Raw genomic sequence first — 115,343 nt, 5'->3', positions numbered from 1 at the left:
AGCCAAAATCAGCCGCGATTTTGCGTATAAGCACGATTTGAAAAATTATTTCGACGAGAAGGACATGGGCATCGAGCACGCGCTTTTGCCTGAAAAAGGGCTAGTCATCCCAGGCGACGTCATCATCGGCGCAGACAGCCACACCTGTACGCACGGCGCTCTTGGAGCGTTTAGTACTGGCATGGGCAGCACCGACCTAGCTTATGCGATGATCACTGGCAAAAACTGGTTTAAAGTGCCTGAGAGCATTAAAGTCATATTTAAAGGCAAGCTTGATAAGCACGTTTATGGCAAGGATCTCATCCTTGAGATCATCCGCCAAATAGGCGTTGATGGTGCACTTTACAAGGCACTTGAGTTTAGCGGTGAGGTGATAGAGGGCCTTAGCATGGATGATAGATTTTCAATGTGCAACATGGCGATCGAAGCTGGTGCAAAGAGCGGTATCATCGCGGTTGATGAGATCACAAAAGAGTTTTTAAAAGATAAAAATTTACGCGATAAACCAAAATTTTTCTACTCAGACGAGGGTGCAAAATACGACAAAATTTTAGAGATCGATGTTACAAACCTTGATCCAGTTATCGCATATCCATTTTTGCCAAGCAACGGCAAGAGCGTAAGACAAGCGGTTCGTGACGATTTAGCCATTGATCAAGCATTTATCGGTTCATGTACGAATGGCCGTCTAAGCGACCTGCGTATCGCAGCACAAATTTTAAAAGGCAAAAAAGTAGCTCGCAAGACAAGGCTTATCATCACTCCAGCGACACAAAAGATCGCAAGGGCTGCCGAAAAAGAGGGCTTAATTGACATTTTCATCGAAGCAGGAGCGGTCGTGAGCAATCCAACTTGTGGCGCTTGTCTTGGCGGATATATGGGAATTTTAGGCGCAAATGAGCGCTGTATTTCAACAACAAATAGAAATTTCGTCGGCCGTATGGGCGATAGAACGAGTGAAATTTATCTAGCCAACTCAGCAGTTGTAGCAGCCTCAGCCATAGCAGGTAAAATCGCTGATCCAAGGGACTTATAAAAAATAATATGGATAGTTTGATATCTGACTTATTGAAAATTATACTTGGTGCAGTCCTAACAATGTGTGCGCAATGGGTGTACGCTAATCTAAACACGAAAAAAGAGAAAAATAAACTCAGGCAACAAAAGCTAGAGGAAGCGTTTATTATAGTAGGGGATATTTTAGGGGGAATACATTACAAAGTAGCTTTATTAATAAATCCAAATTTAAATATAGAAAATCCAAAATTTGAAATTGGTAAATTACACTCGCTTATCAGTTTTTACGCACCAGAACTGCAAGAGGACTATAAGGATTTTATGTCCACATATCAAGAATTCGGTCCGCTTATCCTAAACAAATTCAGAACTTTAGGTAGTGATGACAAAAGAATAGGGGCAACAACTGAGGAGCTAGTGCAAATGATCTTTTCGCTAAGCTCAAAAGGTAATATAATCAAAGAAAAATTGACTAAAATAGCGCAAACACTATAAATTAGTTGTTGCGGCGAAGCAAATAATATTTTATTGTAAAATCGCCACAACAACTAAATGGTGCATTAAAACGCTGTTATCGTAGCCAAAAGACCAAAGATTATGCCTGGAAAGTTTGCGGCAGAAAGTGGATAGTCTTTTTTAGCTTTTAATAGTCCGTAACTTGTCCAGATTGTGCAGTTTAGTGCGGCTGCCAGTGGCTGTATAAAAGGCGTCTTGTTGCCGTCAAGGTTGCCCATTATTTGTGGGATGTATGAAAAGTACATAACAACTGATAGGCATGTGCCGATCCAGCCTAAAATTTGTAGATTTTTTTCGCTCATTGCTTCTCCTTGAATAAAAGCGCCATTATGTCTTTTTTAATCATAGCAAGCAAATGGATAAAGTAGCCATGATTTTTACTGCGATTAAGATGGTTTTAGTAAAATTGAGCATTTTAAAAGGATAAAAATGCCAGATATAGTATATGACAAAGCAAAATGGCATTGGGGTGCGAAAGATGCGCCGACTGATATACCGCATGAAAACGGTGCGACACACATTGCATTTTTCTTTCGCTGGTGCATGGAACACAAATTTTATTCAAAGGAATTTGCAGCAGATTTTGCGGACGATATAGCACAGATGGATGAAAATTTTAACTATCGTCAGTATCTTTTTGACGCTATGGACGGCGTACTTGGAAGTGCGGAGCTAAATACTGTTGGTAAAGCCTTTGCAAAAGCTTACTATACGACCGATCGGACAAAATTTGCCAAAATGTATGGTTGGTATTTGCAGGATTATACGGATTTTGTTTCGAAAAAATTTGGTGAAAAATACTTTGATAACGCCTATTTTTATATAGAAAACTCACAAGAAAACTATGCCTTGATCAAAGCTATTATTGATCGTCGCTACGAGGAATTTTTAACAATGAAAAGGGTAAAGCAGGCTTAAAATTTTACAAGTAGCATAAACAAAAATAAGTTTTTATCACATATTTTTGGTAGATCAAAGCCGCTTTTAGCTAAATTTAGCCTCATAACTTTCTTAGGGGAAAAGATGCAAACTTGCGTGATTTTAGCAGGTGGCAAAAGCTCGCGTATGGGGCAAGATAAGACACTTTTGCCATTTGGTGGTTTTAAGACGCTTACTCATTATGAGGTTGCGAAATTTAGCAAAGTTTTTGAAGAGGTTTATGTGAGCTCAAAATTTGAGAAATTTAGCCCGCCACTAAAGCTTATAAAAGATGAAAATAGCAATAACTATTCGCCAATGCTCGCACTTTACTCCATTCTTAAAAATTTTGATCATAGTGTTTTTGTGATCCCAGCCGATATGCCATTTTTTGATCTTAAAAGTTTAGAGGAGCTTGTTAAATTTAAAGATGAATTTGACATGGTCGTGGCTAGTGATAATGAGCACATTCACTCGCTTTGTGGTTTTTTTAGCCCAGGGATTGCCACTTTGGCTCATGAGTTTTATTTAAAAAATGAGCATAAAATCGGACTTTTGAGAAAAAGCTGTAAATGCAAAGTCATAAATTTTAAAGATAGTGAGCAGTTTTTTAATGTTAATTTCCCTGACGAATACGAAATGGCAAAGAAAATCCAAGAAAAGAAGATAGATGATGAGTAAAATTTTATTATTTTTAAGCCTTGGCCTTAGTTTTTTGATGGCAAGTGAGCTAGAAGATTTTAAAAGAGCACAAGAGCTGGAGCAAAGCGGCGACATAAAGGCTGCGATGCAAATTTATAAAGAGCTAGCCAAAAGCTCTTTAAACGAGCAAAACGCGATACAAAATTTGCAAGCAAGCGAGCCAGCGCCAAGAGAGGCGAAGCTAAAGCAAGCCGATCTTTTAAGAGAAGATAAAAGTGATAAAAATTTACAAAATGCACTTGGTATCGAGCTTTATAAATTTAACTACCTTTTGCCAGTAACTTATGCCAAAAATGTGCCAAACGATGAGCGAAAGAGCGTTGAAACTAAGTTTCAAATAAGCCTTGCAAAGCCGTTATTTTATGACCTGTTTGGATTTGGAGAGAGCCTTGTGGCAGCCTACACGCAGACATCTTGGTGGCAGATAACAAGGACATCTGCGCCGTTTCGTGAGACAAACTATCAGCCAGAAATTTTTCTAAATTTTGCTTCGCCAAAATATTTGGATCAAATAGGTATAAAAAACCTAAAATTTGGACTTTTGCATGAGTCAAATGGACGAGATGGCAAAAAATCAAGAAGCTGGAATAGAGCCTATGTTCAAAGTGATTTTGTTTACGGCAAGCTTAATATCTCGCCAAGGGCTTGGGTAGTGATCGGTGACAAGGGCGACAATAAAGACATCCTAAAATATATCGGACGTGGCGATGTAAGACTTATCTACAATCTCAATGATCACATATTTAGCCTTATGCTAAGAAATAACTTACATTTTGATAAAACAAATAAAGGTGCGGCTGAGATTTCATATATGTTTCCGATATTTTCAACTGGTGTTTATGGCTATTTGCAGTATTTTACTGGATACGGCGAGAGCTTGATAGACTACAACAGACACACTGATAAGATCGGACTTGGTTTTGTTATCTTGAAATAAACTTAAAAATTTATACTTGATAAATGGCTAAATTTGGGCAAATAATCATAAATTTGCCCAAATACCTCAAAAAAAATTAATTAATTAAAAAACTTAAAATATTAGAAAAAATATAAGCAAAATTTGCTAAAATCGTCTTCAATAATCTCACAACAAAAGGAGCTTTTCATGAGCGGAATTGCTTTGATCGTATGTTTTGTTATCGCGATCATACTTATGATCGTTATGATCTCTAAGCTAAAAGTGCATCCATTTTTAGCACTTATGAGTATATCTTTGATCCTTGCGATCGTCGCAGGTATCGATCTATCCAAGATCCCAGCGATGATAGGTGTCGGATTTAGTGGCACTTTTAAGAGTATCGGTATCGTCATCATCTTTGGAACTATCATCGGCACTGTGCTTGAAAAAACAGGAGCTGCTTTAAAGCTAGCTGACATGGTTGTAAAGTTAGTCGGACAAAGACGTCCAGAACTTGCCATGCTTATAATGGGCTGGGTTGTCGGCATTCCGGTGTTTTGCGATAGCGGTTTTGTCGTTTTAAACTCTATTCGCGAGGCACTTTATAAGAAAATTTCAGCAAGCCCAGTCGCGATGTCAGTCGCACTTAGTGGCGGTCTATACGCATCTCACGTCTTTATCCCGCCAACCCCTGGTCCAATAGCAGCTGCAGGAACACTTGGTCTTGGCGGCAATTTACTCCTTGTTATCATTATGGGAACAGTCGTTTCAGCGCCTGTTTTAATAGCTGTTTATTTCTTTTCAAAGAGTGTTGGCAAAAGCGTGACTATCAGCGACAAAGATGCTGACGCTACTATCACAGCTAGTTACGAAGAGCTTTTAAAGAAATTTGGCACGCTACCTAGCGGATTTTTGAGCCTTGCTCCTATCATCATGCCTATCATTTTTATGGCGATTGGTTCTGTTGTCGATGTTTTAGCAAAACAAGGCATGCTTGATAAGGCTTCTTTTTTACCAAAAGTACTTTTATTTTTAGGCAACCCTATCATCGCTCTTGCTATTGGCGTGATCTTTTGCGTGTTTTTATTAGTAGAAGCCAGAAAGATAAGAGAATTTGACCACATCACGAACGAGTCTTTAAAGATCGCTGGACCGATACTCTTTATCACTGCAGCTGGCGGTGTTTTGGGCAATGTCATCACTGAGGCTGGCTTTGTAAATTTCATAAAAGAAAATGCAACCGCCATAAAAGCGATAGGAATTTTCTTCCCATTCATCATCTCAGCCGTACTAAAAACCGCTCAAGGAAGCTCAACTGTGGCAATCATCACGACAGCATCTATCATGGGTGCATTTAGTGCCGACAACTCGCTCATGCAAACACTTGGCTTTACAAGTGAAATTTCAGCTGCTCTTTGTGTCATGGCGATAGCATCTGGTGCGATGTGTGTATCTCACGCAAACGACAGCTACTTCTGGGTTGTGACAAATTTTAGCAAGATGAGCGCAGAACAAGGATATCGCACACAAACAGCTATGACGTTTATAATGGGCATCGTTGGTATAATTAGCGTTTACATATTATCTTTGGTGCTTTTATGAGAATTTTAGTTGCGATTGATTCATTAAAAGGCTCGCTTAGCTCACTTGAGGCGGGCCTTGCTGTAAAAGAAGGACTAGAAGAGATTGGCTGTGAGGTCGTTGTCAAGCCTATCGCAGATGGTGGCGAGGGTAGTGTAGAGGCGATGGCTGATGCACTTGGTGCGAAATTTATAGATACGATAGTTAAAAATCCACTTGGAATTGAAATTTTAGCTAGATATGCACTAAAAGATGACCTTGCAATACTTGAAATGTCAAGTGCTTCTGGCCTTACACTCATAAACCCAGACGAGAGAAATCCACTAAAGACTAGCACATTTGGTTTTGGTCAGATGATAAAAGATGCCATTGCTAAAGGTGCCAGAAAATTTATCATTGGCATCGGCGGAAGTGCGACAAATGACGCTGGTACAGGCATGCTTAGTGCACTTGGCTTTAAATTTTATGATAAAAATGGTGCTTTGCTTGAAGGAAAAGGCGAGAATTTAGCCAAAATTTGTGAGTTTACAGATGAAGAGGTGCTAAAAGAGCTAAAGGAGTGCGAGTTTTTAATAGCCTGCGATGTAGACAATCCGCTTTATGGCATGAATGGAGCAGCCCATGTTTATGCCCCTCAAAAGGGTGCAAATGGCCGCATGGTAAAAGAGCTTGATGATGGGCTAAAACACTTTGCAGCTCTTGTAAAGGAAAAGACTAATAGCAGACTTCACACACAAAAAGGTGCTGGCGCAGCTGGCGGACTTGGTTTTGCATTCGTGGCATTTTTAGGAGCGAAACTTCGCCCAGGTATTGAGATCATTACGCAGACCATCTCACTTGAGGATGAGATCAAAAAGGCTGATCTAGTCATCACTGGCGAAGGCCGTATGGACTTTCAAAGCTCAATGGGTAAGACACCAACTGGGGTTGCAAAACTAGCAAAAAAGTATCATAAGCCAGTGATCGCATTTGCTGGAAGCGTGCAAAAATGCGCCAAAGATTGCCACAAAAATGGGATTGATGCCTATTTTTGTATATTAAATGAGCCAGTGAGTCTTGAAGAAGCGATGAGAAAAGATGTCGCGATTAGAAATTTAAAGATGACAGCAGAACAGGCCGTAAGACTCTTTAAAGTAGCAAATAAACTTTGATATTTAGCAGGCTGGTAAAATTTTACTAGCCCTTAAATCTGATGATTGATTTATAAAAATGGCTATTGTTGGTTTGGGATATAAATTTTTAAAAGGTTTTTATTAATCTTAAATATAAACTAAAGCTTTAAATTTTTATTTCTTAGTTACTATTTATTCTTAAATTTTGCCATCATTTTTTCATTGTATTTATATGAAAGACGTTTTTAAATCCCAACAAATCTCACTACTAGGTGGAATTATCTAAATTTGTAAATCACGTATAAGTTTTCTCATAAAGCTTTTTGTTTATTGTGGCTTTTTACACAAGAAGCAAAATCTACTCTCCAGCTAGATCCTCAGCCACTTTTGCAGCAAGTTTTAGCTTGTCACTATCAAAGTGTGTGTAAATTCTTGAGGTATTTAAGCTTGCATGCCCTAGAGCTTCTTGCACAAGGACTAGGTCTTTTTGCTTTTTATAAAGCATCGTTGCAAAGGTATGACGCAGCATGTGAGCGCCATTTTTCTCTTTTCTGATCCCAGCTTTAAAAAGGATTTGCTCCACTATGCGGCTTACGTACGCCTGTGTCAGCCTGGTGCCTTTTTTGTTTATAAAAAGATAACCTTCTTTGTTGATGTAGTTTATTGCGATCGCGTTTAGATGAGCTTCTATGAGGTGACGTTTTATCATAACGATGCGGTATTTATTACCTTTGCCACGAATTCTAATGATAAAAAGATCACCATCTTCAGTGATATCTTTCCTCTTTAAATTTAGGGCCTCACTTACACGAATGCCAGTAAAAATTATCGTTTTTATTATGAGCTTATTGCGATTTGAGTTTTGCTTAAAGTCGCTCTGCTCAATCGCATCTAGAAATTTCTTAACCTCATCCTCGCCCATAAACTCGGGCAACTTTTGCCCTTTGTTGCCGCTAACTCCACCCCAGTTTTTTAAATTTATATCAAAAACATGAGCTTTGCCGTCCTCTTCGTTTTGTTTGTCTAAAAATGCAAAGAAATTTATCACTGAGATGCGGTAATTTTTCTTGCTAGCATCACTTAACCCACCAGTTGTGCTAGCTAGTATTTCACTTAACAGCTCTTCATCAATCTGCTTTAGGCTACTAAGCTCATAAAATTTCATCGTCTCATATATTTTTTTAAGTGGGTTAAAGTAGGTATTTATGCCAGTAAGCCCTGCGTTTCTTGCGCTTTTTACCAAGCCATCAAGCTGATCAATGTTCTTTACCTCGCGGCTTAGAGCGTAATTCACACTTGCAAGCGCCTTTGGATCTCGAAGCTCTTTGTTTGAAAGCGAGCTAAGTTTAAATTTGACGTAGCGAGTGAGCCAAAATATAAATGAGTTTTCAAAATTATCTTTGCAATCAAGTGCATATTTCAAAACAATAACCTTAAATTTTTTATTTTGAAAAGTATTATATTTGAAATTTTATGAAACCTACTTTTTTTGAAATTCAAAAACTATAAAAGCTTAAGTACATACCCATTTTCTATGGCTTCAAGCTTATATTTATGCATTTTATCAAGCTCCAAAACCACCCTGAAATATCTATCATGCCAACCTATGATCACATTTTTAAAATGTTCATTTTCAAGTTTTAAGCTCTTAGTTTTAAAGCTTCTTGGAGGCTTTGCAAAATCAAGAACAATCTTGTTTTTCTCATAAGCAAAATGCTTTAAATTTTTAGCTTTTGTGACGATTTTTAGCTCTTTTTCACTAGCTAAAAAGCTTATAAAGTTTAAAAATTTAACCACTTTTTCATTTTTAGTATTTTCAACTGGTTTTGCATTAGGCTCTATTTTTACTTCGACTACTTTTTGCTCAGCCTTCGTGCTAGTTTCTTTTATCTTTTTTGTTCCAAGATCGATAACCACGACATTTGGGGCTGGTATATCTGAAGTTTTATTTCTATCTTTGTTTAAAATTTTAGTCTCATTTTTTTCTATTATTATAGGAGTGCTTAATTTCTGAGTAGGTATCTCAGCCATCGTTACTGAAACATCTAGCTTTTTGGCTGCAACTGGCTCTGGAGTTTTCATCTTTGTTAGAGTAAATTCATCACCATGATCGATAGTTTTATTTATATCGGTTAGTCTTTTTTCTTTTATACTACCGTCATTTGCCCTGTATCTTATAGTAACATCTAGCAAAAGCATTGCATCGCTTGGAAATTTAAATGAAAGTGAATTAAAGCTATCAAATTTCTCAATGATATTTGTTGTCATAACACTTGTATTTAGCTCGCTCATAGGCATAAATGGATTTTCTCTAGCACATAAACTTGCTGTCAAAATAGATAAAACTAACCAAATTTTCTTCATCGTTCCTACTTTTTGTTGGAGTCTGGCTCAAGGCCTTGCAATTCAAAATAGTCTTTTTGTAGACGCGCGTTCATTTTTTTTAAAATTTCCACGTCCTCGCTAAGCCTCTCCTTTTTACTCTGAAGGCTTAGCATAACATCAAGTGAGCGTTTGCCAAACATCATATTACCCACATAAAAGGCAAACATAGCCACGCAAATTGTGGCTATGACATATCGTAATGTTGGTCTAATATATTTTACAATTTTATGAAATATGCCATCAGTGTTGCCATATTCGTCTAAAATTTCGCTCAAATATTATCCCCCAAAAACTCTCCAGCCTCAAGCTCGATCTCAAGTAAGCGGTTATATTTTGTATTACGCTCGCTTCTTGAAGTTGCACCTGTCTTTATCTCGCCAGTGTTTAGAGCAACCGCAAAGTCAGCGATAAACGCATCTTCGCTCTCACCGCTTCTGTGACTCATGATGCAGCGGTAGCCGTTTCTTTGAGCAAGGCGGACGGTTTGCATAGTTTGAGTGACTGAGCCTATTTGATTTGGCTTAATTAGGATCGCATTTGCGATATTTTTCTCGATGCCTTCGCGCAAAATTTTCTCATTTGTGACAAAAAGATCGTCGCCAACTAGCTGTACCTTACTACCAAGCCTTTTTGTAAGCTCAGCCCAGCCGCTCCAGTCGTCCTCGCTAAGGCCATCTTCGATAGAAAATATCGGATATTTTTCACAAAGTTTTTCGTAGTAGCTAATGAGCTCGTCGCTACTAAATTTCTTGCCCTCAAGCTCGTATTTGCCGTCTTTATAAAGCTCGCTTGAAGCAACGTCAAGAGCTAGTTTGATTTGGCTGCCTAGCTCATATCCAGCCTCTTTTACAGCCTGTGAGATAAGCTTTAGTGGCTCTTCATTGTCTTTTAAATTTGGAGCAAAGCCGCCCTCGTCACCGACAGCTGTGCTGTGTCCAGCTGCGTTTAGGATAGATTTTAGCTTGTGATAAATTTCTGTTGCAGCTCTTAGTGCCTCACTAAATGTGCTAAAGCCAAATGGCATGATCATAAATTCTTGAAAATCAACGCTGTTATTTGCGTGTGCGCCGCCATTTATGATGTTAAACATCGGCACTGGCAAGATACTAGCGTTTGCACCGCCAAGGTAGCGGTAGAGTTGGATTTTTAGGCTCTTTGCAGCTGCGCGAGCCACTGCCATAGATACGCCAAGAACTGCGTTTGCGCCTAAATTTGAGTAGTTGTGTGTGCCATCAAGCTCAAGCATCTCTTCATCGACTGCTTTTTGGTTGTAGGCATCAAGACCGATGATCGCCTCTGCGATCTTTTCATTTACATTTGAAACGGCTTTTAGTACGCCTTTGCCAGCGTATCTCTCGTCTTTATCACGAAGCTCGAGCGCCTCACGCTTGCCGGTGCTTGCACCACTTGGTACGATCGCGCTTGCCTCGGTTCCATCACTTAGTCTAACTGTCGCGCGGACTGTTGGGTTGCCTCTACTGTCTAAAACCTCGTGAGCTTCTACATCTTCAATAAATACCATTATTCATCTCCTGCTTCGTTTGTGTCGTCATCTTCGTCTTTTGCACCGCTACTTATTAGGTGATCTATGCCCATTGAGCCTTTTATAGCCGCTACTATCTCGTCAGAAATTTCTGGATGCTCTTTTAGGTAGGCTTTGGCGTTTTCTCTGCCTTGGCCTAGTTTTTCGGCCTTGTAGCTAAACCACGCGCCTGATTTGTCGATAATGTCGAGCTTTACGCCATAGTCGATGATCTCGCCCTCTTTGCTCACACCCTCGCCAAACATGATGTCAAATTCAGCCACTTTAAACGGAGGCGCGACCTTGTTTTTAACAACTTTTGCTTTTGTGCGGTTGCCGATAGGCTCGTCGTTTTGTTTAAGTGTGGCTATCTTTCTTACGTCTATTCTTACTGATGAGTAAAATTTAAGTGCATTGCCGCCAGTTGTAGTCTCAGGCGTGCCATATCCCATCATACCGATCTTCATACGAATTTGGTTGATGAAGATAACAGTTGTCTTCATCTTGCTTAAAATTCCAGTTAGCTTTCTAAGCGCCTGACTCATTAGTCTGGCTTGAAGACCCACGTGTTGATCACCCATGTCACCATCTATCTCGCTCTTTGGAGTAAGTGCAGCGACGCTATCAACTACGATAAGATCGACCGCGCCACTTCTAGCAAGCGTTTCAACGATCTCAAGTGCCTGCTCGCCAAAGTCTGGCTGAGAGACGTAGAGATTGTCAGTATTTACGCCTAAATTTGAAGCGTATTTTACGTCTAGTGCGTGTTCTGCATCGACAAACGTACAAATTCCGCCAGCTTTTTGCGCTTCAGCGATGATGTGAAGTGTAAGAGTGGTTTTACCTGAGCTTTCTGGTCCATATATCTCGATGATCCTGCCTTTTGGAACGCCGCCTATGCCAAGAGCTAGGTCAAGTCCTAGCGAGCCAGTCGGTATAGACTCGATAGCCTCAACCTCTTTATCACCAAGTCTTAAAAGCGTGCCTTTGCCAAAAGCTTTATCGATCTGCTTTAGCGCAAGCTCAAGCGCCTTTTTCTTGTCCGCTTCGCTCTCTGGGATAGCTATCTTTTTGTCACTATCTTTTTCTTTTGCCATTTTTTACCTTATAAGTTGAAATTTGGCTTGATTTTATCTAAAAAGAGATGAATTTTACTTGATTTACTCGCAAATTATAATATTTTCGCCAAGCAGCGCAGCGCTATCTATGAGAGCAAAAAGGTGCTCTTTTTCAAACAAAAATCCATAAATTTGATCTTCGTTTTTTAGTATCGCCAGCTTAAGCGGCTCCACAAGAGAGCTAGCACAAAGTGTAAGAAAGGCTTCGTCGATATTATTTTGTGAAATTTGAGGTTTGGTTTTGAAATTCTCATCTTTTATAAAAGAGATAAATTCCTCTTGAGTAGTAGATTTATTAAATTTAAAAATTAGTTTTTCTTCTAAGGCTTGAACTAAAATTTCATCAAATTTAACTAGGTCTATGCGATCTTTTACACCTAAAATTTTGGCAAAATTTAGTAAATTTTTATCATAATCAGCCACATTTTTCTCATGCTCGCTTTGCGCCTTTTTGGCCCTATAAACAGCGTAAAGACCAATAATCATAAACAAAACTGAAAGGGTAAAAACTTCTATTAAAAACTCACTCATCATCATCCTTACAAAATGCAAACTTCGGTCTTAAGCTCTACGCCAAATTTCTCTAAAACTCTAGCCTTTGCCAAATTTATAAGGCTAGTGGCGTCCTCAAAGCTTGCGTGGTTAAAATTTATCAAGAAATTCGCATGCTCTTCGCTAAATTTCGCTCCGCCAATAGCGTATCCTTTTAGTCCAACTGCCTCTAGCAGCGCCCCTGCAAAGTGCCCCTCTGGATTTACGAAGCAGCTACCAAAGCTAGCCCCTTTTGGCTGATTTGCCCTCTTGGCACTTATAGCTTCAGATATGCTCGCGTCAAAGCCGCTATGAAGCTTAAATTTAGCTCCCAAAATAGTCTCATCTATGCCGCTATGTCGGTAGCTAAAGTTTATCTCATCTTTGCCCACCCAGCCACGAGCCAGACACACATGTGTGAGATTGTCGCTTATGCTAAATTTAAGTAGCCCAGCGTTCATTTTTATGAGCCCGCCAAGAGTGCCAGGGATATTTTTTAAAAACTCAAGTCCAGCGATGTTGTTTTGTTTTGAGAAGTTATAAATTTTGGCGGATTTCGTCGCAGCACCTATCTCAAGGTAAATTTTATCGCCTAAGCGTTCTAAATTTATATAGTCAAAGCTCTTGCCGAGCATCGCCATTTTTGGGGGATTTGGCGAGATAAGAAGGTTGTTGCCCCCGCCTATCATCACTGAGCCTAAAAAGTGAGGCGAGCTTAGATCTTTAAGGTTATCAACCTCAAAAATTTCATGCACACCGCCTATCCTAACCGAGGTAAATTTAGAAAAATCAACAAGCCTCGTCACTGGATAAATTCCGGTATAAAATCAAGCATGCGAGTGGTAAATTCAACCATCATCGAGATCATCCAAGGCATCAAAAATATGATGACAACGACAACTAGCAAAATTTTTGGCACAAAGCTTAGCGTGGTTTCGTTTATCTGTGTGGTCGCTTGAAAAATGGAGATGATAAGACCTGCGATTAGGCCGCTTAGCAGCATCGGAAGGCTGATGTAAAGGGCGATCTTAAAGGTTTCAACTCCAAGTGAGACAAGCGTACTTTGCATCAGCTAAACCTTGCTTCGTTGTATTCAGTTGGGATTAGGTAGTCATTTACGTCGATAGCTTTTTCAAAAAAGCCTTTGTCATAGCCTATTTGATATAGCTTATTTAGTGCTTTTAGTTGCGTTTCGTTCATGCTTATTGACTCGTCATTTGCGTATAAATTTAGATAAGTTTTAAGCTCCTCTTTGCCAACTCTGATGAGGTTTCGCTCCATTAGCATGTGAGATAAAAATGGCTTGTGTGAAGTGGCGACTCTAACAGCCTCACTAAGCACTCTCTCACACTCGATTGCGTCGGTTATCGGTAGGCTTCGTCTAAGCGCCATGCCACCAAGTGGAAGCGGTAAATTTTCGCCATTTAGCTCGCTCCAGATGTCCCAGATCTCACGCTCCACGCAGAGCTGGTCTGAGAAGTTTAAGATGCTTTCATGTATTAGCACGCCAGCATCGACTTCGCCGCTAAGCACGGCATTTTCGATCTCTAAGAAATTTTTATAAACGATCCTTGCCTCTGGGTAGGCTATGCGAAAGAGTAGGGCGTTTGTTGTGTTTTTGCCTGAGAGTGCGACCTTGAAATTTCTCTTTAGCTGCTTATCTTTTAGCTTGATAAGCTTTGGGCCATATCCTTTGCCAAAGCTCACCGCACAGCGTAAAAGCGCAAATTCATCGCAAATTTTTGGATAGAGCGCAAAGCTGATCGCTGTGGCCTCATAAGTGCCTTTTAGCGCCTCTTCGTTTAGTGTTTCTATATCAAGCGCCTTTGATGTGAAGGCTAAATTTTTACTGCTAACCCAGCCAAATTTGACCGCGGCATACATGAAAATATCGTCAGCGTCCGGCGAGTGAGCGACGTTTATGGTTTTTAGATTGTGCAAAGATGATCCTTTTTTTGATTACGCCATTTTAATGAAATTTATTTAAAATAAAGTTTTAAGGGCGGTTTTGAAACGATTTTACCAGCTTTGCCTCTTTGAAATTTAGCACGTATTTCACGTCTATGGCGTCTTTAGCACCTTTTCTTCGAGCTAGGATCGTTGAGTAAAATGGATGTTTGAGTTCTAGCATCTTAAGCAGTTTTTGATCGCTATCTTCTTTTTTTATATTTTCAACGATTATTGTCGTTATAAATTTGCCCTCAAACTCGTAAAATGGCCAGACTATCACGCCAGTATCGTTTGTTTTAAAATCATTTATTTTAGACTTTTTTGGGATATTTAGCATGGAGATGATCTTTTTATGAGGAATTTCTGCGTTTTGCACCGAGATCACCTTTACAAGTAGGTCTTTTTTGACACCGATACCATTTTGGCTAAAACGATAAATGCCGTCTTCAAAGATGCCAACCTTTTCAAAGGCATTAGCGTAGTTTGCGGCATTGCAAGCGGTCAGTAAAAGTGACAGAAACATTAAAATTTTTATAAATTTCATCTTTTCTCTTAAAATTTCACTCTTTTTATCCTATCTGAAGCGAAATTTTTTCTACCAAATTTAGCCTCATTTTTGCCGTTTAGCTCGACTAGATCGCCTGTAAAGCCACAAATATCATTTTTAACAAGATAGCTTCCCACGCCGTAAATATCAACCGGAGTGTTAAATTTCTCAAATTCACTCATTTTTTGCGGATTAAAGCCTGAGCTAACGACTATTTTAACGTGACTAAAACCAGCTTTATTAAGTGCCTCTCTTAGGGCAAATATAAGCTCCTTGCAAACGCCATGTGGGTCAAATTTACTCGTATCTTTGTCCTCAAAATACTTATCTATCAAATTTTTACTAGTATCAACCCTAACCGCGCCAAGCCTCTCTTTTAGGGCATTTGCAGCCTTTAAAGCGTCGGTGATCACGTCGTTGTTATAATCAACCAAGGCCGTAATCTGCTCGTTTTCAAAGGTTTTAGCGTAAATTTGGCAAGCCTTCACCACATCTCCGCCACACATTTGAATAAGTGCGTGAGGCATGGTGCCACCACCTTTTAGTCCTGTAAGCTCGCCCTGAGCGTCTGTGGCGACTTTTTTTATACCGCCGATAAATGAGGCATATCCGTCGCCTGGCTGCGTGCAGATGTCATCTTGCCTGTCTGCCATGCTAAAGACGTCCTTACCATTTGCCGCTCTTATCACGTCTCTAGAGTTTGTCGCCACGCAGCTTCTTCTAGTAAGTGTCGCGTCAATGACGTTTTCTAAAAAGCCGAAATTTTCATACTTGCCGCTTATCTTTAAAACTGGCTCGTTTGCATTTATGATATCGCCATCATAAAGTGCGTAAATTTCAAGCTTGCTTGGGTTTTTGGCAAATTTGTTGATGATAGCTAAAGCCTCGTCGATACCGCAAAGCATGATATCATCACGCCTTTGGAAAAACTGCATCGTCACGTGCTGATCTGGCAGATTTTGCTTAATTATCTCATTTACTTTTAGAAAGTATTTCGCCGTGAAGTAGCCCTCGCCAATCCTAGGATCTAGCCTAAAAGTCTTATCTGTTAGCCTCTCTATCTTGCCTTGCATCTTTAGCTCAAGTTCGTTCATGCCCATCCTTTTATTTTGTTGAGATTATACCATTTTGGCAAAAAGCCGAATAAGTTATAAAAATATATTTTAAGAATATATAAGAGTATATTTTATAAAATCGTGAAATTTTAATTTTAAAGGAAAAATATGAAAAAATTTTTACTTCTAATGGCTGCAATTTTTGCATTTGGCAATGAAAATTTGTTAGTAAGTGCTGGTGGCGGATATAAAAAGATAGTTGAGGCAGTCGCACAAAATCTCAAAAAAGATGGCGTAAATATCGACACTTCTTTTGCAAACATCACAGCTATCATGGCTCAGGCAAAAGAGGGCAAAACTGACGTGATCGTAGGCGATGAGGACTTTTTGAAAAAGTCTGATCTAAAGATCACCGAGTATGTAAATTTAGGCTCAGGCGCTTTGGTGCTAGCTACTAAAAAAGGTGTGAAAATTGAAAAAGTTGAAGAGTTAAAAGCGCTTTCCAAGATCGCTATGCCAGACGCAACAAAGACTGTTTATGGTAAAAGAGCAAATGAATTTATGCAAAAAGCAAATTTAAGTGGTGAGCTAAAGGATAAAATTTTAGCAGTTGCTGGCGTACCACAAGTCGTTACATATATATTAAACGGTGAAGTTGATGCTGGGTTCATCAACCAGACCGAACTAAATGCGCACAAAGACGAATTTAGTAGTTTTATCTTGATAGACAAAACCCTTTATGCTCCAGCAAACATCGTAGCTGCAAAGATTGAAGGATGCGATAAAAAGGCTGATTGCGTTAAATTTCTGGATGAGCTAAAAAGCGAGAGATCAAAAGAAATTTACACTAAATTTGGCATAAGATAAGGCTAAATTTGCAAGAGCTCACATGGGTGTTTGATCCTCTGATTTTAAGCATAAAGGTCATTTTGTGCCAAGGGGCTTTGCTCGTCGTTTTTGGGCTAGCTTTGGCCTATCTTTTGGCCTTTTATAAAGGTAAATTTAGAGCCATTTTAGAGATGATCGTAACTTTTCCTCTCATCTTTCCGCCCATTGCGACTGGATTTTTACTGCTTTACCTGCTTGGCAGAAATGGCATCATCGGCAAGGCTTTAAATTTAGAAATTATTTTTAGTTTTAAGGCTCTTGTGTTAGCTGCTTTTATAGCTTCGTTGCCGCTATTTGTAAAGCCTGTCGCTTCTGCTCTTGGCTCACTTTCAAAGAGCCTAAGTGAAGCAGCATACAGCCTTGGAAAAGACAAATTTCAAACAGCTATTTTTGTGCTTTTTCCATGTGTTGCAAAAAGCGTAGCAGCGGCTTTTATTTTGGCTATCTCACGCGGACTTGGCGAGGTTGGCATAACACTTATACTTGGCGGAAATATAATAGGAAAAACCGACACTATCTCGCTTGCCATTTATAATGCTGTATACGATGGCAAAAGCGATGAAGCACTTGTTTTAAGCCTTGTTTTGGTTGTGTTAAGTTTCATTTTGTTTGGGATTATAAATTTGCTTGATAAAGGTAAAATTTAGAGTGAGTGGCGAGAGGATGAGAGAATCGAACTCCCCACCAGACGGTCAACCGCCCAGTCATCGGGTTTGAAGCCCGTGAGCATCACCAGATTACTTTATCCTCCGTGTGCGTTATTTTAGCAGATTTAGATAAATTTTAGCCCATTTTATATAAACTTTTTTGAAATTACAAAAGGATTTCTGATTTTAAAATTTAGCGTTTTTGCATTTTTGGCTCTATTTTTTTGCTCTTGTTCCTCGGTTCTTTCTCCAGCAACTGCGCCGCTAAATGTATATGATGCGTACTCTATTTCGCGTGATAAACGTGGTATTTACTCGATCACAAGAGATAAATTTATACAAAGCAAATTGCAAAGCAAAATTTTATTTTCAAAAGGTCTTAGTAATATTGATATCGAGATAGAGGTTTTTTACGGAGATGCCTATCTGATCGGACTTGTTGATAGTAAAGAGCTTGAAGATAAGCTAGTAGAACTAGCCAAAAGTACAGATGGTGTGCGAAAAATTTATACCTATCTTCGTATCAAAAAGCCAGAATATCCATGCGATAGTCTAAAAATTCTTACAAACTTAAAGCAAAATCTTTTTAAAGATAGTATAGTTGAGGGCACAAATGTGCGTGTTAGCATCGTTGGCTGTGACGTTGTTTTTAGCGGTGTGGTAGATAGCATCGAACAAGAAAAGCACGCCATTTGGTATGCTAAGCACATTGACGATGTGGCCGATGTCTACTCGTTCATCAAAGTTATCAAATAAATTTAGCTTAAATATCGCTCTTTTTTACAAAGCTTGCTATTAGGCTTGGCAAGATGATTAGCGCGCCAAGAAGCATAAAAACCATAACAAGATCAGTTAGTAAGCCAAAATATATAGTTGGGATAAAGTTACTGGTTATCATCACGCTAAAGCCAAGAAAAATAGTGAACGATGTGTAATACATCGCATATCCGATGCTTGCGTGCGCGACTTTAATGCTCTCAAAAACGCTTTTTGTAAGCATTTCTTCTTTAAAGCGGTGTATGTAGTGAATGATATCATCAACGCCGATACCAATACTAATGGCTGCGATCGTAATACTCATCACATCAAGCGGAATGCCAAAAAATCCCATCACACCAAAGAGTGTACAAAGTGGGATTAAATTTGAAACTATCGCAATGGTTGCTAGCTTTATGCTTCTAAAAATAAAGCAAAATATGACAAAAAGTATAGCGACAGTTAGTCCAAAAGTATCAACTTGTGAGCTAAGTAAATTTTGAAGCATATTATTATAAAGCACCATCATTCCGGCCACTTCTATGCTTACATTATCATTTTTAGTAAGCTGTGCCAGCCCTTCTCTAAGCTCCTTTAGAAATAAATTTCGTCTAAGCTCAGAGTCACTATCAACGATCCTTATACTAAATCTAAGCTCATCATTTTCAATGCTCACATAAGGACTTAGTAAGATATTTTTATAATTTTGTGGCAATTTCTCATACATCGCAGCTAATAAAAAATCATCACTCGCGCCGTTATTTAACTCTTTTATGGCTTTTATAAGGGTTGCTAGCGAGCTTACATGTCCGACAAATTTTTGCTCTTTTAAGTAATCATGAATCTTCTCAGCAACCCTTGTGTGATAGCTATTAAACCAGTATTTTGCATCCTTGGCATTGCTTTCAAACTCATTTTCAAACTCATCTTGCTCGGTATTTTTATCTTGTTTTTGTTCTTTAAATTTCACTATCACATCAACTGGTATCGTGCCACCAAGTTTGGTATCAATAACTTGCATTCCTTGGCGGATTTCTGTGCTTTCTTTAAAGTAGCCTATAAAGCTATTTTCAACCTTTATCTTGCTGATACCATAAATGCCAAAACAAACGACTAGCACACAAACTACATAGATAATCTTTCTTGAGTTTAAGGCTAAATTTGCGCAGTATTTTGTAAATTTAAAGCTATTTTCAAAGGTTCTAATGGGAGCTAATTTTTTTAAATTTACGTTTATCGCGCCAAATAGCAAAAATGAAAGCACAAGCGAAACGCTAATGCCAGTGCTCATCATAATGCCAAGCATGATAACTGGCTTTATGTCAGCGCTCATAAGCGAGCTAAAGCCAATAACTGTGGTAAATATCGCCCAAAAAGATGGAAAGAATTTATCACGAAGCGTTAGATAAATTAGCTGATTTTGGCTATATTTTGGATGCTTTGCGAAAAATTCTCTATAGCTAACGACAAGGTGGATAACCGTTGAAATAGTAATGATGAGCTGAAGCGCGATGTAGTTTGAGCTAATGACCGTCACTTCCCAGTCAAATATACCAAAAATTCCGGTCGTAAAAATGGCACTTACGGCACATATAAACATCGGTAAAACGATCCATCTAACCTGCCTGAAAAATAGCCACAAACTAAAGCTAAGAAGAGCAAGTACGCTTAAGCCATAGACTAAAAGATCGCTCTTTATAAAGCCTATCATATCATCAGCGATCATATTTGCACCGCCTAAGAATAGCTCGTCATTTGCGTTAAATTTAGCTATGGTTGCTTTTATAGCCTCAAGGTTTTCGTGATCACTTTTTCTAAGCTCATCTCGGTAGGCTTTAAACTCATAGGCAAGAGCCTCTAGCTTAAGTCGCTCAGCTTGTGTGATAGTGCCGTTTGACTCTTTTTGGCTAAGTAAATTTCTTTCATTTACAAGCTCATTAAATTTCTCATCTTGTTTTAAATTTAGAGCAATCGCTGTGGTTTTTAGATCTTTGCTTATCAAATTTCCGCTATAAATCGGACTTTTGGCAAACTCGAGCTTTGCTTTTGGAATATTTATATCTTTATCTTGCAGCGTTGGAGTATGATCTAAGATACCAGTAATCCCCCCTTTTACACTATTTAAAAGTGGAATATTTATTATAGAGATGACGCTATTTACCATATCGTTTTTAGCTAGTTCATCGCCTAAATTTTTGATAAGTTCTAAATTTTTAGGTGAAAAAAGATCGTCTTTTGGGGTAAAAGCGACCACTAAAAATCCGGGTGAGTCGTAGCGTTTGGCTATCTCCCTATAAGCTTTTAAGTCAGGATCATGCTCAAGCAGTAGCGTTTCAGCTGACGCATCAACGCTAAGCTTGGTGCTAAGATAGCCAAAAACTACGCTTAAAGCTAAAATCAGAGCAATAATAAGCTTGTTTTTAGCAATGATAAATTTAAAAATTTGTCGCATTAAGGGTTAGTTTTATTTTGATCAGGCAAAACAGCTTCGTTTAGCTTTTGTAAAAGAGTATTGAAATCAGCGTTATTTAGCACATCGCCAAACTGACTTCTATAAGTTTGAATGATGCTTACACCAACGATATCAAGATCGTAAATGAGCCAACCACGCTCTTTAGCGTCATAAAATTTATAGACAAATTCGTAGCTCTTGCCATCATTTATAAGCTCAGATGTGAGCCAGTATCTATTTTTTTGAGGTTCGCTCTCGCCAGTTATACGTATCTCTTGATCTTTGTATCCTAAAAGTTTATCTATGTATGAGCTTTTTAGTTTTTGCTCAAATGCTGCGTCAAATTTAGCCTGCTCATCGCTACTTAGACTGTTGTAACGTTTACCAAGGCTTATCTTTGCCATTTGTTTATAGTCAAAAAATGGATCAAGAAGAGCAAAAATTTCTTTTGTCTTTGCGTTATTGTCTAAATTTGTATCTTTTAAAATTTCAATAACCTTTGTTGTTTTCATCTCTACTTCAGGCTTGATCTGCTCTTTTGAAATAGCAAAAAGACTAGTTGTAAAAAGTAAAATCATAGTTAGAATTTTTAAAATTTTCATATTTACTCCTTGATAAGCTTGTCGCGTCTTTGCTCGTAAGCATCGCGTAAAAATGGATAAAGATCAATAGCATCTTTTCTTAGTTTTTCATAAGCAGTTGGATCTTGTGAAAAGCTATTAAACGCTCTATATGACTTGATACCAGTTGATAAAAGTATGGGATCAACGTAGCTAATAGGATCAGCAAAATAATCTCCAACCATGCCACCAGTATCTCTTAAATTTGATGGTCCAATAAGTGGCCAAACGATATGAAAACCGCTGCCAAGCCCCCAATATCCAAGCGTTTGTCCAAAATCTTCATCGTGAGGTTTGAGGTTGTAGTATTTTGCTCCGTCTGTTAGTCCGCCAAAACCTATTATCGTATTTGCTAAAAATCTTAATGTCTCTTCACCAGCATTTTGAAATTTAAACTGAAGTAGATTGTTTACAAAGCGAACTGGGAAAAGCAGATTATCAAAGAAATTTGAAATCATTGTTCTAGCTGTTTTTGGCACAACATAGGCATAGCCTTTTGCCACTGGAGTTAGCATATTTACATAGATAAAGTCATTTGCATGTGTCATCATTCTATTGTAGCCACTAAGCGGGTCAAAAACATCTTTTCTTGCTTCAAATTCAACATCAAATTCGTCGCTTTCGCTATTTGTATTTATGTCAGTATTAGCACAGGCTAAAAGCAAACTAAAAAAGATAGAAAGCAAAAATTTCATACTAAGCCTTATTTTTATTTATAAAATGTAGCTCGATTTTATCTTTTAAAAACTTTACAAGAAATTAAGAGAAATTTATAAATTGGCTTAAATCTTTAAGCTTAAGGATTAATATAATTAGATATACTTCACAAATTATTCTTCAATATAGTAAAGGTAAAAATTTTGAAAGCAGATATAAATTTAGAACTATTTTTAGGCGAAGATACACAGGTTTTAGCTAAACATATTACATTATTAAAGGCCATAAAAGAGACAAAAAGTATCACAAAAGCAGCAGAACTGGTTGGTATATCATACAAAAATGCTTGGGACTGCCTTGATACGATAAATAACAAAAGTAGCAAGCCGCTTATTATTAGAGCTGATGGAAATAAAAAAAATAGTGGCTCCGAGCTAAGCGAGTATGCCGATAAACTGATAAAAATTTATGATGCCATTCTTGAGACTCAAAAGGACTTTTTACAAAAAATTTGTCAAAAAGTAGATTTTGAGGATGTAGATATTGTAAATCTTCAAAGAATGAATATGAACCTAAGTGCTAGAAATCAGCTCTCATGCGAGATTATTGGCATAAACCGCGGTGCGGTAAATTCTCAAATAGTTGCAAAACTAAGTAATGGCTGCACGCTTGAGTCAAACATCACGGTTGAAAGTGAGAAAAATTTAGGCCTAAAAGTTGGACAAAAAGTTATTTATATTTTTAAAGCTCCAGCTGTTATTTTGGCTAGGGATCTAGATATAAAAATAAGCACAAAAAATCAATTAAAAGGCGAAGTGATCGAAGCAAAGATAGGTGCTGTAAATGCTGAAATTACTTTAAAACTAAGCGATGAGCAGACTTTAACTGCCATCATCACAAAAGATAGTGCTATCCAGATGAAAATAGGTGTTGGCGATACACTTTTAGCAATAGTAAAATCATCTCAAATTATTATAGGAGTATAAATGAGAAAAGTTTTTAAATTTTTATGTGTGGCGGCTTTGCTTGCCATAAACGCATTTGGTGCTGAAGTAAATGTATATGCTGCGGCAAACACAACATACGCATTTCCAGAGCTCATAAAAGAGTTTAATAAACTTCATCCAGATGCCAAGATCAATCTAACTCTTGGTGCAAGTGGCGGTCTTGTTACACAGATCCAAAACTCGGCTCCAGCTGATATATTCATGGCTGCTGATATGGGCTTTGCGCAAAAAGCCTATGATACAGGCTTTGCAAGCACTGAGCCAAAAGTTTATGCACAAGGCGCTGTTGCTATTTTTTCTATTAGAAATGTTGATTTCAAAAAAGGTATTGAGGTTGTTCGTGGCTTAAAAGCGATCTCTATCGCAAATCCACAAACTGCACCATACGGCAAAGCTAGTATAGAGGCTCTTAAAAACGCAAAGCTTTATGACGAAGTAGAAAAAAATATCGTCTATGCTCAAAAAATTTCTGAAACTCTATCTCAAGCATTAAGTGCTTCTGATGTAGGTTTTATCGCTGCTAGCGCACTTTTTGATGAGAAAATGTCAAAATACAAAGAGGGCGTTAATTACATCTTTGTTCCACAAGAGCTATACACTCCGATCGATCAAGGCATAGTTCTTCTAAAACATGCCGATAAAAATGATGATGCAAAAGCATTTTACGAGTTTATCTTGGGCGATAAATCAAGAGAAATTTTCAAGAAATTTGGTTACAACGTTCCAGCTAAATGATAAAAGCAAAGATCGTTGGAATTTTAACTAAAGATGACGTTAGCTTATTTGAGCTAAAGGGTCTAAATTTAGAGGCAAATTTATTTATGCTAGTCTTGAATGAGGCTAGCAAATTCGCCTTAAATGATGAGATTGACTTAGGTTTTAAAAGCTCCGATGTTATCTTGGCAAAAGACAAACTAAATAATAGCTCGCTTGAAAACGAGCTAAAGTGCGTGATTGAAGCTATAAATTTTGGTGAAATTTTAAGTGTTATTAGCTTAAAGTGTGGCGAAATTTACTTCGAAGCTATTATCTCAAATCACGCATTAAAAACTATGAATTTAGGTGAAAACGATGAAGTCTTTGCCTATATAAAATCTACAAGCATTCACATAAGTACACAAAAATGATAGAAATTTCTTGTAAAAAAGAGCTAAATGGCGGTGGCGGAAAATTTTTACTTGAGGCTGATCTTAGCTTTGAAAGTGGCGATTTTGTCGCACTTTATGGAGCAAGCGGTGGCGGAAAGACTACTGTTTTACGCTTGATCGCTGGTTTTGAAGCACCACAAAGTGGCTTTATAAGAGTTGGGGATAAAATTTTCTTTGATGAAAAGACAAATTTGGCTCCACAAAAGCGAAATATCGGCTTTTTATTTCAAGACTACGCACTTTTTGAAAATATGAATGTCTTTAAAAATTTACTCTTTGCAAAAAATGATCTAGCTCTAGCGAACAAGCTTCTTGACATTTGTGGCCTAACAAGTCTAAAAAATACAAAAATTAGCACTCTTTCTGGCGGTCAAAAGCAACGCGTTGCTTTGGCTCGTGCGGTTATGAGAAAGCCTGAAATTTTGCTACTTGATGAGCCATTAAGTGCCCTGGATAACGCCATGCGTGAGAAACTTCAAGACTATTTACTCACACTTCATGATGAGTTTAAGATGAGCATTATTTTAGTAAGTCATGATATCGCTGAAATTTATAAGCTTTGCAATAAAGTCTTTGTCCTTGAAAATGGAAAAATTTCAAGATCGGGTAGTGCAAGTGAGATATTTTTAAAGAGTGCAGGATCGCAGAAATTTGCCTTTAACGCTAAAATTTTAGAGATAAAAAAACGTGATGCTATTTACGTGGCAAGTGTATTAATAAACCGCCAAATTTGTGAAGTGGTGCTAAGTAGCAGCGAAGCAATAAATCTAAAAGTAGGCGATATGGTAGTAGTTAGCACAAAAGCATTTAGCGTAAATTTGGAAAAAGCATGATAGACGAGTTAAAAAGTATCGATTACGAGCCATTTTGGCTATCACTAAAATTATCTTTCATAACAACTTTTATTTTATTTTTTGCCTGCATTGCACTTGCATATTTTATGTCGCAGAAAAAATTCTTTGGCAAATCATTTTTAGAGTCAATAATCTCACTGCCTTTGGTTTTGCCGCCAAGTGTTCTTGGCTTTTATCTGCTCATTTTTCTTTCGCCTTATTCGGCCTTTGGTAGATTTATTGAAGAAAATTTTGGGGTTAGGTTAGTTTTTAATTTCACAGGTCTTGTTGTGGCAAGTTGTATCTATTCATTGCCATTTATGTTTGGGCCGATTTATGCTGGGCTAAATAGCCTAAAAAAGAGCCTTTTTGAAGCGAGCTATAGTCTTGGTAAAAATAAGCTCACGACTATTTTTAGGGTGATTTTGCCAAGTATTAGATCAAATTTATTAACAGCTACTGTCGTTAGTTTTGCGCACACCATGGGCGAGTTTGGTGTTGTTTTAATGATAGGCGGTAGCGTAGCTGGAGAGAGCAAGGTTGCGAGCATTGCGATATTTGAAGCAGTTGAAATGCTTGATTACACCAAGGCTCATATCTATGCACTCTTGATGTTAATAATTAGCTTTTTTGTCCTTTTTGTAGTTTATCTTTTAAATTCTAAAAAAGCTTAAGACAAAGCTTATAAAGATATAATAGTAAAAAAATTTAAAGGATGAAGTATGATAAAAGTGCCTACAAGTATATATTTAAATACCCTAGACGGTAAGGAATTTGATTTTTCTACCTTTGCAAGGACACACGACTGCGTTATTTTTATCTACCCAAAGATAGGTGATGACTTTGAGCTTTTAAGCGAGGAACTGCAAAATACAGCTGGCATGAAGGGTTGCACCAAACAAGCAATAAACTACAAGAAATTTTTAAAAGATTTTAACGATCTTGGTTTCATGGTAGTGGCTATTGGTTCCCAAGATATCGCAGCTCAAAAGAAATTTCAAGAAGAAACTTCAGCTGGAGTTATGTTCTTAAATGATAGTGAGTTTATGCTTGAGAAAGCACTAGAACTTCCGGTTTTTTCTGCATCAAATGGTCATAAATTCTACTTTAGACAAACACTTATCATAAAAGATGGTAAGGTAAGGCGCGCATATATAGTGGATGATCCAGAAAATGATGCTAAAAATATGCTAGAAAAACTCAAAGAAAAAGACTACTAGGAGTTAAAATGAGTCAAAATAGCAAAATCGAAAAGTCTTATGACGAACTAACTTATAAATCAATAGCTTTTGCACAATCATCACCTTACAGGCTTGAAGCTTGCGCTACACTTCTTGGCATAAATCCGCCGCCATGAAAAAATGCAAGAGTTTTAGAGATAGGATGTAGCTTTGGTGGAAATTTGATCCCCTTTGCAGCGAATAATAAAAACGCAAAAGTAGTTGGTATAGACCTCAGTGGAGAGCAGATAAGGCGTGGGCAAGAGATCGTTAAAGAGATGAGGCTTACAAATTTAGAGCTCATCCATGGCGATATTTATGAGTTTAAGAGCGATGAGAAATTTGACTATATAATTGCTCATGGTGTTTTTAGCTGGGTACCTGACTTTGTAAAAGAAGCTATTTTAAAAGTTGTAAGAGAGAATTTAAGCACGAACGGCGTGGCATTTATCTCCTATAATGTTTATCCTGGTTGGAAAGTAAAAGATGTCATAAGAGACATAATGCTACTTGCTGCAAAAGACAAAGAAACAATGCAAGAGAAGCTAAAAGCGGCTAGAGAGGCACTTTTGGTTTATAAAGAGTATTTACTAACAAGAGATAAAGAAATTTATGAAAAGAAAATGCCGCTTACTATGCTTATATTCACAATAGAACATGTGCTTTCAAAAGATGACTTTTATATTGCTCATGAATTTTTAGAAGATGTAAATAATCCATTTTATTTTAAAGATTTTAATGCCATGCTTGCCAAAAATGAGCTTACTTATCTTTGCGAATATACGCTTGATGATATCTTTGTTCCAGACATTGGCATAGTCACAGTAGATGAATACAAAAACAATAAATTTAAAGATAGGATCGATTTAGAACAGTTTATGGACATAGTTAGCAATAAAGTCTTCAGACAAAGCCTAATAGTCCATAACAAAACTTATGAGAGTATAGCCAATAAGCAAATAGGCCCAGGCGATATTAATAAAATTCACGTTGTAGCAAATTTTACAAAGAAAGGCAATGAGTGGCAAGACAGTTGCTCCGTTATGCCACAAGACATCTCATGGCTTTGTGAGGTCTTTTATAAGATGTATCCAGCTAGCATAAACCTTTCTCAAATTTTAGAAATTTTACCAGAAGATAAACTCATGGTTTATAGCGCCTTTGTAAGAATTTTAACAAACTCATCTGATGCAATGATCCTAAAAGATGAGCAAAAAAATATCGAGTATAGGCCTGGCTACTCAAGACTTAGTGTAAATTTAACAAACTATGTAAAGTATTTTTTAAATCATAAAAATAACGCTGATGTTGCTTTTGCTAATAAATTTAGCATTTTAGGAAAATTTAATACCGTCGATTATTACATACTTTTGCTACTTGATGGCAAAAATAGTTTAGAAGAAATAGCAGCAAAGGCTTTGAAATTTATCAAAGAAAGTAACGAGAATATATTAGATATAGATGGGAAAGTACTTAAAAAAGATAAGGTTGCCGCAAACATAATGAACTATGTGCTAGGCACAGCAAAAATGGCTAGTACATTTTATCTACTAGAAGAAATTTAGTAAGCAAAAACGGATAGCAAGTAGCTTTAAATTTTACTTTGCCTATATAGTTGTGTGATTTTGTCTTTTAGATTTAGTATATTTTTTGAGAGAGCTATGAAAAATGGACTTTTTAAATCAGCAAGCTCATAGCTCATCTCTTTGCCGCTATTAGCGTCAAATACTTTTCCGCCACAAAAATTTACGAGCGCTTCTCCTGCTGCATTGTCCCAAAGGTAGCTTGGGGCAAATCTCAAATAAGCTCCACCAAATTCAACCAAACGACAAAATTTTATGGCAGATCCGATGCATCTTTGCTCAAAATTTAGGCTCTGCCCTATAAATTCTATCTCTTTGGCGTCGCCTCTTCTGCTTGAAAAGATTAGATTGCCTAAAATTTTATCTTTTTTGTTTAGATCAACTCTGTTTATGATCTCGTCATTGTCATTTAAAATTTCTTTAAAAGCGCCATTTTCATCAGCACAAAAAAGCTCTTTGCTAACCGGGATAAATATCACGCCAAGCACCAGTTTAGCTTTTTTTATAAGTGCTATGCAAACGCAAAATTCGCCGTTTCTAGCTAGAAATTCTTTCGTGCCATCAAGAGGATCTACGAGCCAAAACTCATCTTTGTCACTCTCTTGCAAGATGCTCTCTTCAGAGCAAATTTTTATCCCGCTTTTGCTTAGAATTTTTATTATCGCTTCATTTGCAGCTAGATCAGCGCTAGTTAGTGGCGAGCTGTCATCTTTTAGGCAGACTTTAAGAGCCGTATTATCTGCAGAGTAAAATTTCATTATTTGCGCTCCAGCATTAACGGCTGCTTTTTTAGCTAAATTTAGAAGCTCGCTCATTTTGGTGTTCTGTTTGTCTCTCCAACATAAAGCTGCCTTGGGCGGACGATCTTTATCGTATCTTGCTCTTTTAGCTCGATCCACTGGCTGATCCAGCCTGGAGTCCTGCCGATGACAAAGATTACGGCAAACATATTATTTGGTATGCCAAGCGCCTTTAGAATGAGCCCAGAGTGAAAATCAACGTTTGGATATAAATTTCTGCTTACAAAGTAGTCATCATTTAGCGCGATCTCTTCGATGCGGTTTGCGATCTTGATAAGCTCTGAGTTAATGCCTATCTCATCCATAAGCTGATCTCTCATCTTCTTAAGCACTTTTGCGCGAGGGTCAAAGTTTTTATAGACCCTATGGCCAAAGCCCATTAGCCTAAATGGATCGTTTTTATCCTTTGCTCTAGCGATGTATTTATCGACATTTGCGACTGAGCCTATCTCTTCGAGCTGACGTATAACGCCCTCGTTTGCCCCGCCGTGAGCCCAGCCCCAAAGCGCTCCAATACCTGCACTTATACATGCGTATGGGTGAGCATGCGTTGAGCCAACGGTTCTAACAGTCGTAGTCGAAGCGTTTTGCTCGTGATCTGCGTGCAGCATAAAGACCGTGTCAAGTGCTTTTATCTCGATAGGCTTAAGATCGACGTGCTCGTATGGATAGCCCCTCATCATGTAGAGGAAATTTTCAGTAAAGCCACGATCTAAATTTGGATATATGATAGGAAGGCCACGTGAGTAGCGGTAGCTAAAGGCTGCAATCGTTGGAATTTTAGCGATTATACGCATAGCCATCTCGTGATACTCTTCGGGTTTATCCATATTTAAGTGATCTGAGTAAAAGGCACTTAGCGCTGAGACCGCTGCTTGCAATATCGCCATAGGGTGAGCTTTGTCTGGAAATGCGTCAAATAGCTTCATCATACCTTCATGTATAAAGCTTCTTTTTTTAAGCTCGGTTTTAAAATTTATATACTGATCATTTGTTGGAAGCTCTTTGTTTAAGAGTAAGTATGCCACATCTAAAAATGTCTTATTTTCGGCCAAATACGCGATATCATAACCTCTATACATTAGCTCGCCTTTTAAGCCGTCTATATAAGTTATCGCAGAGCGACACATCGCAGTTGAAGTATAGCCTCTGTCAAAAGTAAACATTCCAGTATCACTAAAAAATGTCGAGATGTCTATCACGTCAGGCCCCATAGTGCCTTTTAGTATAGGAAACTCGTAACTCTTGCCGGTTCTGTTATCAGTTAGTGTAGCTGTATTTGATGACATTTTTACTCCTTACTTCTTGATTGCATTAGAAATTTTATAATTATTGTCCCTATTATAGCTTGAGCTAGGCTTGCTAGGATAAAAGATGAGTAAGAATAATCACTTATTTCACCTGATTTGTGTGCGATAGTAGCAACTGCTACTAGAAGTGTTAGTGGCATGGATTGTGAGAGAGAAAACAAAAATATCCCCTTAAATCCTAATTTTCCTACAAATAACACACTTGAAAAAAGCCTTGTGGCAAGCATCGCACAAAATATAAAAATAGCATCTTTTATCACTTCATTTGAGCTTAGGCTTGAGAGCTTGAAAGTTGAGCCTATGTGTATAAAAAATATCGGTACCAAAAATCCAAATCCAAAGCTTGAAAGCTTGTGCGGTAAGTCTTTTTTATGGTCAAAAAATGTCGCTATAAACATACCTGCGATAAACGCGCCAAAGGCAACTTCTAAATTCAAATAAAGCATAAGTGCAATCATCGAAAAAAACACCGCAATGCTTAACCTAATATCTTTTTCATCCTTGTCATAGTGTGGCATAAGGATCACTTTAAGCCCTGGATACCACCAAAAAAGCACATCTAAAATTTTAAAGCTAAGTACGCTGATAGCTAAAAATAAGATCAAATAGCCAATCGTTAGCCATAAATTTATACTAGCTCCAAACTGCAAATAGGCTGCTATAAATGTCAAAAGCGTAATGCTTATAAGCTCGCCAATAGTTGCAATAAGCATGCTTAAATTTAGCCATTTCACATCCCTGCCATACTCTTTAAACAGCGTAAATATCATACCAACGGCCATTATCGGTATAATGATAATATAAAGCAAACTAAGATCAAAACTAAATGTAAGTGCAGTTGCTAGCGAGTAGATGAGGGCAAGATAGATAAGTCCCAGACGTAAAATTTTACGGTCAATGTTTATAAGCATTCTAAGATCGATCTCCATGCCAGCTAGAAACATCAAAAAGAAAAAACCAACTTCGCTAATTAGCTTAAACATCTCATTTTCGCCGACAAGCCCGATGTAGCTAGCTAGTGCTCCAAGTATTATCTCAGCAGGAGCGACAGGAATGCGTAAAATTTTAGAAATATAAGGCGAAGCAAAGACGATAAATGCCAAAACGACAAGAATACTAAGCTCGCTAGCTTGATGTAACTGCAAAAAGATCCTTAAATTAAAAATGTTTGATTGTATAAAAAGCTTTGTTATTTTTTGATTAAGCTAAGCGATTTTTGGGCAAAATGGCGACAAATTTTTAAAAATTTGGAGTGCAAATTTATGCGTAAATTTCTATTTTTTGTCTTGATGCTTTTTGGAATTTTTGGCTTTACAGACGAGCTAAGTTTGGTTCAAAGTTTTAAATTTGATGGAAGTATTTTTTATAAGAAAAATATAGCCAAAGATGAGAGTTTTTACTTTTTAAAAAATGAAAATTTTGATGAGCATTTTGTAGGCTTTAGAGTGAAATTTGATAAAAATATAAAAAGTGGAAGTATGCTTGCTGAGCTAAAAAAGAAGATTAAAGAGGCTAAAGAGGTGCTTTATAGTGAAGAGAATGATCAAATTTTAGCTCTCATAAAAGATGAAATAAGTAGTAAAAATATAGAAATAATCCACTTTTTACTTAAAAATGATGGAGTCTTAATACTTTCATATGAGAGAATTTATGATCCAAAAACTCTGGTAGATGGGCTTAAGCCTGTACTTTTAAGTGAAGCTAGAAATTTTATGCTTCAGATGCCAAAGGTAGAAGCTAGGTAGAAAGGTGGATGTGGCGGTATTTTGCACTGCATGCGATTAAGAAAATCTAGCAAAATTTAAACTCTATTAAATTTGCAAACTCTCATAAACTCTTGCCAAGCAAAATTCCGAGATAGCTTGCAAGTAGGCAAAGAACAAGGTTTAAAAAGATATTTAAAAAGCCTTTTACTAGCTCGCCTTCTAGTAAAAATTTCACACTATCAAGGCTAAAGCTTGAAAATGTCGTAAATCCGCCAAGTACACCAACGACCAAAAATACTCTTGCGCTTTGGCTTAAATTTAAACAAAACAAAACGCCGGTAATGAAGCTACCAAGCACGTTTACACCAAGCGTGGTTAGCGGAAGGTGACTAAATTTTAGAAGCTCGCCAGCTAAAAACCTGCATCCAGCTCCGATAAAGCCTCCAAGCCCTGCGAAAAGCAAATTTGCAAGCATTAGTGGCAGATACTTGCGAAGCTAAAACCGCGCTTTGTAAGCTCCTCGATATCCTTGCTAGCTTTCTCGCCTTTTGCGGTGAGATAGTCGCCTATCACGATCGCATCGGCGCCATTTTCAAAGATCTCGTATTGTCTATCGCCTAAAATTTTCTCCCTACCACCAGCTATCATGACTCTAGTTTCTGGTAGATCTCTTTTGGTCTCACACACTATTTTTAGGGCTTCATCCGCACTAAGAGGAGGCAGGTCAAGACTCAATGCTTCATTTTTAATGAAAAAATTTATCGGTGACGAAAATGGCTCAAGCTCTTTTAAACTAGCTCTAAAGCTAACCCTATCAGCCTCGCTCTCGCCAACGCCGTAAATACCACCGATGCAAAGCATGAGCCCAGCTCTTTTTGCATCTAAATTTGTCTGATATCTCTCGTCCCAAGTGTGAGTTTTACAAATTTTTGGGAAAAATTCTCGGCTTGTTTCAAGGTTGTGGTTGTAACTAAAAACGCCAGCCTTTTTAAGCTCGCTAAGCTGCTCGTAAGTTGCCATGCCGTTACATGCGATGAGCATCAAATTTGGCACTTCTTTGCTCACGGCTCTTGCTAAAGATGCGATATAGTCGGTCTTTTTGTCATTTAGTCTAGCACCGCTTGTGACCAAACAAAAGCCAAGAGCGTGGTTTTTATAAGCCATTTTGGCTTCGTCCACCACCTGTTGCACGCTTTTTTCTTTAAATTTTGAGATATCGGCACCAGCTTTGGCACTTTGTGTGCAGTAAGCGCAGTCCTCGGCGCAGTTTCCTTGAGTGACTGAGCATATCGCACAGAGCATAATTGTTTTCATTTTTCATCCTTTTTTGGGGCGTATTATAGCTTTGATAGGTTTAAAATTTAAGTAGGATGGTTTATGAATTTGCAAAAAAGTTTGATGAAATGTATAAATTTATTTTTATTCAAAAAAAGGTGGGGGCAAAGGGGCTTGAATTTTGCTTCGCAAGCTCGCAACTGCATGGCAGACACGAAGTCGCCCCCTTATCTCCCTTTAGATCCCTCAATCCCCTCGCACGTTCAAGGTGCATGCAATGGTGCTGGCGCACTGCATGCGGTCTAAAATTCGGATAAATTTTAAAATTTTTAGAGAACTTTTACTTTCTCTTATAAATTTCCACTCGTTCTTTTAAAAGATCTGTTTTTAAATTTGGTAAAGCGCTAAGCTCGCCAAAAAGTCCAAAAGGTGGATACTACGATGTGAAGCTGCCCTCTAACTGAGTGCAGTTTATGACGAGGCTCTTTTGCCCTTTATACTGGCTAACTTCTATGATGGTTTCAGGCATTTAAGGTCCAAAAATTTATAAGCCAAATTTAGACTAAAATTTGGCTAGAAGTTTTAATTTTCAGAGATAAGTGTCTTTTTCTTACACTTTTTGCACTCTATAAATGTGCCTTTTTTAAGCTCTTTTTTGATCATATCGCCGCCACATTCGTCGCATTTTTGCTCAACTGGCTCGTAGTTTGAGACGAAGTCACATTTTGGATAGTTGGCACACCCGTAAAATTTACCGCGCCTACTAAATCTCTCGACGATCTCACCGCCACATTTTGGACATGGCACATCAAGCTTTTTAAGCTCACGTTTTGGTTTAGCTGCCGTAGTAGCAGCGCCTGCCTCCGCGCTCTTTTCATTATCTTTTGCGATGTTTCTTGAGTATTTGCATTTTGGGAAATTTGAGCAAGCGATAAACTCACCGTATCTGCCTTTTCTAAGCACTAGCTCGCTTCCGCACTCTGGGCACTTTTCGCCGATAGGAGTGGCTGTTTTTAGGCTTTTTATTCCAGTTTTGCCAGCGCTGATTTTTTCCATAAATGGATAGTAAAAGTCACTTAGTACCTTTTGCCAGTCGGCCTTGTCAAGTGCGATTTCATCGAGCTTTTCTTCAAGATGTGAGGTAAATTCGCTATCAACGATATTGCTAAAGTGCTCCTCCAAAACGCCTATCATGCTAAATGCGATCTCGTTTGGTATGAGCTGCTTTTTCTCGACTCTCACGTAGTCTCTTGATGTTAGCAGCGAGATGGTCGGTGCGTAGGTACTTGGGCGGCCGATGCCTAGACTCTCTAACTTTTTAACAAGTCCAGCTTCTGAGTACCTAGCTGGTGGCTCGGTGAAGTTTTGCGTGCTTTTTATGCTTTGCAAGCTCATATCGTCGCCCTTTTTTAAATTTGGCAAAATTTTATCCTTATCAAGCTCGCCATAAACTTTGTAAAAGCCGTCAAATAGTACCTTTCTGCCGCTTATCTTAAACTCGCCTTTTTCGCTTGCGACATAGACATTTTGCGTTTGGCTCACACATGCGCTCATTTGGCAGGCCAAAAATCTATTATAGATGAGCGTGTAGAGTTTGAGCGCGTCTTTATCTAAAAATTTAGCTGCGATTTGCGGTGTGAAGTTTAAATTTGTAGGGCGGATCGCTTCGTGGGCTTCTTGTGCACCTTTTGAGCTTGTCGTGTAGCTTATCGCTTTGGCTGGCAGATACTCTTTGCCGTAGTTTTGGAGGATATGCTCTCTAGCGGCTGCGACGGCTTCTTTGGCTAAATTTAAGCTATCTGTTCTCATATAGGTGATCGCGCCCATGAAGCCCTCATGAGTTTGTACACCTTCATAGAGACTTTGAGCGATCATCATGGTCTTTTTAGGGCTAAAGCCAAGACGGTTACTCGCACTTTGCTGAAGTGTTGAAGTCATAAATGGCGGACTTGGCTGGATCTTTCTATCCTTGCTCTCGATCTCTCGGACGCTAAATTTCTCATTTTGTAAATTTTCAATGATGTATTTTGCACGGTCTGGGTTTTGGATAGTGAGCTTTTCTATCTTTTGATTTTCAAATTTAACTAGCTCAGCGTCTAGATCTTTTTTGAAAACGGTGTCGATAGTGTAGTACTCAACTGGCTTAAATGCTTGAATTTCACGCTCACGGTCGACTATTATTTTTAGGGCTGCACTTTGCACGCGGCCAGCGCTTAAGCCTTTTTGTATCTTTAAATTTAAAAGCGGACTTAGCTTGTAGCCAACTATGCGGTCGAGCAAGCGCCTTGTTTGCTGGGCATTGACGCTATTCATATCGACACGTCTTGGGCTTTTTAGAGCGTTTTGTATGGCGCTTTTGGTGATCTCGTGAAAGACGATGCGAGGAAGGCTGGTTGGCTCCTTGCCGATAGCATTTGCGATATGAAACGCTATCGCCTCACCCTCTCTATCCTCATCGGTTGCGAGGTAAATTTCATCAGCACCCTTGGCGAGTTCTTTCATCTCTTTTACGATGGCTGAGTGATCACTGCTGACGCGGTACTCTGGGGTAAATTTATCATCTTCTATCTTGATGCCAAAGCTAGTTTTTGGCAGGTCTCTGATGTGGCCTTTTGAGGCGATGACGTTGTAGCTTTTATCTAAGAAATTTTTGATAGTCTTTGCTTTTGCGGGAGATTCCACGATGATTAAGCTTTTCATTTATATATAGCCTTTAATTTTTTTTGGCGTAATTGTAGCAAAAATAATTTTTAAAGTATCAAGACATAAAAATCAAATCCATGTTAATTTTTTAAAAATTTTTTCATTCATACCTATAAAGTTTTTAGAAAATTTCACGATATAGTTTTTGTGCGACAAGAAGTCGTAACTAAAAATTAAAAGGATTTACAATGAGTTTTCGTATTAACACAAACGTAAACGCACTTAACACACACGCTAACGCAGTTAGCAACAACACTGACCTATCTAAGTCACTTAACAAACTTAGCTCAGGTCTTAGGATTCAAACAGCTGCAGACGATGCTTCAGGTCTATCTATCGCAGATAGCTTAAGAAGTCAAGCTTCAGCTTTAGGTCAAGCTATTGCAAACGGTAATGATGCTATTGGTATCATTCAAGTTGCCGATAAAGCTATGGACGAGCAGCTAAAAATTCTTGACACTATCAAGACAAAAGCTACTCAATCAGCTCAAGACGGCCAAACAACTCAATCACGCCAAGCATTGCAAGCTGATATCGTTCGTCTAATGGAAGAGCTTGACAATATCGGTAACACTACTTCATTTAACGGTCAGCAACTACTAAACGGAACATTCTCTAATAAAGAATTCCAAATAGGTGCTTACTCAAACCAAACTGTTAAAGCAAGTATTGGTGCGACTACATCTGATAAGATCGGCCTTACACGTTTTGAGAGTTCAAAATTACTTACCGCTATGGGTGAAGTAAAGCTTAAATTCTTAAACGTTGATGGTGTAAATGATGTTGGCGTTACAGCTGCTACTATTTCAACAGGTATAGGTAAAGGACTTGGTGCTCTAGCTGAGAATATCAACAAAGTTGCTGATAAAACTGGTGTTAGAGCGACAGCTGATGTTACTTGGAAAGCTAGTGTTGCTATTGCTGGTGGTCTAATTAAATCTTTAACAATCAACGGCGTTAAAATCGGCGACCTAGAGGTTAAAGCAAATGATGCAAACGGTGCACTAGTAAATGCTATCAACTCTGTAAAAGATCAAACTGGTGTTGAAGCTTCTGTTGATGCTGAAACAGGCAAAATGGTACTAACAAGCCGTGATGGTCGTGCTATAGTTGCAACTGGTACAGACATTGAGAAAGGACTTGGCGGAAAAGGTAACAATTTAACAAAAGGCTTTGTTGGAAGACTAAATTTGGTTCGTCTTGATGGTAGAGATATTAAACTAGAAGGTGGCGGTGCTACTAAATTGTCAATAGCATTCTCTGCTGATGGTGGTGCTCAACAATCAGTATCCCTAAGAGACATAAGAGGACAAATAGATAAAAACCTAGCAACTGCTATGGGCTTCCAAAGAATGAGCAAAGCTTTATCAGTAGCTCAATCTGCTGGTGTTATGACACTTCGCGGTGCTATGGCTGTTATGAGTATCGCTGAGTCTGCTCAAAAAACACTAGATCAAGTTCGTTCAGACCTTGGTTCAGTTCAAAACCAACTTCAAGCTACAGTTAATAACATCACTGTAACTCAAGTTAACGTAAAATCAGCAGAATCTCAAATCAGAGATGTTGATTTTGCTAGCGAGTCTGCTAACTTCTCAAAACATAACATCCTAGCTCAGTCAGGTGCTTATGCTATGAGTCAAGCAAACAGCGTACAACAAAACGTAATGAAGCTACTACAGTAGTTAATTAAGGTTTTAAGTAGAGGCTTTGTAGTAGCACAAAGCCTTAAGAGTGTTAATGCTTTTACAATACGCAAACCCACACCCCAAAGCCTAGCTTTGGGGTTTTATACTTTTACAATCAATAAAATATCTTAAGCTTTGTATATAAGATTTTAAAATACTCATTCTAAATTTGCTACTTAAAGCCTTAGTGGCAAACTAAGGCTTTAAATTATAAACTAAATCCATCATCAACTACGATATTTTGTCCATTTACATATTTTGATACGTCGCTTAATAAATAGATCAAAGTACCGCAAATATCATTTGCATTGAGCATTCCTTTCATGCCACATCTTTTTTTATATTGGCTTAAAAATGGCTCAGGCTGCCCATCTAAAATTCCTCCAGGACTTATAGCGTTTACTCGGATATTGTCTTTTTTGAACATCTTTGCCATGTATTTTGTCATGCCAAGAAGGCCATGTTTTACTACTGTATATTCGACAGGAGAGTGCATATTTGTTCCCTCGTAAGTCTCAAAAGCAGGCGCTCCGATACCTTGTATAGATGAGATATTTATGATATTGCCGTAACCCTGCTCTAAGAAGTATTTTATAAAATTTTGTGAGATATTAAAGTACCCACCAAGGTGTAAATTTAAGAAGGCATTGAAATCATTCATGTCTATCTCAAAAAATTTCTTACCGTAATTTTTGTTTTTTGGATAGGCGTTATTTACCAATGCATCTATGTGGCCATATTTTGAGTATAAGAAATTTATGGCCTCATTAACAGAATTTACATCACTGATATCAATTTGTAAAACTTCGATTTTTGCGTCTTTGTTTGAGGTCTTTATTTCATTTTTTAGTAAATTTGCTCTTTTTGTGTCAACTTCTGCTATTACTCCAACTCCGTTTTGACTAGTGATGGCTCTTATGAAAGCACTTCCTATCCTACCAGCCCCTCCTGTTACTACTATGACTTTATCTGTTAGCATTTTTTTCCTTCATTAAAAACTCTACAAATTTAAAATCCAGTTCACAGTCTATATCGATTGATCTGTCTTCACTCATTGCATAAAGCCCAGTTTTTGGTAAAAACAATGTATCGTTATTTAGTAGGGCTTCACGTTTCCAGATATAGATAGAAGCGTTCATGTCATAAGTCTTTGGTGTATCTTGTCGTCTTACAATGGCTTTTGCTAAAGTTTTTGCAAGCCCTACATGTCCGTCAGGATAAATTTCAACCAAGTTAAAGTATGGACTTCTTCTGCTTGGCATCGCGGTTATTAGATTGTCATTTTCATCGTCTAGAAACTGCTTGTAAGCGTTTATGATATCGCTTACATCACGAAGTGGGGCTGTTGCATCAAGATCGATCTCATAATCAAATCTTTGTGCGTAATGTTGTTCGCTTTTTACAAAAGCATCTTTTATCACATCAAGCTTTCCAGCTGTATCGCTGGCCATAGCAGCATCTCTTTTAAAAAATACTTCTGCACCATATTTTATTGCTGTTTCTGCGATCAAATCGCTATCAGTACTAATTACTATATGCTCAAATAAATTTGACTCTCTAGCCTGCTCTATGGTGTAAGCGATAAGTGGTTTTCCACAAAGCTCACGTATATTTTTTCCTTTTACACCCTTGCTACCGCCTCTTGCACATATTGTACATAACACATTACTCATTATTTTGCCTTTGAATTTGATCTATTGTGCCCATAGTATCTTGTCCTTCGCTAAAGCCACAAACGTATCTTTGTTCACCTAGGACATCTTTATGCATAGCTAGAAACATCTCATTTCTTGCCAAATTTGGCATATTAAAAATTTGCCTATTGATATCTTGCTTTATGAGAGTACCTTCTATGAAATTAAGCTCATAAGTGGAGCCTTCGCACTCCACTCGCACGTTTCTATGCGTCATATGGCTTAGATAATCAATGCTTATATTGGCTACTACATTATTGTCTGTTTTGCCAAAGATTAAACATAAATCGTCGCTTGTTATCTGCAAATTTGAGATTTTGCCTTGAAAGCTTTTTATGCTCTTAAATTTGCCACACAGCCACATGGTATAGTCTAGCTCATGACTAAGATCTAGCAAAACTCCACCGCCTTTTTCTTTGCTAGCACTATAACATTTTGTATAGTCTCCATTTCTCCAGCTTGGTAGATACTGTCCACAACTAACATTTATGTACAAAATTTTTTCACTCTCCAAAAGCTCTTTTAGTTTTTGTAAAAGAGGATGAAATCTAAGCACGTAGCCTACAAAAATTTTGTTGTTTTTTGGTGTAAAATCGTAAAATTCCTCAAACAAAGGCTTTTCGCAAAGTATTATTTTATCTTTTACTTTCTCGTCTAAAAATTTTAAATTTTGCAGGTGTAAAAATGTGGGAGTTGCTATGACAAAGTAGTCAAACTTGTCTAAATTTGAGACTTCTTCTAAACTTTTGTAACAAATTTTCCCAACTACATCTTGGCTAGTAACAAGGCAGATCTCATCTATTTGCGGTAAAGCTTCCAATACTTCGCAATGCCTTTTACCAATCGAACCATAGCCTAAGATAAGAGCTTTCATTTAAAGTATCCAATCAAAATATTTTTGCATATTCTTCATTTGCTTTTTGATACTCTTCTAATCGCCCTATGTCAATCCAATACTCGTGTATAGGAAATGAGATTACGTTTTTACCTTGGCTTATGGCTTTTTCAAAAAGAGTCGGCATATCGTAAAACTCATTTTTCGGGATCAAATCTAAAATTTCAGGTGAGAGCATATATATCCCAGCACTTACGAAAAATTTCTGCACCGGTTTTTCTGAGATCTCTACTATCTTGTTGTCATTCATTTTTACAACGCCATAAGGCACTTCGTAGTCATACTCTCTTACACACATTGTGGCTGTGGCTTTATTTAGCATGTGGTAGTTAAAAATATGCTCGAAATTTACATTTGTAAGAAGATCACCATTCATTACAAAAAATGGCTCGTTTGGTCGCTCTTTAAGTAAGCTTAATGCACCTGCTGTACCCATTCTTTTTTGCTCTAAAATGTAGTCAATGTTTACTCCAAATTCCTTACCGTCACCAAAATAGTCCTTGATGATGCCTGCATTAAAATTTACACACATAGTAATATTTACAAAGCCATACTCTACAAATTTCTCAACTATCGTTTGAAGTATCGGCTTATTTCCGACCTTTAGCATCGGCTTTGGAGTATCTTTTGTAAGTGGTCTAAGCCTAGTACCAAGGCCTCCTACCATTAAAATGACTTTGTTTGTTTTGCTTGCTGGTTTTATAATGTCTTCGATATCTTCTATGCCAACTAGCTTTCCAAGTTCATCTATTAGTGGGATTTTATGAAGCTTTTTAGCAAGGGCTATTTTTAGTATTGACTCTTTTGTATCGCCAACATTTGCAGTACTTGGACTCTTGTGTACTATAAGATTTATGTTGCTATTTAGATCAAGACCATTTAATAGTCCACGCCTAATATCCCCATCCGTTACTGTACCTACAAGGCTATCGTTTTCATCCACGACAATAGCTATTTGGAGTCCGCCATTATTGATTGTTTGCAGGGCGTCTTTTATGGTTGAATTTATGCTTAGCTTTATATCGTTTACTATTCTCATTTCAAACCTATATCATAAAATTTCTTTTTCAAAATATCATCAAGCTCTATTTCTTTTAAAATTTTTAGTATTTTTTTACTTGGGCTACCACTATCGTATGGATTGATTGTGTCTTGTAAAATTTGCTTAAATTCCTTCGAATATGCTTTTGTTATAGCAGCTAAAATTTCTTCTTTAACAGGCCTAACGTCTATCACACTGCTAGCTCTAGCGCGTCCTTTTTGGCGGTCGCCTATATTTATAGTAGCCTTTTTAAAGCTTGGTGCTTCCGTTAAGCCACTCGAGCTATTTCCTAGGACAATATCAACAAATTTTATCGCACTTAAGTATCTTAGCTGCCCAAGTGAAGCAAACGCCACAGCTTTTTGTGAATTTTTACTCACATACTCATCTATCATTTTATTTATCACATCACCATCTGTGTCGCTATTTGCTTTTGTAAAGATAAAATTTGTATCTTGCAGTTCGTCTATCGCTTTTAAAAGCTCTTTAAATTGCTCTTTTGCACTACCATTTTCAAGCGTTACCGTATGAAATGTGATTAGTATATTTTTTTTAGCAAGCTTGAAATTTATTAATTTTTCAAACTCATCTTTATTTAGTAAATTTAGCTTTTTTATATTTTCAATGCCAGGTCCACCGACATTAAAGACCCTGCTAGGCTCTTCTCCTAGCTGGATTATGCGGTTTGCATACTCTCTTGTAGCTGCAAAATGAATATGGCTCATCTTTGTTATGCTATGTCTAAAGGCCTCGTCAAATGCCCCTTGGGTAGTTTCTCCGCCATGTATGTGTGCTATTGGTATCTGCATGATACTAGCCACACCTGCTACACCAAATATCTCGTATCTATCTCCAAGAAGCACCAATATGTCAGGTTTAAGCTCAGCTAATGCCGGAGCAAATTTCTCATAAACTCTTGCCATCTCCGAACAAATATCAAGACTAGTATGAGAGCTACTTAAAACTTCTATCTTTTTATCTATCTTAAATTCTTTTTCAATCTCTTTGTATGTGAGTCCAAACTCAGGGCTTAAATGCATACCAGTAGCGATGATTTGAAGTTCAAGCTCACTATCTGCCTCGATCTCCTTTAAGAGCCAGTAAAGCAAGCCATACTCTGCTCTAGTGCTTGTTACTACACAAATTTTTCTCATATCAGTTCGTCTTGTTGATAGTCTTTTTGCGAAATCTGCCCTATCACTTCATCCCATCTCATAGGATTTATGCCGTCCCCTGGGCGTTTTACGCAGATATTTTTCTCGCTAAAAATTTCACCCTTTTTTATATCACACTTTGCCACGATCGACTTTCTAGCTATTTTGATATTTTCGCTTTCACTTTTACTAAAGTGCTTTAACCCATCACCAAGTGCTAGCTCTATATTTCTAATTGCTCTGACCATCGCTACTAACTCATCTGGCTCAAGGCTCGCCTTATGATCAGGCCCAGGCATACTCTTATCGAGCGTAAAGTGCTTTTCTATAATCTTTGCACCCATGGCAACCGCTGCGATATCAACCTCGATGCCAAGCGTATGATCACTATATCCGACCTCAAGACCGAAGGCATTTTTAAGAGTTATCATCGCCTTTAAATTTACATCCTCCATCGGCGTTGGATACTGCGTATTTGCATGAAGAAGGCTTATGTTTCCATGTTTCGTGCCGCTTTTTATAAGTACTTCTATCGCAGATTCTACCTCACCTAAATTTGCCATTCCGGTTGAGAGAATGATCTTTTTATTTAAGCCGCCTATCTGCCTAAGATAAGGTAAATTTGTTATCTCACCGCTTGGGATCTTAAATGTACTAAGCCCAAGCTCATCAAGAAGCTTTATGCTGTCGCTATCAAAAGGAGTTGAGAGAAATGTGATATTTTTTTGTTTGCAGTAGGTAATGAGCTCCTTGTGTATATTTTCATTTAACTCTAGTTTTTTTATCATATCAAGCTGACTCTCGTTTTTATCAGTATTTTGTTTTTGATAGTTAGCTTTTTGTGCGTTTTTTGAAACAAGATTTTGAGCTTTAAAGGTTTGAAATTTTACCGCGTTAGCGCCAGCTCTGGCTGCTACATCGATTAGTTTTTTGGCTAAATTTATATCGCCATTGTGATTAACCCCGGCCTCAGCTATGATAAAAACCCTATTTGACATCAAATTTCCTTTAAAATACTAGTTTTGCGCCTTTATAAAAGCGTTTTTCTCCAAGCTTTTCATCACACTAGTTCCGCCACCTATGATAGAACTTTCGCCTATCACGATATACTCTTTACTAGTTGCATTGCTACCAAAGAATGTCCCATCTTGCACAACAACGCCGCCATTTACCACACTTGCTGTTGAGATATGGCAGTGATCACCAATAGTTGCGTCATGCTCCACAAGCGCTTTTGTGTTTATGATGCAGTTTTTGCCGACATTTGCGCCAGCGTTGATCAAGGCATGATGCATCACAACCGTTCCCTCACCTACACTTGCATGTTTTGAGGTATACGCAAGCGGAGAAATAATGACTGGAAGGTAAAAACCTATCTCTTTTAGTAGTGCAAACAACCTTTTTCTAGGCTCACTGCTTTTTATCTGCCCAACCGTCACCACAGCATTTTTACATGATTTAAAAACCTCAGCCAGATCATCATCACCACCGATTATCTCATAGCCAAGCACCTTTTTGCCAATATTTTCTGCCGTATCTATGATACCAATTATATTAAATTTAGCCTCGCTCTCGATGACATCTATCACACTTTTGCAGTGCCCGCCGCCACCTACTAAAACTATATCTTGCACAGCTATACTCTTGCGCTGCTTGGGATATTTACTATCCTGTCGCTTAGAAATTTAGCATTTTTTAGCTCATCTCTTTGGCAGTCCTTAAACATATCAAGATCATTCATAAGCTGCCAGATAGAGCGTGTGAAAACGCCATTTTCATTACTAAATTTCAAAAACTCATCTCGTTTTTCATGGCTTTCAAAAAGCACCGCATTTAGCCAAAAATTTGACCTAGCATCCGCTGGCTCACCTATAAATTTCATATCATCAAATTTAGAAAAATACTCTTTATAGATCATAGCAAGCTCGCGTTTGCTCTTTAAAAATAGCTCCAAATTTTCAAGCTGCGCCACAAGAAGGGCCGCATTTAAATTTGGCAAGCGGTAGTTGTAACCGATCTCGCTGTGGCGGTACTCAAAAGGATGTGGCACCTTAGCCGTTGTGGTGATAAATTTAGCGTGCTTTGCTATATCTTCGTCATTTGTGATGATCGCTCCACCACCTCCGCTTGTGACGATCTTATTGCCATTAAAGCTCATCGCTGCAAGCTTGCCAAAATTCCCCGTATGAGTGCCTTTGTAGTAGCTGCCAAGGCTCTCGGCGCTATCTTCTACCAAAGCGATGTTCCAACGCTTGCAAATTTCAGCTATTTCAACTATCTTGCAAGGCAGTCCAAAGGTGTGCATAGGCACGCAGGCACGCACTATCCTGCCGCTAGTTTTATTGACACATTTGCCGCCTTTTAGCTCGCAGTTTTTCTCCAAAAACGCACTAAGTGACGTTGGAGACATACCAAGAGTATCAAGATCAACGTCCACAAAAACGGGCTTTGCAAAAAGGTAGCTAATGGCGTTGCAAGTGGCTATAAATGTAACTGGCTGCGTGATCACTTCGTCATTTTGCTCTACGCCGGCCAACTTTAGGCAGATATGAAGCGCAGAGGTGCCATTTGTCGTGGCAACTGCAAATTTAGCACCTACCATTTGAGCTAATTTACTCTCAAACTCATCGACAAATTTGCCGACACTTGAGACAAAGCTAGAATCGATACACTCAAGTAGATATTTTTTCTCATTGCCTATAAATTTAGGCTCGTGAAGCGGGACTTTGTCCTTGCTAAAGGTACTTTTTATAAATTTCAAAACCTCGTCAAAATCACATTTTTTCATCGAGATATTTTCCTGTTTCTTTATGCATAAAATTTGGTATGAGCTCAAAAACTTCGCGCAAAACGTCCTTTTTGCTCCATGTCAAGCTTGATTTTAAATTTAAGATATTGTTTTTGAAAATTTCTAGCTTTTTGCTATCAAAATTTGCATCATTCTTGACTATGCCGATATTTTGAAGTCTTTGCATGTCAAGTCTCTCGCCATCGACAAAAAACTCCTCGTAGTCCTTCTCTCCAGTCGTGTCACTAGGCGCAAAAAGACAAGGGTAAAAGCCATCTTTTGGAAGCACTTTTGCAAGCTTTCTGGCCTCCTCCTCATTTTCACACAAAAATGGTTCGTAGCCTAAATTTACTAAGTATCGCTTGGCTATCTCGCTAAATGTTATGAGGTCTAAATTTTCATCTAATTTTGGAAAAAATATATCTCTATTTTCGCCAAAAATGGTGCTTAAAAGGCAGAGCTCGCCACTCTCTTTTGGCGTTAAAAAATAGCGTCTGACGTCGTTTGGAGCGACTATGGGCTGAGACTTTTCTATGCGTTTTTGAAAACCAAAAAGAAGCGAGCCGTCGCTAAATGCCACGTTTGCAAACCTAGCCATCGAGACGTCGATCTCTAAAGAGTGCCTAAACGCAAACATCTCCATGATGCGCTTGCTAGCTCCCATTAAATTTACAGGGTTTGCGGCCTTGTCGGTGCTGACGCAGAAATATTTTTTTGACTTCATATTGTAAGCTTGAGCCAGCGTTTTATCGGTGTTAAAGATATTTGTTTCGAGCATCCTCATAAGCGTAAACGGATCTTTTTCGCTTCTAACGTGCTTTAGCGCTGATAAATTTAACACATAGTCAAATCCATCACTTCGTGCCAAAAGTGCGTCAAATTCGGCGCTTGCAACATCTATGGCAAAAGTTTTAAAGTCGCCACTCATATATCCAAATTCGCTTCTTATGTCACGTACTAGCTCAACAAGGTTGTTTTCAGAGATATCAACGACGTATAGTTTTTTTGGATCTCTTATAAAAATTTCTTTTGTCACGGCTGAGCCGATAGAACCAGCACCACCAATAACTAGAAAGCTTGAGCTTGAGACTATCTCTTTTAAATTTTTACTAAGTACCTTTATGTCATCTTCAAAGAGATTTTTCGTGCGTCCTATTAATCTTAATATATCCATGCTTTAGTCTTTTTTTGGAAAGATGCCACGTTTTTTAAGCTCTTTTATAAGAGGTTTTGAGGCTTCTTTTGTTGTTTCTATATCCGCATTTATACCACCAGCTGCTGAAAATAGCCAGTATTTATGAAATTCTATCCACTCAACTAATTTATTAGTTTTTTCTTCATCTGTATCACTTGGTGCTACTGATACTTTAGCAAGCTCTAACTCTTGGTGATAAGTCGAGATAACAAAGATGTTTTCTATATATCTCATATATTTTTTGTGAGAGATACAGTTTTTAAGCTTATCTATCTTATTTGATATTCCTACAAGCTCTTTAAAATGTTTTGTATTTATTTCGCCCTTATCTCTTAAAAGCATAAAATTATCAATTTTTGGTGTTAGTTCTAAAAATACTTTTTCTATTTTTTCTTTAGCTTGTGTTTGAACTCTTATTTTGTTTTGTATTACTTCATAGGCTTTTAACAAATTTTTGTTAGCTACTTTATCGCTATCTTTTTTGATATTTGGTAAATTTTTAACTTTTTTACCTTTGCAAAGCTCATTTATAACTTCTAAAAAAGGTTTCTCTATGGCGCCATTTATTCTAGCTCCACCTTCAGTGCAGTTATATGATTTTATATCTTCTAATTTAGCTTGCTCGATATCATTTTCAAATTGATTTTTAAATAGCATCCATACATAAGTTGTTCTTACTTCTCCTTCACCACCATATGCAGTAGTGTATAAGTTTTCGTCCGGCTGAGCGATAGTGTGACCTTTGGCATGACTTGCACCATCTTTACCAAAAGCAAGATCTTGACCTATAAAAATAATATTTTTATGTCCTAGTACATACGCTAGCTGGTAGGCCATATTTGCACAACTATGTCCGACACCAAGATATCCATATTTGTTTAGCCTAAACATTTTTTCTTCTTGTTGAGGTCTCATCGTAAGCACTAAACGTCTAGGTAATATATTTTTTACAGTTTGGCTGTGTGTGACTGAAGCTACAATAAAATTTATATCATCATCAAATCCAGGGTGCTTTTTTTCAAAAAATGTAGAAGTAGGTATCATTCGCTCAATTGATGTTACATAATCTGGCTTTATGCCATTTCTTGCGAGTATTGGATAGGATGCATCGACACTTATAATGCTTACATAAGGTGCAAATTTTTTAAGTGTTTCTAACTGTTTATCTAGGCTTGGACCTGTTGAAACAATGATCGCTGTATCCATAAGACCGTGTCTTTTTTTAACTAAATTTGTATAGCAGTAATTAGTAAGCATATGAGGTAGATTCTCGATATGCTGTTTTGTGCCTATCAGAAGATCATCTATGCTATTTCCATGGGAAACGACATTTTGAGAAAAGGCTCTTGTTATATCTTTGTTTATTTTGATATAGTCATCTGCAAAATTATCATAATAGTTAGAGTGGATTATTAAGCTATAAGTTTTAGCATATATATCTAAATCACTATGCGATACGAGATAGTAAAACTGTACATATGTAGCAAATTCAGAATAAAAAAGAACAATTTGTTCATCTTTAAGCTCATCTGATATATCAATAATATTTAAAACAAGATGTATGATCTCAAGTTCTGGTTCTATGATAACAATTTTTTTATGAGTCTTATTTTTTGCCAAAGCTTTATAAAATATACCAGTTCCTAAGCCATAAAAGAAAAGCCCTGGATATCTTTTATATTTTTTTTCTATATTATCAAGCATTTTACTAATTTCTTCAACCGGATCTTTATATATTGTTTCATTAGATTCTTTATTGATGATATTTATGCGTATTGGATCACTTTTATCTAGAACGATTTCGTATTTAGTTTGTATATTCATACCAAAAAGTCTAGCAGCCAAGACCTCATCTTGCTGAAATAGTGCTTGAAGATTTTTTTCAAAAATAGGATTTGTTATTCCACTTAAATTTCTTTCTATTGTCTTTTTTTTATCTGACATGAATATCCTTAAAAATATGCTAAGTATAGTATTAAAACACTAAAAATTTAAGCAAAAGCTATGCCAAAATTTTAAAATTTATTAAAAATTTTTTTATCTTTCTAGATTCTATTTCGTCAAATTTTAATTAATGTTTAGAGGAAATTATAAAAGCAGTATTTAAATTTAGCCTTTGCAAGGTCGCAAAGGCATAAAATCACTTCAAAATTCTTGGTAATGTGATGCCTTCTTGAGCTTGATATTTACCATTTTTATCAGCATAAGTCACCTCGCAAGGCTCATCACCCTCGATAAATAGCACCTGCGCGATGCCTTCGTTCGCATAAATTTTTGCAGGAAGTGGCGTCGTGTTTGAAATTTCTATCGTGATGTGCCCCTTAAATCCGGGCTCAAAAGGTGTGACGTTTACGATGATACCGCACCTTGCATATGTGCTTTTGCCTAGGCAGATGGCTAGCACGTTATCTGGCATATTAAAATACTCGATCGTGCGCGCTAGAGCGAATGAATTTGGCGGCACGATGCAGACATCGCCCTTAAAATCTACTACGTTTTTCTCGTCAAAATTTTTAGGATCGACCACGGTGCCGCCGATGTTTGTAAAAATTTTAAACTCATCACCAACGCGGATATCGTAGCCGTAGCTAGAAACGCCGTAACTAACGACGCCGCGTCCGACCTGCTCCTCAGCAAACGGCACTATCATATTTTTCTCAACCGACATTTTTCTTATCCAAGAGTCTGACTTTAAACCCATTTTTGCTCCTTTTTTGGGCGATTATAACGCTTTGCGTCTTTAAATTAAATTTAATAAAGCGACTAAATTAGATGAAAATTAGTATAATTTTAACAGCAAAAATTAATAAAGGACAAAAATGCAAGAGAAAAATGCAGAAATTTTTACTGGCGAGCGTGCGATGTTTGGGGCAAAAAGTGTAAATTTTACTAACTGCATCTTTGAAGATGGCGAATCGCCGCTAAAGCATAGCTCAAATTTAAAGCTAGATGAGTGCGTTTTTGCCTATAAATACCCACTTTGGTACGCAAACGACATTAAATTAAATGGCGGATACCTGGAGCCTCTAGCAAGGGCTGGTATGTGGTACAGTACAAATTTAAGCTTCAAAGACGCGCTCATCAACGCTCCAAAAAGCTTTAGAAAAAGCTCGCAAATTTTGCTAGAAAATGTAAATTTTTCAGATGCTAGTGAAACGCTTTGGGGATGTGCGGATGTGAAGATAAAAAACGTATTTGCGAGAGGTGATTATTTTGGAGCAAATAGTGAAAATTTGGAGATAGAAGGGCTAAACCTTGATGGCAACTACTGCTTTGATGGTTGTAAAAATGTCCATATCACAAACTCAAAGCTCATTTCAAAAGATGCATTTTGGAACTGCGAAAACGTGACCGCGCAAAACTGCCTCATCTCAGGTGAATATCTAGCTTGGAACTCAAAAAATGTGACGCTTATAAACTGCACGATAAAGAGCTTGCAAGCACTTTGTTACGTGGAAAATTTGATCGTAAAAGATTGCATTTTTATGGATACGAGTCTTGCGTTTGAATATTCAAGTGTCGATGTAAGCACAAGCGGAGCGATAAAAAGCATAAAAAATCCAAAAAGTGGCGTGATAAGGGCAGCAAAGATAGATGAGATCATTATCGATGAAAATTTAGTGGATACTAAAGGTATTAAGATAATTATTACTGAAAAATAACTTAGCAAAAAAGAGTAACTTTGAGTTCTCGTTTTTGCTTCATAAAAAAATTTTTTATCTAATTTTCGCTACAATTAGACGCTTATATAAAAATTTAGGAGAATTTTCTATGAAAAAAGAAGATATAAAAGAGCTTATCGAATTTTTTAATGATATGGAGATGAATCATATCAAAATAAAAAGTGGTGATTTTGAGGTAGAGCTTGAAAAATTTTCAGATTATTGCGCGCCTGCTAAACCAGCAGCACAAGCACCAGCTCCAGCACCTGTAAATGTAGTCGTTAATTCAGAGGTAAAACCAGCTGCAAACTCGCCAAAAGATAGCATAAAATCTCCTATGGTAGGTACTTTCTATGCTGCTCCAAGCCCAGGCGCTGCTCCATTTGTAAAAGTAGGTCAAAGAGTGAGAAAAGGCGATGTAGTGGGCATCATCGAAGCTATGAAGATCATGAACGAGATCGAGGCTGAGTTTGACTGCCAGATCACTGAGATGCTAGTCTCTGACGGACAGCCAGTTGAGTTTGGATTGCCGTTATTTGGCGTGGAGAAAAATTAATGGAATTAAAAAGAATTTTAATCGCAAACCGCGGTGAGATCGCTCTTCGTGCTTTGCGAACGATAAAGGAGATGGGTAAAGAAGCCGTTGTAGTTTATTCAACCGCTGACAAAGACGCGCTTTATGTAAAATACGCCGACGTAGCCATCTGCATCGGTAAAGAGCGCTCAAGCGATAGCTATCTAAATATCCCAGCTATCATAAGTGCAGCTGAGATTAGCGAAGCAGACGCTATTTTCCCTGGATATGGCTTTTTAAGTGAAAATCAAAATTTTGTTGAAATTTGCTCACATCACAAGATCAAATTTATAGGACCAAGTGTCGCTGCAATGGCTTTGATGAGCGACAAGAGTAAGGCAAAACAGGTCATGCAAAGAGCTGGCGTACCAGTCATCCCTGGCTCAGACGGCGCCGTGGCTGACACAAAAGCAGCAAAAGAGCTAGCTAAAAAGATAGGATATCCAGTCATCTTAAAGGCTGCTGCAGGTGGTGGCGGACGTGGTATGCGCGTGGTTGAAAAAGAGGCTGATTTAGAAAAAGCATTTTGGTCTGCTGAGAGCGAGGCAATGAGTGCATTTGGTGATGGCACAATGTATATGGAAAAATATATCCTAAACCCACGCCACATCGAAGTTCAAGTAATTGGCGATAGCCATGGCAATGTACTTCACATCGGCGAGCGTGACTGCTCTATGCAGCGTCGCCACCAAAAACTAATCGAAGAAAGCCCAGCTATCTTGCTTGATGAAAAAACAAGAGAGAGGCTACATGAAACTGCCATAAAAGCGGCAAAAGCGATTGGCTACGAGGGAGCTGGTACGTTTGAGTTTTTGGTTGATAAAAATTTAGACTTTTACTTCATCGAGATGAATACAAGACTTCAGGTTGAGCACACAGTGAGCGAAATGGTAAGCGGACTTGATATCATCGAGCTTATGATAAAAGTGGCTGAAGGCGAGGCGCTACCATCACAAGAGAGCATTGAGCTAAAAGGTCATGCGATCGAGTGCAGGATAACAGCTGAAGATCCAAATACATTTACACCGTGTCCTGGCAAGATCACAAAATATGTCTGCCCAGGTGGCCGCAATGTAAGAATGGATAGTCATATCTATCAAGATTATTCGATACCGCCATATTACGATAGCATGATCGGTAAACTCGTGGTTTGGGATACTGATAGAAATAGGGCGATCCATAAGATGAAAGTAGCTCTTGATCAGCTCATAATAAATGGCATAAAAACAACAAAAGATTTTCACATCGCCATGATGGAAAATAAAGACTTTTTAAGCAATAACTACGATACAAATTATCTTTCAAGACACTAAAATTTTTAAGTCAGGATTTGCAAAAAGCAGATCTTGGCTTAAATCTATTAAAATTTTTAAGTTTATCTTAGGGGAAGCATGGTAAACAAAATCAAAGATCAAAATACAAAATTTTTCTCAAATGCCGACCTTGCGAAGCTATTTTTCCCTATTGCAGTTGAGCAGTTTTTAGAGTATAGTCTAGGGCTTGCAAACTCGCTAATGGCAGCAAGTGTTAGTGAAAGCGCTGTAAGTGCGATTAGTCTTGTGGAGTTTGTCATGGCGCTATTTATTAGCATATTTACTGCTATCGCTACTGGTGGCTCGGTGGTTGCTAGCCAGTATCTAGGTAATAAACAAAGTGGCAATGCCAAAATCACAGCAAATCAGCTCATTTGGTTTAGTTTTATCTTTGCCCTTTTTATCGCAGCGGTCATCATAGTTTTAAAAGATATTATCTTGGATTATGTCTTTGGCGATATTGGAGAGCAAGTGAGGCATGATGCTAGTCACTATCTTGTTTTCTCAGCTATTTCCGCGCCATTTTTGGCTGTCTATGCAGCAGCTGCGGCGATCTTTCGCACGATGTCAAACGCAAAGCTACCTATGTATATTATGGCGGCTGCAAATTTATTAAACGTACTTCTAACTGCCATTAGTATTTATACATTTCATACAGGCATTTTAGGTATCGCCATCAGTACGCTTATAGCCAAGGTGCTCGCTTGCTTTGTTATAGTCTATCTACTCCTTGATATAAGGCTAAAACTTCACATAAGAAAGAGCTTTATCTATAAATTTGACTACGAGATCATCAAGAAAATCTTAAATATCGGAGTACCTTATGGCTTTGAAAATTCGATGTTTTATGTGGGTCGCATCATCGTTTTGAGCCTTGTTTCACTCTTTGGCACAGCAAGTATCGCTGCAAATGCCGTGGGAGGGACGATCGTGATGTTTCAAGTGCTTCCTGGTATGGCGATAGGCACAGGGCTTAGCGTGGTTATCTCAAGGTGTGTTGGTGCAAACGACTTTGCTCAGGCTAAATTTTACGTAAGAAAGTCGATGATAAGTATCTATATCGTCCAGCTTTTTAGCACAGCAGTAATTTTGCTTTTACTTGAGCCATTGCTTCTTGTTTATAATCTCTCGGAAGAAGCTATAAATTTAACAAGACAGATCGTCTGGTATCATGGTATCGCGATGTGCCTTATCTGGCCGCTTGCCTACACATATCCGACCGTTTTTCGAGCAGCTGGGGATGCTAAATATCCGATGATTGTAAATTTAGTTTGTATGTTTGCTTGTAGAGTCATCTTGGCCTATATCTTTGCACTCACATTTGATCTTGGCATGATAGGTACTTGGTTTGCAATGTTTGCTGACTGGGCTGTAAAGGCGGTGCTTTTTACGATTAGATACCTAAAAGGTACATGGATGAAATTTAAAGCTATTTAAAAAGAAATTTAGTAATATACAAGCGATTTTGTCGCAAAGGATAAAAAATGAAAAATGTATTTAAATTTGGTGCAGTTTTGCTTACGGCAGCTCTTTTTGCTGGATGTGCGAGTGAGAGCTCAAGGGTTGTTGAGACTCCAAAAGTAGCAAGCTACGGCACAGTTTACAATGGTCAAAAAATTTCAGTTTCGATAGGTCGATTTAATAATCAATCAGCTTACCAAAATGGTGTATTTGCTGATGGCGAAGATAGGCTTGGCAACCAAGCTCAAAGCATTTTGATCACAAATTTACAGCAAAGTGGCAGATTTTTGGTGCTTGATAGATCAAATATGAAAGTGATCAAACAAGAGAGCGAGCTAAGCAAAACCACTCAAAATTTAAAAGGCTCACGATACGTGATCACTGGTGATGTGACAGAGTTTGGTCGCAAGACAACAGGCGATCATCAGTTATTTGGCATACTTGGCAAAGGTAAGCAACAAACTGCCTATTCAAAGGTAAATTTAAATATCGTTGATACCAAAACAGCTGAGGTTGTCTATTCGGTTAGCGGTGCTGGCGAATATACCCTTTCAAACAGAGAAATCATCGGCTTTGGTGGCACAGCAGGATACGACTCTACGCTAAATGGCAAGGTTTTAAGTCTAGCTATTATTGAAGCGGTAAATAATCTAGTAAATGGCATAGAAAGTGGAGCATGGCAAGTAAAATAAAGCTTGCCGGCCTCGCGTTTTTTGTGCTATTTTTAGCGGGTTGCGGTCATTCAAACGGCCCAAGATCGCTTTATTATTGGGATGGATCATATAGTAGCTCGCTATACAGCTATTTAAACGAAGAGGGCGATACAAGCGAACAAATTTCGCGCTTAGAAAATTTAGTACAGATCTCGGCACAAAATGGCTACAAGATCGCCCCTGGAGTATATGCGCACCTTGGACTTTTGTATCTAAATAATGGAAATTTAGGTGCCGCAAGTGCAAATTTTGACAAAGAAGTAGAAAATTTCCCAGAGTCAAGGGAGTATATAAATTTTATCAAAGGCTCTAAAAATTTAACTCCAAAAAAAGCAGAGCAAAAAGAGGGAGTAAATAATGAAAAATAGCCTTAAATTTATAGCTATAGCATTTTTGGCGATATTTTTTACAGGCTGTTCTATAAAAGAGCCCGAGCCGTATGACTACTCAGAATTTTTACAAAAAAGACCTCACTCTATCTTAGTGCTTATGCCAACAAACGATAGTACAGAAATTTCAGGCCCGGCTGCTGTTTTAGCAAATGCAGTCGCACCACTAAGTGAGGCAGGATACTATGTATTTCCAGTAGCTCTTGTAAATGATACCTTTAAGCTAAATGGTATAACCGAGCCAAGCGAGATCGCAGCCGTGCCACTAAATAAGCTCGATAAAATTTTTCATGCAGATAGTGTGCTTTACATCAATATAAAAGATTATGGTACGAGCTATGCAGTCATCTCAAGCTCAACAAAGGTTGTCCTTGAAGCAAAGCTTATTGATATAAAAAGCGACGCTACTCTTTGGCAAGGCAGTGCTATGGCAGCAGAAGATAGCAGCAGCGGCCAAAGTAGCCTACTTGGTATGTTAGTCTCAGCTGTCATCTCACAGGTGGCAAATACCATCTCAGATAGATCATACGATCTAGCAGTGATGGCAGATGCTTATTTATTTTCAAGAGATTGCCATAACTGCATACTTTATGGACCATATTCGCCGCATTATGGCAAAGATGCACAGCTTCATAAAGACAGATAATTAATGAATACTCATCGTCTTGGGATACTCCTTACTTTAGTTGGCGGTATCCTTTGGGGATTTAGTGGGGTTTGTGGGCAATATCTATTTTCACTTGGTATAAATTCTGATTTTTTGGTGCCATATAGACTGATGCTAGCTGGCATTGTTATTGTGATTTTTTATGCTTTTAAAGAACCAAGTGCCGTTTTTGCTCCGATTAAAGATATAAAGCTACTTGGTGAGTTTTTAGTCTATGCCCTGCTTGGGCTTATGATGACGCAGTACGCTTATTTTTACTCCATTGAGCTTTCAAATGCCGCAGTGGCAACGGTCATTCAATACACTGCTCCAGCCTTAATACTAATAATACTCTGTTTGAAAGAAAAAAGAACTCCAAAAAAAGCTGAAATTTTAGCTTTAGCATGTGCTATGCTTGGCGTATTTTTCCTGAGCACACATGCTCAAATTTCATCTCTTGTCATTTCGCCAAAGGCCTTGTTTTGGTGCTTAGTTAGCGCTATTTGCGTTTGTGTTTATAATCTTGCTCCAGCAAGGCTAAATGCGAAATATTCAGTCACTCTCACACTTGGCTGGGGTATGGTTATGGGTGGGGTAGTGCTTGCTTGCTATATGAGAGTTTGGGATTTTGCTGGGCTTAACGGTATAAATCAATGGCTGGCATTTATTGCTGTTATTACGCTTGGCACCATTTTTGCATTTAGCTTTTATATGATAGGTGTTAAGCTAATAGGCGCAGCAAAAGCTAGTTTATTAGCCTGCATAGAGCCACTAAGTGCGGCCTTCTTTGGCTATTTTTGGCTTGGAACAAAATTTGTATTTTGGGATTTTTTAGGTTTTACTCTAATAATCTCTTGTATATTTTTACTATCAAAAAGAGAAAAATTATGATATTTCTAGCACAAACCGATACGACAGCTGGTTTTTTGAGTAAAGATTATCAAGAGATAAATAAGGCCAAAATGCGTGATGAGAATAAACCTTGCCTTATCACAACGGCAAAATTTAGCGTTTTAAATGAGCTTGTTAGAGTGCCAAAAAAATATAAAAATTTTATACGCCGTTCAAGAAAAGCTACATTTTTGTATCCAAATTTAAAGGCTATTAGAGTCGTAAAAGAGTGCGAGCACGAAAAATTTTTAGCTAAATTTGACTGGCTTTATTCAAGCAGTGCAAACAAAAATGGACAAAATTTTAATGAAGCTTGGGCTATGAGCGTGGCTGATGAAATAGTAGATGATCATTTTTTCGAAGATTCTCCATCAAAAATTTATAAAATTTCTCGAAAAAAAATAAAACGTTTAAGGTAACTAGTAAATTTATACAGCCACTACTTTTTTAAACTCATCTAAATTTTTTAGCGCTTCATCTATGCCAATCAGCCAAAATTCGCACTTTGTCGTATCTTTTTTAAAGTGTTTTTTCATTAGCTCTTCCACGCTTTTTGTGCCACACTCTATTAAAAATTGTTTATAAATTTTGCAAAAATTTGCTTCATCTTTTTTAAACTCACTTAGAAAAAATTGTGATAGCAGATAGCCGACGCTATAAGGATAGTTGTAGATATAGTTATCTGTTTTATAAAAATGTGGCTTAAAATATGGCAAAAATTCTTCAACATCGCTCGTGCTGTCTTTATAAAATTTATCCCAAGCTTGTTTTAAAAGATCGCTTGCATCTTTTTTACTGACTTGACCTTGTTGTCGCAGCTTTATAAAACCAGTCTCAAACTCATATCTAACGCTTATATGAAGTAAAAAATTTGCAGCGCTTTTTAGCTCCTGCCATAAAATTTCTACCCTAAGTGAGTCATCTTTTTTTAGCTCATTTCGTAAAAGAGTCTCATTAAATGTACTCGCACTCTCGGCTAAGCTCATTGGAAAATTTGCGCTTAAAACTGGAAGATCACGCATCAAGTAGTAGTGCCAAGCATGCCCAAGCTCATGAGCTTGCTGGATTAAGTGCGAAAGAGTGTTCATATATGTGGTAAAAATTCTTGGTTGCTTAAATTTTGGCAAACTCACAAAAAATGCTCCACCAGCTTTATTTTCTCGTACATCGCTTTCTATCCAGTGTTTGTCTATCATAAGCTCGATAAAACTATCTTCGCCCAGTGGTTTTAATGCTTTTTTGATGATTTTATAAATGAGATTGCTGCTTTTATGACTAAGATGCAAAAGATAAATATAAAAATTTTAATATTAAGTGCGACTATTGTAGTGTGATTTAAAGCTAATTAAAATATTCAAAATACAAAAGGACATAAATATTTGGTTTGGTAAAAATTCAAATGATGCTAGTAGCAACTTATTTTAGTATTTACTCCCTCGGAAGTCCGTTTTTATCAGACTTGTCGCTGATTAGCTTACCCGATTCGTCGTATTTTTTGGCGCGAATGAGCCTGCCGCGCACAAACTCCCCTTCGGCTTCGATTTTGCCGTTTGCAAAAGACACCGTAGGTTTGGCATCTAGCATTGCCGACGTCGGCGTAGTTACTACGAAAACGTCGAAATTTTCGGAGATTTTGCTTGAAAATTTAGGGGTCTTAAATTTTATAAAAGTGGTGGTAGGCCGCGACGACGTGCTAAATCCAAAACCTAACGCGGAGCCCGTAAATTTAGCTCTCGCAAAACTTGGAAAAGATAAGCGAAACGCATTTATGATAGGCGATACGCAGATGGATCTAATGGCGGCAAAGAACGCTGGTATCAAAGGTATCGGCCTAACTTGCGGATGCGGATACGCGGATGCGCAAAGTCTAAAAGAGCATTCGGATTTAATCTTTCAAAACGCTTATGAAGCGGTAAAATTTTTAGCAAGCAACTAAAATTAGTGGATTTTATTAAACAACCTTGCTTACCGCTCGGCTAAGTCATTTCCTTCGTCTAGCGACCGTTTTGATTAAGCATAGACAACGCCGCCTCAACCGCCGCGTCAATGTGTATCTGCGTCGTATCAAAAAGTCGCATATCTGTATCCGCCTGCGATACCAGCATGCCTATCTCGGTGCAGCCAAGTATCGCTCCTTGCGCGCCGCACGACCTAAAATCCTCGATGATGCGCAAGAAATTGGCCCTTGAGCTAGGCGCGATTTTGCCGTAGCAAAGCTCCTCAAAGATGACGCGATTTACTTCCGCCATATCCCCTGCGCTTGGCAAAAGCACCTCCGCGCCGCCCTCTATCAGCCGACTTTTGTAAAAATCCTGCGTCATCGTATAAACGGTGCCGAGCAGCCCTACCTTGGCGACGCCTGCGTTTTTTAGCGCTTTTAGCGTGGTGTCCGCGATGTGCGCTACGGGCACGCTAACGGCGCTTTGCACGGTGTCAAAGCACCTGTGCATCGTGTTTGTGCAGATGAAGATAAAATCCGCCCCGCCGCATTGTAAAATCTTAGCATGCCGCGCCAAAATTTCGCCCGCGTCCTCCCATCTGTTTTCGCGCTGGCAGGCCTCGATCTCCTCGAAATTTACACTGCTTAGCAGTATCTCCGCGCTGCTAAGGCCGCCCAAGCGCTCGTTTATTTTGCGATTTATTTGCTCGTAATACGTTATCGTAGACTCAAAACTCATCCCGCCGATTAGGCCGATTTTTTTCATATTTTCTCCTTAAATTTCGGCGATTTTACGGTTTTAAATTAAATTTGCTATAAATTTAAATTTCGTCCGCAGCATTAAATTCGGCTGCAACCGCCTAAAATAACGAGCATAAATTAACCGCATAAATTTTTTAGCCTGCGACGAAAATGTGGTCAAATTTTAGCGCGCTAGCGGCCTAAATTTGCGTGTAAATTTTATCGGCTAAAAGCGGCATTTTGATTACTTCGCGCGGGCGAATTAAATTTACGGCTTTTCGGTTTGGCAAAGTTTTATTTTTTGCAAGGTAAAATCGCCTGCAAATTTTACCCGTTCGCGTCTGCAAGTCTTGCGCCTACGTTTTTGGCACACTTTGCCAGAGTCGCTTCGGCGTCTTTTAAATGCTAGCTTGACGCCCAAACCGCCTCTATTTTACGCCAGCAAATGCCAAAACCCGCGTTTTGCCGTCAAAATTTCGCCTAGACCCCGCCCCTTGCCGCGCAGACATCGCCGCTTTACGTTTTAGCGCTTTAATCTCGCGCCGTGAAATTTAAGCACCGTTTGCGCGTAGCCGTTTCGCGCGGTAAAATTTATAAAATTTCGCAGATTTTACTTGGCCTTTTGTCATCGCTTCGCGCTTTTTAAGCTTTGCGCGCCAGATTTCCCGCCAAAGCGATATAAACGTTAAATTTATGGCTAAAAGCTAAAATTTAAAGAGCGAATTTAAACCGCAAAGGCATAAATTTAGCTAAATTTACTCCCTCGGAAGTCCGTTTTTATCAGACTTGTCGCTGATTAGCTTGCCCGCTTCGTCGTATTTTTTTGCGCGGATGAGCCTGCCGCGCTCAAACTCGCCATGGGCCTCTAGTTTGCCGTTTGCGTAGTAGTGGCGCGCCTCGCCGACCTCCAGCCCGTCCTCAAACATCACTCTGGCTTTTAGCTTGCCGTTTTCGTGATACTCCTCGTACAGTCCGTGATAGTGCCCGTTTTTAAACATCACTTTTGCCGCCAGCGCCCCGCTCTCGTAGTAGTCCAACCCCGCGCCCGTTTGGCGGCCGTCTTTGTACTCGTATTCGCCTCGTAGCTTGCCGCTCGGGTGGTATTCGCGTGTCATGCCGTCCTTTTCGCCGTCTTTGTAATTTTCTACCACGCGCGTTTTGCCGTTTTCGTAAAATCGCTTCCAAACGCCTTGTTTACGGTCGTTTTTGTATTCGCCCGTCTTCTCCACGGGGCCGCTTTCGTAGTACCATGTCTCCGCACCCTCTCGCTTGCCCTCTTTATACGTTCGCTTGCCGCGGATCTTGCCGCTTTTGTAGTAGTCGACGTTCTAGCCGTTTCGAAGCCCGCCCGCGTACGGGCTACGCGCGCTAACCTCTCCGCTAACGTAATAGTCGGTAAACACGCCCTCTCGCTTGTCTGCCTTGTAGGTGCCCTCCTGCTTTAACGCGCCACCCTCGTCAAAATAGTAGCGGCGGTAGCGCCCGTCGCGGACGTTATTTTTGTATTCGCTCTCGCCCATCAGAGCACCGCTATCTACGTGATAGTGCTTCGCCATACCCTCGCGAACGCCGTTTTTTAGGGGGTATTCGTTTGAGGGTTTGTCCCTGCCGTCAAAATAGTCCCTGTATCGCACCGCCGTGCCGCCCTGCACGTCTATCTCGCGTATGAGCGTAGGCGGCAGAGGTTTTAGCCTCGGATAGATCATGCCCATCGCATTTACGTCATATAGGTCCTCGACGCTGTAACGCAGCATCTTTAACGTACCGTCGTAGAGCTTGCCTTTTACGTAGTAAAGCCCGTTTTTTAGGGTAGCTTCGGGCTTCATTACGACTTTTGGCTCTAGAGCTTGCGCACCGATGGCTAGAAGCGGAAGTAAAAATAGAAATTTTAGGATTTTCATGGTTCTCCTGCTTTGTTTGATTTAGGTAATTTTAAAATTTGAAATTAAATTTAAGGTGAAGGCGCGATTATTTCGGATGAGTTAAATTTTAGAATTCGCGTCAAATTTAGCCGTCTTTTAGCACCTCTGCGACGACTGCCCAATCTTGCACGAGCCTTTCAAAGCTAAAATTTGCGTTTGCGGAGCTAGTCGAGGGTAGTTTGACGGGCGGTTTGCCCGTTGCGTTTAAAATTTGAGTTTTTAGATATTTTTCGCAGATTTCATACGCCTTGCCGCCGTTTGCGTAGACTTGCGTGATATTTGCGGTTTTGAAGATCGGCTCTAAATTTGCGGGCTCGACGACGGTCATTTTAGCATCGCTCGATCCATTTATCTCGCACGAGATCGCGGCATCGTAGATAGCGATGCGGTGAGCGAGTAGAAAATTTATCTTTTCATCCGTACTAGTAGGCGTTGGAGCGTTTAAAATCCCGGCCAGCACCCGCCAAAAGCGATTTTGCGGATTTGCGTAGTAAAAGCCAAATTTACGAGAAATAACGGAGGGAAAGGAGCCAAGGATTAAAATTTTAGAGTTTTTATCAAAAATCGGTTTAAATGGACTAATTTGATTCATCTATCTCTTTTAAAATTTTAGCCATTTAAACCATTTATTATTTTATAAGAAGTTACTCTTTTTGATTTGGATTATTTGAAATTTTATCGTTAATCATCTTTTTCGCATTCATTGCAATATCGGTGATTTTCTTATTAGAGTCACTTAAAATTTCTTGTATTCTAGCCGAATCATCTTTTTTAAATATTTTTAAATTTTCGCTAAAGTCCTCATCATTAATGTCAAAATAAGCGACTGATTCAAAAGATAGTTTTGAGGCTATTAGGACTTGCGGGAACGCGTTTTTATAAGAATTATAGCTTTTCACCTCAGCATTATAGCTTTCACGTTTATTTAGGAGTTCACTCTCGATTTTTTCTAACTGCGACATTAGCATTTGATATGTTTCGTTAGCCTTTAGTTCCGGAAAGGCTTGAGCCAAAGCAGCTACTTTTGCGACTCCATTTCCAGAAACACCAAGTTGAATCATTTGTTCACTACTTGCATAATCTTTGGCTATATCTATTATTTGATTTGATAGATCTAAACGTTTTTTGAGCGTAGCTTGGATATTTGCGAAGCTCTCTCTGATATTTTGCATCATTGATTGTAGTTTATTATATATTTTAATAATATAAGCCGCTAAGGCAATAACAACGACAATTATAGTAATAAGCATTTTTACTCCTTTTTATTTATTTTAAGATATGCGATTTTGACTTTTTACGACTTAATTTCACTTTAAGGATTAGAAACTTACTTATTTTGTTTGTGGGTTATTTAATTTTTTTTAAGTGAAATTATCTAAAAACAAAATTCTCCCACATGATAAATTTAAGTGGGAGAATTTGCGCCTTACTCGGCTGTTATTCCAGAAGAGATATCCTCGGCGATCTCAGGCGAGCTAGACTCGACCTCATCGCTAAAATCAGCTAAGCTTAGGCGTTTTAGCTGGCGGTAGCGTCTTTGCGCATCGGCCTTGTTTTTAGCCAACAGCTCGTCTGCGTGCTGTGGGTTAGTTTTCTTAAGCGAGTTGTAGCGAACCTCGTTTAGCAAAAACTCCTCGTAAAGCGACCAATCTGGCTCTTTTGAGGTCATTTTGAGCGGATTTTTGCCCTCTTTGATTAGGCGCGGATCGTAGACGTAGGTCGGCCAGTAGCCGCACTTAGTCGCTAGCTCGCCTTGACCTCCGGAGTAGGCCATGCCGCCTTTTATACCGTGCGCGATACACGGCGAATACGCGATCACGAGACTAGGTCCGTCGTAGGCTTCGGCTGCGGCGATGGCTTTTATCGTATTTGCTTGACTCGCGTTCGAGTTGATTTGAGCTACGAAGATGTTTCCGTAGGTCATCGCGATGTAGCCCAAATCTTTTTTCTGCATCGGCTTGCCGCTAGCGGTAAACTGCGCTATTGAACCCGCGCGGCTTGATTTTGAGCTTTGACCGCCAGTGTTTGAGTAAACTTCGGTGTCAAGCACCAGTACGTTTACGTTCTCGCCGCTAGCTAGTACGTGGTCAAGCCCGCCAAAGCCGATATCGTACGCCCAGCCGTCGCCGCCGATGATCCACTGGGATTTTTTGATGAGGTATCTTTTTAGCTCTAAAATTTCTTTTACACCCTCTACGTCTAAATTTTGCTCCAAAATCGGCGTTAAAATTTTAACTATTTGCGTCGTTTTCTCGCCGTCGTTTTTATGCGCGATCCAGTCGGAGTATAGCGCGGCTAGGGCGTTTGGCGCGGCGTCTTTGGTGCGTAACATGACGTCTTCGATACGGTGGCGCAGCGTCTCTACCGCGACGTTCATACCCATGCCAAACTCCGCGTTATCCTCAAAGAGCGAATTCGCCCACGCTACGCCCTTGCCCTCTTTGTTCGTCGTATAAGGCGTCGAAGGCGCGCTACCGCCGTAGATCGAGCTGCATCCGGTGGCGTTTGCCACGATCATACGGTCGCCGAACAGTCTCGTAACAAGCCCGATATAAGGCGTCTCGCCGCAACCGGGGCACGCGCCGTGAAACTCAAATAACGGCTGCGCAAATCCCACGCCCTTGACGCTATCTTTGCTCATCAGGTCGTCTTTGTAGGTTACCTTTTTAAATAAATAATCGGCGTTTTCCTGCTCGTTTTTATCCATCTCCTCGGCAAGAGGCACCATGACGAGCGATTTTTCCTTGCTCGGGCAAATTTGAGCGCACAGCTCACAGCCCGTGCAGTCAAGCGGGCTAACTTGGATTTTATATTTTAGCCCTTTTACCTCTTTGCCTTTGGCGTCTAGGACGTGATCTTGCACGGTTTGCGGAGCGGCGGCGAGCTCGTTTTCGTCGATAAGGAACGGCCTGATCACCGCGTGCGGGCAGACGAAGGCGCACTGATTGCACTGGATACAATTTCCCTCGATCCACTTAGGCACCATCACGCCGATACCGCGTTTTTCGTAGACCGTAGTGCCTGATTTAAAGTGTCCGTCTTCAAAGCCGACAAACGCCGAAACAGGCAGGCTATCGCCTCTGGCGGCGTTGATAGGCTTGACGATTTTTTCTATAAATTCGTCGCCGACGTATTTTTCCTCGTTAGCGGCATCATCCGTTAAAATCGTCCAGCTAGGGTCGACCGCGACCTTAACCAGTCCGTCCGCGCCCATGTCGATGGCCTTGTAGTTCATCTCCACGATCGCTTCGCCCTTTTTGGCGTAGGCTTTGTGCGCGTACTCTTTCATGTATTTTTGCGCGTCGACAAACGGTATGATGTCAGCTAGCTTAAAAAACGCCGACTGCATGATGGTGTTCGTACGGTTTTTTAGCCCGATCTCGTGAGCTAGCTTAGTGGCGTTGATGATGTAGAAATTTACCTTTTTGGCGGCTAAAATTTTCTTTACTTTATTCGGCAGTTTAGCGACCGTCTGCTCGGCGTCCCAGATCGAGTTTAGCAGGAACGTCCCGCCCTCGCGGATGCCGTCTATGACGTCGTAAATTTCAAGATACGCCGCGACAGAGCAGGCTACGAAGTGCGGATTTGAGACGAGGTAGGTCGAGCGGATCGGATTTTTACCGAAACGCAGGTGCGAGCGCGTGTAGCCGCCTGATTTTTTGCTGTCGTAGGCAAAATACGCCTGCGCGTAAAGCTCGGTTTTATCGCCGATGATTTTGATGGAGTTTTTATTCGCCCCAACGGTACCGTCCGCGCCAAGGCCGTAAAATAGGCACTCTTTCACGCTTGCGTCGCTTAGCGAAATTTTCTCGCCGACTTTTAGCGAGGTGAAGGTCACGTCGTCCTCGATACCGACGGTAAAGCCGTTTTTAGGTTCGATTAAATTCAGATTTTCAAAGACGGCTAGCATTTGCGCAGGATCGACGTCCTTTGAGCTTAGGCCGTAGCGACCGCCCACGATCACGGGCTGATTTTTGCATCCGTAAAATGCCGCCTTGACGTCCAGATATAGCGGCTCGCCGAGGCTTCCGGGCTCTTTGGTGCGGTCTAGCACGGCGATCTTTTCTACCGTTTCAGGCATCACGTCAAAGAGGTATTTTAGGCTAAACGGACGGTATAGATGCACTTTTAGCACGCCTACTTTTTCGCCTTTTGCGCGCAGGTGATCGACGACCTCTTCGAGAGTTTGCGTTACCGAACCCATCGCAACCACGACGCGCGTAGCGTGCGGATCGCCGTAATAATTAAACGGACGATAATCGCGTCCCGTGATATTTGAAATTTCTTTTAGATACTCGGCCACGATATCAGGCACGGCGTCGTAGTAGCGGTTAGCTAGCTCGCGCGTCTGAAAATAAATGTCGTCGTTTTGAGCCGTACCGCGAGTTTTCGGATTTTCGGGGCTTAGCGCCTCGTCTCTAAATTTTTGTAGCGCCTCGCGGTCAAGAAGCCTATCAAAGTGCGCGTAGTCAAGCACTTCGACCTTTTGTATCTCATGGCTCGTGCGAAATCCGTCGAAAAAGTGCAAAAACGGCACGCGACCTTTGATCGCCGCTAAATGCGCGACACCGGCGATATCCATGACCTCTTGCACGGAGCCGCTTGCTAGCATCGCAAAGCCCGTTTGGCGACAGGCATAAATGTCCTGATGGTCACCAAAGATAGAAAGCGCCTGAGCCGCGATAGAGCGTGCGCTCACATGGATGACGCCGGGTAGTAGCTGGCCCGCGATTTTGTACATATTCGGGATTTTTAGCAAAAGCCCTTGCGAAGCTGTGTATGTGGTAGTCAGTGCGCCTACTTGCAGCGAGCCGTGCACTGTGCCCGCAGCTCCGCCTTCGCTTTGCATTTCGACTACCTTAACCGGCATGCCGAATAGATTTTTCTTGCCCTGAGCCGCCCACATATCGGTGTAATCAGCCATCGGCGAGCTAGGAGTGATCGGATAGATGCCCGCAACCTCCGTAAATGCGTAAGCCGCGTGCGCCGCAGCCTCGTTTCCGTCCATAGTTTTCATTATTTTAGCCATTTTTCCGCCTTAAATTTTCTTACGATTTTTAAAAATCTTTTATTATAGAGATAGTTTCCAAAATCTACTATTAATCTATGTCATTAATAAATTCTGAGAATTTTGCCTTTTAAATTACTAACTTTAAGCAAAATTCCATTACCGTAATGAAAAAAATTAAGGATAAAATTTGATAAGCGTTCATAGGGTAGCCTATTTAAGGGTTATAGCTCTTGCTTTTTGTGCTTTTATATTTAACACTACTGAGTTTGTCCCAGTGCCACTTTTAAGTGATATTGCAAAAGATTTTGACATGAACACGGCTGATACCGGTCTTATCATCACGATTTATGCGTGGAGCGTCACTATACTCTCTTTACCGCTTATGCTTTTAACTGCAAATTTAGAACGAAGATCTCTTCTTTTAAAAGTTTTTATCGTATTTGTTGTAGCTCATACGCTTTGTGCCTTTGCTTGGAATTTTAAAATTTTAATTATTGCTCGGTTAATGATAGCTATTGCCCATGCCATTTTTTGGGCTATCACTGCTTCACTTGCTGTTAGGTTAGCACCGATAAATAAAAGCTCGCAAGCTCTTGGATTGCTAGCTCTTGGTACATCGCTAGCGATGATACTTGGTCTGCCACTTGGAAGAATTTTAGGTGACGCACTTGGTTGGCGTGTGACCTTTGGACTGATCGGAATTTTTGCTGTTGGTGTTGGAGTTTGGCTATATAAAATTTTGCCACTTCTGCCAAGTAAAAACTCAGGCTCGCTTAAAAGCTTGCCAGAGCTTGCAAGAAATGGCCTTTTAATGGTCATATTTTTACTAACGGCAATTATCATAAGCGCGCATTTTAGCACCTATAGCTACATTGAGCCATTTGCAAAAGATATCAGTGGCTTTGATGGAAAATTTATCACAATATTCTTGCTTATATTTGGTGTTGCTGGTGTAGTTGCAAGCCTGCTTTTCTCTAAATTTTATAAGCTTATTCCAAATGCATTTTCAGCAATTTCTATCATGCTTATTTTATGTTGCTTGCTTGTGTTAAATTTTATTGCTAAAAATGAAGTTTTAATGCTAGTCTTGGCCTTTGTTTGGGGGCTTGGCATAGCTGGTGTAAATATGAGTTTTCAAATAAAAGTGCTGAATTTAGCCTCAAACGCTACTGATGCTGCAATGGCGATATTTTCAGCTATTTATAACATAGGCATCGGAGCAGGGGCGCTAATAGGGCATCAAACGATAGTTCATCTTGGCGAGCAAAATATCGGCAATGTTGGTAGTTTTTTTGCCGCAAGCGGACTTATCATATTTTTGTTTGCAGTATCTAAGATTAAAAGAGTTTAGATGTTTAAATATCTAAGTAAAACGTTACAAATTTCTACATATAAGTGATAATAAATATCATAACTAAGAAAAATTTTAGTTAAGCTTCCTTATAATCATTATCAGAAAATGAATAAATTTTAGGAGCTTATTATGTCAGTTTTAGTTATCGGTGCAGATGAGATAACGCCTATCAAGGCAGTTTTACATGATTTGGGAGCTGAGAAGATAGAACACTGGGATGCTAGAAATGAAAACCGCGTAAATCGCAAGCCAATCCCTCAAGATACTGAGTGCGTGGTGATGCTAACTAGTTTTTTAAACCACAACACGATGAAGACTATTAAAACTCAAGCAAAAAAGAGAAATATTCCAATTGTTTGTGCAAAAAGAAGCGTTAGCTGCGTATTTTGCGAGTACTGCAAGGTCTTTGGGCTAGATAAGGAATTTGGATGCAAAGAATAATCAATGAGATTCGGGCTTTTATCAGATATTGGCGAAATAACTCCAAATATTTTTGCAAAGCTTGATAGGCTTTCACGTGCAAAAATTTTTATTGCACTTTATAATTCTGGTGTAGAAAGTGAGCTAAAAATTCCGCTTTCTTACGCTAAATTTCTAAATTTCAAAGAAATTTTTGAGGCTAGGATAAATTTCCTACTTCGTGAGAAATGTCTAAATTTTAAGCCAGCAGATCGCTTTTGTATTTCATCAAATATCATCATAAATGCTTATTTAAAAGGTGACTTTTCAAAGATAAAATTTATAGCAAAAGAGCCAAAAATGGTGGCTGCAAAGATGATAAAAATGCTTTACGCAAGTGGAAAATTTGAGTTTTGCATGGATGCGGCACAGATGTTTTGTCAATTTGTTTATGATAAAATACGCCTCCGCCATCAAGACAAAGAGGTTGTTCTAAATGGCGGTGTCATTTCGGTCAAAAAAGATGGTAAAAATTTACTCAGTGTCATGCCAAGCTTTAAAAAAGTGAGCTTTGATGATATGAGAAATTTAAACGACGATATAGATAGAGCCGTCGGTGTGCTTGGTCGCGAGTGCGAGATGGTTTATATCGTTTTTCCTAGAAATGAGGAATTTAGGCGACACGTTGAGGTTAGGCACTGTTATGCGAGAGGTTTGATCAAGCTTGTGCCTTATACGATTATTAGTAAAATTTTTTAAAAAGGATAAAAATGATAAGTATAGTTTATGGAAGCAGCATGGGAAATACCGAAGATGCAGCAAAACTTATAAGTGAGGGTCTAGGCCTTGAAAACGAGCTTTTAAACGTTGCTGATGTAGACGCAGCGAAACTAAATAGCTTTGATAAGCTCATCCTTGGTACATCAACCTGGGGTAGTGGCGATCTTCAAGATGACTGGGACGCGTTTGACTTTAAAGCATTAAATCTAAGCGGAAAAACAGTCGCTGTTTTTGGCATGGGTGATAGCGAGAGCTACTCTGATGAGTACTGTAACGGCATGGCAAAGCTTTACGATGAGGTCGTAAAAGCTGGCGCAAAGGTAGTTGGTGAGGTTAGCACTGATGGATATACATTTGATGGCTCTGATGCTGTAAGAAATGGAAAATTTGTAGGCCTAGCACTTGATGCTGATAACCAAAGTGACAAAACTGAGGGTAGAATTTCAGCTTGGATCGAGCAGATAAAACCTCACTTTGCTTAATGTAATTTTAGCTAGATTTTCTAGCTAAAATTTTCATATATCCATAGCTGAGATGAAGCTTTTTATTCTTTCGTTTTGGCTATTGAAAAACTCATCTACTAAGCCATCAAACGCGATCACACCTTTATCTAAAAACAAAATTCTATCAGCTATCTTTCTAGCAAAATTCATATTATGAGTGACAATGATCATAGACTTTTTCTCTTTTGCAAGAGATAAGATGACCTTTAAAACTTCAGCCTCAAGCTCTGGATCAAGCGCGCTTGTAGGCTCGTCAAGTAGCAAAAAGTATGGATTTATAGCCAGTGCTCTAGCGATGGCTACACGCTGTGCTTGTCCGCCTGAGAGCCTATTTGGATAGGTATCTTCTTTGTGGCTAAGCCCCACTTTGGCTAAAAGCTCTTTTGCTTCTTTTATCGCTTCGTTTTTATCCCTTTTTTGAACATAAATTGGAGCTTCAGTGACATTTTGAAGCGCTGTTAGGTGTGGAAAGAGGTTGAAGTTTTGAAAGACCATGCCTGTTTTTTTACGAATTTCTAAAAGCTTTTTTGAGCTAAGCTTCTCTTTAAAATTTACACTCCTGTCATCTACCTCCAAAGTGCCACTTTGTGGGATCTCAAGTAAATTTATGCATCTAAGAAGTGTTGATTTGCCACAACCAGATGAGCCAACGATCACGGTCGTTTGTCCTTCTTTGAAGCTTGTATTTATGTTATCTAGCACCAAATGATTGCCGTAAGATTTGCTTATATTTTTAAAATTTATAGCCATTAGACATACCTTGAGACAGCTTTTTCAAGCCTTGATTGAAGATAGGTTAAGAGTGTGCAAACCACTAGATAGATGAGCGCTGCTAGGATGTAGAGGATGAGTGGCTCAAAGGTCCTTGCTGCGATCCTTTGAGCGACCATAAACATATCTACCATCGTTATAGAAGCTGCTAGTGAAGTATCTTTAACAAGGCCTATAAATGTGTTAGAAAGCGGTGGCAACGAGATCCTCACCGCTTGAGGTGCGATGATGCGCTTTAAAATTTGATAGTGCGTCATGCCAAGCGATGTGGCAGCCTCCCACTGACCTTTTGGCACAGAAAGAATGGCAGCTCTTACGGATTCAGAGGCATAAGCGCCCACGTTTAGACTAAATGCGATAGTCGCAGCGCTCCAAGTATCAAGTGTGACGCCGATGCTAGGAAGTCCGTAAAATACGATAAAAAGCTGCACAAGAAGTGGCGTGCCGCGAAATATCCAAACATAGGTGGCAAATATAAATTTTAAAATTTTTATATTTGAAAGCCTCGCTACTGCTGTGATAATGGCGATGACAAGCCCTAGCGAAAACGAGAGCAATGTAAGCGGGATCGTCACCTTTAAAAGTGCAATGATCATCGGTAGCGTCGAGCTTGAAACAAGCTCGATCACTCTATCTAAATTTTCCATTTTTGCCTTGTTGGTTTATAAATTTATTTTGAGACGTCTTTGCCAAAGTAGCTTTTTGAGATAGCTTCTAGTTTGCCTTCTTTTGAAAGCTCAGTTAAAGCATTTGAAATTTGCTCTGCAAGTTCGGCGTTGTCTTTTTTAACAGCTGCTGCTGTGTAGTCTTTCTCATCAAGTGAGGCAGCTATTTTTACAGGTGCGTTTGGACGCTCTTTTATGAAGTCGTAAAATACGATGTTGTCTCTTACGACAGCATCTACGCGTCTTGATATAAGAAGCTCCATACTTTTAGCAAAACTATCTGTTACGACGTGTTCAGCGCCGTATTTTACGGCGACTTTTGCCCAGTTGCTAGTCGCTGAGTCGGCATTTTTTTTGCCTTTTAGGTCGGCAAAGCTTTTTATGTCGTTATTATCTTTTCTAGTGATGATGGCACCAAATGTTACAGTATAAGGCACTGAAAAAGCATATTTTTTCTTTCTCTCATCAGTTATGCTTACTTGATTAAATACAACATCGGCCTTACCAGCGTCAAATGCAGCTAGCATCGCATCCCAAGGAGCTGTTAGAAACTCAACTTTTAAATTTAGTTTTTGCGCTACCGCTCTTGCGATATCTACATCGTATCCTACTAGCTCATTTTTATCATTATAAAATGTAAAAGGAGCGTAAGTGCCTTCAGTTGCTACTGTTAGCACGCCGTCTTTTATAGTTTTTGCTTGTAAATTTAGAGCCATTGCAAGCACAGCTACTACTTTTAATAAATTTGTAAATTTCATTTTAATCCTTTATTTTGAAATATCTTTTCCAAAATATTTCATCGAAATTTCACTTATCTTGCCCTCGGCTTTTAGTTCATCAAGCGCTTTGTTTATCGCTTCTAGTAGCTCGGTGTTGCCTTTTTTAACGATTGCAGCTGTTGGCATCGGCTCGTTGCTTGTGTATGCGATTTTTAGTGGCGCATTTGGGCGTTGTTTGATGTAGTCAAAAAATGTAACGTTATCGTTTATCGTATCATCAGCTCTTTTTGAGATGATAAGCTCCACGCCTTTGCTAAAGCCATCAGCTACGACCACTGTTGCGCCGTTTTTCTCGGCTATCGCTGCCCAGTTGCTAGTAGCAGAGTGTACACTCTTTTTGCCTTTTAGATCAGCAAAACTTTTGATGTCGTTATTATCTTTATGCACGACAATTACCGGATATGGCATAGTGTAAGGCACGCTCATACCATACTTTTTCTTTCTATCTTCGTTTATACTAACTTGATTAAATACAACATCGGCCTTACCAGCATCAAAAGCCGCAAGCATCGCATCCCAAGGAGCTGTTAGAAACTCAACTTTTAATTTTAGCTTTTGCGCTACTGCTCTTGCAATATCTACGTCATATCCTACTAGCTCGCCCTTTTCATCGTAAAATGAGTAAGGTGAGTAAGTGCCTTCAGTTGCGACGATAAGTTCGCCTTTTTTGATAGTTGAAGCATTTAAATTTAAAGCTAAAAAAGCACCTGCGATCAAGCCAAAAATGGGCTTAAAATTCATTGATTCTCCTTATTTAGAAATATCTTTGCCGAAGTATTTAAGCGAAATTTCGCTTAAAGCTCCTTCTTTGCTAAGCTAATTTAGGGCAAAATTTATCTTAATTAGTAGCTCTTTGTTACCTTTTTCTACGTTATAGCCCATTTGTTCACTATCTGTATGGCGTTATCTTTTATGATCTACTAGTAAAATTTTGTAAAGGCAGAATTTAGCAAACAATCGCACTAATGGCACCAAATTTAAAAGCACTAGAAAATTTTATACAAAACTCTTTGCAAAAAAATTTTTAAGATTTATGCAAATGTCAGTCGCAACTGCAACCTGGGTAGTATTTTGTCACAAAGAAAGAGGGCGGTGCCTCACTCCGCTAAAAGTGAGACCGCTAGAGCTTTTACGCCCTTAAAATCAACCTTGCCGCTTGCAAGTGTTGGGATATCATCAACGATGAAGATATAGCTTGGCATCATTATAGGAGCTAAGTTGCTCTCTTTTAAAATTTGCTCGATATTTTCAGGCTCTGTGCCACTTTTTACTAAAAGTGTGATCGCTTCACCCTTTTTGCTATCTGGCACGTTTGCGCTGCTAAAAACAACGTCGTTTCCAAGTACCTTTGTAAGCTCTTCTTCGACGCTTCCAAGGCTTATCATCTCGCCGCCTATTTTGGCAAATCTTGAGTATCTATCGACGATAAACACAAAGCCGTTTTCATCGATATGGCCTTTGTCGCCAGTTTTATAGTATCTTACGCCATTGATATAAGTGATGACATCATTTGTTTTAGCTTCGTCGTTTAGATAGCCCTTCATCACCTGCGATCCGCCGATAACGATGAGTCCATCCTCGCCAGTTTCAAGCTCTTTAAGAGTCTCAGGGTCGATTATTTTTATGATAGTGCCAGGCAGAGGCATACCAACGCTACCAGGTCTATTAAATGTAAGCTCTTTTAGACTCTCTTTTTCTAGGATATTTGGCATATTTACAGCAGCTACCGGCGCCGTCTCGGTTGCGCCATATCCTTCATAAATTTCTATGCCAAATTTGAGCCTAAACTCATCTTTTATCTCAGGTTTTAGCTTTTCAGCCCCAGCTACGACCATTCTGGCACTTTGAAACATCAGCGGATGAAGCTTTTTGTTCCTGGTGTAGAGCCTAAAGAAGGTCGAGGTGCCAAAGATGATGCTAGCACTGTGTCTTGCGGCCATTTTGCCGATAGTCGCTCCATCTGTTGGATCAGGCACGCTTACCATTTTTATGCCCTCGCAAAGTGGCATGAGCGTGGTGACTGTTAGTCCAAATGAGTGAAATACTGGGAGTGAATTTAAGATCACGTCATCTTTTTTGAAATTTAGAAGTTCGCTTATTTGCTTAATATTTGCAAGTAAATTTTTGTGGCTTAGCTCGATGCCTTTTGGCTCGCCCTCGCTGCCACTACTAAATAAAATAGTAGCTGTATCTTCTAAGTTTACACGCTTAAAATAGCAAAGCTTAATAAGCCAAGCTGGGGCAAAAAACGCGGTTAAAAGTGCTAAAAATTTCTCTTTTTTTGAGACGCTGGCTGAGAAATCTTCTGCAAATTTAGCCTTGCCACTCATCGCATCTTTTAGATCAAAGCCCTTAAGTGCGAGCTTTTCAAGAAATTTACTTGAGGTGATCACCGTGTTTATATTTGCCTTTCTTAGGGCGTGATTTAGCGAGGTCTCATTTAGTGTGTAGTTTAAATTTACGCTTACTTTGCCCATGGCAAGAAGCGCCATATTGACGATAGCTGCGATGCTTGAGCTAGGTAGTAAGATACCTATATTTTTCTCATCTTTTAGCTCTCGTTTGAAAATTTTGATAAAGACTAAAACAGCTGTTATAAATTTCAAGTTGCTTAAATTTAGCCCAGTGCTGTCGCTCACGCACTCTTTAAATTTATCTTCTTTTGCGTTATTTAGCCACTCGCTTGTTAGTGGTTTTTGCCTTGAAATAAAGCTCTCCCACGATGAAAAGCTAAGCTCAAGCACCTTTTGCTTCATCTTTGCAGCGTTTATAAATGTGGTTATTGGCTTGCCAAAGGCGACGATGATATCGCGTCTGCCGTTTTTAGAAGTGAGGTCTTTGTAAAATTTACTAGCTCTTGAAAAGCTAGATCCCCAAAGGCCACGAAGATAAAATGGCACGATGCAAATTTCTTCTAGATCTCTGATGATAAGCTCAAAACCTTTTTGAAATTCATTTATCTGGCCGTTGTAGCTGATGTGGCCCTCTGGGAAAAGTGCGACCACTTCGCCATTTTTTAGGCACTCTCTAACTAGCTCGATTGACTCTTTGCTAGCGCCTGCGCCTATTGGGATCACTTTAAAAAATTTAAAAATTTGCTTTAGATACCATTTGTTATAGATAGTTCTGTACATGACAAATCTTATGCCCCTTGGGCTTGCAGCTTGAAGCACGAGCCAGTCGATCCAGCTGATGTGATTGCCAAGAAGTAGTGCGCCGCCACTTTGCGGTAAATTTTGAAGTCCTTCTACAAAAAAGCGGTACTTTGTCTTTAAAAATGGCAACAAAAGTAGCCTTGTAAAAAGATGTGGAAGCTGCAAAATGGCGTAAAAACTACCGATCAAGCAAACAAGCGCTGTAAAGACAAAGAGCCCAGTGGTTGAAATTTTAAAATATACTAAACCTATGCCAATAGCTAAAAATAGCAGCATTGAGACGTTTTGTAAGAAGTTGTTTGCCGCCATTATCTTGCCGGTGGTCTTTTGCGGGGCAAAGTACTGGATCATCGCATTTAGTGGTACTATAAAAATTCCACCAAAAAAGCCAAATGCAAATGAACTAAGGCTCACTACGCCCATATTTGAGCCAAATGCGAAAAATAAAAGCGAGAAAAATATACCCATAGCACCCATTGGCACGATACCAAGCTCGATGTGAAGCTTTGACATAGAGCCAGCCACGTATGAGCCAAATGCGATGCCTATGGCGCTTGCTGCTAGAATTGCTTGCACCGCTAGCGAGCTGTCGTCGTTAAAAATGGCTTTGTAATGAGCTGGGAAAGCTGCGATGATGATCTGAGAAATTCCCCAAAACATACTAAGCCCAGCGATACTGAGCCAAATATTTTTATCTGATCTTACTTCTTTTAAATTTTCTCTTAAATAGCTAAGGCGAATATATTTTTTAATATCAAAATTTTCGTTTGTTTCGTCTTTTTCATCGATGCAATGTAACTTATAAGCAAAATACGCTTCAAGTGCGCTAAATACGACTAAAAAGACGCCAATAGGATAGACGCTTTTTAAGATCTCTTCTGAGTTTTCGCCTTGGATGTATAAATTTTCAAATATAAATGAAAACAAAAATGAGCTAAAAAGTATCGCAACAATGGTGAGCGCTTGGATGATGCCGTTTGCTGTGCCAAGGCGCTCAGGGCCGACCAGGGCTTTGATGATGCCGTATTTTGCTGGTGAGTAGATCGCACTTTGAGCGGCTAGTATGAGTGTTAAAGCAAAAGCTACGCCAAAAGCGCCCGCAAGATAGCTAAAAAGCACCGCGACGCTGATAATAACGCCAAAAATGGCACAAATTCTTATGACCTTTATTTTTGCAAATTTATCATTTATAAAGCTTGAGGGCGAAAATAAAAATATAAATGGTAGCAAGATCATTGCATTTATAACTGCTGTTAATATAAAAAGTATGTCGCCATCGTATGTTTTTAAAAGAACATTTTGTATGGTTATTTTGTGCGCTAGATCAACGCTTGCATTTAAAAATGCGATCGCAAGGTAGGATAAAAAGCCAGCAACTTTTAATAAACTCATCATAGAAATACCTTTGTGATTTTAAAAATTTTGTAAATCTAACAGCAAAATATTTAAAATATTATTAATAAAAAACTCTACATTAAATTTGGTAATAAAAATTTTTAAAAAATTTAAATTTTATATGCTTTTGGATAAAATCACGCAATCTAAAAAATAGGAAAAATTTATCATGAACTATGAAATAATCGTCGTTGGTGGCGGACATGCAGGCATTGAGGCAAGTCTTGCGGCTGCTAGAATGGGCAAACAAACTTTACTTATCACGATCTTGGCCGAGCAAATAGGCGCTGCAAGCTGTAATCCAGCCATTGGGGGCCTTGCGAAGGGGCATCTTGTAAAAGAGATTGATGCGCTTGGTGGTCAAATGGGGCTTACAACTGACGCTGTTGGCATCCAGTTTCGCGTGCTAAATGAGAGCAAAGGTCCAGCTGTGCGTGGTAGCCGCGCTCAGATCGATATGGATAGATACCGCGTTTATATGAGAAATTTGCTTTTAAACACGCCAAATTTAGAAATTTCTCAAGAGATCGCCACTGAAATTTTAAGCGAAAATGGCGAAGTAACGGGTGTTAAAACACACCTAAATAACATCTATAACGCAAAAAAGGTGATAATCACCACTGGCACATTTTTAAATGGGCTAATCCACGTTGGATTTAACAAACTTGAAGCTGGCCGCGTGGGCGAGCTAAGCGCAAAGGATCTAAGCGGCAGTCTAAGAGAGCTTGGACTAAATTTAGGCAGGCTAAAGACCGGAACGTGTCCAAGGATCGATGCAAAAACGATAAATTTTGAAATTTTAGAAAAGCAAGATGGCGATGCAAAGCCAGTTGCATTTAGCTTTAGAACTAAAAATTTCTCCCCAACGCAGCTGCCATGCTATATCGCCTATACAAACGAAACCACCCATGAGATAATCCGCTCAAATTTCGACAAAGCACCACTTTTTACAGGTCAGATCGAGGGCATCGGACCAAGATATTGCCCAAGTATCGAGGATAAGATAAACCGCTTTGGCGACCGCGACAGACACCACCTTTTCATCGAACCTCAGACGCTTGAAGCGACAGAGTACTACATAAACGGCTTTTCAACTAGCTTGCCTTATGAAGTGCAAGTGCAGATGTTACACTCTGTAAAGGGCTTTGAAAATGCGAAAATCGTAAGGCATGGATACGCTATCGAATATGACTACGTCGAGCCAACACAGCTAAAACATAGCTTAGAGACCAAAAAAGTAAAAGGGCTATACTTGGCTGGACAGATAAACGGCACGACAGGATACGAAGAGGCGGGCGCTCAGGGGCTAATGGCTGGCATAAATGCAGCGCTTTCGCTTGATAACAAAGAGCCACTTGTCTTGCGCCGCGATGAGGCGTATATCGGCGTTTTGATAGATGATCTTGTCACAAAAGGGACAAAAGAACCATATAGGATGTTTACGAGTAGGGCGGAGTACCGCTTGCTTTTGCGTGAGGAAAATGCCATTTTAAGGCTTGGTGGATATGGACATGAGCTTGGACTTATTGATGATGAGACTTTTAATGAAATTGAAGCTATCAGGCAAAATTTAAAAGATGGACTTGCTTACCTTAACAATACTCAAATTACGCCAAGTAAGCAAAATTTAGAGCTTTTAGCTAGCCTTGATGAAGAGCCAATAAGCCAAAATGTGAGCCTTCAAAAGATTGTTGCACGCAAGAGCTTTACGGCTGAGAAACTAAGAAAGCTTGATCAGAAATTTGCAAATTTAGATGATGCTAGTGTGGATCAAATTTTAACCGAGTGCAAGTATCAGCACTATATAAATGAGCAAAAAAATCAGATAGAAAAAATGAAAGATATGATGGATGTAAAAATTCCTGAAAATTTTGACTTTAGAAGTGTTAGTGGACTTAGTAATGAAGTGGTCGAAAAGCTTGAGAAATTTGCACCGCCTACGCTCTTTGCCGCGAGTGAAATTTCAGGTATCACGCCAGCTGCGATTGACATCTTACATATTTATATAAAGATGAATGAGAAAAAGCTTGGCTGATTTTGATTTTTGATTTATTTCAAAAAGCCATAAAACTTAAAATTTTTATCTTAAAATCAAGATTTACGTTTAAGCTAAAATTAACATTATTTTTGCAGATTATATTTAGAAATTATACTTTTTTAATTTTTTGAGAGTATAATCGTTAAGAATTTATTTATAGAAAGGAATTTAATGTCAGTAAAGCAAGAAAGACGTAGCTTTATCGGCCTTGCGTTTGGTGCTGTGGCAGCTGTCGGCGGCGCTATGTCACTAGTGGCTGTTAAAAAGACTTGGGATCCACTTCCAAGCGTAAAAGCTGCTGGTTTCACAACAGTTGATCTAAGTCCGATCAAAGATGGAGAAATGAGGCAGGTTGAATGGCGTAAAAAGCCTATTTTCATCCTTAAAAAAAGTCCTGATATGGCTAAAAATGACAAAAGAGATGTTGTCGTAGGGGATGCTAGATACGTAGTTCTTATCGGACTTTGCACGCATCTTGGTTGTATACCTGAGTATAAAGCAAGTAAACAAATGTTTGTATGTGCCTGTCATGGCGGCGAATTTAACGCCGACGGAATGCAAACATACGGACCTCCTCCAAGACCACTTGATATACCACCATTTAAGATCGATGGAACCAAGCTAGTTCTAGGCGAAACAAGCCCAGAATACGAAAAATTAGTAGCAAAAGCTTAGGAGGATAGCAATGTCTTTAGCTCATAAATCAACTGGCGTTATTGACTGGCTTGATCAACGCCTAGCTTTTACAAAACTTATAAAGGTTCTAGTTAGCGAATACTGGATTCCAAAAAATATAAATTTCCTTTGGGCAATGGGCGTTATTTTAACAACGCTTTTTATGCTCTTAATTGTTACTGGTTTTTTACTTTTAATGTATTACAAACCAGATGTAAATTTGGCATTTGATAGTGTAAATTATACTATCATGCAAGAGGTCGAGTATGGCTGGCTTTGGCGTCACATTCACGCAGTTTCAGCCTCTACGATATTTCTTATTATGTATATTCACTTGCTTACTGGACTTTACTATGGTTCATATAAAAGAGGCAGAGAGGTCATATGGATAAGTGGTATGGTGCTATTTATCTGTTTTTCAGCAGAGGCATTTAGTGGTTATATGCTTCCATGGGGACAGATGAGCTACTGGGCTGCAACTGTTATCACTCAGCTTTTTGGTGGTGTGCCAGTTATTGGCGATGCTTTAGTTGAGTGGATTAGAGGCGATTACGCAGTTGGCGACTCAACACTTACTAGATTTTTTATGCTTCATGTTTGTCTATTGCCACTTGTAACGATAGCTGTTTTGGTTATTCACTTCTACTCTTTAAGAGTTCCACACGTTAATAACCTAACAAGCGAAGATATAGACTTTGAAGTAGAGGCACAAGAGTATCTACACGGCGATAGAGCGAAATCTAAAGTTATACCATTTTGGCCAGGATTTTTGGCAAAAGACTTTATGTATGTATCATTCTTTATGATATTTGTCATCTATCTTGTTTGCTATCACTTCAACTTTGCAATGGATCCTATCAACTTTGAGCCAGCAAATCCACTAAAAACCCCACCACATATCTATCCAGAGTGGTATTTCTTGTGGCAATATGAAATTTTACGTGGCTTCTTCTTTGATATAGCTGGAATTTCTGCTTATAACATTGGTCTTATCGCGTTTGCGTTTGCAGGTGTTGCATTTATGCTTATACCTCTTCTTGATAGAAGCGACCTTGTAGCTCCAGCTCACAAAAGACCACTATTTTTTATATGGTTCTGGGTCTTAGTTGTCGATCTTATCGTTTTATCTATATATGGCAAGCTCCCAACAGGTGGTTATAATGACTGGATAGGATTTTATTCATCATTGCTATTCTTGTTCTTATTTATAATTGCGTTGCCAGTTATAACAATACTTGAAAGAAAGAGGGGCTAATCATGAAAGAGCTTAAAATTTTTGCCATTGTTGTTATTCTTTCAGGTGTTTTATATTGGGGTATCGAGCCTTATGCTCACACAAAGCTTCATCCACACACTGCAAATGCTGAGTATAACTTTTCAAAAGAAGATACTGACTATGCAAAGCACTTTTTAGAGCAAAAAAAGGCAGCTCTTGAGACTGCTAAGGCTAGCGGAAATAAGGCAAGTATAGACGCGGCTACAAAAGATGTAGAAGTAGCACAAAAAATTCTTGATGACTATACGGCATTTTGGAATGACATTAACTCTATTGATCTTACAAAAGGTGACGCTACAAAGGGTGCTGATACTTTTGTAGCAGCAGGATGTACAGGATGTCACGGTATAGAAGCAGCAGGTATGCCAGCTGGTATGGATGCTGAGACAGCTAGTCAAAGCTTTGGTGTAGTGCCACCAGATCTTAGTACTGCTGGTAAAATTTATGACGATAAATTCTTAGCTGCACTCATTAAAAACCCAACTATGGCTTTAAAGCTAACTCATAAATTTAACGACGAGCATCCATTTCCGATGACTGCATTTATGGGTGCTGGTGGTGATATAAATGCTGAGACTGCCGATATAGTAGCTTATTTAAAAAAGATATCTACTGATTATGAAAAGGCAAACAATAAGATCACTGAAGAAAAGGTTTTTGCTGATGCATGTCAAAGATGTCATGATATAAAATATGACAAAAAATATGCATTTAGCAACAAAGTAAGCCTTGCTGCTTATATGGGCTCAAACCCACCTGACCTATCGATGATGATTCGTTCAAAAGGTGATGAGTATTTACATAAATTTATAAACGATACTCAAAAGATGCTACCAGGTACCGCAATGCCAAGAGTTGGTTTAAATAAAGCCGCTGAAGACGACGTGGTAGCTTATATCCAAAAAGTAGGCGACAAGAAGAAGGCTGAGCGCGAGAGCACAGGGCTTTATGTCATGATCTACTTCTTTATATTAGGAATTTTTGCTTGGCTTTGGAAACGCAAAGTTTGGAGCGAACTCCACTAAAATTTAAGAGCCTCTTTGGCTCTTAAATCCTCTCTGGTAAATTTACATATATAAATAGGTATTTTTTAAATTTATTCTTTTACAAATTTAATCAAGCTGTCTTTGCAAATTTTAAAACTTTCATTCACTAGTAAGAGCCGACTACTAAAATCTGGCTTCACTTACCGCTTAGCTCAAATTTTAGAACCGAAATTACTCATTAAAGTTTGATTGAAATTAACAAAACTGCATGCAGTGCTTTAGCGCTAATGCATGCCCTTTGAACGTGTCAGGGAAGAGGGATTGTTAAGGGAGAAGGGAGTGACTTCGTAATTTAAGCTCCCTTCTCCCTTAATAAAAGAATAGGAGTTATATAGTCTATATGCTTTGCAAATTTTAAAACTTTCATTCTCTCGTAAGAATTCACTATTGATTTTAGGTCCCGCAAGGCTTGCCACTAAAATCAAAGCAGAAATTACTCGTTTATGAAAATTTAAAAATTTGCCTAAAAGCCTAAAAGCAGTAGTGTGCCTATGCTGCCACGTAAGCTATGAATGTGTAAGCATTTTGGCAGAAAATAGAAATATATCTGAGTTTTAACGGTCGCTATTTAAATAAATTTATTTTAAGCAAATCACTCACTAAAACCCACCAAATTTCACAAAAATAGTAAAATTTAGCTCCGCATCAAGCCTATTTAAAACTAAATTTCCTTGGCGATCTTGCTCATTTTATTGAGCAGTTTTTCACGTTCATTTGGCTTTAGGTTGCCGTATTGAAGCTTTGTTATCATCTGCATGAAGTCAAATTGTTTAAACATTTGCGCATCGCTTTTTAACTCTTTTTCTAGCTGTTTATAAATTTTTTCAGTCTCTTTATTTGCTTTTTCTAAATTTTGTAAAAAGCTTCCAGTTGCGCTCATATCAAGGTCATTTTTTGCAGCTTTATCGATGACATTTTTTAGATTTGCTAAATTTTCAGAAATTTTCATCTACGTTTCCTTTTGGATTTTAAAATTTAGAGCAAATTTTATTCCTAAATTTTCTCCCACCACTTTTTTCTAGGCGGATTTTGTGCGGTGAAAACTTCCCCGATCATCGGCGTTGCGTAGTTTAGCTCAAGCTTTGTCGCTGCCTTTTCAAAACGCTTGATTGGCTCATCCCAAGCGTGATAAGAAAGATCAAATTTGCCCCAGTGAATTGGTACGCCAAGCTTTGCACCAAGATCTTTTAGTGCTTGCGCTGACTCCTCTGGCTTCATATGCACGTAAGGCCAGCCATCGCCGTAAGCACCATTTTCGATAAAAACTAGATCAAAGGCACCAAATTTCTCATTTATCATCTTAAAATGCTTGCCGTATCCGCCATCTCCACTAAAATAAAAGCTAAAGCCAGCCTCTTCAACCGCCCAGCCACCCCAAAGCGTCGTATTTCTTTTAAATGTGCGCCCACTAAAGTGCCTTGAAGGACAAAACATGAAGTTTAAATTTCCTATTTTTTGATCACCAAACCAGTCAAACTCATAAATTTTGTCTTCATCAACGCCCCATTTTACAAGGTGAGCTTTTACGCCAAGCGGCACTAGAAATTTGCAAATTCTATCCTTTAGCTCAAGTATTGTTTTGTAATCAAGATGATCGTAGTGATCGTGCGAGATGAGGGCGATATCGATCACATCTGGGTAATCACTAGCGGTGATAGCATGCTCGTAGGCAAAGGGCTTACCGCCAATTGGCAGTGGAAATGCTCGGTGCAAAACTGGATCTGTGACGATGGTTTTGTCATCAAGGTTGCATATGAGGCTAACGTGCCCTAGCCAGATAAACTCGCCGTTTTTCAAGGCATTTGCGTCAAATTTTAAATTTGGTAAAGGCTTAGTTGGTAGCTTACCTTTTGGTGGAAAAAGTGCTTGGAGGACGAAATTTAGCATAGATGCTTGCGGATTATTTTTTACCATATCAATCGTTGGCTCTAAATTTATAAAAACTTTGCCGTTAAAATTTGGCGAAGCCTTTATCAGCTTTTGGCTTTTAATATCTGGCACGCCACCAAAAACTGGGGCAAATCTCATAAATACAAAAACTGCAACAATAAGCAAAAGTATAACTATAAAAATTCCCATAAAAAGCCTTTTAAATTTAAAGGTCGGATTATATTTTAGATTTTTAAATTTCAGCTTTATTTAATTAACCCGAGCTTAAATAATTAACTTGTAAATTTAAACTTAATTAAGATATTTTTACTCTTTATAGGAAAATTTTATTAATAAATATTATCCTTTAGCAAATAAACATACCTAAAAATCGATATTAAATAGATAATCTTAAAGATATATAAAATAAAAATTTAATTCTAAAAATACAAAATTTGTCAGATAGATGACAGAATTTATTCATTGTAAGTTATAGAATTATTACAAAAATTAGGAAGGAGTGTTTGAGATGTTAAATAAAAATTTAACTATCTCTATTTTGGTGACTAACCATCACTTTAAAAGTGAGCAGGGCAGTTTAGCCTTGTTTAATGGGAGGAATTTATGAAAAAACATAAATTTGTGATTGCCGATTATAAACGCTGTATAGGATGTGCAACCTGCATGGCTGCATGTTTTAAGAGCGCTTATGAACGCGGTAAGCTGTCACGTGCAAGGCTAAGTGTGCTAAGAGAAGCTACTGGCGTTATGCCAACTCAGTGCAGACAATGCGACGATGGTCCTTGTGCGAATGTGTGTCCAACTGGAGCATTGCGATTTAATGATAATTGCATCGAGCTTCACGAGGAAATTTGTATAGGCTGTAAGATGTGCACGATCGCTTGTCCTTACGGTGCGATAAGCTCAAGTGCAGAGCTTATGCCTTCAGTAAATTACGCTGTCGAGCCAAAGTACAACCTTGAGATAGAGTCACAATCAGGTGCAAAAAATATCGCTGTTAAATGCGATATGTGCTTTGGTCGTGAGAACGGACCAGCCTGTGTTGATGTCTGTCCGACAAGTGCTCTTGTTATGATTGATCCTGAAGAGGGTAAGCATAAACTTGGCAAGAGGATAGATTATGAGGCAGCGAATAAATTTGCTACTAAAATTTTAAACGGACAAGGAGCATAAGATGACTACGGTTTATATGCTATTTCTTGTAAGTGCCGTCGTTAGCATCTTGCTCTACTGCGCTCCAAAGGCCGCTGTAAAGGTTGGTTTTGGACTAGGCGCTTTAAGCTGCTTTTATGCGATGTGTCACTTTGTTGCAAATATGGGAGTAAGCGATAGCTTCGCTCTTGCGGATGGCTTTTTGTATTCGCCAAAATTTGCGCTAAATCCACTTGGAAATTTCTTTAGCTTTGTCGTTGTTTTTATAGGATTTGCAAGCAGTGTTTACGGTATGAGCTATGCAGACGAGTACATCAAAAAAGCAAATGTTGGCGTGTTTGCATGTTTGTTTAATACATTTATACTTTCAATGCTTCTAGTAATTAGCGCTGATAATGTATTTTGCTTTGTTGTTTTATGGGAGCTTATGACTCTTATTTCATCATTTCTTATCATCGTCAATGATGGTAAAAATACACTTAAAGCAGTTATGGTATATCTTGGCATCGCACAAATCGGTGCATTTTGTATAACCTGTGGCTTGCTTATCACTGCTTACTACGCAGGAAGCTTTGAATTTAGCGCATTTATGGGTGTTAAGATGCCATTTGGCGCTTCTGTTGCTACATTTATACTGTTTTTGGTTGGATTTGGTAGTAAAGCTGGTATGTGGCCATTTCACGTTTGGCTTCCACAAGCTCACCCAGCAGCACCATCAAATGTTTCGGCCCTTATGTCGGGCGTTATGATCAAAGTTGCTCTATTTACACTAGTTAAATTTACACTTTACTTGCCACTTAGCACATATTTTGGCCTTACAATACTCGCTCTTGGTGCAGCTAGCTCACTATTTGGTGTTTTATACGCTCTTTGCCAACACGACTTTAAAGCTTTGCTTGCTTATCACTCAGTTGAGAATATAGGTATCATCTTGCTAGGTCTTGGCACAGGAATTTATGGCGTTGCAGCTGGAAATTTAACACTTGCAGCAGTAGGTTTTCTAGCAGGTTGCTACCACGTAGTTAACCACGCTATATTTAAAGGTCTGCTTTTCCTTTGCGCAGGTTCAGTTATCCACGCTACTCACACACAAAATATGGACATTCTCGGAGGTCTTGCTAAAAAGATGCCATGGACAAGCCTTGGTATGTTTATAGGTATCATGGGTATCGCAGCCTTACCTCCAGTAAACGGCTTTGTTTCAGAGTGGTTTACATATCAAGGTATGCTTCAAGGTGCGATGGGCGAGGGAACATTAGTTAGATATGCATTTACACTTGGTGTCGTAGCTCTTGCGCTAACAGGCGTTTTGGTCGGTATGCACCTCAAACTTTACGCTGTTATCTTTGCAGGTACTCCAAGAGATCAAAAAATTTGGGAAAATGCTAAAGAGAGCCCAATAGGCATGGTTCTTGGTATGATCATCCTAATGATAGGATGTGTGGGCTTTGGTCTTGGTGCAAACTATATAGTTGATTACATCATGCAAGCTGTAAATTCTATCGCTATAAGTGACTATAAAGCTAGTCTTGGTGTTATAAACGTAACTTCACCAATAGGCAGTATGATCTCAACTCCACTAATTGCTTTGGTTCTTTGCTCAACCATGATTTTGCCATTTATCATCCTTGCTGTTATGAAAGCAAACAGAGATAAACCACGCGAGACTGATCCTTGGGCATGTGGCTTTAAATATAGCTCACGTATGCAAATGACAGGTGGCCCATTTACAGGCGACCTTAGAAAGATCATGCAATGGCTATTTAGAGCTGATAAAAAGATCGTTACTAGAAATTATTTTGACGCGGTTGAATATCACAACCATCCAAAAGATATCTGGTGGGGAATGTTTTATGAGCCAGTCATCAAATGGTGTATGAAATTTGCTGATAAACTTGGCATCGTTCAAAGCGGATATACAAACGTCTATACACTTTATATCCTAGTTTATCTATGTGCCATACTTGCTGTAGGCTACTTTTTAGTTTAGGAGACGAAAATGCAAACTATACTTTTAATGATATTTCAAGTAGTCGTTATCGTTTTGGTAGCTCCTTTGTTTGATGGTATGGCAAGAAAATTAAGGGCTAAACTTCAATCAAAACAAGGTAGCGATTTCTTTCAAACATATCGCGATATTATAAAACTCTTTAGAAGAGGAAGAACCGTGCCTGAGTGCTCTCACTGGGTATTTAGATGGGCTCCATTTTTCCTTTTTGCAACTTCAGCTGCAGTATTAGCTGCTATACCTATAACATATAGCAAAGATACTGTTTTTGGAGCGTATTCAGATATATTTGTGATCCTTTATCTTGGCGCGTTGCTTAGATTTGTATTTGGTGCAGCTTCAATGGATAGCGGCAACCCATTTGCAGCAACAGGCGGCGGCAGGGAGCAAATGCTAGGCGTATATGTTGAGCCAGTTATGATCATGTGCTTAATCGTAGTTATGCTTGCAGCTAAAACATCAAATTTAATTGAGATCCAAGAGATGGTAAAAACTGGCGTTATCGGATATCAAATCCCAAGTTTTGCCGTAGCTTCTATCGCATTTTTATGGTGCATGTATGTTGAGACCGGTAGAAAACCATTTGACGTAGCTGAAGCTGAACAAGAGCTTCAAGAAGGCTTGCTTGGCGAGTATGCAGGTAGCGACCTTGGTTTAGTTCAAGCATCACTTATATTAAAACAGTTTGCTATGATCGGACTTTTCCTAACTGTATTTGAGCCATGGAATTTTAGCAATCCTTTCTTAGCTATTATCGTTTTTGTGATAAAAACTGGAGTATTTTACGTAGCAGCTGTCTTTATAGACAACTTTGGCCCACGCTTTAAAATGACTTCATCTTTACGCAAAAATGCACTTGGTGCACTTGCTATCTCGTTTGTTGCACTAACACTTTATGTAGTAGGAGTGTGAGATGCAAACACTTGATATTTTAGCCATTTGCATGATCGTAACTTCGCTTGCGGTTTTTGGTCTTAGAAGCTTAAAACTCTCAATCATCGCTTATGCGATTGAGACACTACTTTTAGTTAGTATATTTTTCTTGCTATCTGAGAAATTTAACGCCGAGCAGCTCAAAACTTGGGCGATCGTTGCATTTTTTACCAAAGTTTTACTTGTGCCAGGAATTTTATTCTGGCTTATCAAAAAACTTGGCGTAGTTAGCGAAGATGAGCCAGTTGGTGGATTTTTTGTAAGTCCTGTTATTGCTATGGGATTTTCTCTAGCTCTTTCAATGAGTATCCACCCTATATTTTTAAAATTCTCTCTTATCAAAGAAGAGATCATGCTAATCGCAGCTGGAACGGTCTTTATGATGGGAATTTTTGGCTTCATGCTAAGAAACTCATTTATAAAACAAATTCTAGCTTACTGCTTGTTTGAAAACGGTATCCACCTAAGCCTTGCTCTAATGGCTTATAACTCACATGAGTTAGTTGAGCTTGGAATTTTAACAGATGCGATATTTGCCGTTATCATCATGAGCATTCTAGCGATTAGATTTTATAAAGCTTATGATAGCTTAGATACTTCTAAAGCTTCAAATTTAAGGGGTTAGAGATGGATAGTTTAGCTTTAATACTTATCTTACCGCTCCTTGGTGCTTTGGTCTTGTTTTTGAGTCCTAAAAATTATGCGGTATTAAGCGGACTTCATGTTTTGTTTTCTGCTGCGACATCGGTGGCTTTACTTAACAATGTTCTTAAAGTCTTAAGTAGCGGAACTTTTTATAGTTTTGATAAATTTTTGTTTTTAGATAGCTTAGGCTGTGTTTTCTTGGTACTTATAGCAGTAACTGGATTTATAGTAAATTTCTACTCTATCCACTACATGAGATGGGAGCTTGAAGACGGACACATTCACTTAAGTGATCTTAAAAAATACTACGCATTAAGCCATGTATTTATCTTTACAATGACTTTAAGTGTTATTTGTAACAACGTTGCGTTTATGTGGGCAGCTATCGAGGCAACAACTCTTGCTTCAGTGTTTCTTGTCGCTATCCACAAAGATCAAAAATCAACAGAGAGTGGTTACAAATACATCGTTCTTTGCTCAATCGGTCTAGCATTTGCACTTTATGCGACTGTTCTTTTATACTCAGCCACATTTAGTACTCTAGGAGATGGCGAGGCTTCAATGCTATTTTCAAGCATAATGGCAAATGCTAAAAATTTAAACCCAGATGCAGCAAAGCTTATCTTTGTATTTGCTCTAATTGGTTTTGGTACAAAAGCTGGTCTTGCTCCAACTCACACTTGGCTACCAGACGTTCACGCTGAAGGTCCAGCACCTATCTCAGCTTTGCTTTCAGGCGTACTTTTAAAATGTGCGATGCTAGCGCTCTTAAGATACTACGCTATCACAGCTCAAGCTGTTGGATTTAGCTTTGTTGAGGGCATAATGATCGTTTCAGGAACTATCACTCTTTTTGTAGCGGGATTTTTCCTAATCAGACAACACAACGTAAAAAGAATGTTTGCATACCACTCAATCGTTCACATGGGTGTTATCGCATTTGCACTTGGTGTTGGCGGTAAATTTGGTCTATTTGCAGCGATATTCCACTGCTTGGCTCACAGCTTCACAAAAGCTTTGGCATTTTGCTCAACAGGCAATATTGCAAGAATTTATGGCCACAAAGATATGAGTAAGATGGGCGGCATGGTTAAGATCGCGCCAATTACAACTATAATGTTTGGCGCGGCTGTTTGCTCACTAGTTGGTGTTCCAGCATTTGCTATATTTGTTAGCGAATATAACGTCTTTGTAGGAGCTATCACAAGTGGTCAATACATTGCAGTTGCGCTATTTGCTATTGCACTTGCAGTTATTTTCATAGCTGACTTTGCACACTTTAACATGGCAAGCTTTGGCGAGCCAAAAGGTGTGGTTGTTCATAATAAAGAGATGAGTTTGTTAGAGAATTTACCTCTTATAGCACTTTGTGCCCTTATCATAATCTTTGGCGTATGGCACGTAGATAGCTTTTATACGCTAGTAGATAACGGTGTTAATATAATGATGGGAGCTTTAAAATGAGAGGCGATAAATTTGTTGAAATCCTAAAAACTAAAGTAAAAATTTTAGAAGTAACTCGTCAAGCAGACGATCAGATCACAGTCTTAGTTGATAGAAACGATCTTCCACTAGCTGTTAAAACGCTTTATTATGATATTGGCGGCTTTATAAGCACGATGATACCAAATGACGAGCGCCAGATAAATGGCAGCTTTGCGCTTTATTATGCTCTTTCAATGGAAGGTAGCAAGATGACTGAAGCGGACGACTTTGCAGCTGAGGATAAGTGCTTTATCACTGTTAAAACGCTTATCCCAGGAAGCGATCCGACATTTCCATCTGTTACTCCGCTAGTGCCAGCTTGTGTTTGGTACGAAAGAGAAGCTTATGATATGTTTGGTTTGGTAGCCGAAGGTTTGCCTGATAAAAGGCGTCTAGTTTTAAGTGATGACTGGCCAGATGGACTTCACCCACTTAGAAAAGACGCAATGGATTATCGCTACCGCCCTGATCCAGTTGACCATAGAGATGAGCCTGATGCGGAGTTTTTGTTTCCAACAGGTGATGCAGTAGTTGATGTGCCACTTGGACCACTACATATTACTTCAGATGAGCCAGGTCACTTTAGACTTTTCTGTGACGGCGACGAGATCATCGACGCTGACTACCGCCTCTTTTATCAACACCGCGGTATGGAAAAGCTAGCTGAAAATAGAATGAACTATGATCAAATGGGCTATCTTGCAGAGCGCGTTTGTGGAATTTGTGGTTATGCTCACGCTATTGCTTGTATTGAAGCAGCAGAAAAAGCTATCAAGCTTGAAATTCCACTAAGAGCTCAAGCTATACGCGTCATCTGTCTTGAGATAGAGCGTCTTCACAGCCACCTTTTAAATATCGGTCTAGCTTGTGAGGTCACTGGTAACTACAACGCTTTCATGCACATCTTTAGAGTTCGTGAGTACTCTATGGAGCTAGCTCAGCTAGTAACTGGCGGACGTAAAACATACGGCAACGTCGTTATGGGCGGCTTAAGACGTGATATGACAAACCAAGAGATCAAAAAAGGTATCGAGATCATAAATAAACTTGACGTTCAAATTTCAGAAATTTGGGACGCAGTTATGGAGGATAAACGCCAAATCGGACGCTGGAAAGGCGTGGGTATCTTGGACCGCCAAATAGCACGTGACTTTAGCCCAGTTGGTCCAAATATGAGAGGCTCTGGCTTTAAACGTGATAACCGCTACGATCACCCATACGACTTTTTTAAACAGATAGAATTTGAAGTAGCATTTGAGCATGGTTGCGATGTTTTTGCTCGTGAGATGGTTAGATATAAAGAGCTAAAAAGCTCTATCCACATCATCCGCCAATGCTTTGAGCTAATGCCTCAAACTCCGATCATGATCGATCCTGTGACTATGATCAAACCTGAAAATTTTGCACTTGGTCATGATGAAGCACCACGTGGCGAGAATGTTCACTGGATCATGCAAGGCAGCGCTCAAAAAGTATATCGCTGGAGATGCAGAGCAGCAACATACAACAACTGGCCAAGCCTAAGGTATCAATTTAGAGGAAACAACATAAGTGACGCTGCGCTTATCGTTTGCTCACTTGACCCTTGCTACTCATGCACCGAGCGTGTTACATTAGTCGATGTAAGGACTAAAAAGAGCAAAATTTTAACAGAGAAAGATCTTAAAAAATTCTGTCAAGATGGCGGGGTTAGTAAGAAGGATTTAAGATGATGAAGTTATTTGACATCACAGAAAAATATGGAAAGGCGACATACGCCTATCCATTTGAGCCATATATTGTTCCTGAAAATTTCCGTGGTCAGCCAAACTATACATACGATCTTTGCATAGGTTGTGCAGCTTGCGGTATCGCTTGTCCTAGTAACGCGATAGAGCTTAAGATGAACGAGGAGCAAACAAAGCTTGTTTGGGAATTTGACTGCGGGCGCTGCATATTTTGTGGACGCTGCGATGAGGTTTGCCCAACTGGAGCTGTTCGCCTAAGTGATAGCTTTGAGCTTGCGGTTAAATTTGACAAGAGCGCTCTTATACAAAGAGGCGAGCTTGAGATGCAAACTTGCAAATGCTGCGGCAAGCCATTTACGCCAAAAAGGCTTATAAATTTTACTCTTGAAAAGCTTGGCACAGCAAATTTACTCCCAGGCAGACTTGAAGAGGCAAAAGGCTACCTTTATATCTGCCCAGAGTGCAAGAAAAATCAATCCGCTGAAAGGCTAACAAAAGGCATTGAGGAGGCTATAAAATGAGTCTATATCAAGTCCCAGAGGACATAAAAACAGCAAATGATCTAACTGCAAAGCTAGAGCATCTAAAAAATATCAAAAGAAGCTTTAGCGTTTATAGGATCGACTGCGGAAGCTGTAACGGCTGTGAGATAGAAATTTTTGCAGCTATTACACCGATGTGGGATCCTGAGCGTTTTGGTTTCAAGCTTGTAGCAAACCCAAGACACGCTGATATTTTGCTTTGTACTGGTCCTGTAACAAGACAGATGTATTATCCGCTTCTTCGTGCTTATGAGGCAACTCCAGATCCTAAGATCGTGGTTGCTCTTGGTGCGTGCGGAAGCAGTGGCGGAATTTTCCATGACGCTTATAGCGTTTGGGGCGGCATCGATAAGATAATTCCAGTTGATGTCTATATCCCAGGCTGTCCTCCACACCCAGCAAGCATTATTTACGGCCTTGGTATGGCTCTTGGTATCATAGATCAAAAGCTTCATAAAAAAAGCTATGAAGAAGATAATACATTGCCACCTTCAGTTGAGAAGTCGGTCATAGGTGATATTTTATTTGAGCGCGACTTGCAAGCTGAAAGTAGAAGACTAATGAGCTATATCTTTGGTAGAATCCTTTTTGAAAAATATATGAATGCTATCAAATGTTCAAAAGATGTCCATGACCCAAGCATTTCAAGAGAGGCTGTGCTTACAGCTATCAAAAAAGAGGAAGATCCTAGATATGCTGAGTGCATGGGGCTTTTGCATAATGATGTCTATCTAAAATATGCAAAAGCTGATAAAAGCTTTGCGATAGATGTTGATAGCGAGGTTTGGAGCAAGAGATGATACAAGTTTATAAGCTTACAAAAAGGCATATGGACGACAACGATAAGCTTCCACGCGAGCTAAAAGAGATAAAAATTTTCTCCACTTGCGTGGGACATGGCGTTGGCACGATAGACTTTAGTGAGAAAATTTTAGAGCTAAGCGATGAGGAATTTGACGAGATGATCAAAAACTCAGGCGAATATGTGAAATTTAAGATCGGAAATTTAAGCAAATATTTTGAAGTTGAAATTTTTGCCGAGCATATCGCTAAACTCTTGCCACAGCTTTGTGAGTGTAAGCTTAAAGAAATTTTGGCAAATTTAAAAGAGGGATATATCGTGCTTAGGAAGGACTTTTGATGAAAAAGGCCATCCTTTGCATCGGTAATCCTATGCGTGGCGATGATGATGTGGGCAATGAAGTCGGCCGCATCGTGGAGCACGAGCTAAAAGAGTGGAAGGTCTTTTTTGGGCAAGATGTGCCTGAGAATGAATTCTCAGCTATTAGAGAATTTGCACCTGACATCTTGATAGTAGTCGATGCGATGAGCGGCTTTGATGAGGATAAGATAGAGTTTTTTGACCTAAGTGACGATAGAGACTATATCTACTCAACTCACAATCTACCAACGCCAGTACTTTTAAGCTATTTGCGTAAAATTTGCCCAAAGACGCTTTTTCTTGGCATTAGCGTCTTGCTCGAAAATGTCTTAAATTTTGAAGAGGGACTAAGCGAGCAGGCTAAAAAAAGTGCTAGAAAAGCTTTTTTGAGAATTGTAGAGATTGATAAAAATTTAGTTGGTTAAATTTAGCAAATAGCTAAATTTAGTCTTTTTGGTTGCTAAAGGCAAAATTTTGCTTTTAATCGCAAGCAGTGGTTTGACTTTAGTGATTTTGCAAAGTGTTAAACTTTGGTCGCAAAGATGAGTTTGGCTCATTTGCGAGATTGAAAATAAAAAGGAGAATGTGATGTTAAATCCGGCAGAAACCGCTCAAGCGGTCTCAAGCTCTATGGAGCATAAGGCTCATATGCCGCTTACTAGTATTATCTTCCTTGCTATCATGGCTGGTGCTGCTATTGCTATGGGTGATATTTTTTGGGCTCACTCGACAGTTGGTATGGCTGAAAATCAGTCTATTGGTCTTTCAAATTTTATCGGCGGTATCACATTTAGCTGTGGTCTTATGATGGTTGTCTTTTATGGCGGACATCTTTTTACAAGCTCTGTTTTAAGCGGCGTTAGCGCATATGAAGGAAAGCTAAAACTAGGTAAGACTATCGGATACTGGGCTATCGTTTGGATATTTAACTTCGTTGGTGGTGCATTGATTGCGTATATGTACTACTACTCAGGCTTGCCACTAAAGTATGATGGCTACATCTTGCAGCACTTTATACCAGCTGGTATTGGTAAGATCACAGCGCCATTTCATGAGCTATTTATCCGCGGAATTTTTTGTAATGTCTTTGTTTGTATGTCTATTTGGACTGCGACAAGTGAGAGCAATCTATCTGGTAAATTCTTTGCTATTATGTGGATGATCGGCGCATTTGTAGCTTGCTCTATGGAGCACTGCGTGGCGAATATGTTCATAATCACTGAAGCCATCATCTCAAAAGCTCACTATATAGCAGCAAACGGCGGAGATATCGCTACTGCAGCTGCAGCTTTAGGACATGGAATTACGGCTGAAAAACTAGAAGTTTTAAACTGGGGAAATTTCATCGGTAAAAACTTAGTTCCAGTTACACTTGGTAATATTTGCGGCGGACTTTTCTTTGTTGGTTTAGTTGGCTTTATGGCGAATAAATTTGATATGAAGAAAAAAGCTTAAAAATTTTTAGTCTTTGCTTCTTGGCAAAGACTAATCCTCCAAGACTACTCTTTGCTAGCTATTATAAAAATTTTTGATTTTTAGTTTGTGTAACTTTCAAGTTTTTCATAATCAATTATTAAAAACTCGTGTGGTGTGATCTTTCTTATGATGTCATCTTTTATAAGCTCATTAAAAGCAGTTGAAGCACTTTGGCGTTTGAGCCCCACAAAGCTTGAGAGCACCTTTAGAGAAAATGGCAAAAATATGTAGTGATATCCATTTTGCTTTAGATCCTGCTCCTTTGCAAGCTCGATCAAAAAATTTGCAATCCTGCCTTTTGCATCTTCAAAAAGTATGGATTTTATGATTTGGCGTTGCACGATCACTGCATTTAGCACAGCTTTTAAAATCTCATCTGCGATATTTGAATTTGATAAAATTTCACCTATTTTGTTTAAATTTATAGCATAAATTTCAGCATCTTCAAGTATTTCAAAAGCGCAATTATCATCAAGCACGGCGATGTTGCTCGCTTCTAAATGATAAAGGATAAATTCCTCTCCATCTTCAAAAAATGAGAGCTTTGCACAGCCACTTTTTAAGATGATGATCTTGATCTCTTCGGTGTAGATTATGCTTGTTTTTGGTAGCTCTTTATACTCAAATTTATCAAGCTCATTTTGAGTTAGGATCTTTGTGATTTGTGTTTGCAAAAGACCTAGACGTGATTTTTTCATTTTTCTCCCAAAAAATGTATAGAGCCTGATTTTACTTCACAAAGCATTTAAAGAAGTTGAAAAATATTGCTTTTAGTTTAAGAATTTCAATAATTTTTAAAAGTAGTATTAATTTTTTAATTTGGTTGCATAAATCGCAACCAAATTTTTAAAATCCATGAAGTTGTTTTAGCTTCTCATCGATTGGCTTTTTAAGCCCATCTTTTGTTACGCTTACGTAAGTTGCGGTAGCGCTAGTAACGTGTATAGTTTCTCTATATCCGCCCAGATTTAGCCTAAGAGCGGTTACTTCTATTTGCGTTGTTATCGAGGTTTTACCAACAGAGATGATTTTAGCGTAGCAGCTTAGTACATCGCCAACAAAGACAGGTTGCTTGAAAATGATCTCTTTCATAGAAATCGTCACAACGCGTTCAGGAGAAATTTCTCTTGCAGCTTGTGCACCTGCAAGGTCGATCTGACTCATTATCCAGCCGCCAAATATATTTCCAGCCGAGTTTGTATCTTTTGGTAGCATGACTTGTTTTATACGTGGCTCACCAAAATCTTTTAAAATATCCATTTTTTGCCTTTTAGATGTTAAAATTTTTGGTTGATTGTAGCAAATTTTAATGGCTTTATGCTAAAATCCTGCAACTTCAGGGGATAAAAATATGAATGATTTTAAAAGATTAAACGAACTTACAAAAGAGCAAAAAAACAAGTTAAATGCTATTTATAAAAATTTAGATGATGATATTATAAACGAGGCTGTTAAAATTTGTGGTCTTGCTGGCACACCAAGCCAAAAACTAGCCCTTGCAAGAAGGATAGTAGATCTTAAAGTAGATCCGCTTCAAAATGAGCTAAAAAAGCTAAATTTAGGCGAGGACGAGCAAAAGCGCGTGCTAAATTTGATCTACGGCTACGTTAGAAATTTATATGAAGATCTCCACTCAAAGCTTATAAAAAAGGCACGTGATGAGCAAATTTTAGACCCGTTTTATCAAGCTTTTGTAGAGGCTATGCACGAGCTAGGGCTTAGTCTAAATGCGTGGCAAATTTCATGGCAGGATCGCATTATCGACACTACAAATAAAGAGTTTGAAGCTAAATTTAGTGATCTTGGTATGGCAAATGAGTTTATCACCAAGCATGCTTTGTTTCAATGTGATGCTAATGGCGTAAGAGCTGATAGAACGTATGGTGCGGTAGTAAAAGAGGGCGAGAAATTTAGCTTTTTACCTTATGCACTCGCTTTTAAAGATGAGGTTAGAGAGCTTAAAAGTGTTTTTGTTAAAAATCTTGAAATTTTAAGAAATTTAGCCAAAAATGACGAGCAAAAATCCTACGTAAAATACCTTGAAAAGCTGCAAAATGCCTTTTGCGAAGAGGACAATGCTAAAGTGATAAACGCTTGGCAAGAGGCTGAGATAGCGTGGATGGAGGTAAAAGGCGCGCTTCAGCCAGGCCATCCGCTAGAATACTACGAGGATGCCTACACGCACGCAGTCGCACTTGAGTGGGACATCAGGCTGGTGGATAGCGAGGGCATTGACGAGTTTAAATTTAAAGAAAAAGTGACAAAAACTTACGAAAGCGTTTGCGAAAAGATCAAATTTGATAATGCTGAAACAAACAAGGCGGTTAGCGAAAATATCGCTAGAACGCAGCTTTATATAAGCGTGCCGATGATCTATTATGGTGCCGAGCTAAATGGGCTTTTTAGTGCTCAAGTCGTGCCAAATGATGAGAGTGTGAGCGCAAAATGCGGCAAGAAAATTTTTGCCTTTGTAAATCACGTCTATGAAGGCGCAAAGGCAAAACCTTTTATGAAGCTTGGGGCTGAAATTTTTAGCAAAGAGTTTTTGGACTTTGGTAGAGAAATTTTATTTCTAAAGCCAAAAATTTGGAAAAAAGTCTATGAAATTTCAACGATCGGTCATGAGTTCGGACACATCCTCTTTATCGGGCTTGATACCGAGATGATGATGAATAAAAGTGGCGTCTTTAAATTTATAGAAGAGTATAAGGCGACAACTGGTGGGCTAGTAAATTTCTTTTTACACGAAGAGGCGGAGTATAAAATGGCCGTCTTTCACGAGCTAATCGCCCGTGCAGTTGGGCTTATCGCGTGGCGAAAGGTCGATGAGGTGAGGGCGTATTACTGCGAGGGGCTTATACACCTTAGCCTGCTTTTTAGGGCTGGAGTGCTTAAATTTGATGGCAAACTAAGCGTGGATATGAGCGAGCAAGCCTACGCTAAATTTAAAGAAATTTGCTTAGAGAACTACTACGATCTAGCGCAAACATACGCTAAAAAAGATGATGCGAGCACATTTTTAGAGAAATTTTGCCAAAAAGATGAACTAAGCTATCTACCAAAAGATGAAGAGTGCAAGAAATTTGTTGAGCATTTTTACGCTAGATACGAAGCTATCGGCAACGACGTCGATGAAAGTGGCGAGTGGCAAAGATGGCAAAGTTTAGCCAAAAAGGCAGAGAAAGATAGATAAAGACAGAACATGATAAGTAAAATAAGTAACGAAAATCAAGTATCTTTTTTATTTATGTTGATACTTTTTTGTGTATATGTTGTTAGTTGTTTTATTGCTAGTGGTTTTTATGAAGACATAATTACTGCTCTATTTGATTTTATGATCACATTATTTATCTTTTTAAAGCTAAAAGAGACAAGAAATTTAAAAACATATTGGATATATATATTACTAGGCCTTACTTGCTGGGTAGCATCAGACACTATGTGGATGCTATATGATAAGGTTGATTTTCTTAAACAATTTCTCTCTAAAGTCAATTTTATACAAATCTCATACGTAGTTTCATATTTTATGTTTGCATTTTCTGCTTTTTACATTTTGATCAAAAATTTGAAAAATTTATTTTTAATGCAAGTATTTGTAGACTCAGTTTCTATTTCCGCAATATATTTTAGCTTTATGTGGTTTATGATTTTTAATAGAAATTTAACTCAAGGTTTAAGCCAAAAAGATTTTTTTAATCTAAGTTACATCGCTATAGATTTATTTATGTTTTGTACTTCATTTACTGCGTTTTTTTCACTTAAATTTTCAAAAAGAAGACTATCTATACTTTTATGCTTGATAGCGCTTATTGTAATAAGCACTTATGACATTTTTACCACTACAATGGATTTTTGGATAGATGAAATATCCTTTTCTGGATACGACATTGTATTTAAGAGTTCATTTTTTATGTTGTTTGTTGCTGCGCTTCATTTAAGAGAGGGTGAGGCAAATCTAAAATTTAGGGCACTCAGAAACGATTTTGATAAAATTTTAATACAAAAGCTATTTGTTTTCGCCGTATTTTTGACGATTATGATCTTGTACTCTTGGAAGATAAATTTGACATGGTTATTTTCTATTTTAGTTACTTTGCTTGCATACGGGGCATTATCTTATACATTTTCTAATGTTAGAAAGATGGATATTTTAATTAAACGTGAAATACATATCAAAAAAGTATTAAATAATCAGATAGAAAGTAAAGTAAAAGAGCTTGAAGAGACAAATAGGCACCTACAAAGGATCAGCAAATATGATTATTTAACAAACGCTCTAAATCGCCAGTATTTTATCGCAAGGCTTGAAGAGATGATAAAGTCAAAGGCACTTGGCGAAAAGATAGATATTTATAGTATCGATATAAACCATTTTAAAGCGATAAATGACTCGTACGGGCACTATATCGGTGATGATGTAATAGCAAAGTTTGCTTTAAACATTGAGTCAATATTGCCACCAAACGATTCCTTATTTGCAAGATCTGGTGGAGATGACTTCATCGTTGTTGTCAAGCAAAATGAAAATGTACATTGCAGAGAATTTTTGCATTATCTACTAAAAGCTATTTCAGAGCTAATCGTTATAGATGATTATAAAATTGTACTTGATGCGAAAATAGGGATTAGCTCGACACAAACCAGTGAAATTTTGGCTGATGATTTTATCATGCAATCAGAAGCAGCACTAGAAGCAGCAAAGAAAGATGCATCTGAAAAGTACGTTTTTTATAGTGATATAAAAAGCATTATTCAGGATAGAAACTATATAGAAATATTGCTAAATAGCATAAGCTTTGATGAAGAATTTGAGCTAAAATTTCAGCCCCAGTATCTAATAGAAGGTAAAAAAATAGTAGGAGCAGAGGCTCTTGTTAGGTGGAACTCTCCTATAAAAGGTCCGGTAGATCAATCAAAATTTATCCCAATAGCTGAACAAAGCTCTATTATCAATGCGATAGGAAAATGGGTGGCAAAAAATGCTATAAAACAAATGGCCTTTTGGAATGAAAAATATAATACAAACCTAAAAATAGGCATAAATATCTCGCCAAAACAGATTGATAATATAAATTTTGCGTCTAAATTTTTAAGTTATATAGATAGATACGGCATCGATCCATCTTGTGTAGATGTTGAGATCACTGAGGCCAGCCTTGTCAATGCCGAAGAGATGATGCAAAGTGCGTTATCTGAGCTTTCAAATAGAGGAATTTGCATATCCATAGATGATTTTGGTACCGGTTTTTCATCGATGAATTACATCAAAAAATATCCTATGAGTCGCCTAAAGATCGCTAAAGAGCTGATAGATAATATTGCTAAAAATGATATAGATAAAGACGTAGTAAAAAGCGTTATAGCTTTGGCTAAAAATGTGGAGCTAAAGACTATCGCTGAAGGCGTCGAAGATGAAACCCAGCTTGAAATTTTAAGAGAGCTTGGATGCGATGAGGTGCAAGGGTATCTTTGGGGCAAGCCAATGAGTGCAGAGGATTTTGAAAAGCTTATAATAAGCGCTATTTAAGTACACTCTTTGCGCTAAAATTTTCAAATTTCAAAATGTCTTTATGGCAAAGTTTGGCTAGCTCATTTATCATTTTTGAGCTAACTTCATCTTTTGGGATTATTAGATGAATTTTTTCTTCTAAAAAAATGATAAAGATATTTTTTAGCTCATAAATTTCACTAACTTCATTTAGGTCAAATTTTTCATTTTCTTTGGGCTTGTTTTCGTAGTAAGCTAGAAATTCTTCATTTACTTCAAAATTCATTTGCTTTTGAACATCTGAAATTTCAATTCTCTTTAATGCAGCTATGCGACTTCTTTTTAAAAAAATAGGATAAAAAATGATCCAAAATATAGCAAAAACAGCTCCGATGACAGTAAAAATTTTACTTTTTAATAGCATATCAGCAACGAAACCAGCTATGATGGCTTCGGTAAATATCATAAATGTGTTTATAAAATACTGCTTTCTTGCTGCCTTTGAGAAAAATAAGATAAAAGATTTATAATCTATTAAATTTTGTCCATTTATGACGATATTGCACTTCATAAGATACCTTTGTGAATTTTAAATTTTTTTGTGAAATTATAACCAAAAGCAAAGTCAATTTTTGTATAATTTGGACTATTTCTTAGGAGAGGGACACTATTTTTTTAATATCAAAATCATCTATAACTGGTATGCGAAAATGGATCTCAGTTGCAGTTGTAGCACTATTTGTATTTGCACTATTAGCATCTTTGCTAGACTATAATCTAATTGGAAAAATATCTATTTTGCTTGGTTTCTTTGTGATAACTTTTGGTATTTATACTTCAATGGATAAAGTAAAAACCAAAATAACGCATTGGCTTGCAATATGTTTTGGTGTTTTTTTATGGTCTATTTGCGATGCATTAATGGTGTTAAATCAAGATGTACTATTGCGGGCTCATAGTTCTTATGCGTATCTTGATGTGTTTTTTATGTTGCCGATGATATCTATTTTAGCTGGCGTTAGTATATTTTTGTATTCAAAATTTGCAGCCAGTCAAGAGAAACTAGCCATCATTATGGATAGCATAAGTGTCTTTTTTTTAATAGTAATTTTAATATATGGTATTTTTGATGAAGTAGATATCTTATCGATGATAAATAATAGATCAAATATCGTTTTTCTATCTATTGTGGCCATAAATTTTCTTATACTTTTTATTACTTTAAGTGAGATTTTTACAAGCAGTTTGCTTCATATAAAAATTAGCGGCTTTTACCTTATATCAGCTAGCATTTTATTTACGATGCTAAATTTATTTATTTTCTATAGTCAGATCTCAAATGTAAATTTTGGCCATAAAATAGATTTTTTATATATCGTTCCTTTCTTCTTCTTGATGATAGGAGCTTTTCATTTAAAAGCTAAAAACGAATATGTTACAAATACCGATAAAGATATCTCGATAGGATCAAAATGGCTACCAATAATAATAGTTTTACCTTTGCTATTACAAGAAGATCTAACATCTTTTAGTGCGCTCATCTCACTTTTTGTTTTAGTTGTAAATGCTATTGTTAATTACTATGTTAAAAGCTCTATTGCAAGCAGAAAAATATTAGATTATGAGAGAAATCTTCATAGAGAGATGGAAAAGTCGATGCATGAGCGGACTAATGAACTTATGCTCGCAAATTTAAGGCTTCAAGATATATCCGAGAAAGACTATCTAACAGATCTTGGCAATAGAAATTTTATAGTAAATGAGCTTGAAAGAATGTGTAAAAGCATCTCTGAAGATGAGGAGATCGCAGTTTATTATATAAATTTAAGCCGTTTTAAAAGCATCAATACATCTTACGGGCACGAAATAGGCGATAGAATTTTAAAATTAGTTGCAAAAAGGATACTTGAGGTTTGCAATAGACAAGAGGCCATAGCAAGGATTAGTGCGGACGAATTTATCGTATTAGCAAAAATGGAGATAAATAGTCATACAAAACGCTTAAATCTTGGTATTGCCTTAAAAGATGCTATTGAAAAGCCAATTCAAATAGATAGATATCACTTTGGGCTTAAGTGTATAATAGGCATAGACGTAGCAACAAAAAATAGCTCATCAAATCCAAGAAATATTATAAAAAATGCAGATATGGCAATGTATTACGCCAAGAAAAATCCAGCTTTAAATCCTATGGTTTATAGCGATAAAATTAGCAATGAAATGCACCTAAACTCAAGTATCGAGATTGCTCTTAAAAAAGCTAATTTGCAAGAAGACCTTCATGTATATTTTCAACCAATATTTGATCTAAAAATCGAAAAAATGATCTACGCGGAGGTTTTTTTATATTGGAAATCAGAAAAATTTGGCTTGATGGAAGCAAGCAAATTTATGAAAGAGGTCAATGTAAATAGCGATATTTTAAACGATATTTGCTCGCTTTTGGTTTCAAAGACCATAGAGTATGTAGATAGATGGCAAAAAGAAAAACTCTTGATACCAAAAATAAGTATAAATGTTGCACAGATTCAAAGTAAATCAGAAAAATTTGTTTTAGATTTTATTTCTAGCTTACGCTCGCATCATATAAATCCAGGGCTTTTTGAAATAGAATTTGGCGAAGAAATATGGACAAATAATACTAAGACGCTTGATAAAATTTTTTCTATTCTTAAAGAAAATAATATAGATGTTTGCATAGATAATTTTGGCTCTGGATATACTTCATTTATTTATATTAGAAAATACGGTGTTAGGCGTATAAAAATAGCAAGTGAATTTGTTGCTCAAGCATCAAATAGCAAAATAGATGCACAAATCGTATCTGCAATTATTGATTTAGCAAAGGCAATGAAGATAAAAGTTGGCGCAAAAGGCATAGAAAAAGAAGAAGATGTTCGTTTCTTAAAAGAGCTTGATTGTAATGAAGTACAAGGACTTTTCTTATCTCGTCCTATGAGTGCAGAAGAATTTGAAGACCTTGTAAGACAAGATCCTCAAATGATAGCAAAAATTTAAATTTCAGCCTTTATCTCTTCGTTTGATTTTACGACCATACCTGAGCCATGGATTACGCTTGGAACACAACTGGTGCAGATATCAACTTCTTCACCATTTTTATGAGCGTGGATAAAAACCGCATTTGTATCATCGCTGCTTTTTAGTCCGCAAACATTGCAAACCACTAGATCTTTTTCTCTCATTTTTTCTCCTTTGAAATTTTTGCCTATTTTAGCTCCTAAATTTTATACATAAAATGATTTAAGTCAAGCTTGCCTCGTGGCATTTAATATTTTTTTGTTATAATCCTTTAAAATTTAAAAGGGTCTAAAATGAATGAAAGAACGATTATTTTAGAGATGTTAAAGATGCAGCAGAGCCTAAATGACGAGACAAATGGGCTTGGCTGGGAAAATGGTTATACTAATAAAAATAAATTAATCAGCTGGAAACGCTGCATATATATGGAGTGTGCTGAGCTCATAGATAGTTTTGCGTGGAAGCATTGGAAGAGCATCGATGCTAAGACTGATGAGCAAAATTTACGCATAGAAGTTGTCGATATTTGGCACTTTATTATGAGCCTGGCTTTGCAAATTTATAAATCAAAACAACTTGGTGGCATAGAAGCTTTAGCTGATGACATCTGCCAAGCAAGTGGATTTAGTGACTTTTGTAAAGAGCCATTAAGTATCGAAGACGAGAGTATTTACGAGATAATGAATGACGTTGAGATGCTTATACATGAGTGCAGCGGGTTTGACTACGATATATTTGATATTTTAAAAATTTACTTCTCTATGTCTTTAAAATGTGGCGTAAATTTATACTCACTTTATGAGTGCTACATTGCTAAAAACATACTAAATCGCTTCCGTCAAAATAATGGCTACAAAGAGGGAAGCTACAAGAAAAACTGGAACGGACGCGAAGACAACGAAGTGATGAGCGAAATTTTGTCAAATGGCGTTAGCACGATAGATGAAATTTATGCTGCACTTGAGCACGAGTACAAAAAGGTAAGATGATAAACCTTCTACGCCTTGGCTTTAAGGACTTTTTTACAGCCAAATTTATCACGCTATCTATTTTGCCGCTTTTTCTTAGTATTGCTAGCCTTGCTTGGCTTACGATTTGGGGAGGTGGTGAGATATTTGATGTTTTAAGCGAAGGAGCAAGAAGTGGCAATTATGCCTTTATTGATACAAACTCAACACTTTCTTCATATGCTGTTAAAATTTTAAACTTTAGCGCTACAAAATGGATTATAAGCATACTTTTTTACGTTTTAAGCACCTTTTTAACGATAATTATTAGCATAATAATCGCCCTAATCGTAGCCGGCTTTTTAACTCCAGTTGTGGCCAAAGAGATCAACAAAAGGCACTACAACTACATGCTTAAAAGCGAGACTGCTACGGCTAGAGTGCTAAAGGTGATGATGGTTGAGATCATGAAATTTCTTGGGATCTTGCTTGTTTGCCTGCCACTTTTGTTTGTGCCGATCTTAAATTTCTTCATCATAAACGTGCCATTTTTTTACATCTACTATAAACTTTTACTAATAGACGTTGGCTCAAATACGCTTGATAGTGAGAAATTTGAGCTAGCGCTGCTTGAGGGTGGCGGGATAAAATTTGTAGCTTTTACATTTTTGTTTTATCTAATATCGCTTGTGCCGCTTGTTGGATTATTTTTTCAGCTTTATTTTGTGATAGTCTTATCGCACCTCTTTTTTGAGAGAGAGGCGCTTATAAAAATTTAGAGCCAAAAGGCTCTAAATTTAAGCGTAGTAAGATAGCTTGTTGCTCTCATCAAGCAAAGTATCAAATAGCCTTTTTGTGGCACTTAGCAGATTTTTATTTGCATCATTTTTAGCTAGAAGCTCGTCAAACATCTTTAGCATATTATCATTTATGAAATTTTTATGATTTAGATCTTTTGCGTCAGGTAGCATCTGCTTGATCTTGTTTGAAAGATCACTTATGCTTTGGCTACTACCAGCGATCTTGTCGCCCTCTTTGACGTTTTTCATAAATTCATCAACTTGTGGGCGAATTTGCTTCATCGCCTCTTCGATCTCTTTCATATCTTGCTCGTCTATGCCGTTTCCTTTATATAAAAACTCATAGCCGTATTCGTGCTTTAGAGTAAGACTTCTTTGGCTTGAAGTGGCATTTTTATGGCTGGAAAATTCCAAACTTTTGTTGTCATACATCGAAAAGCTTATCTCATCGCCTGAGCTAGTTTTCATCGAAAAGCTCATGTTGTTGTAGCTTCCTTGAGAGTAAAAATTTGTTTGCATTTTAAATCCTTTTGAGGCTAAATCGGCAAAATTTTAATTTCATAAAGCAAAATTTTGTAAAATGCGTCAAAAAAGGACGGGCGATGTGTTGTTTTGGGACTAGGATCTTTTTGCTTATGCTTATCACTGTTTTAAGCTTTGGCTTTGCTAGGCTCTACCCAGTTTTACCGGTCGTTGGTTACTACTTAATACTTGCAAATTTACTTGCCATTTTTATGTTTTCACTATTTTTTAAAGGGCTTTTACCAAACTTTGTAAAAGTAAATGCGATCCACTATTTTTCGCTAATTGGTGGCTTTTTAGGAGCATTTTTAACGATGCTTGCTTTTAAAAAGGTTGCAAAAGATAAATTTACTTTAATAGAGCTCATTATTTTTACGCTTTGGGTGCTGATAATCGCCATAGTCATCTTTAAATTTCAAACCATTCTTGATATTTTTAGGGGAATTTAGATGGATGAGAGGATAGTTAAATTTTTTAAAAAGATGCATCTTGCAAGCGTTTGCGCCATTGATGATGATGGGCAGCCTTACGCTTTTAGCGCGTTTTACGCCTTTGATGAGCTAAATTTTAGCCTTTTGTTAGCTAGCTCTGATGAGAGCTCGCATATCAAATTTTTAAAAAACTCAAAGTTTGTTGCTGGCACGGTCGCTCTTGATACAAAGATCGTTGGCAAGATAGAGGGCGTACAGTTTCAAGGAGTGATGAGCGAAGCTAGAGAAAACGAAATAGAAATTTATTTCAAAAGATTTTTTTATGCAAAAGCTATGGATCCAAAAATTTGGTGTATAAATCTTGAAAAACTAAAATTTACGAGTAATGTCCTTGGTTTTGGCAAAAAGATAAGGTGGGAAAGAAACGATAAAATTTAGACGTTAAGCTTATATAAGCTACAATCATTAAAAAATTAGAAAAATAAGGAGAATTTATGAAATTTAGCGGAAAAAACGTGCTAATAACAGGTGCAAGTAGAGGTATCGGCGCACAGATCGCAAAGACGCTTGCAAATATGGGCTTAAAAGTGTGGATAAATTACCGCTCAAAGCCTGAGATAGCAGACGCTTTGCAGGCTGAGATCGAGCAAAATGGTGGCAAGGCTGCAGTGATAAAATTTGACGCAACTGACGAAGATGAGTTTATAAAAGGTATAAATTTGATAGTCGATAGCGACGGCGAGCTAAGCTACCTTGTAAATAACGCTGGCATCACAAACGATAAGCTAGCGCTTCGCATGAAAACTAGCGAATTTACAGATGTGATAAATGCAAATTTAACTTCAGCTTTCATAGGATGTAGAGAGGCTTTGAAAGTGATGAGCAAAAAGCGCTTTGGAGCGGTCGTAAATGTCGCATCTATCGTTGGTGAGATGGGAAATGCAGGACAGGTTAATTATTCAGCTAGCAAAGGTGGACTAATCGCCATGAGCAAGAGCTTTGCAAAAGAGGGTGCAAGCAGAAATATCCGCTTTAATAGTGTAACTCCTGGTTTTATTGAGACTGATATGACGCATGGACTAAGTGATGAGGTGAAAAAAACTTATAGCGATAACATCCCGTTAAAACGTTTCGGCAGTGCTAGTGAAGTAGCTGAGTCAGTGGCGTTTTTACTAAGTGATCACGCAAGCTACGTAACTGGCGAGACGCTTAAAATAAATGGCGGACTTTACATGTAGGTAAATTTCAGACAAGTTTTGAAATTTAAAATAAATAAAAGCGTAAATATTATAAGATAACAGACATTTTTTATAAGGAGACCTTAAAATGGCAGTATTTGAAGACGTAAGAGACGTAGTTGTAGAGCAACTAAGTGTAGATCCACAAGCAGTAAAACTAGAGTCTAAAATCATTGAGGATTTAGGCGCTGATTCACTTGACGTTGTAGAGCTAGTTATGGCTTTAGAAGAGAAATTTGAAGTAGAAATTCCTGATAGCGAAGCAGAGAAATTAATAAGCATTCAAGACGTTGTAAATTATATAGAAAAACTAGGCAAATAATTTAAATTTGCACAGTTTGATTTAAGGAGATGTATTGAAACGAGTCGTTGTAACTGGTATAGGCATGATAAACGCACTTGGTCTTGACAAAGAGAGTTCTTTTAAGGCTATTTGCGAGGGTAAAACAGGTGTGAAAGAGATCACAAGCTTTGATGTAAGTGACTTTCCTGTTAAAATTGCTGCCGAAATAACTGATTTTGATCCAAATAGCATTTTAGACGGCAAAGAGGTGAAAAAAGTAGATCGTTTCATACAGCTTGGCATAAAAGCATCTAATGAAGCTATGGCTGATGCAAATTTTAAGGAGTTTGACGCTCATAAATTTGGCGTTAGCTCAGCAGCTGGTATAGGTGGTTTGCCAAATATTGAGAAAAATTCAATCACATACTTTGAAAAAGGCGTAAAGAGAATTTCACCATTTTTTATTCCATCGGCACTTGTAAATATGTTAGGTGGTATAGTTTCTATAAATCACGGACTTAAGGGTCCAAATTTGTCTAGCGTAACGGCATGTGCAGCAAGCACTCATGCGATATCGCAAGCTGCAAAATGCATTATGATTGGTCAAGCTACAAATATGCTAGTTATCGGTGCTGAGTCTACTATTTGTGGTGTAGGTATAGGCGGCTTTGCAGCAATGAAAGCTCTCTCAACTAGAAATGATGAACCAAGTAAGGCATCAAGGCCATTTGATGCAAATCGCGATGGTTTTGTAATGGGTGAAGGAGCTGGTGCACTTGTGCTTGAAGAGTATGAGTCAGCTATTGCAAGAGGTGCTAAAATTTACGCTGAAGTAGTTGGATTTGGTGAAAGTGGTGATGCTCATCATATCACATCACCAACACTCGAAGGTCCACTAAGTGCAATGAAGCAGGCTTTAGAAATGGCAAAAGGTATAAAGATAGATTATGTAAATGCGCACGGTACTTCAACGCCTGTAAATGATAAGAATGAGACTGCGGCGTTAAAAGCAGTTTTTGGTGATAAATGTCCACCAGTTAGCTCAACAAAAGGTCAAACTGGACACTGTCTAGGTGGTGCTGGTGCGATAGAGGCTGTTATATCTATAATGGCAATGAGAGATGGCATTATTCCTCCAACAATAAACTATGAAACACCTGATCCAGATTGCGATCTAGACTACGTTCCAAATAAAGCCAGAAAAGCTGATATAAAAGCTGTTATGAGCAACTCATTTGGCTTTGGTGGAACAAACGGCGTCGTGATATTTAAAAAGTTGGATTAAGATGTCAAATTATTTAGATTTTGAAAAAAGCATAAAACAGATTGATGAAGATATAGCAAATGCTAGAATCAGAGGCGATGAACATGCTGTTGAAATTTTAAATAAGAATTTATCCAAAGAGATATCAAAAGTATATAAAAATTTAAACGAATATCAACGTTTACAACTTGCTCGTCATCCAGATAGACCATATTCTATTGATTATATTAATGCGCTTTTAATTGATGGATATGAGATTCATGGAGATAGGGCATTTAGAGATGATCCAGCAATAGTTTGCTACATCGGCTATATCGGAGGCAAAAAGACTGTCGTTATAGGCGAACAAAAGGGCCGTGGCACTAAAAATAAATTAAGAAGAAATTTTGGCATGCCTCATCCTGAGGGTTATCGCAAGGCTCTTAGAGTTGCAAAAATGGCTGAGAAATTTAATCTACCCATTTTATTTCTCATAGACACTCCAGGCGCATATCCAGGTGTTGGAGCTGAAGAGCGAGGACAAAGTGAAGCCATAGCTAGAAATTTATTTGAGTTTACAAATTTAAAAACTCCAATAATTGCTGTTGTTATCGGCGAAGGTGGAAGTGGCGGCGCTTTAGCTATTGGTGTGGCTGATAGACTTGCCATGATGAAAAATTCTGTGTTTTCGGTTATTTCGCCAGAAGGCTGTGCAGCAATACTTTGGAATGACCCAGCTAAACAAGAACAAGCTACAAAATCTATGAAAATAACAGCTGATGATTTAAAAAGTCTATCACTGATTGATGCTGTTATAGATGAGCCAATAAATGGAGCTCATAGAGATAAAGATGGTGCTGCAAAAGCACTTGCAAATTATTTTATCTCAGAATTAGCTGAGCTTGAAAAGCTTGATATAAAAGATCTTGTAGCAAAAAGAATAGAAAAAATTCTCTCTATCGGAGCATTTGAAGAATAAATTTATAGTCACAACAATTTTATAAAAATATTTATTAAATTTGTTTGTGGCACCATCTACTAAAAATACTAAAAATATTTAAAATCAATATAAATTTAATCGCTTTAACTGCCATAATTTTTACGCTAGCTTTTTTATCTTTAAGATTTAAACACTAAAATTGTTAATGTCAAATCCGCATAAAGAATATTAATGAATAAATTTCAAGAAAAATATATCACTCTTTCAAAAGAATATTATAAAAATAATGGCAATGCTTCTAGTATTGAGGCACTCTATCAGTTTAAAGAAGAGTTGGAAAATTGTGACGATATTTGTGCAAAGTATGTTTTAGTCGATGTTTATCAGCTTTTATCTATGAGAAAGAGTGCTTACGACTTACTTTTAAAAATACATGACAAAAGTGATAAAAAACAGCTAAAGACACTTGGCTATCTAGTGCAATTCATTGACGAAAATGATAGATGGGCACTACCTCGCCCAAAAAGTAGAGGTCAAATTTTAGCTCAAAAAGACAAAGCCATCACGTTACCAAAATTTATCTACCATCCTAATCCTTTAAGAACCGGTGCATTTAAAGATGATATGAACATAGTGTGCGAGTGTTGTGGCAAAGATACTGAAGTTTATTATAGCGGTAGCATTTATTGCGAGCAAGATATTTCGTATCTTTGTCCTACTTGTATTTCTAGTGGTAAGGCTGCTAAGAAATTTGATGCTACATTTGTGCAAGATGCTGACAAACTAAATACAAGTGATGCTAAAAAGGATGACGAACTCTTTAGAAGAACCCCGGGCTACGAGAGCTGGCAGGGCGAGCATTGGATAGCTTGTTGTGATGATTATTGCGAATTTTTAGGTGACGTTGGTACAAGAGAGCTTGAAGAAATGGGTATAGCAGACGAGGTCTTTGAGGACTACGCAAAAAGGGCCGAATATGACGATAAAATGCTACGCGAATATCTTGTTAAAGCTGGCGATATTGCTGGATATTTGTTTCGTTGTTTGCATTGTAAGAAGTATCATATATACGTTGATGCTTGTTAAAGAGGAAAATATGGATATTGCAAAAATTTCTAAAGGTTGTAAAGAGCGTGGGCTGGATGAACTTTTTAAACTTTTATCGCCACTAGCAAGAAATGCCATAAGGATAGATACGCAAGCTAAAAATGACGATGATATCGCCGTTGGAGCGTCTAAATTTGGCGGCTCGCCAGATCTGCCAGATAGTTTAGCATGGCCGTTAAATGAAAATGGCGCTTTAAGTTTAGTAGCACAGATAAATTTTGCTGAAGCTAGCAAATTTGACATTGACTCACTACTGCCAAAAAGCGGAATGCTCTATCTTTTTTATGATAGAAATTTACGTGTTTGGGGCTATGATCCTGCCGATAAAAACGGCTTTGCAGTGATCTTTTCTGATGTAAATCATGGTCCACTTTCTCGTAGGAGAGCGGAGAGCTTAGAGGGAGAAAATTCTACATTTAATGCACGCTTGCTCAGCTTTGAAAATGAGATAAATTTGCCAAATTTACAAAGCTCGATTGTACCATTTAGTAAAATTAGTGAGGCTGAGTGGGAGGCCTATCATGAGGTTATTGAGCCAAGCTGGCAGGCTAAAGAAAATAAGCTCCTTGGGCACTCCGATAATATCCAAGATGGCATGGAGCTAGAGTGTGAGCTAGTTACAAATGGGCTTAGCTGTGGTGATGGTAGCGCTTATCACCACCCAAGAATAGCGGAATTTGAGAAAAATTCTGCCCAGTGGCAACTACTTTTACAGATAGATAGCGATGATGATGGCGACATGGACTGGGACGGAGAGGGCAGAATTTATCTGTGGATAAAAAGGGATGATCTTTTATTAGCACGCGATTTTAGCAAGACGTGGCTAATTTTACAAACGAGTTAAGACTGCTAAATTCATAAAAGATAAAAATTAAAATTTATAGAGAAATTTTATACTAGGGTTACACAATAAATTTTTATTAGCATTCTTGGTGCGATTGCCAAAATTCCACCGCCATTTCTACCACTATCTACTTAAATATATAAAACAATCAAAAATGGTAATGCCCAAATTTAGGCAAAATTTAGTAAAATCCTTAAAAATTTTAAAGGCAAAATATGTTTAATGGCTTGATCCGTGAGATAGCACAGGTTGTTAGTTATTCACAAAATATTTTAAGGCTAAAGGCAAATCTTCGTCCAAATTTAGGCGATAGCATTGCTGTAAATGGTGCTTGCCTGAGCGTAATAAAACTACATGAAGATGGCTTTAGCTTGGAGCTAAGCGCAGAGAGTAGGGCAAATATCGCGGTTGAAAATTTAAAAGAAAGAGTGCATATCGAGCCAGCGATGAAGCTAGGAGACCGAATAGATGGGCATTTGATGCAAGGACATATCGATTTTATCGGTAAAATTTCAAATATCAAAAAGAATGAGAACGGGGTTGATTTTTACATCGACTTGCCGCGCGAAGCTATGAGTTTAATGTCAAATAAAGGCTCGGTGGGTGTTGAGGGCGTGAGTCTAACCATAAATGAAATTTTGCCAAAGGGTATAAGGCTTACAATCATACCAATCACTTTTAGAGATAGTCTTTTTGGCACTTTCAAGGTCGGCAGGCGCGTAAATATCGAAAGCGATCTTTTGGCTCGATACGTAGCTAGGCAGCTTTTTTGTAAGCAAGATAGTGGCCTTAGCTGGGACGATGTTGAGCGAATTTCTAGCCTTTACTAGGTGGATAAAATGCGTGAAAATTTAGAGATCGTCTTTGATAAAAATGGCGTATTAGCTGGCTTTACAAATAGATTTGGCGGTGTGAGTGAGGGTGCTTTTGAGAGCTTAAATTTAGCAGATCATGTTGGCGATGATCCGCTAAAGGTCTCACAAAATCGTGAAATTTTAGCAACGGCGCTTGGCATTATGCCTGTTAATTTAAAATTTATGAGCCAAATCCACTCAAATAGAGTGGAAATTTTGCAAGATTTTAACGATACTCTACCTCCATGCGATGGTGTGATAACATCATTAAAAGACGTAGCGCTTTGCGTCTTAGTTGCAGACTGCGCACCTGTTTTGATAATAGATGAACATCTTGGTGTAGTCGCAGCTGTGCACGCAGGGCGTGCAGGTGTTACTAGTAAAATTTGCACAAATGCGGTAGGGCTGATGATGAGCGAGTTTGGTTGCCGCGCTAGTAATTTACGTGTGTTTATAGGCGCAAATATCAAAGTGCAAAACTACGAAGTAGGCAAGCTATATCTTGGTGAATTTAACCGATACAAAAAAGATGGAAAATTTGATATAAACGCAGCTTTATTGGACGAATTTGCTAAGCTCGGGGTAGAGCAAATATCGCTAGATCCTCGTTGCACTTTTGAGAGAGATGAATTATTCTCATACCGCAAACAGAGTAGGACTGGGCGTTTTTGCGGATTTGTGATGAATAGAGCCACATCGGTAAACAGTAAAAAATAAAAGTAAATTTTTAGCTTCATTGCTTGCCTGTTAAAATTTGCCCGCTAAATTGTATTGAACGTTTTGATATTTAATTCGATCTAAAAAATGGCTAAATATAATAATTTTTAGCTACAATTTGACATCAAATCTCAAAAAGAACAACAAGGAAAATCATGAAAATAGGTAGAATTTTGACCGCCATTATGTTAACGGGAGCCTTTTGTATGGTGCAAGCACATATGTTTTGGGTAGATGGAACTAATGATGAAAAGCTAGGAAAATTTATCGCAAACATGGGTTATAGCGACGATTTTCCAAAGCTAGCGCCTATTATGGCCGAACGCATCCATCTTTTTGCGCCAATTACTGTAATAAGTAAAGATGGTAGCAAAAAGAAGCTTACACAAAGTGGCGAGAACTACCGCTATGAGGGCGAAAGATTAGACAAAGGTACATATATCTTACTAGCACAGCAAAATCCTATGTATTCGCTTAAAAAACGTAGTGATGGCAAGTGGCTAATAGACAAAACTAAGCTTGATCTAAAGGATCTAAGCGATATACAGATTTACCGGCTGATGACGATAACATCTAAAAGAGTCTTAAATTTAGGTGAAATAGATGGCTTCGTAACTAAACCTGTTGGAGTTAAAATTGAGATCGTACCGCTACAAAACCCAGCAGAATTTAGAGTAGATAAGCCTTTTAAATTGCAGGTTTTTGCTGATGGAAAGCCGCTAGAGCGAGCTAAGCTAACTGGTACTTTTGCTGGATTTTTAGACCATAAGCACGCATTTTACGGTATGACAGATGAGCAAGGCATCACTGAAGTATTAGCTCTAAGACCAGGATTTTGGGTATTTGAAGTTATTTATGAAAGACCTTATCCAGATGCTGCGAAGTGTGATAAAGAGACGTTAAAAACGACACTTAGTTTTGAGATAAAAGAATAAAAGTTTGATATAAATTTGAGTCCGAATTTATCATAAATTTTTTATAATTGCTTTGTAATCTTAAAAGTAGAGAAAGAATGCCTTACGAAAACTTTAAATCAAAAAATCCTCTTGTGCTAAAAATTACTACAAACGCAAGAAAATTTGGCGTAGAAACACTACAAAACGAGGAGTTTGTAAGCATTCTTTTAAATGTTAAGAAGCTTGAAATTTCATCCGAACAAAGGCAAGCAATGGCAGAAATTTTTGCTAAGTTAATAAAAATCGAAGAAGACTCACAGTTAAGTAAATAAACTTTAGTTTAAATTCATATTACTTTAAGTATAATCCCCCTTTATTTCACACACGACAATCCTAAATTTGGTTGTGCGAAAGCATTAATGGTCGTGGAGGATAAAACTAAATTCAAGGCAAAATGCCTAAAACAAGGAGAAACTCATGGTAACTATGAGAGATTTATTAGAGTGTGGCGTACATTTTGGTCACCAAACACGCCGCTGGAATCCAAAGATGAAAAAATTTATCTTTGGCGAGAGAAAAGGTATCTATATTATAGATCTACAAAAGACTATTCGCTACTTCCGCTACACTTACAACATTGTTCGTGACGCAGCTGCTGAAGGTAAGTCAGTGCTATTTGTTGGTACTAAAAAACAAGCTATCGATGCTATCAAAGAGTACGCTGAAAAATGTGGAATGCCTTATGTAAATCACCGCTGGTTAGGTGGTATGATGACAAATTTTGGTACTATCCGCCAGTCTATCCGCAAACTAGAAGTCATCGAAACCATGGAAGAAGATGGTTCGATAAATTTGTTAACTAAAAAAGAGGCTTTAATGCTTCGCCGCAAAAAAGAGAAGCTTATCGCAACTCTTGGTGGTATCCGCAATATGAAAAGCCTACCTGATATGATATTTGTTGTTGATACAGTTAAAGAAAAGATCGCTGTTCAAGAGGCAAACCGCTTAAAGATCCCAGTTGTAGCACCGATCGATACAAACTGCGATCCTGACGTTGTTGATTATCCTATCCCAGGAAACGACGACGCGATCCGCTCTGTTCAGCTTTTCTGCCAAGAGATGGCTGAGGCGATCAACGAGGGCAAATCACTTCTTGAGCAAGATGGTGGCGAGCAAGTTGCTGGCGAAGAAGTAAGCCAAGATGAAAAAGACGCAGTTGTAGCTGAGGCTATGAGCGAAGAAGACTTTGGCGAGGACGAAGAGTAATGGAAATAACTGCACAAATGGTAAAAGAGCTCCGCGAATCAACCGGAGCTGGCATGATGGATTGCAAAAAGGCACTTGGCGAAGCAAATGGCGACGTGGAAAAAGCTGTTGATATACTTCGTGAAAAGGGCCTAGGTCAAGCTGCTAAAAAGGCTGACCGCCTTGCAAGCGAGGGCTTAGTAAGTGTTGAAGTTTGCTCAAAATGCAAAAAAGCAACTATCAGCGAAATCAACTCTGAGACTGACTTCGTTGCTAGAAACCCACAGTTTCAAGTACTTGCAAAAGACACAACAGCTCACGTCCAAACAAGTGGCATAAAAACAGTTGAAGAGTTAAATGCAAGCACATTAAATGGTGTTAAATTTGAAGAATATTTCAAAACTCAGATCGCAACTATTGGTGAAAACCTTGTAGTTCGCCGCTTTGAGACTATTAGCGCCGATGATAAAGGCGTGGTAAATGGCTATGTTCACTCAAATGGCCGTGTTGGTGTACTTATCGGTGCAGCTTGCGAAAGTGCTGAAGTTGCAAACAAGGCAACTGAATTTATAAGAAATTTATGTATGCACGCAGCTGCTATGAAGCCAAGCGTTATAAGCTACAAAGACCTTGATAAAGAGTTTGTTGAGAAAGAATTTATCGCACTTCGCGCTGAACTTGAAAAAGACAATGAAGAGCTAAAACGCCTAGGTAAGCCACTTCACCATATCCCTGAGTATGCTAGCCGCTGCCAGATAGGTGAGGCAGAGCTTGCAAAAGCTACAAAAGCGATCGAAGAAGAGCTAAAAGCTGAGGGCAAACCTGAGAAAATTTGGGACAAGATCATCCCTGGCAAGATCGAGAGATTTTACGCTGATAACACAGTGCTTGACCAACGCCTTACACTTTTAGGTCAGTTTTATGTAATGGACGATAAAAAGACTATCGAACAAGTTATCGAAGAGAAGAGCAAAGAGCTTGGCGGCAAGATCGAGATCGTAAAATACGTTCGTTTCGAGCTTGGCGAAGGCTTAGAGAAAAAAGTAGATGACTTTGCTGCAGAAGTTGCTGCTCAAATAGGCTAATGGAAATTTTAAGAGCGTCTAATCTAGGCTTTGCGTATGATTATACGCTCTTTAACAATATAAATTTAACCCTCAATCAAAAACAAAGCATCGCGATAACTGGCGTTAGCGGTTGTGGCAAATCAACGCTTTTACACATACTTTCAACACTTTTAAAACCAAATTTTGGCGAGGTCATCTATCAAGATAGATCGATCTATGAGCTTTCTCAAAACGAGCTTTTGGCCATTAGAAGGCTTCATTTTGGCATTATTTTTCAGTCGCACTATCTTTTTAAAGGTTTTAGTGCTTATGAAAATATCGAGCTTGCAAGCATCTTATCTGGCGAAAATATAGAAAAAAATGATCTTGAAGCGCTTAAAATTTCAAGCGTTATTAACCAAAAAGTTGGTGAGCTAAGCGGCGGCCAGCAGCAGCGTGTCAGTATCGCTAGAGTGCTTACCAAAAAGCCAAAGATCATATTTGCAGACGAGCCAACAGGCAACCTTGATAAGCAAACAGCAAATGAAGTGATGCAAGTTTTGTTTGACTATATAAATGAAAATAACGCTGCCCTTGTTCTAGTAACTCATGACAACGATCTAGCAGCTAAATGTGACAACTCATACAAGCTTGAGAACAAAGAGTTTGTGC

Annotated in this window: 120 protein-coding genes, 1 tRNA gene and 1 pseudogene (1 of these 122 running past the window's edge); 70 read left to right on the top strand and 52 right to left on the bottom strand. The window is 38.4% G+C overall.

All coding sequences use genetic code 11. The features are described from left to right. Positions 1–1,036, top strand: partial view of a 3-isopropylmalate dehydratase large subunit gene (leuC, locus tag CYP51_RS02165; protein ID WP_103624194.1) — the 3' portion only. It extends 239 nt beyond the left edge of the window; 1,036 of the gene's 1,275 nt are visible here — the last part of the coding sequence; its start codon lies beyond the left edge, outside the window; the stop codon is at positions 1,034–1,036. 8 nt (positions 1,037–1,044) lie between these two features. Next, positions 1,045–1,512, top strand: coding sequence for a hypothetical protein (locus tag CYP51_RS02160; RefSeq protein ID WP_103624193.1), 468 nt, complete (start codon positions 1,045–1,047; stop codon positions 1,510–1,512). A 65-nt stretch (positions 1,513–1,577) separates the two neighbouring features. On the opposite strand, the gene CYP51_RS02155 is transcribed toward CYP51_RS02160, so the two are convergent. Continuing rightward, complete coding sequence (locus CYP51_RS02155; protein ID WP_021091682.1) at positions 1,578–1,835, bottom strand: SemiSWEET family transporter; 258 nt, start codon at positions 1,833–1,835, stop codon at positions 1,578–1,580. 127 nt (positions 1,836–1,962) lie between these two features. Here CYP51_RS02155 and CYP51_RS02150 point away from each other — a divergent pair, with 127 nt between their 5' ends. The 5 genes from CYP51_RS02150 (at position 1,963) to CYP51_RS02130 (ending at position 6,783) form a co-directional block, all read left to right on the top strand. Then, a complete protein-coding gene (locus CYP51_RS02150) occupies positions 1,963–2,451 on the top strand; it encodes a DUF7832 domain-containing protein (protein WP_103624192.1) in 489 nt (162 codons plus the stop codon). A 105-nt stretch (positions 2,452–2,556) separates the two neighbouring features. Continuing rightward, positions 2,557–3,132, top strand: coding sequence for a molybdenum cofactor guanylyltransferase (locus CYP51_RS02145; protein WP_103624191.1), 576 nt, complete (start codon positions 2,557–2,559; stop codon positions 3,130–3,132). Beyond that, positions 3,122–4,090 carry a phospholipase A gene (locus tag CYP51_RS02140; RefSeq protein ID WP_258032767.1) on the top strand — a complete coding sequence of 323 codons (969 nt, stop codon included), beginning with the start codon at positions 3,122–3,124 and terminating at the stop codon, positions 4,088–4,090. The genes CYP51_RS02145 and CYP51_RS02140 overlap by 11 nt, the downstream gene beginning before the upstream one ends. Before the next feature lie 168 nt (positions 4,091–4,258). Continuing rightward, positions 4,259–5,653, top strand: coding sequence for a GntP family permease (locus tag CYP51_RS02135; protein WP_103624190.1), 1,395 nt, complete (start codon positions 4,259–4,261; stop codon positions 5,651–5,653). Further along, positions 5,650–6,783, top strand: a complete 1,134-nt coding sequence (locus CYP51_RS02130) for a glycerate kinase family protein (RefSeq protein ID WP_103624189.1) — start codon at positions 5,650–5,652, stop codon at positions 6,781–6,783. The genes CYP51_RS02135 and CYP51_RS02130 overlap by 4 nt, the downstream gene beginning before the upstream one ends. Positions 6,784–7,102: 319 nt before the next feature. Here the strand turns inward: CYP51_RS02130 and CYP51_RS02125 are convergent, their stop codons facing one another. The 11 genes from CYP51_RS02125 to CYP51_RS02075 form a co-directional block, all read right to left on the bottom strand. After that, the gene (locus tag CYP51_RS02125) at positions 7,103–8,167 is read right to left on the bottom strand and encodes a tyrosine-type recombinase/integrase (protein WP_103624188.1); all 1,065 of its coding nucleotides are present in this window, start codon (positions 8,165–8,167) and stop codon (positions 7,103–7,105) included. 80 nt (positions 8,168–8,247) lie between these two features. After that, positions 8,248–9,108: an AMIN domain-containing protein gene (locus CYP51_RS02120; RefSeq protein WP_103624187.1), complete on the bottom strand. Its 861-nt coding sequence runs from the start codon at positions 9,106–9,108 to the stop codon at positions 8,248–8,250. A 5-nt stretch (positions 9,109–9,113) separates the two neighbouring features. Next, positions 9,114–9,296 (bottom strand): hypothetical protein, encoded by a 183-nt coding sequence (locus tag CYP51_RS10175; RefSeq protein ID WP_178140078.1) that lies wholly within the window; start codon positions 9,294–9,296, stop codon positions 9,114–9,116. Positions 9,297–9,400: 104 nt separating this feature from the next. Beyond that, complete coding sequence (gene eno / locus CYP51_RS02110) at positions 9,401–10,651, bottom strand: phosphopyruvate hydratase (RefSeq protein ID WP_103624185.1); 1,251 nt, start codon at positions 10,649–10,651, stop codon at positions 9,401–9,403. After that, the gene (recA, locus tag CYP51_RS02105; RefSeq protein WP_103624184.1) at positions 10,651–11,748 is read right to left on the bottom strand and encodes a recombinase RecA; all 1,098 of its coding nucleotides are present in this window, start codon (positions 11,746–11,748) and stop codon (positions 10,651–10,653) included. Before recA ends, eno begins: the two co-directional genes overlap by 1 nt. 63 nt (positions 11,749–11,811) lie before the next feature. Next, positions 11,812–12,300 carry an addiction module antitoxin gene (locus tag CYP51_RS02100; protein ID WP_103624183.1) on the bottom strand — a complete coding sequence of 163 codons (489 nt, stop codon included), beginning with the start codon at positions 12,298–12,300 and terminating at the stop codon, positions 11,812–11,814. An 8-nt stretch (positions 12,301–12,308) separates the two neighbouring features. Next, positions 12,309–13,106, bottom strand: a complete 798-nt coding sequence (locus CYP51_RS02095) for a UDP-N-acetylmuramate dehydrogenase (protein ID WP_103624182.1) — start codon at positions 13,104–13,106, stop codon at positions 12,309–12,311. Then, positions 13,103–13,372, bottom strand: a complete 270-nt coding sequence (fliQ, locus tag CYP51_RS02090; RefSeq protein ID WP_223154231.1) for a flagellar biosynthesis protein FliQ — start codon at positions 13,370–13,372, stop codon at positions 13,103–13,105. The genes CYP51_RS02095 and fliQ overlap by 4 nt, the downstream gene beginning before the upstream one ends. Beyond that, the gene (locus CYP51_RS02085) at positions 13,369–14,184 is read right to left on the bottom strand and encodes a menaquinone biosynthesis family protein (RefSeq protein ID WP_440588227.1); all 816 of its coding nucleotides are present in this window, start codon (positions 14,182–14,184) and stop codon (positions 13,369–13,371) included. The genes fliQ and CYP51_RS02085 overlap by 4 nt, the downstream gene beginning before the upstream one ends. Before the next feature lie 112 nt (positions 14,185–14,296). Then, positions 14,297–14,794, bottom strand: coding sequence for a chemotaxis protein (locus CYP51_RS02080; protein ID WP_103624180.1), 498 nt, complete (start codon positions 14,792–14,794; stop codon positions 14,297–14,299). Between the two features lie 8 nt (positions 14,795–14,802). Further along, entirely contained in the window at positions 14,803–15,891 is a 1,089-nt protein-coding gene (locus tag CYP51_RS02075; RefSeq protein WP_103624179.1) for a nicotinate phosphoribosyltransferase, read from the bottom strand. Between the two features lie 129 nt (positions 15,892–16,020). On the opposite strand from CYP51_RS02075, the gene modA (CYP51_RS02070) reads away from it, so the two are divergent. Then, positions 16,021–16,719, top strand: a complete 699-nt coding sequence (modA, locus tag CYP51_RS02070; protein ID WP_103624178.1) for a molybdate ABC transporter substrate-binding protein — start codon at positions 16,021–16,023, stop codon at positions 16,717–16,719. Positions 16,720–16,727: 8 nt separating this feature from the next. Continuing rightward, entirely contained in the window at positions 16,728–17,387 is a 660-nt protein-coding gene (locus CYP51_RS02065; RefSeq protein ID WP_103624177.1) for a molybdate ABC transporter permease subunit, read from the top strand. Positions 17,388–17,393: 6 nt separating this feature from the next. On the opposite strand, the gene CYP51_RS09755 is transcribed toward CYP51_RS02065, so the two are convergent. Then, positions 17,394–17,491, bottom strand: a tRNA-Sec gene (locus CYP51_RS09755). Between the two features lie 76 nt (positions 17,492–17,567). Between CYP51_RS09755 and CYP51_RS02060 the strand changes: the two genes are divergently transcribed. Beyond that, positions 17,568–18,143 carry a BON domain-containing protein gene (locus CYP51_RS02060; RefSeq protein WP_103624176.1) on the top strand — a complete coding sequence of 192 codons (576 nt, stop codon included), beginning with the start codon at positions 17,568–17,570 and terminating at the stop codon, positions 18,141–18,143. A 7-nt stretch (positions 18,144–18,150) separates the two neighbouring features. Here CYP51_RS02060 and CYP51_RS02055 read toward each other — a convergent pair whose 3' ends face one another. Genes CYP51_RS02055 through CYP51_RS02045 form a run of 3 tightly spaced genes read right to left on the bottom strand, consistent with a single transcriptional unit; the run spans position 18,151 to position 21,910 of the window. Further along, on the bottom strand, positions 18,151–20,595 hold the full coding sequence (locus tag CYP51_RS02055; RefSeq protein WP_103624175.1) for an efflux RND transporter permease subunit: 2,445 nt from the start codon (positions 20,593–20,595) through the stop codon (positions 18,151–18,153). Then, the gene (locus tag CYP51_RS02050; RefSeq protein ID WP_087577886.1) at positions 20,595–21,197 is read right to left on the bottom strand and encodes a Tgt2/MlaC family protein; all 603 of its coding nucleotides are present in this window, start codon (positions 21,195–21,197) and stop codon (positions 20,595–20,597) included. The genes CYP51_RS02055 and CYP51_RS02050 overlap by 1 nt, the downstream gene beginning before the upstream one ends. A 2-nt stretch (positions 21,198–21,199) precedes the next feature. Beyond that, complete coding sequence (locus tag CYP51_RS02045) at positions 21,200–21,910, bottom strand: MlaA family lipoprotein (RefSeq protein WP_103624174.1); 711 nt, start codon at positions 21,908–21,910, stop codon at positions 21,200–21,202. A gap of 165 nt (positions 21,911–22,075) precedes the next feature. On the opposite strand from CYP51_RS02045, the gene CYP51_RS02040 reads away from it, so the two are divergent. From CYP51_RS02040 to CYP51_RS09965, 9 genes and pseudogenes are all read left to right on the top strand, one after another. After that, complete coding sequence (locus tag CYP51_RS02040; protein ID WP_103624173.1) at positions 22,076–22,858, top strand: TOBE domain-containing protein; 783 nt, start codon at positions 22,076–22,078, stop codon at positions 22,856–22,858. Then, a complete protein-coding gene (gene modA / locus CYP51_RS02035) occupies positions 22,859–23,614 on the top strand; it encodes a molybdate ABC transporter substrate-binding protein (protein ID WP_103624172.1) in 756 nt (251 codons plus the stop codon). Further along, positions 23,611–24,006, top strand: coding sequence for a TOBE domain-containing protein (locus CYP51_RS02030; protein ID WP_103624171.1), 396 nt, complete (start codon positions 23,611–23,613; stop codon positions 24,004–24,006). The genes modA (CYP51_RS02035) and CYP51_RS02030 overlap by 4 nt, the downstream gene beginning before the upstream one ends. Further along, positions 24,003–24,860: a sulfate/molybdate ABC transporter ATP-binding protein gene (locus tag CYP51_RS02025; protein WP_103624170.1), complete on the top strand. Its 858-nt coding sequence runs from the start codon at positions 24,003–24,005 to the stop codon at positions 24,858–24,860. Before CYP51_RS02030 ends, CYP51_RS02025 begins: the two co-directional genes overlap by 4 nt. Beyond that, complete coding sequence (gene modB, locus CYP51_RS02020; RefSeq protein ID WP_103624169.1) at positions 24,857–25,534, top strand: molybdate ABC transporter permease subunit; 678 nt, start codon at positions 24,857–24,859, stop codon at positions 25,532–25,534. The genes CYP51_RS02025 and modB overlap by 4 nt, the downstream gene beginning before the upstream one ends. A 48-nt stretch (positions 25,535–25,582) precedes the next feature. Continuing rightward, positions 25,583–26,080 carry a redoxin family protein gene (locus tag CYP51_RS02015; protein ID WP_103624168.1) on the top strand — a complete coding sequence of 166 codons (498 nt, stop codon included), beginning with the start codon at positions 25,583–25,585 and terminating at the stop codon, positions 26,078–26,080. Between the two features lie 8 nt (positions 26,081–26,088). Beyond that, positions 26,089–26,217 carry a hypothetical protein gene (locus CYP51_RS09975; RefSeq protein ID WP_258032766.1) on the top strand — a complete coding sequence of 43 codons (129 nt, stop codon included), beginning with the start codon at positions 26,089–26,091 and terminating at the stop codon, positions 26,215–26,217. Between the two features lie 12 nt (positions 26,218–26,229). Beyond that, positions 26,230–26,547, top strand: a pseudogene (locus CYP51_RS09970) (class I SAM-dependent methyltransferase); the annotation flags it as partial. A 36-nt stretch (positions 26,548–26,583) separates the two neighbouring features. After that, positions 26,584–27,645, top strand: coding sequence for a methyltransferase regulatory domain-containing protein (locus tag CYP51_RS09965; protein ID WP_346209538.1), 1,062 nt, complete (start codon positions 26,584–26,586; stop codon positions 27,643–27,645). A 26-nt stretch (positions 27,646–27,671) separates the two neighbouring features. Here the strand turns inward: CYP51_RS09965 and CYP51_RS02005 are convergent, their stop codons facing one another. From CYP51_RS02005 to CYP51_RS01995, 3 genes are read right to left on the bottom strand one after another with little or no spacing between them, the layout of a single operon-like run. After that, on the bottom strand, positions 27,672–28,478 hold the full coding sequence (locus CYP51_RS02005) for a 3'(2'),5'-bisphosphate nucleotidase CysQ family protein (RefSeq protein WP_103624167.1): 807 nt from the start codon (positions 28,476–28,478) through the stop codon (positions 27,672–27,674). Continuing rightward, positions 28,475–29,752 carry a citrate synthase gene (locus CYP51_RS02000; protein ID WP_085658676.1) on the bottom strand — a complete coding sequence of 426 codons (1,278 nt, stop codon included), beginning with the start codon at positions 29,750–29,752 and terminating at the stop codon, positions 28,475–28,477. The genes CYP51_RS02005 and CYP51_RS02000 overlap by 4 nt, the downstream gene beginning before the upstream one ends. A 2-nt stretch (positions 29,753–29,754) precedes the next feature. Continuing rightward, positions 29,755–30,918, bottom strand: coding sequence for a cation:proton antiporter (locus CYP51_RS01995; protein WP_103624166.1), 1,164 nt, complete (start codon positions 30,916–30,918; stop codon positions 29,755–29,757). 117 nt (positions 30,919–31,035) lie between these two features. Between CYP51_RS01995 and CYP51_RS01990 the strand changes: the two genes are divergently transcribed. Next, positions 31,036–31,518 carry a hypothetical protein gene (locus tag CYP51_RS01990; RefSeq protein ID WP_103624199.1) on the top strand — a complete coding sequence of 161 codons (483 nt, stop codon included), beginning with the start codon at positions 31,036–31,038 and terminating at the stop codon, positions 31,516–31,518. 82 nt (positions 31,519–31,600) lie between these two features. Here CYP51_RS01990 and crcB read toward each other — a convergent pair whose 3' ends face one another. The 3 genes from crcB to topA all read right to left on the bottom strand — a co-directional run bounded on the left by crcB (position 31,601) and on the right by topA (position 35,454). Further along, on the bottom strand, positions 31,601–31,954 hold the full coding sequence (gene crcB / locus CYP51_RS01985; protein WP_103624165.1) for a fluoride efflux transporter CrcB: 354 nt from the start codon (positions 31,952–31,954) through the stop codon (positions 31,601–31,603). After that, positions 31,954–32,793 (bottom strand): biotin synthase, encoded by an 840-nt coding sequence (locus CYP51_RS01980; RefSeq protein WP_103624164.1) that lies wholly within the window; start codon positions 32,791–32,793, stop codon positions 31,954–31,956. Before CYP51_RS01980 ends, crcB begins: the two co-directional genes overlap by 1 nt. 543 nt (positions 32,794–33,336) lie before the next feature. After that, entirely contained in the window at positions 33,337–35,454 is a 2,118-nt protein-coding gene (gene topA / locus CYP51_RS01970) for a type I DNA topoisomerase (RefSeq protein ID WP_103624162.1), read from the bottom strand. A gap of 191 nt (positions 35,455–35,645) precedes the next feature. On the opposite strand from topA, the gene CYP51_RS01965 reads away from it, so the two are divergent. Then, positions 35,646–37,139 (top strand): flagellin B, encoded by a 1,494-nt coding sequence (locus CYP51_RS01965; RefSeq protein ID WP_103624161.1) that lies wholly within the window; start codon positions 35,646–35,648, stop codon positions 37,137–37,139. A 211-nt stretch (positions 37,140–37,350) separates the two neighbouring features. Here the strand turns inward: CYP51_RS01965 and CYP51_RS01960 are convergent, their stop codons facing one another. The 11 genes from CYP51_RS01960 to dcd all read right to left on the bottom strand — a co-directional run bounded on the left by CYP51_RS01960 (position 37,351) and on the right by dcd (position 48,611). Next, positions 37,351–38,121, bottom strand: a complete 771-nt coding sequence (locus tag CYP51_RS01960; RefSeq protein WP_103624160.1) for an oxidoreductase — start codon at positions 38,119–38,121, stop codon at positions 37,351–37,353. Next, positions 38,108–38,815: an acylneuraminate cytidylyltransferase family protein gene (locus tag CYP51_RS01955; RefSeq protein WP_103624159.1), complete on the bottom strand. Its 708-nt coding sequence runs from the start codon at positions 38,813–38,815 to the stop codon at positions 38,108–38,110. The genes CYP51_RS01960 and CYP51_RS01955 overlap by 14 nt, the downstream gene beginning before the upstream one ends. Continuing rightward, complete coding sequence (locus CYP51_RS01950) at positions 38,808–39,710, bottom strand: Gfo/Idh/MocA family protein (protein ID WP_103624158.1); 903 nt, start codon at positions 39,708–39,710, stop codon at positions 38,808–38,810. The genes CYP51_RS01955 and CYP51_RS01950 overlap by 8 nt, the downstream gene beginning before the upstream one ends. A 13-nt stretch (positions 39,711–39,723) precedes the next feature. Then, positions 39,724–40,770, bottom strand: coding sequence for a nucleotidyltransferase family protein (locus tag CYP51_RS01945; protein WP_103624157.1), 1,047 nt, complete (start codon positions 40,768–40,770; stop codon positions 39,724–39,726). Beyond that, positions 40,767–41,927 carry a UDP-N-acetylglucosamine 2-epimerase gene (gene neuC, locus CYP51_RS01940; protein ID WP_103624156.1) on the bottom strand — a complete coding sequence of 387 codons (1,161 nt, stop codon included), beginning with the start codon at positions 41,925–41,927 and terminating at the stop codon, positions 40,767–40,769. Before neuC ends, CYP51_RS01945 begins: the two co-directional genes overlap by 4 nt. Next, complete coding sequence (gene neuB / locus CYP51_RS01935; RefSeq protein WP_103624155.1) at positions 41,924–42,925, bottom strand: N-acetylneuraminate synthase; 1,002 nt, start codon at positions 42,923–42,925, stop codon at positions 41,924–41,926. The genes neuC and neuB overlap by 4 nt, the downstream gene beginning before the upstream one ends. Before the next feature lie 18 nt (positions 42,926–42,943). After that, a complete protein-coding gene (locus tag CYP51_RS01930) occupies positions 42,944–43,561 on the bottom strand; it encodes a NeuD/PglB/VioB family sugar acetyltransferase (RefSeq protein ID WP_103624154.1) in 618 nt (205 codons plus the stop codon). Positions 43,562–43,563: 2 nt separating this feature from the next. Continuing rightward, a complete protein-coding gene (locus tag CYP51_RS01925; RefSeq protein ID WP_103624153.1) occupies positions 43,564–44,715 on the bottom strand; it encodes a LegC family aminotransferase in 1,152 nt (383 codons plus the stop codon). Continuing rightward, positions 44,702–45,889, bottom strand: a complete 1,188-nt coding sequence (locus CYP51_RS01920) for a UDP-N-acetylglucosamine 4,6-dehydratase (protein ID WP_103624152.1) — start codon at positions 45,887–45,889, stop codon at positions 44,702–44,704. The genes CYP51_RS01925 and CYP51_RS01920 overlap by 14 nt, the downstream gene beginning before the upstream one ends. A 3-nt stretch (positions 45,890–45,892) precedes the next feature. After that, a complete protein-coding gene (locus tag CYP51_RS01915; protein ID WP_103624151.1) occupies positions 45,893–47,854 on the bottom strand; it encodes a motility associated factor glycosyltransferase family protein in 1,962 nt (653 codons plus the stop codon). A gap of 196 nt (positions 47,855–48,050) precedes the next feature. Continuing rightward, on the bottom strand, positions 48,051–48,611 hold the full coding sequence (gene dcd / locus CYP51_RS01910; protein WP_021091674.1) for a dCTP deaminase: 561 nt from the start codon (positions 48,609–48,611) through the stop codon (positions 48,051–48,053). A gap of 118 nt (positions 48,612–48,729) precedes the next feature. On the opposite strand from dcd, the gene CYP51_RS01905 reads away from it, so the two are divergent. The 9 genes from CYP51_RS01905 to CYP51_RS01865 all read left to right on the top strand — a co-directional run bounded on the left by CYP51_RS01905 (position 48,730) and on the right by CYP51_RS01865 (position 55,978). Beyond that, the gene (locus CYP51_RS01905; RefSeq protein WP_103624150.1) at positions 48,730–49,572 is read left to right on the top strand and encodes a DUF3737 family protein; all 843 of its coding nucleotides are present in this window, start codon (positions 48,730–48,732) and stop codon (positions 49,570–49,572) included. Between the two features lie 109 nt (positions 49,573–49,681). Next, a complete protein-coding gene (gene accB / locus CYP51_RS01900) occupies positions 49,682–50,128 on the top strand; it encodes an acetyl-CoA carboxylase biotin carboxyl carrier protein (protein ID WP_084041901.1) in 447 nt (148 codons plus the stop codon). Then, positions 50,128–51,459 carry an acetyl-CoA carboxylase biotin carboxylase subunit gene (locus CYP51_RS01895; protein WP_072595397.1) on the top strand — a complete coding sequence of 444 codons (1,332 nt, stop codon included), beginning with the start codon at positions 50,128–50,130 and terminating at the stop codon, positions 51,457–51,459. Before accB ends, CYP51_RS01895 begins: the two co-directional genes overlap by 1 nt. A 78-nt stretch (positions 51,460–51,537) precedes the next feature. After that, positions 51,538–52,896 (top strand): MATE family efflux transporter, encoded by a 1,359-nt coding sequence (locus CYP51_RS01890; RefSeq protein ID WP_103624149.1) that lies wholly within the window; start codon positions 51,538–51,540, stop codon positions 52,894–52,896. A 47-nt stretch (positions 52,897–52,943) separates the two neighbouring features. Then, complete coding sequence (locus CYP51_RS01885) at positions 52,944–53,612, top strand: CsgG/HfaB family protein (RefSeq protein WP_103624148.1); 669 nt, start codon at positions 52,944–52,946, stop codon at positions 53,610–53,612. Continuing rightward, positions 53,597–54,001, top strand: a complete 405-nt coding sequence (locus CYP51_RS01880; protein WP_103624147.1) for a DUF4810 domain-containing protein — start codon at positions 53,597–53,599, stop codon at positions 53,999–54,001. The genes CYP51_RS01885 and CYP51_RS01880 overlap by 16 nt, the downstream gene beginning before the upstream one ends. Further along, a complete protein-coding gene (locus tag CYP51_RS01875; RefSeq protein WP_103624146.1) occupies positions 53,991–54,668 on the top strand; it encodes a DUF799 domain-containing protein in 678 nt (225 codons plus the stop codon). Before CYP51_RS01880 ends, CYP51_RS01875 begins: the two co-directional genes overlap by 11 nt. Before the next feature lie 3 nt (positions 54,669–54,671). Further along, complete coding sequence (locus CYP51_RS01870) at positions 54,672–55,559, top strand: DMT family transporter (RefSeq protein ID WP_103624145.1); 888 nt, start codon at positions 54,672–54,674, stop codon at positions 55,557–55,559. Continuing rightward, positions 55,556–55,978, top strand: coding sequence for a Sua5 YciO YrdC YwlC family protein (locus CYP51_RS01865; RefSeq protein ID WP_103624144.1), 423 nt, complete (start codon positions 55,556–55,558; stop codon positions 55,976–55,978). The genes CYP51_RS01870 and CYP51_RS01865 overlap by 4 nt, the downstream gene beginning before the upstream one ends. A gap of 9 nt (positions 55,979–55,987) precedes the next feature. Here the strand turns inward: CYP51_RS01865 and CYP51_RS01860 are convergent, their stop codons facing one another. Next, the gene (locus CYP51_RS01860; RefSeq protein WP_103624198.1) at positions 55,988–56,755 is read right to left on the bottom strand and encodes a M3 family metallopeptidase; all 768 of its coding nucleotides are present in this window, start codon (positions 56,753–56,755) and stop codon (positions 55,988–55,990) included. Between the two features lie 308 nt (positions 56,756–57,063). Here CYP51_RS01860 and CYP51_RS01855 point away from each other — a divergent pair, with 308 nt between their 5' ends. Beyond that, positions 57,064–57,495 (top strand): HAD family hydrolase, encoded by a 432-nt coding sequence (locus CYP51_RS01855; protein WP_258032765.1) that lies wholly within the window; start codon positions 57,064–57,066, stop codon positions 57,493–57,495. A 58-nt stretch (positions 57,496–57,553) separates the two neighbouring features. Here the strand turns inward: CYP51_RS01855 and CYP51_RS01850 are convergent, their stop codons facing one another. The 6 genes from CYP51_RS01850 to nifJ form a co-directional block, all read right to left on the bottom strand. Further along, the gene (locus CYP51_RS01850; protein ID WP_103624142.1) at positions 57,554–58,264 is read right to left on the bottom strand and encodes an aspartate/glutamate racemase family protein; all 711 of its coding nucleotides are present in this window, start codon (positions 58,262–58,264) and stop codon (positions 57,554–57,556) included. Between the two features lie 730 nt (positions 58,265–58,994). Continuing rightward, on the bottom strand, positions 58,995–59,540 hold the full coding sequence (locus tag CYP51_RS09960) for a toxin-antitoxin system YwqK family antitoxin (protein WP_258032769.1): 546 nt from the start codon (positions 59,538–59,540) through the stop codon (positions 58,995–58,997). Positions 59,541–59,567: 27 nt separating this feature from the next. Next, positions 59,568–60,140 carry a toxin-antitoxin system YwqK family antitoxin gene (locus CYP51_RS09955; protein WP_258032764.1) on the bottom strand — a complete coding sequence of 191 codons (573 nt, stop codon included), beginning with the start codon at positions 60,138–60,140 and terminating at the stop codon, positions 59,568–59,570. A 106-nt stretch (positions 60,141–60,246) separates the two neighbouring features. Beyond that, on the bottom strand, positions 60,247–60,753 hold the full coding sequence (locus tag CYP51_RS01840) for a DNA-deoxyinosine glycosylase (RefSeq protein WP_103624141.1): 507 nt from the start codon (positions 60,751–60,753) through the stop codon (positions 60,247–60,249). A gap of 52 nt (positions 60,754–60,805) precedes the next feature. Next, complete coding sequence (locus tag CYP51_RS01835; RefSeq protein ID WP_103624140.1) at positions 60,806–61,411, bottom strand: LemA family protein; 606 nt, start codon at positions 61,409–61,411, stop codon at positions 60,806–60,808. A gap of 176 nt (positions 61,412–61,587) precedes the next feature. Next, a complete protein-coding gene (gene nifJ / locus CYP51_RS01830) occupies positions 61,588–65,190 on the bottom strand; it encodes a pyruvate:ferredoxin (flavodoxin) oxidoreductase (protein WP_103624139.1) in 3,603 nt (1,200 codons plus the stop codon). Positions 65,191–65,359: 169 nt separating this feature from the next. Between nifJ and CYP51_RS01825 the strand changes: the two genes are divergently transcribed. The 4 genes from CYP51_RS01825 (at position 65,360) to fldA (ending at position 68,187) form a co-directional block, all read left to right on the top strand. Further along, positions 65,360–66,523 (top strand): sugar transporter, encoded by a 1,164-nt coding sequence (locus tag CYP51_RS01825; protein WP_103624138.1) that lies wholly within the window; start codon positions 65,360–65,362, stop codon positions 66,521–66,523. 132 nt (positions 66,524–66,655) lie between these two features. Next, the gene (locus tag CYP51_RS01820; protein ID WP_002939277.1) at positions 66,656–66,967 is read left to right on the top strand and encodes a DUF2325 domain-containing protein; all 312 of its coding nucleotides are present in this window, start codon (positions 66,656–66,658) and stop codon (positions 66,965–66,967) included. Positions 66,968–66,970: 3 nt separating this feature from the next. Continuing rightward, entirely contained in the window at positions 66,971–67,684 is a 714-nt protein-coding gene (locus tag CYP51_RS01815) for a UDP-N-acetylmuramate--alanine ligase (protein WP_103624137.1), read from the top strand. Between the two features lie 11 nt (positions 67,685–67,695). Further along, positions 67,696–68,187, top strand: a complete 492-nt coding sequence (gene fldA, locus CYP51_RS01810) for a flavodoxin FldA (protein ID WP_103624136.1) — start codon at positions 67,696–67,698, stop codon at positions 68,185–68,187. A 33-nt stretch (positions 68,188–68,220) separates the two neighbouring features. Here fldA and CYP51_RS01805 read toward each other — a convergent pair whose 3' ends face one another. The 5 genes from CYP51_RS01805 to CYP51_RS01780 form a co-directional block, all read right to left on the bottom strand. Then, positions 68,221–68,958, bottom strand: a complete 738-nt coding sequence (locus CYP51_RS01805; RefSeq protein WP_103624135.1) for an amino acid ABC transporter ATP-binding protein — start codon at positions 68,956–68,958, stop codon at positions 68,221–68,223. Next, positions 68,958–69,626 (bottom strand): amino acid ABC transporter permease, encoded by a 669-nt coding sequence (locus CYP51_RS01800; protein WP_021089366.1) that lies wholly within the window; start codon positions 69,624–69,626, stop codon positions 68,958–68,960. The genes CYP51_RS01805 and CYP51_RS01800 overlap by 1 nt, the downstream gene beginning before the upstream one ends. Before the next feature lie 23 nt (positions 69,627–69,649). Next, positions 69,650–70,402 carry an amino acid ABC transporter substrate-binding protein gene (locus CYP51_RS01795; RefSeq protein WP_072594557.1) on the bottom strand — a complete coding sequence of 251 codons (753 nt, stop codon included), beginning with the start codon at positions 70,400–70,402 and terminating at the stop codon, positions 69,650–69,652. A 9-nt stretch (positions 70,403–70,411) separates the two neighbouring features. Then, a complete protein-coding gene (locus CYP51_RS01790) occupies positions 70,412–71,164 on the bottom strand; it encodes an amino acid ABC transporter substrate-binding protein (protein ID WP_103624134.1) in 753 nt (250 codons plus the stop codon). 356 nt (positions 71,165–71,520) lie between these two features. Next, complete coding sequence (locus CYP51_RS01780) at positions 71,521–74,973, bottom strand: acyl-[ACP]--phospholipid O-acyltransferase (protein ID WP_103624133.1); 3,453 nt, start codon at positions 74,971–74,973, stop codon at positions 71,521–71,523. Between the two features lie 169 nt (positions 74,974–75,142). On the opposite strand from CYP51_RS01780, the gene mnmG reads away from it, so the two are divergent. From mnmG to CYP51_RS01760, 4 genes are all read left to right on the top strand, one after another. Beyond that, positions 75,143–77,008 (top strand): tRNA uridine-5-carboxymethylaminomethyl(34) synthesis enzyme MnmG, encoded by a 1,866-nt coding sequence (mnmG, locus tag CYP51_RS01775; RefSeq protein WP_103624132.1) that lies wholly within the window; start codon positions 75,143–75,145, stop codon positions 77,006–77,008. A 174-nt stretch (positions 77,009–77,182) separates the two neighbouring features. Further along, complete coding sequence (gene petA, locus CYP51_RS01770; protein WP_021091707.1) at positions 77,183–77,686, top strand: ubiquinol-cytochrome c reductase iron-sulfur subunit; 504 nt, start codon at positions 77,183–77,185, stop codon at positions 77,684–77,686. Positions 77,687–77,696: 10 nt separating this feature from the next. Next, positions 77,697–78,941, top strand: a complete 1,245-nt coding sequence (locus CYP51_RS01765; protein ID WP_021091658.1) for a cytochrome b — start codon at positions 77,697–77,699, stop codon at positions 78,939–78,941. Positions 78,942–78,943: 2 nt separating this feature from the next. Beyond that, positions 78,944–79,987: a c-type cytochrome gene (locus CYP51_RS01760; protein ID WP_103624131.1), complete on the top strand. Its 1,044-nt coding sequence runs from the start codon at positions 78,944–78,946 to the stop codon at positions 79,985–79,987. 682 nt (positions 79,988–80,669) lie between these two features. Here the strand turns inward: CYP51_RS01760 and CYP51_RS01755 are convergent. Then, entirely contained in the window at positions 80,670–80,957 is a 288-nt protein-coding gene (locus CYP51_RS01755) for a hypothetical protein (RefSeq protein ID WP_021091759.1), read from the bottom strand. A 44-nt stretch (positions 80,958–81,001) separates the two neighbouring features. Continuing rightward, entirely contained in the window at positions 81,002–82,087 is a 1,086-nt protein-coding gene (locus CYP51_RS01750; protein WP_103624130.1) for an MBL fold metallo-hydrolase, read from the bottom strand. Between the two features lie 414 nt (positions 82,088–82,501). Between CYP51_RS01750 and CYP51_RS01745 the strand changes: the two genes are divergently transcribed. The 11 genes from CYP51_RS01745 to CYP51_RS01695 all read left to right on the top strand — a co-directional run bounded on the left by CYP51_RS01745 (position 82,502) and on the right by CYP51_RS01695 (position 93,007). Next, a complete protein-coding gene (locus tag CYP51_RS01745) occupies positions 82,502–83,071 on the top strand; it encodes a 4Fe-4S dicluster domain-containing protein (protein ID WP_021091760.1) in 570 nt (189 codons plus the stop codon). 1 nt (position 83,072) lies between these two features. Then, positions 83,073–85,040: a proton-conducting transporter transmembrane domain-containing protein gene (locus CYP51_RS01740; protein ID WP_103624129.1), complete on the top strand. Its 1,968-nt coding sequence runs from the start codon at positions 83,073–83,075 to the stop codon at positions 85,038–85,040. A gap of 9 nt (positions 85,041–85,049) precedes the next feature. Continuing rightward, on the top strand, positions 85,050–85,970 hold the full coding sequence (locus CYP51_RS01735; protein ID WP_103624128.1) for a respiratory chain complex I subunit 1 family protein: 921 nt from the start codon (positions 85,050–85,052) through the stop codon (positions 85,968–85,970). A 1-nt stretch (position 85,971) separates the two neighbouring features. After that, positions 85,972–86,616: a hydrogenase 4 membrane subunit gene (hyfE, locus tag CYP51_RS01730; RefSeq protein WP_021091711.1), complete on the top strand. Its 645-nt coding sequence runs from the start codon at positions 85,972–85,974 to the stop codon at positions 86,614–86,616. A gap of 2 nt (positions 86,617–86,618) precedes the next feature. Further along, positions 86,619–88,100: a hydrogenase 4 subunit F gene (locus tag CYP51_RS01725; protein ID WP_021091695.1), complete on the top strand. Its 1,482-nt coding sequence runs from the start codon at positions 86,619–86,621 to the stop codon at positions 88,098–88,100. After that, on the top strand, positions 88,097–89,833 hold the full coding sequence (locus CYP51_RS01720; RefSeq protein ID WP_103624127.1) for a hydrogenase large subunit: 1,737 nt from the start codon (positions 88,097–88,099) through the stop codon (positions 89,831–89,833). The genes CYP51_RS01725 and CYP51_RS01720 overlap by 4 nt, the downstream gene beginning before the upstream one ends. Continuing rightward, entirely contained in the window at positions 89,830–90,369 is a 540-nt protein-coding gene (locus CYP51_RS01715; RefSeq protein ID WP_103624126.1) for a formate hydrogenlyase complex iron-sulfur subunit, read from the top strand. The genes CYP51_RS01720 and CYP51_RS01715 overlap by 4 nt, the downstream gene beginning before the upstream one ends. Further along, positions 90,366–91,190 (top strand): NADH-quinone oxidoreductase subunit B family protein, encoded by an 825-nt coding sequence (locus CYP51_RS01710; RefSeq protein ID WP_021091627.1) that lies wholly within the window; start codon positions 90,366–90,368, stop codon positions 91,188–91,190. Before CYP51_RS01715 ends, CYP51_RS01710 begins: the two co-directional genes overlap by 4 nt. Continuing rightward, complete coding sequence (locus CYP51_RS01705; RefSeq protein WP_021091884.1) at positions 91,187–91,531, top strand: formate hydrogenlyase maturation HycH family protein; 345 nt, start codon at positions 91,187–91,189, stop codon at positions 91,529–91,531. The genes CYP51_RS01710 and CYP51_RS01705 overlap by 4 nt, the downstream gene beginning before the upstream one ends. Then, positions 91,531–91,977, top strand: coding sequence for a hydrogenase 3 maturation endopeptidase HyCI (locus tag CYP51_RS01700; RefSeq protein WP_072594541.1), 447 nt, complete (start codon positions 91,531–91,533; stop codon positions 91,975–91,977). The genes CYP51_RS01705 and CYP51_RS01700 overlap by 1 nt, the downstream gene beginning before the upstream one ends. Before the next feature lie 163 nt (positions 91,978–92,140). Next, positions 92,141–93,007 carry a formate/nitrite transporter family protein gene (locus CYP51_RS01695; RefSeq protein WP_087586109.1) on the top strand — a complete coding sequence of 289 codons (867 nt, stop codon included), beginning with the start codon at positions 92,141–92,143 and terminating at the stop codon, positions 93,005–93,007. Between the two features lie 80 nt (positions 93,008–93,087). Here CYP51_RS01695 and CYP51_RS01690 read toward each other — a convergent pair whose 3' ends face one another. Both CYP51_RS01690 and CYP51_RS01685 read right to left on the bottom strand, forming a co-directional pair. Then, a complete protein-coding gene (locus CYP51_RS01690) occupies positions 93,088–93,726 on the bottom strand; it encodes a Crp/Fnr family transcriptional regulator (protein WP_103624125.1) in 639 nt (212 codons plus the stop codon). A gap of 148 nt (positions 93,727–93,874) precedes the next feature. After that, positions 93,875–94,288, bottom strand: coding sequence for an acyl-CoA thioesterase (locus CYP51_RS01685; RefSeq protein WP_103624124.1), 414 nt, complete (start codon positions 94,286–94,288; stop codon positions 93,875–93,877). A gap of 91 nt (positions 94,289–94,379) precedes the next feature. On the opposite strand from CYP51_RS01685, the gene ciaB reads away from it, so the two are divergent. Together ciaB and CYP51_RS01675 are read left to right on the top strand one after the other, a co-directional pair. Next, positions 94,380–96,221 (top strand): invasion protein CiaB, encoded by a 1,842-nt coding sequence (ciaB, locus tag CYP51_RS01680; protein WP_103624123.1) that lies wholly within the window; start codon positions 94,380–94,382, stop codon positions 96,219–96,221. Positions 96,222–96,755: 534 nt separating this feature from the next. Beyond that, complete coding sequence (locus CYP51_RS01675) at positions 96,756–98,558, top strand: putative bifunctional diguanylate cyclase/phosphodiesterase (RefSeq protein WP_258032763.1); 1,803 nt, start codon at positions 96,756–96,758, stop codon at positions 98,556–98,558. On the opposite strand, the gene CYP51_RS01670 is transcribed toward CYP51_RS01675, so the two are convergent. Next, the gene (locus CYP51_RS01670; RefSeq protein ID WP_103624121.1) at positions 98,551–99,090 is read right to left on the bottom strand and encodes a hypothetical protein; all 540 of its coding nucleotides are present in this window, start codon (positions 99,088–99,090) and stop codon (positions 98,551–98,553) included. The two genes, CYP51_RS01675 and CYP51_RS01670, sit on opposite strands and share 8 nt — an antisense overlap. A 242-nt stretch (positions 99,091–99,332) precedes the next feature. Here CYP51_RS01670 and CYP51_RS01665 point away from each other — a divergent pair, with 242 nt between their 5' ends. After that, the gene (locus tag CYP51_RS01665) at positions 99,333–101,537 is read left to right on the top strand and encodes an EAL domain-containing protein (RefSeq protein WP_258032762.1); all 2,205 of its coding nucleotides are present in this window, start codon (positions 99,333–99,335) and stop codon (positions 101,535–101,537) included. Here CYP51_RS01665 and CYP51_RS01660 read toward each other — a convergent pair. Then, positions 101,534–101,722: a hypothetical protein gene (locus CYP51_RS01660; RefSeq protein ID WP_021091806.1), complete on the bottom strand. Its 189-nt coding sequence runs from the start codon at positions 101,720–101,722 to the stop codon at positions 101,534–101,536. The genes CYP51_RS01665 and CYP51_RS01660 overlap by 4 nt on opposite strands. 129 nt (positions 101,723–101,851) lie before the next feature. On the opposite strand from CYP51_RS01660, the gene dut reads away from it, so the two are divergent. After that, the gene (gene dut / locus CYP51_RS01655; RefSeq protein ID WP_103624119.1) at positions 101,852–102,547 is read left to right on the top strand and encodes a dUTPase; all 696 of its coding nucleotides are present in this window, start codon (positions 101,852–101,854) and stop codon (positions 102,545–102,547) included. Beyond that, on the top strand, positions 102,544–103,284 hold the full coding sequence (locus tag CYP51_RS01650) for an EI24 domain-containing protein (RefSeq protein ID WP_103624118.1): 741 nt from the start codon (positions 102,544–102,546) through the stop codon (positions 103,282–103,284). Before dut ends, CYP51_RS01650 begins: the two co-directional genes overlap by 4 nt. Before the next feature lie 18 nt (positions 103,285–103,302). Here CYP51_RS01650 and CYP51_RS01645 read toward each other — a convergent pair whose 3' ends face one another. Further along, positions 103,303–103,824 (bottom strand): ATP/GTP-binding protein, encoded by a 522-nt coding sequence (locus CYP51_RS01645; RefSeq protein ID WP_103624117.1) that lies wholly within the window; start codon positions 103,822–103,824, stop codon positions 103,303–103,305. 83 nt (positions 103,825–103,907) lie between these two features. Between CYP51_RS01645 and CYP51_RS01640 the strand changes: the two genes are divergently transcribed. The 15 genes from CYP51_RS01640 to CYP51_RS01570 form a co-directional block, all read left to right on the top strand. After that, positions 103,908–104,276, top strand: coding sequence for an L-arabinose ABC transporter (locus tag CYP51_RS01640; protein ID WP_258032761.1), 369 nt, complete (start codon positions 103,908–103,910; stop codon positions 104,274–104,276). After that, positions 104,277–104,696: a hypothetical protein gene (locus tag CYP51_RS01635; RefSeq protein WP_103624116.1), complete on the top strand. Its 420-nt coding sequence runs from the start codon at positions 104,277–104,279 to the stop codon at positions 104,694–104,696. It begins immediately after the preceding gene. A gap of 56 nt (positions 104,697–104,752) precedes the next feature. Next, positions 104,753–105,496 (top strand): 3-oxoacyl-ACP reductase FabG, encoded by a 744-nt coding sequence (gene fabG / locus CYP51_RS01630; protein WP_084041940.1) that lies wholly within the window; start codon positions 104,753–104,755, stop codon positions 105,494–105,496. A gap of 88 nt (positions 105,497–105,584) precedes the next feature. Next, positions 105,585–105,818, top strand: a complete 234-nt coding sequence (gene acpP, locus CYP51_RS01625) for an acyl carrier protein (protein WP_021091725.1) — start codon at positions 105,585–105,587, stop codon at positions 105,816–105,818. Positions 105,819–105,852: 34 nt separating this feature from the next. Next, positions 105,853–107,064 (top strand): beta-ketoacyl-ACP synthase II, encoded by a 1,212-nt coding sequence (locus CYP51_RS01620; RefSeq protein WP_103624115.1) that lies wholly within the window; start codon positions 105,853–105,855, stop codon positions 107,062–107,064. Position 107,065: 1 nt separating this feature from the next. Beyond that, positions 107,066–108,001, top strand: coding sequence for an acetyl-CoA carboxylase carboxyl transferase subunit alpha (gene accA / locus CYP51_RS01615; protein ID WP_103624114.1), 936 nt, complete (start codon positions 107,066–107,068; stop codon positions 107,999–108,001). A 192-nt stretch (positions 108,002–108,193) separates the two neighbouring features. Then, positions 108,194–109,048, top strand: coding sequence for a CbrC family protein (locus CYP51_RS01610; protein ID WP_103624113.1), 855 nt, complete (start codon positions 108,194–108,196; stop codon positions 109,046–109,048). A 10-nt stretch (positions 109,049–109,058) separates the two neighbouring features. Beyond that, complete coding sequence (locus CYP51_RS01605) at positions 109,059–109,913, top strand: YwqG family protein (protein ID WP_103624112.1); 855 nt, start codon at positions 109,059–109,061, stop codon at positions 109,911–109,913. A gap of 215 nt (positions 109,914–110,128) precedes the next feature. Next, positions 110,129–110,743 carry a riboflavin synthase gene (locus CYP51_RS01600; protein ID WP_103624111.1) on the top strand — a complete coding sequence of 205 codons (615 nt, stop codon included), beginning with the start codon at positions 110,129–110,131 and terminating at the stop codon, positions 110,741–110,743. Between the two features lie 9 nt (positions 110,744–110,752). Further along, complete coding sequence (gene pgeF / locus CYP51_RS01595) at positions 110,753–111,484, top strand: peptidoglycan editing factor PgeF (protein ID WP_103624110.1); 732 nt, start codon at positions 110,753–110,755, stop codon at positions 111,482–111,484. Positions 111,485–111,639: 155 nt separating this feature from the next. Further along, positions 111,640–112,419 (top strand): DUF4198 domain-containing protein, encoded by a 780-nt coding sequence (locus tag CYP51_RS01590; RefSeq protein WP_103624109.1) that lies wholly within the window; start codon positions 111,640–111,642, stop codon positions 112,417–112,419. Between the two features lie 77 nt (positions 112,420–112,496). Beyond that, entirely contained in the window at positions 112,497–112,712 is a 216-nt protein-coding gene (locus tag CYP51_RS01585; protein WP_021091731.1) for an acetyltransferase, read from the top strand. Positions 112,713–112,857: 145 nt separating this feature from the next. Then, positions 112,858–113,646, top strand: coding sequence for a 30S ribosomal protein S2 (gene rpsB / locus CYP51_RS01580; protein ID WP_084109563.1), 789 nt, complete (start codon positions 112,858–112,860; stop codon positions 113,644–113,646). Further along, entirely contained in the window at positions 113,646–114,710 is a 1,065-nt protein-coding gene (gene tsf, locus CYP51_RS01575) for a translation elongation factor Ts (RefSeq protein ID WP_103624108.1), read from the top strand. The genes rpsB and tsf overlap by 1 nt, the downstream gene beginning before the upstream one ends. Further along, positions 114,710–115,343 (top strand): ABC transporter ATP-binding protein (locus CYP51_RS01570; protein ID WP_103624107.1); only part of this gene is annotated, 634 nt, incomplete at its 3' end. The genes tsf and CYP51_RS01570, both read left to right, overlap by 1 nt.

The sequence above is a fragment of the Campylobacter concisus genome, assembly GCF_002912895.1.
GTDB classification, from domain to species: domain Bacteria; phylum Campylobacterota; class Campylobacteria; order Campylobacterales; family Campylobacteraceae; genus Campylobacter_A; species Campylobacter_A concisus_G.
This window is presented reverse-complemented; position numbering and strand designations above follow the sequence as displayed.

Coding starts and splice junctions, on each gene's coding strand:
- CYP51_RS02135 (WP_103624190.1), top strand. CDS start 4,259: ATGAGCGGAATTGCTTTGATCGTATGTTTTGTTATCGCGATCATACTT.
- CYP51_RS02160 (WP_103624193.1), top strand. CDS start 1,045: ATGGATAGTTTGATATCTGACTTATTGAAAATTATACTTGGTGCAGTC.
- CYP51_RS01835 (WP_103624140.1), bottom strand. CDS start 61,411: ATGCTTATTACTATAATTGTCGTTGTTATTGCCTTAGCGGCTTATATT.
- CYP51_RS01815 (WP_103624137.1), top strand. CDS start 66,971: ATGAGATTCGGGCTTTTATCAGATATTGGCGAAATAACTCCAAATATT.
- CYP51_RS10175 (WP_178140078.1), bottom strand. CDS start 9,296: ATGTTTGCCTTTTATGTGGGTAATATGATGTTTGGCAAACGCTCACTT.
- CYP51_RS01865 (WP_103624144.1), top strand. CDS start 55,556: ATGATATTTCTAGCACAAACCGATACGACAGCTGGTTTTTTGAGTAAA.
- CYP51_RS01610 (WP_103624113.1), top strand. CDS start 108,194: ATGAATAAATTTCAAGAAAAATATATCACTCTTTCAAAAGAATATTAT.
- modA (WP_103624178.1), top strand. CDS start 16,021: ATGAAAAAATTTTTACTTCTAATGGCTGCAATTTTTGCATTTGGCAAT.
- modA (WP_103624172.1), top strand. CDS start 22,859: ATGAGAAAAGTTTTTAAATTTTTATGTGTGGCGGCTTTGCTTGCCATA.
- CYP51_RS01675 (WP_258032763.1), top strand. CDS start 96,756: ATGTTTTGTACTTCATTTACTGCGTTTTTTTCACTTAAATTTTCAAAA.
- CYP51_RS01585 (WP_021091731.1), top strand. CDS start 112,497: ATGCCTTACGAAAACTTTAAATCAAAAAATCCTCTTGTGCTAAAAATT.
- CYP51_RS01890 (WP_103624149.1), top strand. CDS start 51,538: ATGGTAAACAAAATCAAAGATCAAAATACAAAATTTTTCTCAAATGCC.
- ciaB (WP_103624123.1), top strand. CDS start 94,380: ATGAATGATTTTAAAAGATTAAACGAACTTACAAAAGAGCAAAAAAAC.
- recA (WP_103624184.1), bottom strand. CDS start 11,748: ATGGCAAAAGAAAAAGATAGTGACAAAAAGATAGCTATCCCAGAGAGC.
- CYP51_RS01860 (WP_103624198.1), bottom strand. CDS start 56,755: ATGATAGACAAACACTGGATAGAAAGCGATGTACGAGAAAATAAAGCT.
- CYP51_RS01640 (WP_258032761.1), top strand. CDS start 103,908: ATGTGTTGTTTTGGGACTAGGATCTTTTTGCTTATGCTTATCACTGTT.
- CYP51_RS01745 (WP_021091760.1), top strand. CDS start 82,502: ATGAAAAAACATAAATTTGTGATTGCCGATTATAAACGCTGTATAGGA.
- CYP51_RS01965 (WP_103624161.1), top strand. CDS start 35,646: ATGAGTTTTCGTATTAACACAAACGTAAACGCACTTAACACACACGCT.
- CYP51_RS02155 (WP_021091682.1), bottom strand. CDS start 1,835: ATGAGCGAAAAAAATCTACAAATTTTAGGCTGGATCGGCACATGCCTA.
- CYP51_RS09955 (WP_258032764.1), bottom strand. CDS start 60,140: ATGAAAATCCTAAAATTTCTATTTTTACTTCCGCTTCTAGCCATCGGT.
- CYP51_RS02085 (WP_440588227.1), bottom strand. CDS start 14,184: ATGTATGCCGCGGTCAAATTTGGCTGGGTTAGCAGTAAAAATTTAGCC.
- CYP51_RS01920 (WP_103624152.1), bottom strand. CDS start 45,889: ATGGATATATTAAGATTAATAGGACGCACGAAAAATCTCTTTGAAGAT.
- CYP51_RS02140 (WP_258032767.1), top strand. CDS start 3,122: ATGATGAGTAAAATTTTATTATTTTTAAGCCTTGGCCTTAGTTTTTTG.
- acpP (WP_021091725.1), top strand. CDS start 105,585: ATGGCAGTATTTGAAGACGTAAGAGACGTAGTTGTAGAGCAACTAAGT.
- dut (WP_103624119.1), top strand. CDS start 101,852: ATGAATGAAAGAACGATTATTTTAGAGATGTTAAAGATGCAGCAGAGC.
- CYP51_RS01660 (WP_021091806.1), bottom strand. CDS start 101,722: ATGAGAGAAAAAGATCTAGTGGTTTGCAATGTTTGCGGACTAAAAAGC.
- tsf (WP_103624108.1), top strand. CDS start 113,646: ATGGAAATAACTGCACAAATGGTAAAAGAGCTCCGCGAATCAACCGGA.
- CYP51_RS01690 (WP_103624125.1), bottom strand. CDS start 93,726: ATGAAAAAATCACGTCTAGGTCTTTTGCAAACACAAATCACAAAGATC.
- modB (WP_103624169.1), top strand. CDS start 24,857: ATGATAGACGAGTTAAAAAGTATCGATTACGAGCCATTTTGGCTATCA.
- CYP51_RS01720 (WP_103624127.1), top strand. CDS start 88,097: ATGAGAGGCGATAAATTTGTTGAAATCCTAAAAACTAAAGTAAAAATT.
- CYP51_RS01805 (WP_103624135.1), bottom strand. CDS start 68,958: ATGGCTATAAATTTTAAAAATATAAGCAAATCTTACGGCAATCATTTG.
- CYP51_RS01955 (WP_103624159.1), bottom strand. CDS start 38,815: ATGAGTAATGTGTTATGTACAATATGTGCAAGAGGCGGTAGCAAGGGT.
- CYP51_RS02015 (WP_103624168.1), top strand. CDS start 25,583: ATGATAAAAGTGCCTACAAGTATATATTTAAATACCCTAGACGGTAAG.
- CYP51_RS02075 (WP_103624179.1), bottom strand. CDS start 15,891: ATGAACGAACTTGAGCTAAAGATGCAAGGCAAGATAGAGAGGCTAACA.
- petA (WP_021091707.1), top strand. CDS start 77,183: ATGTCAGTAAAGCAAGAAAGACGTAGCTTTATCGGCCTTGCGTTTGGT.
- CYP51_RS01915 (WP_103624151.1), bottom strand. CDS start 47,854: ATGTCAGATAAAAAAAAGACAATAGAAAGAAATTTAAGTGGAATAACA.
- CYP51_RS01960 (WP_103624160.1), bottom strand. CDS start 38,121: ATGCTAACAGATAAAGTCATAGTAGTAACAGGAGGGGCTGGTAGGATA.
- rpsB (WP_084109563.1), top strand. CDS start 112,858: ATGGTAACTATGAGAGATTTATTAGAGTGTGGCGTACATTTTGGTCAC.
- CYP51_RS01670 (WP_103624121.1), bottom strand. CDS start 99,090: ATGAAGTGCAATATCGTCATAAATGGACAAAATTTAATAGATTATAAA.
- CYP51_RS02100 (WP_103624183.1), bottom strand. CDS start 12,300: ATGAGTGAGTTTTTAATAGAAGTTTTTACCCTTTCAGTTTTGTTTATG.
- CYP51_RS01650 (WP_103624118.1), top strand. CDS start 102,544: ATGATAAACCTTCTACGCCTTGGCTTTAAGGACTTTTTTACAGCCAAA.
- CYP51_RS09975 (WP_258032766.1), top strand. CDS start 26,089: ATGAGTCAAAATAGCAAAATCGAAAAGTCTTATGACGAACTAACTTAT.
- CYP51_RS02120 (WP_103624187.1), bottom strand. CDS start 9,108: ATGAAGAAAATTTGGTTAGTTTTATCTATTTTGACAGCAAGTTTATGT.
- CYP51_RS02045 (WP_103624174.1), bottom strand. CDS start 21,910: ATGAAATTTTTGCTTTCTATCTTTTTTAGTTTGCTTTTAGCCTGTGCT.
- nifJ (WP_103624139.1), bottom strand. CDS start 65,190: ATGGCTAAAATAATGAAAACTATGGACGGAAACGAGGCTGCGGCGCAC.
- CYP51_RS01750 (WP_103624130.1), bottom strand. CDS start 82,087: ATGGGAATTTTTATAGTTATACTTTTGCTTATTGTTGCAGTTTTTGTA.
- CYP51_RS01715 (WP_103624126.1), top strand. CDS start 89,830: ATGATGAAGTTATTTGACATCACAGAAAAATATGGAAAGGCGACATAC.
- CYP51_RS02005 (WP_103624167.1), bottom strand. CDS start 28,478: ATGAGCGAGCTTCTAAATTTAGCTAAAAAAGCAGCCGTTAATGCTGGA.
- pgeF (WP_103624110.1), top strand. CDS start 110,753: ATGCGTGAAAATTTAGAGATCGTCTTTGATAAAAATGGCGTATTAGCT.
- CYP51_RS01800 (WP_021089366.1), bottom strand. CDS start 69,626: ATGGAAAATTTAGATAGAGTGATCGAGCTTGTTTCAAGCTCGACGCTA.
- CYP51_RS01760 (WP_103624131.1), top strand. CDS start 78,944: ATGAAAGAGCTTAAAATTTTTGCCATTGTTGTTATTCTTTCAGGTGTT.
- CYP51_RS01590 (WP_103624109.1), top strand. CDS start 111,640: ATGAAAATAGGTAGAATTTTGACCGCCATTATGTTAACGGGAGCCTTT.
- CYP51_RS02000 (WP_085658676.1), bottom strand. CDS start 29,752: ATGTCATCAAATACAGCTACACTAACTGATAACAGAACCGGCAAGAGT.
- CYP51_RS01600 (WP_103624111.1), top strand. CDS start 110,129: ATGTTTAATGGCTTGATCCGTGAGATAGCACAGGTTGTTAGTTATTCA.
- CYP51_RS01905 (WP_103624150.1), top strand. CDS start 48,730: ATGCAAGAGAAAAATGCAGAAATTTTTACTGGCGAGCGTGCGATGTTT.
- CYP51_RS01725 (WP_021091695.1), top strand. CDS start 86,619: ATGGATAGTTTAGCTTTAATACTTATCTTACCGCTCCTTGGTGCTTTG.
- CYP51_RS02030 (WP_103624171.1), top strand. CDS start 23,611: ATGATAAAAGCAAAGATCGTTGGAATTTTAACTAAAGATGACGTTAGC.
- CYP51_RS02080 (WP_103624180.1), bottom strand. CDS start 14,794: ATGAAATTTATAAAAATTTTAATGTTTCTGTCACTTTTACTGACCGCT.
- CYP51_RS01870 (WP_103624145.1), top strand. CDS start 54,672: ATGAATACTCATCGTCTTGGGATACTCCTTACTTTAGTTGGCGGTATC.
- CYP51_RS01790 (WP_103624134.1), bottom strand. CDS start 71,164: ATGAATTTTAAGCCCATTTTTGGCTTGATCGCAGGTGCTTTTTTAGCT.
- CYP51_RS01740 (WP_103624129.1), top strand. CDS start 83,073: ATGACTACGGTTTATATGCTATTTCTTGTAAGTGCCGTCGTTAGCATC.
- mnmG (WP_103624132.1), top strand. CDS start 75,143: ATGAACTATGAAATAATCGTCGTTGGTGGCGGACATGCAGGCATTGAG.
- CYP51_RS01695 (WP_087586109.1), top strand. CDS start 92,141: ATGTTAAATCCGGCAGAAACCGCTCAAGCGGTCTCAAGCTCTATGGAG.
- dcd (WP_021091674.1), bottom strand. CDS start 48,611: ATGGGTTTAAAGTCAGACTCTTGGATAAGAAAAATGTCGGTTGAGAAA.
- CYP51_RS01850 (WP_103624142.1), bottom strand. CDS start 58,264: ATGAAAAAAATCGGCCTAATCGGCGGGATGAGTTTTGAGTCTACGATA.
- fldA (WP_103624136.1), top strand. CDS start 67,696: ATGATAAGTATAGTTTATGGAAGCAGCATGGGAAATACCGAAGATGCA.
- CYP51_RS01795 (WP_072594557.1), bottom strand. CDS start 70,402: ATGAAATTTACAAATTTATTAAAAGTAGTAGCTGTGCTTGCAATGGCT.
- accB (WP_084041901.1), top strand. CDS start 49,682: ATGAAAAAAGAAGATATAAAAGAGCTTATCGAATTTTTTAATGATATG.
- hyfE (WP_021091711.1), top strand. CDS start 85,972: ATGCAAACACTTGATATTTTAGCCATTTGCATGATCGTAACTTCGCTT.
- CYP51_RS01710 (WP_021091627.1), top strand. CDS start 90,366: ATGAGTCTATATCAAGTCCCAGAGGACATAAAAACAGCAAATGATCTA.
- CYP51_RS01605 (WP_103624112.1), top strand. CDS start 109,059: ATGGATATTGCAAAAATTTCTAAAGGTTGTAAAGAGCGTGGGCTGGAT.
- CYP51_RS02150 (WP_103624192.1), top strand. CDS start 1,963: ATGCCAGATATAGTATATGACAAAGCAAAATGGCATTGGGGTGCGAAA.
- neuC (WP_103624156.1), bottom strand. CDS start 41,927: ATGAGAAAAATTTGTGTAGTAACAAGCACTAGAGCAGAGTATGGCTTG.
- CYP51_RS01780 (WP_103624133.1), bottom strand. CDS start 74,973: ATGATGAGTTTATTAAAAGTTGCTGGCTTTTTATCCTACCTTGCGATC.
- neuB (WP_103624155.1), bottom strand. CDS start 42,925: ATGTCAAATAGGGTTTTTATCATAGCTGAGGCCGGGGTTAATCACAAT.
- CYP51_RS01645 (WP_103624117.1), bottom strand. CDS start 103,824: ATGCAAACAAATTTTTACTCTCAAGGAAGCTACAACAACATGAGCTTT.
- CYP51_RS01735 (WP_103624128.1), top strand. CDS start 85,050: ATGCAAACTATACTTTTAATGATATTTCAAGTAGTCGTTATCGTTTTG.
- CYP51_RS01705 (WP_021091884.1), top strand. CDS start 91,187: ATGATACAAGTTTATAAGCTTACAAAAAGGCATATGGACGACAACGAT.
- CYP51_RS01855 (WP_258032765.1), top strand. CDS start 57,064: ATGAGCCTGCCGCGCACAAACTCCCCTTCGGCTTCGATTTTGCCGTTT.
- CYP51_RS02145 (WP_103624191.1), top strand. CDS start 2,557: ATGCAAACTTGCGTGATTTTAGCAGGTGGCAAAAGCTCGCGTATGGGG.
- CYP51_RS01635 (WP_103624116.1), top strand. CDS start 104,277: ATGGATGAGAGGATAGTTAAATTTTTTAAAAAGATGCATCTTGCAAGC.
- CYP51_RS01880 (WP_103624147.1), top strand. CDS start 53,597: ATGGCAAGTAAAATAAAGCTTGCCGGCCTCGCGTTTTTTGTGCTATTT.
- CYP51_RS02025 (WP_103624170.1), top strand. CDS start 24,003: ATGATAGAAATTTCTTGTAAAAAAGAGCTAAATGGCGGTGGCGGAAAA.
- CYP51_RS01875 (WP_103624146.1), top strand. CDS start 53,991: ATGAAAAATAGCCTTAAATTTATAGCTATAGCATTTTTGGCGATATTT.
- CYP51_RS09965 (WP_346209538.1), top strand. CDS start 26,584: ATGCTACTTGCTGCAAAAGACAAAGAAACAATGCAAGAGAAGCTAAAA.
- CYP51_RS01925 (WP_103624153.1), bottom strand. CDS start 44,715: ATGAAAAAATGTGATTTTGACGAGGTTTTGAAATTTATAAAAAGTACC.
- CYP51_RS02130 (WP_103624189.1), top strand. CDS start 5,650: ATGAGAATTTTAGTTGCGATTGATTCATTAAAAGGCTCGCTTAGCTCA.
- crcB (WP_103624165.1), bottom strand. CDS start 31,954: ATGCTTGCAAATTTGCTTTTCGCAGGGCTTGGAGGCTTTATCGGAGCT.
- CYP51_RS01765 (WP_021091658.1), top strand. CDS start 77,697: ATGTCTTTAGCTCATAAATCAACTGGCGTTATTGACTGGCTTGATCAA.
- accA (WP_103624114.1), top strand. CDS start 107,066: ATGTCAAATTATTTAGATTTTGAAAAAAGCATAAAACAGATTGATGAA.
- CYP51_RS01820 (WP_002939277.1), top strand. CDS start 66,656: ATGTCAGTTTTAGTTATCGGTGCAGATGAGATAACGCCTATCAAGGCA.
- eno (WP_103624185.1), bottom strand. CDS start 10,651: ATGGTATTTATTGAAGATGTAGAAGCTCACGAGGTTTTAGACAGTAGA.
- CYP51_RS01840 (WP_103624141.1), bottom strand. CDS start 60,753: ATGAATCAAATTAGTCCATTTAAACCGATTTTTGATAAAAACTCTAAA.
- CYP51_RS01950 (WP_103624158.1), bottom strand. CDS start 39,710: ATGAAAGCTCTTATCTTAGGCTATGGTTCGATTGGTAAAAGGCATTGC.
- CYP51_RS02055 (WP_103624175.1), bottom strand. CDS start 20,595: ATGCGACAAATTTTTAAATTTATCATTGCTAAAAACAAGCTTATTATT.
- CYP51_RS01895 (WP_072595397.1), top strand. CDS start 50,128: ATGGAATTAAAAAGAATTTTAATCGCAAACCGCGGTGAGATCGCTCTT.
- CYP51_RS01755 (WP_021091759.1), bottom strand. CDS start 80,957: ATGAAAATTTCTGAAAATTTAGCAAATCTAAAAAATGTCATCGATAAA.
- CYP51_RS01945 (WP_103624157.1), bottom strand. CDS start 40,770: ATGAGAATAGTAAACGATATAAAGCTAAGCATAAATTCAACCATAAAA.
- CYP51_RS01885 (WP_103624148.1), top strand. CDS start 52,944: ATGAAAAATGTATTTAAATTTGGTGCAGTTTTGCTTACGGCAGCTCTT.
- CYP51_RS01980 (WP_103624164.1), bottom strand. CDS start 32,793: ATGAAAACAATTATGCTCTGTGCGATATGCTCAGTCACTCAAGGAAAC.
- CYP51_RS01685 (WP_103624124.1), bottom strand. CDS start 94,288: ATGGATATTTTAAAAGATTTTGGTGAGCCACGTATAAAACAAGTCATG.
- CYP51_RS01990 (WP_103624199.1), top strand. CDS start 31,036: ATGCGTAAATTTCTATTTTTTGTCTTGATGCTTTTTGGAATTTTTGGC.
- CYP51_RS01700 (WP_072594541.1), top strand. CDS start 91,531: ATGAAAAAGGCCATCCTTTGCATCGGTAATCCTATGCGTGGCGATGAT.
- fabG (WP_084041940.1), top strand. CDS start 104,753: ATGAAATTTAGCGGAAAAAACGTGCTAATAACAGGTGCAAGTAGAGGT.
- CYP51_RS02050 (WP_087577886.1), bottom strand. CDS start 21,197: ATGAAAATTTTAAAAATTCTAACTATGATTTTACTTTTTACAACTAGT.
- topA (WP_103624162.1), bottom strand. CDS start 35,454: ATGAAAAGCTTAATCATCGTGGAATCTCCCGCAAAAGCAAAGACTATC.